The sequence below is a fragment of the Faecalicatena orotica genome, assembly GCF_003149245.1.
Classification (GTDB): domain Bacteria; phylum Bacillota; class Clostridia; order Lachnospirales; family Lachnospiraceae; genus Faecalicatena_A; species Faecalicatena_A orotica.
In genome coordinates this window covers 1-115343 of the sequence record NZ_QGDL01000001.1, presented here as the reverse complement: position 1 = coordinate 115343, position 115343 = coordinate 1, and the positions used below count along the sequence as shown (strand labels likewise).

Below are 115343 nucleotides of genomic sequence, written 5' to 3'. Positions count from 1 at the left end.
CAACTAAACGCGCCTATGAGGAACTGGAGGCGGGCGGGCTGATCTACTCACTTCCCCAGAAAGGCTTCTATATCAAAGAACCTGACCGGGAGGCACTCCGGGAAGAACAGCTGAAGCGGCTGGAGGGGCAGATCAGCCAATTAATACAGGAAGGCCGGCGTCTGGAATTAACACTCAGCCAGTTTCAGGATATGGTGCAGATTCTCTGGGAAGGAAGTGACGAATAAGATGTCAAAATTCGAATGCAGAAATATTACAAAGAGCTATAAAAACTTTACATTACAGGATATCTCCTTTATGCTCGAAAGCGGTTACCTTGCCGCACTGATCGGCCCAAACGGTTCCGGGAAAACAACCTTATTCCGCTGCATATCCGGGACAGCACGCAGGATGCAGGGCGAGGCAGTCATAGACGGTATCTCCTTGTCACAGAATCCTGCCGCATATAAAGAAAAGATTGGATATATTTCAGAGAATTTATCATTTTTTCAGGAACAGTCTATACTGGAGAACGGGCAGAATCTGGGAATTTATTTTCCGGAATGGTCACTTGAAGACTACTACTTCTGGCTGGATAAGATGGAGCTTGCGCCTTCCCGCAAGGTTTATCAGCTTTCCAAAGGGGAAGCCATGAAAATGCAGTTTTGCTTCGCACTTGCACACCAGCCTCGATTCCTTTTCCTGGATGAACCGATGGCAGGTTTCGATCCTGTTTTCCGGAGGGATTTTCTCGCAATCCTTAAGGATGTTCTCGAAAAAGATATTGGGATTCTTCTATCCACCCATATAACCGAGGATTTAGACAAACTTGCTGACTATGTCCTTGTTTTAAAAAATGGAAGGCTCATCAGGAACGATACAAAAGAATCACTGGAAGACCAGTACCGCCGCTCTGCCCGGGAAAAGAATCCCGATGCCGATCCGTTTAAAAGATTTCATATTAAAGACCTTTTGTCCTGATTCCTGTGAGGAGGATACATTATGACACTATATCAGATAGAAAAAAAGAGGCTGCATGCCAGTTATTATTATATTATCATGGTTATCATACTGTATGTTTACTTCATTCAGGCTCAAACCCAGGCATCCATCCAGACGTACGGCCTGAATGCGGACGGTCTTACGGCAGCGGTGGAACCCGTTTCCTTCTGGCATCCTGCCTTCTGGGCCGGACTCGCCATAGAGACAGTCTATTTGAACTTCCGCCTGTTCTGGATCCGTGAGCGGGATCAGTTATCCTTTCTGCTCCGGAAATACGATACACTCCCCATCCTGAAACGGGATCTTTATATGGCAAAAGCAAAAGTTATGCTGAAAATTTTTGGTATCTATATGGTACTGTCCATTATCATTTACTATTTTGTGATCTTTACCATGTTCGGGGCAAAGGCAATATGGGTACCCTCCATTTCCCAGATTATACTCAGTATTGTGCTCGGGCTCTGCATCATACTTGCCCTTCTTGGCATCGACTGGCTACAGGATATCCTCACGTCAGAATAAGCCTTATTTAAATACATTCTAAGCAATCAGGTTCTGCTTTTTCCAGATACCCGATATATAAAATCCGACGGAAAGTGATGTCCCTATCACCCAGCCGACCGGCCACGACAGCCAGATCCCTGTCTCTCCCCAGACTCCTGACAACACAAATGCCAGAATCACTCTTAGGATCAGGTCAGAGAACGTAGCAATCATAAACGCTTTCATTGCCCCGGCTCCCCTCAGGATGCCGTCCGCAATGAGTTTTAACGAGATTACTGCATAGAACGGGGATGTAATCCGCAGGAACTCCACGCCGACTTCGGCGGCCCGCTCTCCCCCTTCGCTCATAAACAGCTGCACGATTGGCTGTCCGGCGAAGAAAAAGAGAAGGAATACCGGTACTGCAACACTCAGAACCATGACTGTACCCGCGCGGAAGCCTTTCGAAATCCGGTCTGGCTTTCGCGCCCCCATATTCTGGGCCGTAAAGCTGGAAACACCATTTCCCAGCGTGGTAAACGAGGTGATTGCAAATGTATTGATCTTCATTCCCGCTGAATACCCCGCCACAACCGCGGAACCGTAACTGTTAATCAGTCCTTGGACAAACAGGTTCCCGACCGAGATAAAGCTCTGCTGCAGGATGCTCGGAACCGCTACTTCCATGATCTTTTTGAGCATAGTAGAGGAAAACCTTCTGTACTCTCTGCTCCCGACACTTTTCAACCGCTTCTGCAGGGTGAAGAACGCAAGTATGGAAGAAACGCCCTGTGCCAGAAATGTGGCCCACGCCACGCCGCCCACACCCATATGGAAACAGATGACAAAAACAAGGTCCAGAATGATATTCCCAATCGAGGATGCAATCAGGAAATACAGAGGAGTCTTTGAATCTCCCAGCGCGGTAAAGACACCCGTACAGATATTATACATAAAAAGAAAAATCAGTCCGCATATGTATATGTTAAGGTAAAGTGCCGAATCCCCGAAAATATCTTCCGGCGTCTTTAAAAGAGTCATCAGCGGCCTGCCCAGAATAAGGCCCAGGATGGTAAGGAAAACGCTGATCCCCAGAACCGTCAGAAGGGAGGTGCTCACGGCACTCTTCATCTGTTCATACTCTTTTGCACCGAAATAGAGCGAAATCACAACCGAGCATCCAATATTCAGCCCCGTAGCCACCGCCATAAAGATCATCGTAATGGGATAAGATGCACCCACTGCCGCCAGGGCGTTCACTCCGACAAACTTCCCCGCTACAACACTGTCTACTATATTATAAAGCTGCTGGAACATTACACTGATCAGCATAGGTACCGTGAATCTCCAAAGTATCCCAAAAGGCTTTCCTTCTGTCATATCCGTAATCATATCTATCACTCCTGCTTCTTTTTTCTCATGATCGCAACACTTTTTTATTCTAACACTTTTCATAAAAATATAAAAGAAATCTTAGGACTTTATGAATTTTTTGTGTTTGCCCTTGAGTATATTAAGAAAAAGTTATACCATACCTAAAGTGGATAGATATATTTTGTTAGATTCAATTCGAGGAGGAGTTTGATGAGTACTACCAAAAACGGTGCTACTATTTTTGATGATGATTTTGAAGTAACCTACGAAGAAGAAATTCCCTTTTCATATAGCTTTGATACGAAACCTGTGTCTGGTGATACAGTCAATAAAACAGTGGCCGTTGACACGGATGAATATGACAGCGATTACGATGATGACTATGAAGACGACCTGTATGGTGATGACTATGAAGACAACCTGTATGATGATGACGATTACGACAGTAATGATTATCAGTACGACCACGATTCCCCCAGAAGAAAACGTGCAAGGCGCAAATCTTCCGGCCGGCTGCTCTCGCCTGTCAAAAAGACAGCTAAATACGGTACAAAAGCAATCTATCGCGTAGCCCGCTCTGTTGTCAGAATTATTTCCGTTCTGATCATGGCAGGTACGTTTGGCGTCCTTGCCTATAATTTCTGGAGGGGGGCCGCACCTTACGGGGACCCGCAGAATATCTTAACGGAAAAGAACTTTGCACTGGCCGCATATGCGGCGGTAGCAGCCGTTTTCCTGCTGTTCGAGCTGATCTCCTTTTTCTGGTCATTAACAAAAATGAGAATACGCGAGGGGCGGAAAGTCTACCGGGAAGATACCGGAAGAGGCCTGTTTTCCTTCATTTTTATCTATATAGCCTCTTATCTTTCCTTCCTGCTCTGTTCCTTCCTGCCGGATACTCTGGGTTCTTATGAGATCTTGAATGGAATAAAAGGTGCCCTTGATGTATTCGGTTCACTTCATAACGTATTACTTGGATTATGCCTGGCGGGTGCTGTTTCCTGTCTGGTACGAAGACATATGAGTTAAAAAACGGGCGCTGCTCCATAGATGAATTACTCGTCTATTTCGCAGCACCCGCTCTTTTTATATTGATTTAATTATCCTTAATAATCAGTGCCATAAATACCAGATTCTCCAGCCCTGTATTAACCAGCCCGTGTCCGCAGTTATCCGGGGTAAAGGTAACATCTCCCGACTTCACACTTCTTTCGTTTCCATTGTCGTTATATACACCTTCACCCGAGAGTATATAGTATGTCTCACTCTCTGCGTGGTGCTCATGATAGCCCAGCGTACATCCCGGTTCCAGCGTAACTTCGGCATACAGGCCGCATTTTCCGTTTAATTCTTTTTCACCCAATATTCTTTTGATGATTACATGGCCCTCTCCGCCGCACATATTTTCTATTCTTTCAACTGTCATTTTAGTACCTCCTAAAAACCAGTAACAACTCATATTCTCAAAAACCGCACCAACCATAAACAGTTAGCGCGGTTCTCAAAAAATATTTAAATTATCTTCCTAGAACTTTCCAGCCTTTGCTGCTTCCTCAATGCCTACTGCAACAGCAACAGTCATACCAACCATCGGGTTGTTGCCTGCGCCGATCAGTCCCATCATCTCTACGTGAGCCGGTACAGATGAAGATCCTGCGAACTGTGCATCTGAATGCATACGTCCCAGAGTATCTGTCATACCATAAGAAGCCGGTCCTGCAGCCATGTTATCCGGGTGAAGTGTACGTCCTGTACCACCGCCTGATGCTACTGAGAAGTACTTTTTACCCTGCTCGATACATTCTTTCTTGTATGTACCTGCAACCGGGTGCTGGAAACGTGTCGGGTTTGTAGAGTTTCCTGTAATAGATACGTCTACGCCTTCACTGTGCATGATTGCAACACCTTCACGTACATCATTTGCACCGTAGCAGTTAACTTTTGCACGGAGGCCTTCTGAATAAGCAGTTCTCTGAACTTCTTTCAGTTCTCCTGTATAGTAGTCATACTCTGTCTGTACATATGTAAATCCGTTAATTCTGGAGATAATCTTTGCTGCATCTTTTCCAAGACCGTTCAGGATTACACGCAGAGGTTTTTTACGGACTTTGTTTGCTTTCTCAGCGATACCAATGGCACCTTCTGCTGCTGCAAAAGATTCATGTCCTGCCAGGAATGCGAAGCAGTCTGTGTCTTCTTCCAGAAGCATTTTTCCTAAGTTACCATGTCCAAGACCTACTTTACGCTGGTCAGCTACAGAACCCGGAATACAGAAAGACTGAAGTCCTTCTCCGATTGCTGCTGCTGCTTCCGCTGCTGTCCTGCAGTCTTTTTTGATTGCGATTGCCGCACCTACAATGTATGCCCAGCAGGCATTTTCAAAACAGATTGGCTGGATGCTCTTTACCTGATTGTAAACATCAAGTCCGGCATCCTTTGTGATCTTCTCTGCCTCTTCGATAGAAGCAATGCCATAGCTGTTTAATACTTCATTGATTTTATCAATTCTTCTTTCATATGATTCAAATAAAGCCATTTAATTGTCCTCCTGATTTATTTTAACGTTACCTGTTATTCTTTACGTGGGTCGATAATCTTAGCTGCATCAGCAACACGTCCGTACTGGCCTTTTGCTTTTTCCCATGCATCATTCGGTGTATCGCCTGCTTTGATAAAGTCTGTTAATTTGCCGAGGCTTACGAACTGGTATCCGATGATCTCATCGTTCTCATCCAGAGCGATTCCTGTTACATATCCTTCTGCCATCTCCAGGTAACGAGGACCTTTTGCCAGTGTTCCGTACATTGTACCAACCTGTGAACGAAGTCCCTTTCCTAAATCTTCCAGACCTGCGCCGATAGGAAGTCCGTCTTCAGAGAATGCACTCTGTGTTCTTCCGTATACAATCTGTAAGAAGAGTTCTCTCATTGCTGTATTGATAGCATCACAGACAAGGTCTGTGTTCAGTGCCTCCAGAATAGTCTTTCCCGGAAGGATCTCTGATGCCATAGCTGCTGAATGTGTCATTCCTGAACATCCGATTGTCTCAACCAGTGCTTCCTGAATGATACCTTCTTTAACATTCAGTGTCAGCTTGCATGTACCCTGCTGAGGAGCACACCAGCCTACACCATGTGTTAATCCAGAAATATCTTTAACCTCTTTAGCCTGTACCCATTTTGCTTCTTCCGGAATTGGAGCTGGTCCGTGATTTGCACCCTGAGCTACCGGACACATCATTTCTACTTCATGTGAATAAATCATGTTAAAACTCCTTTCAAATATGTATGATTTTCTTCCTATAGGCGCTTGATATTTATTTAACGCCGTATATGAGATATTTTCGCACAATTTTCGACTTTCGTCAATTGTAAGATTATACAAGTTTCGCCTGACATGTGTCATATTTATAAGACAATTTTAGTTTCCAGCTACTCTCCACCATTTAAGTACTGATAAACTTCCCCGGAAATAGACTGTATCACTGCCTCAGCCGACTCTTCTTCCATATTTACCTGTCCTCATACTTAACTGCCAATTCTCCTTGCTTATTTTATATTTCCATGACAGTATAAATACGTTACTTTAGACGAACCTTAAAAGTTATATGGAATTTATGTGAAATCAGAAAACTGGTACAATAAAAGACTCCTGTTTACAGAAGCCAGGCTGGCAAGCCCGGTTAATGGTAACTCAGAAGTCTTTTTTCTTTCTATAATATTCTATCTGCTGTCAGCAGCCTTCTAGCTGTTCAACCGCCAGAGTCAGGGCATCTTCCACCGTCTGCATCCGGTTCTCCATTCTGGTTCCCGTAAACTGGCATTTTAACACTTTTGTCTTTCCCAGGGCATAACATCCGATATACACCAGCCCGACCGGCTTTTCCTCAGTCCCGCCGCCCGGTCCGGCAATTCCGGTAGCACTTAAAGCCACATCCGCATGTGCTGCCTTCGCAGCTCCCCTGGCCATCTCTGCCGCAGTCTGTTCACTGACAGCCCCGTATGTCTCAAGCGTCTCGTGTTTTACCCCGACAAGCCGCTCCTTTGCCTCATTGGAATAGGTCACATATCCTTCATTCAGCACGTCAGAGGCACCGGACACGTTCACCAGTGTCCCGGCGATCAGGCCGCCGGTACAGGATTCTGCTGTAGTAATGGTAAGTCCCCTGCCGGCCAGCATTGCAACAAGGCGTTCCTCAAGGCTCGCCTCATCCGCTTCTTTTTTATTCAATACCCACTCCGGATACATCTTTTACATCCCTCCCTGTGTCAGAACCTGTTTGTTCTTTACCACATAGTCTATCAGGGAAATCACAGTAAGTGCAAGTGCAATCCATACAAGGATATCTCCGATTACAGCAAACATACCTCCCAGATCTGCGATCAGCACGATAATCATTGCCATCTGGAAAACAGTCTTGAACTTCCCCCAGTAGCTGGCTGCGATTACAACCCCGTTATCAGACGCTACAAGTCTGAATCCGCTGATAATAAACTCCCTGCTGATGATCACGATTACAATCCATGCTGAGAGCTTATTCATCTCAATCAGGCAGATCATTGCAGAGCAGACTAAAAGCTTGTCAGCAAGAGGGTCCATAAACTTCCCGAAATTTGTCACAAGATTGTACTTTCTTGCAATCTTCCCGTCCAAAAGGTCTGTCAGACTGGCAATCACAAAGAGCACAAGTGCAATCCATTTATTTGCACTGCCCCCGATATCAGTAAGCATGAACAATACAAAAAACGGCACCATAATGACTCTTAATATTGTAAGCTTATTTGGTAAATTCATTACACAAGTCCTCCTATCAGATCATAGTCTACTGCCCCGGTTACTTTGACTTTTGCAAAATCCCCGGACACAAGTACTTCGTCTGTATTTACAAAGATTAGTCCGTCTACATTCGGGGCATCCCGGTAAGTCCTGCCGACGTAGGCATTCTCGTCTGCCACTTTTCCTTCTATCATAACCAGTACTTCCCTGCCGACCATGTTTTGGGCATTATCAAACGCGATCTCCTGCTGAAGCTCCATCAGGTCTGCCTGACGTTCCTGCTTCACTTCCTCGTCAATCTGGTCCGGCATCGAAGCTGCCGGGGTATCCTCCTCCGGTGAGTAAGTGAACACGCCCAGACGGTCAAATTCCATCTCATCTACAAAATCAAGCAATTCGTCATGCTGCTCCTGCGTCTCTCCCGGAAAGCCGGTGATCAGCGTTGTACGCAGGCAGATGTCCGGGATCTCCCGTCTCAGTCTGCCGATAATATCCTTAAGTTCCTGCTTTGACGTCCTTCTTCCCATGCGCTTCAGGATATCGTCACTGGCATGCTGGATTGGCAGATCCAGATAATGGCAGATCTTCTTTTCTTCCTTCATTACCTGAATCAGTTCATCCGTAATCTCTTCCGGATAACAGTACAGAATCCTGATCCACTGAATTCCACTAATTCTGCACAGCTCTTTCAAAAGCAGGTGCAGCCTCTTCTCTCCATAAAGGTCCTTTCCATAAAGCGTGGTCTCCTGCGCTACGAGGATCAGTTCCTTTACCCCCTGCCCGGCAAGATATTCCGCCTCCTTGATCAGGCGCTCCATCGGTACACTCCGGAAGTTCCCCCGGATCTTCGGGATGATGCAGTAGGTACAGTGTTTATCACATCCCTCTGCAATCTTCAGGTATGCATAATGTCCCCCTGTCGTTACCAGACGGTTTTGCGTCACGTCTGGAAGAGCGTTGATATCTTCCATCGTTACTACATGATGCCCAGCTAAAGCCTCATCTACAGCATCCAGAATCTTGTCATAGGCTGTCGTCCCCAGCACGGCATCCACTTCAGGAATCTCATCCAGTATCTCCTGACGATAGCGTTCTGCCAGACACCCGGTCACAATCAGAGCCTTTAAGTTTCCTTCTTTCTTATATTCTGCCATATCAAGAATATTCTGAATACTCTCCTCCTTGGCATCATGGATGAAACAGCATGTATTGATAACAATGATATCTGCTTCTGTCTCATCATCTGTCATCTGATATCCTCTTGATGCCAGAAGCCCCAGCATAACCTCGGTATCCACCAGGTTCTTGTCGCATCCCAGAGAAATAAAAAGTATCTTCATAAAACCTCCCAGATTTTTAAAAGGCAGATACTCTAAGCGCATCTGCCTCCTTTTCTTTACTATTCTTCTTCTGCATTCTCAGCGATAATCTTCAGCTTGCCTTCATTCAGTTCTTCAATAGCAGTTGAAAGCGGCTTCTCGCCATTCTTTGCATTTACAAGAGGCAGTTCACCGTCGATCAGCTGTCTTGCCCTTTTTGATGTTGCCAGTACAATAGAGTAGCGGCTGTTGACGATCTTTGTCTCGCCTTCCTCTACGTCTTTGTTAACGACCTGCATTAAGTCTGTGTAAGATGGATGTAACATATCTTATGATTCTCCTTTCAAACTTCTGTCCAAATCAGCTTTAATTTCTTTCATAAATCCTGTATTACGAAAACTTCTGTGATGTTCACTCTGGATAATAGTATGCATCTGCTCCGTGCAGACCTCCAGTTCATCATTGATTATCAGATAATCGTATCTGTCCATGCCTTCGGCTTCTTCTACTGCGCGCTTCATCCGGGATTCAATGACCTCCATTGTCTCCGTGCCCCTTCCGACAAGACGCTTCTTAAGCTCTTCTGCCGACGGAGGTGTGACAAACAAAAGCAGTGTGTCCGGAAATGCCTCCTTTACCTTCAGGGCGCCCTGTATCTCAATCTCCAGAATGACGTCCTTACCTGCTTCTAACTGCTTCTCCACATATTCACGCGGGGTTCCGTAATAATTTTCCACATACCTAGCATACTCTATCAGTTCATCTTTCGCAATCATTTTTTCAAATTCTTCCCGGGTTTTGAAAAAATATTCCCTTCCGTCCACTTCTCCTTCCCTTGGAGAACGTGTTGTTGCGGAGATAGAAAGCGCATATGTCTCCTTATAGCGGCCCAACAGTTCCTTCATTAAAGTTCCCTTGCCGGAACCGGAAAATCCGGACACGACGATCAGAATTCCTCTTCTATTCATCTCAGACATCCTTTACCTGTTCTATATTTTATGTTACTTATTCTATGTTCTGTATCTGCTCCCTGACTTTTTCTATCTCTGTCTTCAGGCTGATGGCACAGTTGGAAACCTCCAGATCGTTTGCCTTGGACAGGATCGTATTCGCCTCACGGTTCATCTCCTGGGCAATGAAATCCAGCTTTCTTCCGATCCCTTCCTTTTCTTCCAGCGTGTCCCTCATATGACTGATATGGCTCTTTAAACGGACCACTTCCTCATCTGTGCAGATCTTATCTGCAAACAGGATGACTTCCGCAGCAATGCGGCTTTCCTCCATCTGGGTATCCTTAAGCAGCTCTCCCACTTTTTCTTCCAGCCTGGCGCGGTACTGGGCTATGATCTCAGGGGAACGTTCTTCGATAAAAGCAACCAGCTTCTCCATCCCTGTCAGCTTCTCAAGAATGTCCTGCTTCAGGTTCTGCCCCTCCGTCTTCCTTGTCTCCACAAACTGTGCAAATGCACCTTCCAAAGCCTCTTTCAGCCCATTCCAGAGTTCTTCCTCATCCTCACACTGTTCTTCCATCGTGATAACCTCGGGATAACGGGACAAGGCAGAGACACGTATATCGTTCTCCAGACCAAACTCTTCTTCCATCTGTTTAAAATACTTCATGTATTCTGCCGCCAGTGAAGCATTGTATTTGAGAGATACCTGGCTTTCAGACGTATCCTCATAAGTAATAAAAATATCCACTTTCCCTCTGTTCGCGTACTGTTTCAGCAGCGTACGGATTGATGTTTCAAAAAAGTTAAGCTTCTTTGGCATGCGGATATTCACATCCAGATATCTGTGGTTCACACTTTTCAGCTCCACCGTAAACTTTCTGGATTCCTTTAAAACCTCACACCTGCCGAAACCTGTCATGCTTTTTATCATGGTCGTTCATCCTTTATTTTCCATATTTTGTTTCTTACGCATTATGAAACATTATACTCCCTATGCCCCTTCCCGGTCAACCTTTCACCTGCAATTCTTGACATTTGGGCGGAATAAGGCTACTATTATTTAAAAACGTGGTAACCATCCTGCCGCATAAAGAAAGGAAAAATCATGGCATTTGACGGAACATGCGTGGCCTGTCTGGTCCACGAACTAAAAGAACAATTATTAAATAGCAGAATCGCTAAAATCGCACAGCCTGAGACAGATGAACTGCTTCTGACACTGAAGTCTTCTTCCGGGCAGAAACGGCTCTGTATTTCTGCAAGCGCCTCTCTCCCGCTGATATATTTAACAGATTCAAACAAACCAAGCCCGATGACGGCCCCTAATTTCTGTATGCTTTTGAGAAAACATATCAGTAATGGCCGGATTGTAGACATTTACCAGCCGAAGCTGGAGCGTATCATCCATTTTACGATCGAACATCTTGATGAACTCGGCGATTTGTGCCGGAAAGACCTGGTCGTGGAGATTATGGGAAAACACAGCAACATCATTTTCTGCACAGAGGACGGCATGGTGATCGACAGTATCAAGCATGTATCTGCCCAGATGAGTTCTGTGCGCGAGGTTCTTCCGGGCAGGGAGTACTTTATTCCTGACACAATGGAAAAGTCTGATCCCCTGAGTGTAGAGGAGCCTGATTTTATCCGTCTTCTTACGGAAAAGCCAATGCCGCTTTCCAAGGCCATATATACCAGCTTCACCGGTGTAAGCCCTGTAGTGGCTGAAGAAGTATGTTCGCTTTCTGGTGTAGATTCTTCTGTCACTCCAAAGGAACTGTCAGAAGACATCCTGAAACATGTGTATAACCAGTTTAACATATTTTTTCTGGCAGTGAAGGAGAACCAATTCTCTCCTGCCATTTATTACGATGGAAAGGAGCCAAAAGAGTTCTCCGCACTTACGCTGACCCATTTTGGCGGCTACGCGCAGCGGGAATTTTCCAGTATTTCAGAAGTACTGGAAACATATTATGCTTCTAAAAATACGATCACGCGCATCCGTCAGAAGTCAGCTGACCTGCGCCATATCGTACAGACTGCACTGGAAAGGAACCGGAAAAAGTATGATCTGCAGCTTAAGCAGCTTAAGGATACGGAGAACCGCGATAAATACAAGGTTTACGGCGAACTGATCAACACCTACGGCTATAACCTTGATGCAGGCGCTAAAAAACTGGAAGCACTCAACTATTATACCAATGAGATGGTCACGATTCCTTTGGATGGCACGAAAACACCTCAGGAAAATGCACAGCGTTATTTTGATAAATACAACAAGCAAAAGAGAACATGGGAGGCTTTATCCAAACTGATTCAGGAAACTGGTGATGACATAACTTACCTCGAATCAATAAGCACGGCCCTGGACATCGCACTGACGGAAGACGATCTGGCCGAAATCAAGGAAGAACTGATTAGCGCAGGCTATATGCGCCGGAAGTTTACAAAGAAAAAGGTAAAAATAAAAAATAAACCGCTTCATTATATATCCAGCGATGGGTTTCATATTTATGTAGGCAAAAATAACCTTCAGAACGATGAACTCACATTCAGCTTTGCCGTGGGCAATGACTGGTGGTTCCATGCTAAGGGGGCTCCCGGGTCACATGTCATTGTCAAATCAGAGGGAGAAGAACTTCCCGACAAGACATTCGAAGAAGCCGGACGTCTGGCCGCTTATTATTCAAAATCACGCGGAAGTGACAAGGTAGAAATAGATTATATAGAAAAGAAACATGTTAAAAAACCAAAAGGGGCGAAACCCGGTTTCGTTGTATACTATACAAATTATTCGCTTGTCATAGACAGTGATATCTCGCATATTAAGGAGCTTTCATAGTACAGGAAAGTTTTCTATTTAATATATGTTGGAAAATGACGTTATCGTTACGTAATGTCAAAGAAGCTCCCGCCGTACATTGCACGACGAGAGCTTTTCGCTTTTAGGGGAATATTTCTACAGCCCCTATTATACATCATTATTATGGTGTACAGGCGTCTTTTACTTCCTGCGGTACCTGGATTTCCCCGACATTATCGAATCCCGTATAACCGAGCTGAATTGTAAAGTCATTCACATTCGTACTTTTACCGTATTCATCGTACAGGTCATTCATCACATCTGTCATATCCACGATTACTCTGGCCGGCAGTAGTTCCTCCTGATATACGTCTATCGTAACCGGAACTGCCAGATTTGCAATTGCATCTTCATCCGGGATTTCTACCAGACCAAATGCACCCATCATATCCAGCCCCATAAACTGCAGCAGTTCTTTTCCTGTTATATCCCCGTACATCTCATAGCATTCCTTTTCGCCTACCTCTACACTCTGCTCTGCCAGGCGGAATGAATTAATGGATGCGCCCGCCTCCTCGAAAAGATTGCCGTTAAACGTACTCTTCCCGGCGCTGCTGGCAGCTTCTCTGCTCCACTTATCATACATACTGCTGTATGTTACAAATTCATCGCCCTCATTTACCTGATATATCTCGATACCGCTGCCTACCTTATTTCCGCTGAAATTCACCTCTGCCGTCCCCTTCGCATGGCCAGCCTTCGGTTTTGCAGTATTTTCCATCGTCATGTCCATCGAAATCTTCATTGTATCCAGTACATCTTCCAGTTCTATATGCATACTCAGCGTATTAGTTATGGATTCCGCCCCTGCAAGATTCTTAGAAACCGATGACATTAATTTTTTAGGAGTCAGTTTTCCGCTGCATCCTGCTGTAAGAACTACACAGAAAATGAGCAGCAAAAGTACACTCCCTGTTTTTTTTGCAATTTTATTCATGAAATATCCTTCTTTTTTGTTCTGGGGCTGCTGTACACACGTCTTACTGACATCCGAGAAGATAGTCAATAAACTGCTGTGCCGTACGGCCTGAAAGGCCGCCGTGGGTCAGTTCCCATTTATTTGCCTCGAGGAGCAGCTGCTGCTCGGGCATTTTAATTCCATTCTGTTTTGCCAGTTCTTTTACAATCATCTGGAATTCTTTTTTGTCCGGAGAACCAAAATAGATTGTCACCCCGAATCTGGCTACCAATGACAGTTTCTCCTGAACTGTATCATTCGTATGCAATTCTTCGTCCCGGTCCGCCTTATCCTTGAATGTCTCGCGCACAAGATGCCTGCGGTTTGAGGTGGCATAGATCAGTACGTTATTCGGTTTCTTTTCCAGCCCGCCTTCGATGACAGCCTTTAAGTATTTATACTCTATCTCGAATTCTTCGAATGAGAGATCATCCATATAAATAATAAACTTATAATTCCTGTTCTTTATCTGCGTGATCACATCATTCAGGTCCTGAAACTGGTGCTTATAAACCTCGATCATCCTCAGCCCCTGGTCATAATACTGATTCAGGATTGCCTTGATGGAAGACGACTTTCCTGTTCCCGCATCACCGTACAGAAGACAGTTGTTTGCCCTCCTGCCTTCCACAAATGCCCGTGTATTATCGATGAGTTTCTTTTTTGCGATCTCATATCCGACCAGATCATCCAGATGCACATGTGCAATATTCGTGATCGGCACGATCTGTACGCCTTCCTCTTCCGGGTGTTCCACACGGAATGCCTTATGCAGACCGAGCTTTCCCACGCCAAATTCCTTATAGAACTGGGTCAGTATATTTTTGAACATCCCCACGCTTCCGGCATTTCCAAGAGCTTTTGCAAGCCCGCAGATTCTGTCCCTGATGCGTTTATTGAAGACCTTGCTGCCTTCATTGATGCTCTGATAATCCAGCAGAACTGAGAAACATTTTACGTCCAGTATTTCCTCCAGCCTGCTGAAATCATAATCAAACAATTCTTTGAAAACCCCGAAGTCCTGAAGTGCAATATCGTTGATGCTTCCATCCACCGGGCCTACGATCTCACAGGAGGTGCTGTATGCATTCTCATCGCTTGCCAGAAGAAATGTCAGATACGTGTGCCACAGATTTCCTTCAAAACCGTGGCTCACTGACAGCTCCAGCAGCGCATTCACACATTCAAAGAGCAGGCTTCTTAAGTCTTCCCTGTTATAATATTCATTCTCATAATTCTCTATCAAAAATGTCATATCCAGAAGAAGTTCCCCATATTCCATATTTTTATAGAGCATTAATTCATTCGTACGCATATCTGTTCCTCTTTCCTGTCCGTTCCTGTTTTAATAATTCCCGAGTATCTTCAGATTTCTGGCTTCTTCCCGAAGGCCCCTGATTGCATTTTTCACCGCTGCATCCGCCATATTCCCTTCAAAATCCACGAAAAAACGGTACTCCCAGTTTCTTCCCTCAATCGGGCGGGATTCGATCTTTGTCATGTTCAGGTCATTATATATGAAGTGAGACAGGATGTGGTACAGCGAACCACTCTCATGGGGCACCTCGAAGCAGATACTGATCTTTGACGCATCATGAAGGAAAATCTTCTGATTCGTTACAACGATAAACCTTGTGGAGTTATTCGGCACATCATTGATATTTTCTTCAAGTACAGACAATCCATGAACTTTAGCCGCATATGCACTGCACACAGCCGCCTGGGTGTAATCCTGGTCATCCAGGACCTTCTTGGCCGCGATAGACGTATTAGCCACACTGATTTGCTGCCAGTTACCGTGTTCATTCAGAAAACGTGATGCCTGCAGAAGTGCTACTCCTTTTGAATACACCCGCTGGATATCATCCAGTTTCGTTCCCGGCAGGCCGGCAAGTGTATGTGTAATAGGGATCACTGTTTCACCTACTATGTAATTTTCAAACTCTACAAGATGATCGTACATCTCATCGACAGCACCTGCTGACGAATTCTCAATCGGAAGAACCGCATAATCGGCAGACCCTTCCTCAATCGCTTCCATCGCATCCCGAAATGTACGCACATGGAAACTGTTGCAGTTCTCACCGAAATAATGCTGCATGGCAGCCTGGCTGTAAGCGCCTTCCACCCCCGGGAATACCACCCTGGCATTTGATTTGTCCAGTGAATCCACCTCAATAAATGGAAGGCGTCCGAGTGCGCCGGCCCCAACCAGCTGCTGGTACTGCAACTTTCTGCTCATGGACATAAGCTGTTCATACAGTTCCTGAATTCCCTTCTTGTTAAAATCCCCGGATACCTTTGCAGATACTGCCTCCAGCTTTTCCCGCTCTCTTTGCCGGTCAAACACTTTTCTGCCTGTATTTACCTTCAGTTCCCCGACTTCCCTGCATACCTGCATCCTGCTTTCATACAGATTTACAAGCTGGTCATCGATCTCATCCAACTGCATTCTCAGTTCTTCCAATGTAGCCATTTTTATTTCTCCTTTGCACAAACTAAGAAATATTATAATACATTTAACTGTATAATCCAACCATTTTTTCCGTTCAGGCTGTTTTTTAACATAAACTGCGTATAAAATTCCCCTGTCCTAAACATACTTCTTACCATGAAGAACAAATTTATTATATGCGGCACCGTAGGCTGGTGCATGGAGATTATATTCACAGCCCTGCATTCCTTTAAACGAAAAGAATTCACTCTGGTCGGACGGACTTCCATCTGGATGTTCCCGATTTATGGGGCAGCTTGTCTGCTGACCCCTGTCTGCCGTCTCCTGAAAGGGAAGAGCCCGTTTCTGCGCGGCAGCGTGTATACCTGCTGTATCTTTGCCGGTGAGTTCCTCTCCGGCAGCTTTTTGAAAAAGCATCACGCGTGTCCCTGGGACTACAGCAAGTCCAAATATAATCTGAAAGGACTCATAAGATTCGATTATGCCCCCTTATGGTTCGGTGCAGGACTGCTGTTTGAAAAAATCCTGCGTTAACCAGATGTTACTGTTCACACCGTGCCGTGCACCTAGCTGCACGGCATCGGGGCCGATAAAGTGATGGTGTCGGGGCATCTGCCCCTCGCCGCAGGCGACTTTTAATGGGCAGATGCCGTTACTGTGCACGCCCGCAGGGTGTGAACAGTAACAACCAGATATGCCTCTAAAAAAACTCATAAATTTCTTGTTGAAAATCACCCTGTTTTAGTATATGATTAGTTGAAGAGAATTTCAGGTTACTGTGTTCGCCCATAGGACGTACACAGTAACACAATTTCAGACAGGGAGGTATACAAATGAACGTGATTGATTGCATCAAAACCCGGAGAAGTATCCGTAAATACAAGCCGGACCCGATTGACCATTCAATTATTAATTCAATTGTGGATGCAGCATCCTATTCTCCATCTTGGAAAAACACTCAGATTACCCGTTATATCGCAATCGAAGATTCTTCCCTTCTCGGAAAGATTGCCGATGAATTCACCCGTGAGCACAATGCGAATATTATCCGGCAGGCACCAATGCTGATCGCTGTCACCTTCATAAAGGGGCGGTGTGGTTTCGAGCGCGATGGTTCTTATTCGACGAAAAAGGGCGACAGATGGCAGATGTGTGATGTGGGGATTGCATGCCAGACGTTTTGCCTTGCCGCTAAAGAATATGGGCTCGGCACGGTAATCATGGGGATTTTTGATGAAGATGGTATCACAGAACTTCTAAACATACCAGAAGATCAGGAACTTGCTGCATTAATTGCAATTGGTTATCCGGAATCAGAGCCGGAACCGCCAAAACGCAAGTCGGCCCGGGAATTATTAGTGTACTATCCCAATAATCTCTAAAATGGCTGAAATACTGATAAGATTAATATGCCCTGGGGCATACGAGGAGGTTTTTTATGAGACATTTAATGAGTCCTCTGGATTTTTCCGTAGAGGAACTTGACGAACTTTTAACTCTTGCGCAGGATATAGAGGCACATCCTGACAAATATGCACATGCCTGTGACGGGAAAAAACTGGCTACTTTATTTTATGAGCCAAGTACCCGGACAAGATTGAGCCATGAGGCTGCCATGCTGAACCTGGGGGGAAGCATTATGGGATTTTCTTCCGCAGATTCCAGTTCTGCTGCCAAGGGAGAGAGCGTTTCTGATACGATCCGGACGATTTCCTGCTATGCAGATATCTGTGCCATGCGTCATCCGAAAGAAGGCGCACCGATGGTTGCCTGCCAGCATTCTTCCATCCCGGTCATCAATGCCGGTGACGGCGGGCATCAGCATCCAACCCAGACACTGACTGACCTGCTGACAATTTTAAACGTCAAAGGCCGTCTGAACAATATGACAATCGGCCTCTGCGGCGACCTGAAATTCGGGCGTACCGTACACTCACTGATTCATGCACTTGTGCGCTACACCGGCATCAAATTCGTCATGATTTCACCTGAAGAACTGAGACTTCCTGACTATATGCGCCATGATGTACTGGACAAACAGAACATTTCCTATAAAGAAGTCGTCCGTCTGGAAGATGCAATGCCTGAACTCGACATCCTGTATATGACAAGAGTCCAGAAAGAACGTTTCTTCAATGAAGAAGACTATGTGCGTATGAAAGACTTCTATATATTAGATAAGAAGAAAATGAAGCTTGCACCTGAGGATATGTATGTACTTCACCCACTTCCGAGGGTGAACGAGATATCCGTGGAAATAGACGATGACCCTCGTGCAGCATATTTTAAGCAGATGCAGTACGGAGTCTATGTCCGCATGGCACTGATCCTCACTCTGCTGGATATTCATGTAGACTAACATACACCCAGATTAGAAGAAAGAAGGAACATTATGTTGAAAAACACTTTGAACGTTGGCCGTATCTCCGAAGGTTTTGTACTCGACCACATCGAAGCCGGCAAAAGCATGGAAATTTATAAATACTTACATCTTGATAAATTAGACTGCTGCGTGGCAATCATAAAGAATGCAAAAAGCAGCAAAATGGGCAAGAAAGACATCATGAAAATAGAATGCCCGATCGATTTCATGGATTTAGACATTCTCGGTTTCATCGACCATAAAATAACAGTCAACATCGTCCAAAACGAAGAGATTGTAGAGAAAAAGCGCCTGACACTTCCAAAAGAAATTCGAAATGTCCTGCGCTGCAGAAATCCCCGCTGCATCACTTCCATTGAGCAGGGGCTGGAACATGTCTTTGTATTGACAGACGAAGAAAATCAGATATACCGTTGTAAATACTGTGAGGAAAAATATAACGATAATAAGTAGTACCAACATTGTGCATAGGGGTCTGACCCCTATGCACCTTCATTTTCAGAATATTTTACCAATTCATCTACACTGGCGGTTCTATCCGTATCTTTACCAGTTCATTTGCCCTGACTCTCAGATTATCCTTATACTGCCTGTTCTGATATTTTCGAATCTGTGTCCCTGTAATCCCCATCTGTCTGGCAACCTGTCGCGCTGTTGCACCATATGCGGACATTGTAACGCCACAGGTCGTCCGTATCTTCTCGGCACTGTAAGATGGTATTCCTGCCAGTCCCGTATATTTTTTCAGCATCCTGCTGATGAACATTTTATTTAATGGATCTCCTTTTCTATTGTAAAAAAGGAATTCGAAATCCTCTCTTTCTTCCAGAAACTGATTCAGTATTTGTACAACGTCCGCCGGAATGAAACAAAGTTCTTCCCTGCTTCTTATATGTGCGAATACACCATTGTCATAAGAGGCAAAATCGCCGGGTCTTAATTCCGAGATTTCTCTGGACGATAACCCGACTCTGTGGATGATGGTAATGATTGTATAAGCCATTTTGTCCTCCTGCGCCGCCCGGTATAAAGCATCCATATCTTCTACCGGGATAATGTGTACCAGCTTTTCCTGATGCCCTGCTTCCCTCAGCCAAGGGAAAAAACAGTCCTCGAACCCCGGCTGTACCCCGTACATCCCACTCCATTTTTCTGCAAAGGATGCAAAAGAATGTAATTCCCAGAACTTTTTTCCTAGCGTACTTCCGCTTATTTCACCGCATTCTTCTCTGTTCTTCAGCCATTTGTAATATCTTTCCGCCTCCTTTGCACCACTGGCGAAAAAGGACTTTTTGCTGATTCGTTCAAATTCCGCTATCTCAGTCAGATAAGCTGCGGCTGTTCTCTCATTTCTGAAATGCTTTACAAATTCATCCCAAATCTCAAGTTTAACGACTTCGGTATCGTGTTTTTTCATATAGTCCTCCTCCCTCTTGTTCGTAAATCCGCGAAGCGGAACTATCTTTCTGTTACCAGTATAACTCCTACTGTAACATTTGTAAATAAAAAAAAGTGTACAGGCTGCTTTAGATTTGCATTTCCCACAATCCTGACCTGCCTGCACACTCTGACCTTACAAATGCTGCTATTTTTTTGGCTGACTGCCTTTCACAATTTCTTTCAGCCGCTCCAGCGGAACCGCCGGACTGTATAAATATCCCTGATATAGATTACATCCCAGAGACTCTAACTTTTCACGGATCTCTTCTGTCTCTACGTATTCTGCCATCACAACAAATCCAAGATTGGTTCCAAGAGATACAATTGATGCAATGATCTCCTGATTCCGCTCATTTTCCAGAAGCCCCTGTACCAGTCTTCCATCCAGTTTTACAGCGTAAAAACTGGATGTCTGTAGATACATAAGGCTGGTCCTGCCCATGCTGAAATCATCGACTGCTGCCAGAATCCCTGCCGACTTCAGCCTGCTGATATGGTGCGGAATCTCTTCCATCCGGTCAACCGCTGACTCTTCTGTCACCTCGAGGCAATAATGCCCCGATACTCCATATGTTTCCGCCATACGGATAACACGATTGATAAACTGTTCTGAATCCATCTGGTCAGCCGATATGTTTGCCGATATCGTCAATGCACTGCCCTCTCTTAAAAGTTCACTACATGCTTTCATGGATGTTTTTACCACAACCTGTGTCAGCCGGTCAAAGAAACCATCCTCCTTCGCCAGAGCCACTACCAGAGGAGGGTAAACCGGGTAGTCCATATATCTCCATCTAAGCAGACTCTCTGCACCTGTCAGACCATGCTCTTTATGATATTGCGGCTGATACCCCATCGTCAGCCGCTCCTGTTCGACATCGATCCGAAGCTGCTCTGCCATATTCCGAGCCAGCAGTCCTTTGCTGTCATGCTGTTCCATAAGATGGACGTCCCGCCCCTCCTGCTGCACCAGTTTAAAATAAGCAGTCAGCTCATTTAAAAGCATCTTTGCCTGTTGTTCTTTTACTTTCTGTGCAAGGCATACAAAGGGGGCATAAACCCCTGTCCCTGCTGCCAGAATCACCAGCTGCACGGCCACGCCCCTCCATGAACCGGAGGATAAATACCCACTAAATAAAACAGGTGTCGTCCATGTCACAGTCCTTCCCAGTATCGGCAGAAATCCCATTGTGGCAAAACCATACGCGATGAGGAGGGAAATTACCGGGGTCAGAATAAAGGGAATGATCAGAACCGGATTCAGCACAACGGGAAGTCCGTACACAAGGATCTCATTAATGTTAAACAAAACCGCACCGGATGCGGAGTAAGCCAGCTGCCGGTTATCCTTTCCTTTGGAAAAGATGAGCAGCGCCGCCAGGAGGCAGATTGCCGCCCCGCAGCCCCCTATCAATGCATAACTGTCCAAAAAGGATTTGGATATAATCACTCCCGCTGCATTGTCATTCGGGACCAGATACGTCTGTGCCACCTGCTCCAGCGCATTGCCCCCGTGTATACCGAATACCCACAGAATATCCAGTACAACAACATACAGGATTCCGGCGCCTAACCCATCATTGATATTGTGGAACAAAAATACTATGCCATCTGTCACAAGATCGTTTAAGTTATCTACTTTAAAGACTGTCTGGATAGTCAGATTCATTCCGATAAAAATAAGCGCACACAGAAGAAGGGGATAAATTGCAGAAAGTGAATTTCTATAATCCACGTCCGCCCCTCTGGACCGGAATCTGTGTGCTGCTGAGATCTTTCCATAAAAAAAGTAGAACAGCTTAGTCGCAGCCACGGAAGAAAACATCGCTGTAAATACCCCGACAGGACCTAAGTCACTTAGTTCCATAGAACCACCAGCCGCTCCAAAAGAAGCCGCAAAGCAAACCACAGATACTACCATAGCCATCACCTGAAGAAACCCATCACGTTCCTTCATTTCAGAGGAATAATAATAACTGATGCTGACCACAAGATATATAGACATGAAACCAACCGTTGAATCAAAGAGAAAGTGCAGGGATGTCGATAAGACTCCCCCCGCCCATTCTGCAATAAATTTCTGAAACACAGGAATTGGGAAATTAAGGAATAAAAGCGCAAAAGAACCCACGAGAAGAACAGGGATTAAAAGTGTAAATCCCTTCTTCACTGCTGAAAACACATGGTTATTCTCTATTTTATAGATTGCACGAAGTATTCTGCTGTACATAGTTCGCCTGTATCTTTCCCACTCTTGTCAATTCGTTCCTGTGTTAAATATTCTCTGCAATTTTATAGATAAGCCGGCGCGTATCCTCCCATCCGAGACACGGGTCTGTAATAGACTTTCCATATACCCGTTCACTGTCGATGCTCTGGCATCCTTCTTCCAGATAGCTCTCTATCATTACGCCCTTGATAAGCTTCTTCAGATCCGGATTATAGTTCCTGCTGTGGAGTACCTCGCTCACAATCCTGATCTGCTCTTTGTACTGCTTGTTAGAATTTGAATGATTGGCATCAATCACTGCCGCCGGATTCTTCAGGCCTTTCTGTCCATACATTTCCAGAAGGCGCATCAAATCCTCATAATGATAGTTCGGTATACAGGTACCATATTTATCCACACCGCCACGCAGGATGACATGTGCCAGATCATTTCCGTCCGTTGTCACATCCATCTCCCTGTAGATAAACGTATGGGAACTCTGCGCTGCAACGACGGAGTTCAGCATCACGGAAAAATCACCGCTGGTCGGATTCTTCATGCCGATCGGGATATCCATGCCGCTAGCCGTCAGGCGGTGCTGCTGGTTCTCAACAGAACGGGCCCCGATCGCCTCATAAGAAAGAATGTCATCCAGATAACTCCTGTTCTCAGGATACAGCATCTCATCCGCTGCCGTCAGGCCGCTTTGCTGGATCGCACGGATGTGCATCTTCCTGATGGCTATAATTCCTGCCAGAAGGTCCGGCGCCTGATCAGGCTCCGGCTGATGCAGCATCCCTTTATATCCCTCTCCGGTTGTACGGGGCTTATTCGTATAGATACGCGGAATAATCATCAGTTTATCAGAGACTTCCTCATTGACTCTGGCCAGTCTGTCCACATACTCGCATACGGCATCCTCGTTGTCTGCCGAACAGGGACCTACCAGTACGATAAATTTATCAGACTCCCCGGTAAAAATATCCCGGATTTCCCGGTCTCTTCTCTTCTTAAGTTTCTTTACTGTATCTGACAGCGGGTATTCCGCCTTTAAATCTGCCGGCATGGGCAGCTGTGCATTGATTCTCATTCCCATTTTTTCATCAGCCTTTCCGTATCTGCTATTATTATAAAGTTTTCCTTTATCGTACAAAAAATGATGCTGCAAAGTCAACTGCGGCACCATACATATTCTTCTCTCAATTCACCTGGTTAAGCAAGACGATAAGCCGGGTTATGTCATTGGACAATCATCTATCTAGGCCTGATGTCGCCATCAGGCTCAAGCGACCTACCTAAAGCGTGACGGGCCGCCACACCGCTTTTATTCGGTCTTGCTTCGGATGGGGTTTACATGTGCCCTCTCTGTTACCAGCGAGGCGGTAGTCTCTTACACTGCCTTTCCACCCTTACCGGAAATTATATCTGGCACTGGGTCAGATATGTCCTCCCGGCGGTTTATTTCTGTTGCACTGGCCTTGGAGTCACCTCCACCGGACGTTATCCGGCATCCTGCCCTGTGAAGCCCGGACTTTCCTCGTCTGCGGCCTTTCGGCGCATGCAGCCGCGATTGTCTGTCTTACTTAACTCAGATGTACATTATACTATGTATTCACTCATCTGGCAAGCCCTTCATCAACAATCAGTCCGCTGCCGTCAGCCGCCGTTGTCGCAAGTTCATCACACCGCTCATTCTGGAGATGCCCGTCATGTCCCTTTACCCAGTGGAACACAACATTGTGCTTCTCCTTTGCCGCAAGCAGGCGCTTCCAGAGGTCCACATTCTTCACCGGTTCATTCTTGCCGCGCTTCCATCCTTTTTTCAGCCATCCATCCACCCAGTGCTGGTTAAATGCATCCACTACATACTTCGAATCGGAATACACCTCGACATCACAGGACCGGTTCAGTGCCTCCAGGCCGGCAATCACAGCCATCAGTTCCATCCGGTTATTCGTCGTCTTCACATACCCCTGTGACAATTCCTTCGTGTGAAGTGTCCCCTTCTGGTCCACATATTCGAGCACAGAACCGTATCCTCCCGGCCCGTCCGGATTTCCTCTCGCCGCGCCGTCTGTATATAACTTTACCTGCATCACTTTCCAACTCTCCAATCTGCTAATCCATCATTTCTTTCACGCTGTCGGCAAAAGATTTTTCTTCCCTCTTCTCCAGTTCAAACGTCTGTCCTTCTTTTGTAATCCTGTATATCTTATCTACATACTCTTCTGCACTTTTTTCGAGTACAATCCGGTCAAATATACCATAATTATCCCAGAAATGCATGGGGAATACTGCCTGTGTATCCGTCCGTTTCATGAAACAGTCCAGTCCCCAGAAATACTGTTCCCCCAGTCTGGGGTCAACAGGGACAAATGCCACATCGATTTTCACGCCGTGCAGTTTATTAATCTCATACTGGTAATTCCTGCGCATCATCGTATTGTAGGCTTTCCCCTCTTCTTCCCAGTGCCACCAGTTCAGGTCGCCTGCATGGTAAACAGTACAGTCCCCGCACTCGGCCAGAAACGCAACTCCCTCGTCCGTGGAGCGCAGTGTGCGCACCTTCAGACTGCCGATTATGTGTTCTTCATTCGGACCGGCCAGGACGGTATCCTCCCTCTTCGGTGCATCCACATCATTCGATAAAATATAATAAATCTCCGGAATATATTCCCTGAGTTTAAAAATATCCTTTCTGAAATGGTCGTAATGGGCATGGCTGACAAAGACAAAGAACGGTTTTCCCGCCTTTATCTCCGGCAGTTCTCCTTTGTAATAATCAAATAATAAATATGCCTGTTCGAGCTCCACGAGGAACCCGCTGTGGCTTAAATATGTGACTCTTATCATAAACTTAATATCTCCACAACCTGTACTAATTCCGGCAGGATATATTCCAGACTTTCCTTCGCAGCCTTCGCGCTGTCCGGCAGATTCACGATCAGCGTATTCTTCCTGATTCCCGCGGCCGAGCGGTTCAGGATCGCCTTCTTTGTATAGCGGATATTATAGGCACGGATCGCCTCCGGAATGCCCGGAAGAAGCCGGTCGGATATCTCCTCCACAACATCCGGTGCACAGTCCCGCCTGCGGATTCCCGTAGCTCCTGTTGTCAGGATCAGATCTACGCTCTGTGTGTCCGCCAGTCTCTTCATAACCGCCGCCAGTACTTTTTTATCTTCGGGCAGGACTCCTGCCGCCTTTACTTCAAAACCAACCTGTCCGAGTATCCTCTTCAGTGCACTTGCTGCCGCACTCTCTTTTTTTGCCTTATATAAGCCTGAATCTATTGTAAAAATTGCTGCCTTCATCTATTGTACCCCTTTCTAATTATAAACTCACTGTATCTTGTCATTTCATCCCATATCCGGAATCCGCTTTCCCCTCAGAATGTGTTCCCGGACAATCCTGTATTTACCCTAAAATGCGCCGGGCTGACTCATTCGCCCTTGCAAATATTTCCTCCTTTGATGACCCCAGATTGTATTCCCCGTCCTGATAAAGGACCTTTCCTGCAACCATCGTCATCTTTACATTCTGCTTGCTTCCACTGTAAACAAGATTCTTCTCAATATTCTGCAGAGGCTGCATATTAGGCTGCTGCAGATCGATTAATATCATATCTGCCTTCCTGCCCTCTGCCAGAATATCACATTCCGGCAGCCCCATTGCATGTGCCCCGTTCACAACCGCCATTTTCAGGACCTCCATTGCAGGCACTGCCTCCGGGTCATCACATATGGCTTTCTGGAGACCTGTCGTCAAAAACATCTCCCGGAACATATCCAGACAATTGTTGCTTGCAGGTCCGTCCGTTCCGATAGCCACCGGAATTCCCATATCCAGATAACGTTTTACCGGTGCAATGCCGCTGGCAAGCTTCAGATTCGAAGCCGGATTCGTCACAACATAAAGGTTTCTCTGCTTTAGAATGTCAAAATCCGCATCATCCATATGCACACCGTGGAATATACCGCCTCCCTGACGGAAAAGACCAAGCGAATCCATATAACCTACCGGAGTCATACCTGTCCGTCTCCTGCAGTCTTCCACCTCTTTTTTTGTCTCTGAACAATGCACATAAACCGGAATCCCGTATTTTTCTGAGAGCCCCGCAAGTTCCTCCATAAGAGGCCTTCCGGTTGTATATTCTGCGTGGAAGCCGAGCTGGTAAGAGATCAGCCTGTCCGGGTCCTGATTATATCTTTTATAGTCGTCTTCCACTTCGCGGACCGTCCCTCCAAAGTCATTGATACTCTCACAGATTACCATGCGGTATCCTGTATCTTCCACAGTCCTGAGTGTTGCCGGCTTACTCAGGTACATATCGAACACGGATGTGATTCCGCTTGTCAGATATTCCATGATCGCAAGCTTATTCAGCCAGTAGATGTCCTCTTCACAAAGCTTTGCCTCCGCCGGGAACACCCTGTTATTCAGCCACTCATCCAGTTTCATATCATCGGCATGGGAACGAAGGAACGTCATCGCCGAGTGCGTATGTGCATTCTTAAAACCCGGCATAAGCAGATTCCCCTGACCGTCAATCTCCCTGTCCCATTTCTCCTTAGCATCCAATACAGACGGGCCCACATAAGCAATCGTATCACCCTTTACCCAGACCTCGCCCCGGAAAATACTCTTACCTGCCTCCATTGTTAAAATTCTTACATTATATATTCTAGTATTCATGCAACTATCCTTTCCCAAAACCATGCAGATAGTAACCGCAGGCCTTCTACATCTTTTCAATAATGCACGTTACAAGACGTTCAAATTCCTCTGACCGCCTGTCCGCAACTGCCTGCACATCCAGATGGCTTAACTCTTCCCCCGTGATACCGCACGCCATATTCGATATACAGGATATCCCGCACACCCTCACCCCGGCATGGCGGGCAGCGATTGCTTCACAAGCCGTACTCATGCCTACTGCGTCCGCCCCGATTGCCGCAAACATACGGATCTCCGCGGGACTCTCAAAATTCGGCCCGGTCGTCTGGACATAAACACCCTCCTGGATCTGGATCTGTTCTTCCTGTGCCACATTCCGTATCAGCCCCATCAGTTCCACATCATAAATATGCGTCATATCCGGGAAACGGGTTCCAAGTTCAGACACATTCTCACCAATCAGTGGAGAGGGGACAAAACTGGATATCTGATCTGTGATCATCATAAAATCACCCTCGTGGAATTTCCGGTTGATCCCGCCCGAGGCATTCGTCAGGAACAGCTTCTCAATCCCCATCATCTTCATAAGCCTCACCGGAAGCACAACGTCTTCGATAGAATACCCTTCATAATAATGGACACGTCCCTTCATGACAGCAACCGGCACCATACCAATATATCCCAGCAGAAAACGCCCGTCATGCCCTTCAACCGTAGACACAGGGAACCCCGGAATATCACCATACGGAATTTCACATACCACCTTCATATTTCTAGCATAATTTCCAAGTCCCGAACCAAGAATCAACCCCACACGAGGGGAAAAATCCGTCACAGACTGATAATATTCATAACATTTCACCAGCTTCTCATACTGCCTGCTCATCGTACCCTCCTATTTTATTTCCTTAAATTATAGATATACATCTGGGAATTATTATAACACAAATAAGAAGCTCATGAAACACCGAACTTTCCTATCAAACTATCCACCTGCACTCTCCTCCTTGCCGGATGGCGCACGGATGCACCAGCCGATGACAGGACATGTCCCAAAGCCGGCGGCACAGCGCCTGCTGGTGAAAAGTCCGTAAAGTAAGCAGTAGAAGATGTTGACGAAAAAGGTGGGCATATCCCTCTCTTTTCCCACCTTTTTCGTCTACAGCTTCTAAGCGAAACGCCCCGGACTTTAAGCCAGCAGGCGCTGTGCCGCCGGCTTTGGGACACGTCCTGCCATCGGCGTCCTGTATCCAGCATCCTTAAATAATGATGCAGACCAGCCCCCCGTTGCTGTCGTTTACGATTTTCTGCATGGTATCCTGCAGTTTTACCTGGCTCTCATCGTTAATCATTGTAATCTTATTGCGCATTCCGTCCATGACCAGTTCTTCAATGGATTTACCGAATATATTCGTTCCCCATACCCCTTCGGGCGTCTCACTCTCGGCCTTGATGTATTCTACCAGATCCTGTGCCTGTTTCTCATTGCCGACGATCGGTGCGATCTCGGTCTCTATATTGGCCCGTATCATATGGATCGAAGGCGCCTCCGAGTGGATCTTGACTCCGTACTTATTTCCCTGCTTGATGATCTGCGGTTCATCCAACATGATTTCCTCCTTCTTCGGACTTACGACACCGTATCCTTTCATTTTCACATCTGCGAAAGCATCCTTGATCTGGGTATACTCCTCTTTCATGGCCGCAAGTTCCTTCATAGCCGTGATTAGTTCGTATTCTCCTTTGATGTCCGTCCCGGTCAATTCACTTAAGATTTCATAGTAGTACTGTTCTGCGAACGCGATCCGTATCTTTACTTTCCCGGTGTCCATCTCGATTTTGTCTACATTCACTTTTTCTATATAGGGGCTGTCTGTCTGCGGAGCCTCTCCTGACGCACTCCGGATATCTTTGAGTGAAGCCATGATATCCTTTACGTTCTGGAGCAGGTCTGCCTTAATCCTGTGTTCTCTGGATAGCATTTCCACCCACTTTGGAATATAGAATTCCACCTCTGATATCGGGAATTCAAATAACACCTGTCTCATAATGTTATGGATATCTTCTGTCCTAAGCTGTTCACAGTTGACCGGGAGGACAGATACTTTATATTTTTCCTCCAGTTCCTCCTTGAGTGATTTTGCTTCATCTGTGTATGGTTTTTTTGTGTTTAGAAGGACAATGAACGGTTTACCGATGGACTGGAGCTCCTTGATTGTCTTTTCTTCCGCTGCTATGTAATTTTCTCTCGGAAGGTCACCAATGCTTCCGTCTGTCGTCACGACGATTCCAATCGTCGCATGGTCATGGATGACCTTCTGTGTCCCGATCGCGGCGGCCTTTGTAAATGGTATCTCATACTCAAACCAGGGCGTTTTTACCTGACGCTCTGCATCGTTTTCTATATGTCCGGATGCACCATCAACCATGTATCCCACACAATCTATCAGGCGTATCTTTACTTCTGCATCATCGGACAGCTTGATCGTGGCTGCCTCCTTCGGCACAAACTTCGGTTCTGTTGTCATGATCGTTGTACCGGATGCGGACTGGGGAAGTTCATCCTTTGTTCTTTCTCTTGCATGTTCGTCTGCCATATTCGGAAGCACCAGCAGGTCCATAAATCTCTTAATAAAGGTTGACTTGCCTGTCCGAACAGGACCAACGACTCCGATATACATTTCTCCGTTTGTTCTTGCTTTCATGTCTTTGTATAACTGAAATGAATCCATAGAAATACCCCCTTGTTCTGCTGATACCAATGTATGCACAGAAAAGGGGGTTTATGAATCAATCCTGAAAAATATTTGACGGATGTCTCATTGCTTATACTTCATCCGGCCAGGGAAGGGACGAATGTTCACTCTTGAGTTCCCTGAGCATCAGCTGGTCTACCGCCTCTGCCGGGTTCTTGCCCGCGAAGAGGACTGCATTAACCTGATCGACGATCGGCATGGATACGTCGTATTTTCTTGCCAGCTTTGCCGCTGCCTTTGCCGAATAAACACCTTCTACGACCATCTTGACTTCTTCCATCGCTTCTTCCATTGTCCTGCCCTGTCCGATCAGATAACCGGCTTTCCGGTTACGGCTGTGGACGCTGGCACATGTAACAATCAGATCTCCGATTCCTGTCAAACCGGTGAAGGTTTCAATCTTGCCGCCCATCTTAACACCAAGCCTTGCTATCTCCGCAATCCCCCTGGTGATCAGGGCCGCCTTCGTATTATCACCGTATCCGAGGCCATCCGCGATTCCTGCTGCCAGGGCAATGACATTCTTCAAAGAACCGCCAAGCTCAATCCCTAAGATGTCCGGGCTCGTGTATACGCGGAATACACGGCTGATGAACATGGACTGCAGGTATTCTGCCGTCTTTCTCGTTTTCGCACCGATCACGCACGTCGTCGGAAGCTTTCTTCCCACTTCCTCGGCATGGCTCGGCCCGGAAAGAACTGCAACATCGGCCTGTGGGATCTCTTCTTCGATCTGCTGGGAGAGTGTCATCAGGGTAGTCTCTTCGATTCCCTTCGCCACATCCACAATAATCTGCCCCTCTTTTATATAAGGACTCATGCTCTTTGCCGTAGCCCTCGTAAATGGAGACGGCACCGCAAGTACAAGAAAATCCCTGCCTGTTACTGCTTCCTCCAGATCATTTGTGATCATCAGGTCCTCCGGCAGTCTGACTCCCGGCAGTTTTGTCTCATGCTCTCTTTTCAGCGTGAGCATCTCTACTTCAGCCTTATCAATAGACCATACAGTCACCTGATGTCCATTCTCATACAGCAGGACGGAAAGTGCTGTTCCCCAGCTGCCGGCTCCTAACACACCTACATTTGCCATAATTTCTTCTCCTTTACACATGAATCTGTTTTATTACTCCACTTTTACTACTTCTTTTTTCCTGATCCGAACCGGTTCTCTTCTCCTGCAAGCAGGCGCTTAATATTCTCCTTGTGGCGGTACCATGCCAGAATCGTGAGAAGCAGGACTAATATGTACATTTCATAAAGATACGGAGCTGCCATTTTAAAAATCCCATACTGTCCAAAGGTCGCTACCTCTATAAAAAACAGCGTAGATGCAAGGAGTGACCCGAGGGATACATATCTCGAAAATATAACCGCGATTAAAAATGCAGCCAGCGGAATCGGGACCATAGCCGGATTCGTTGATACGACCAGGCCGGCAAGAACGGCAATTCCTTTTCCTCCCTTGAACTTCAGATAAAACGGGAAATTATGTCCCAGCGTTGCGCCCATACCGGCATACATGGCAAGGAGCGGCAGATATTCACTGCCGCGGTACAGATAACGTACAAGAAAAATTGCCAGAACGCACTTCAATACATCCCCTGCAAATGTCATGAGGCCGGCTTTCCATCCCATGACACGCACTGCATTTGTCGAACCGGCATTGCCGCTTCCTTCTTTCCGGATATCGATATGATTCAGTTTCCCTACGAGGTAACCTGTCTGCAGAAGACCGAAGACATAACCGATTACAAGGCAGACTAAACGTTCCATAACTATTGCTCCTTTTCCTTTCTTTCCCTGATAAAGAACTTCAGTGATGTTCCTCTGAAACCGAACGCCTCTCTGATCTTATTTTCCAGATATCTTGTGTATGAGAAATGCATCAGCTCTTTGTCATTCACAAAGATGACGAAGGTCGGCGGCTTCACGGAAACCTGCGTAATATAATACAGCTTCAGCCTCTTTCCCTTGTCAGACGGCGGCTGCTGCATCGCAACTGCCTCGGTCATGATCTCGTTTAAGACTCCCGTTGCAACGCGCAGCGTCTGGTTTTCAATGACCATATCAATTACATCGTAAAGCTTCGTCAGCCTCTGCCCTGTCTTTGCAGACACGAACATTACCTCGGCATAAGAAAGATAAGACAGGACCTGTCTGATCTTTGACTCGTACTCTCTCGTTGTTTTGTCATTTTTCTCTATGGCATCCCATTTATTTACGACAATGATGATCCCTTTTCCTCGTTCATGTGCGATTCCTGCGATCTTCGCATCCTGTTCTGTCACGCCCTCCTCGGCATCAATCACCATAAGCACGACATCGGCACGTTCAACCGCCGTTACCGTACGGATGATACTGTAACGCTCCAGTTCCTCTTTGATCTTATTCTTTCTGCGCAGGCCAGCCGTATCAATGAAAATATATTCCTTTCCATTGTGTACAATGTCTGTATCAATGGCATCCCTCGTAGTTCCTGCGATGTCAGAGACAATCACCCTGTTTTCGCCCAAGAGCTTATTAATAATAGAAGACTTTCCGACATTCGGTTTCCCGACGATTGCAATCCTCGGTCTGTCGTCTTCCTCCTCTTCTCCTGACCCCTCTGGGAAATATGCTGCCACTGCATCCAGCATGTCCCCGAGCCCGAGCCGTGATGATGCGGAAACCGGAACCGGGTCCCCGATTCCCAGATTATAAAACTCGTATACATCCGGCATAAACTTATTGAAGCTGTCTACCTTATTTACGACAAGTACAACCGGCTTTCCTGACCTCCTCAGCATATCTGCCACTTTAGAGTCAGAATCTACCAGCCCCTGTCTTACATCTGTAATAAAAATAATAACATCCGCCGTGTCAATGGCAATCTGCGCCTGTTCCCTCATCTGTGCAAGGATAATGTCTTTACTGTCCGGTTCGATACCACCTGTGTCTATCAGGGTGAACTCTCTGTCCAGCCAGCTGACATCCGCATAAATACGGTCCCTTGTCACTCCCGGTGTATCTTTGACAATTGATATCATCTCTCCTGCCAGAGCATTGAATAGTGTAGATTTTCCAACATTCGGCCTTCCTACAATCGCTACTACTGGTTTACTCATATTATATAACTACCTTTCTTAATCTGTATGCGGGCCCAATACAGCATTTATGAAATCCTGCCCGCTTGATTTTACAATATCTACCGGAACTTGTAAAGCATTCTCCACATCCTGGACCGTAAAATCATCCAAAAACACTTCTTCCCCGATGCGGAGCATGTTGCAGGGAAGCAAAAGTGCCGCCCCCAGTTCCTTCCCTTTCAGCTGTTCCGTCAGGTCCTGTCCGGTGATCAGTCCGGAAACTGTGATGCGCTCCCCGAAGAAATGATTCTCGATCGGATAGAGACGGACGAGGACATTTGGGAACTTCTCTCTTAGTCTTCCCAGCATCCGCTTTAAATATGGGTATGCAAGCCTGCCGGTTGCAAGTGATATCTCTCTTTTTCGCAAATCTCCTTCAAGCGCCTTTAATCCTTCTTCAAATTCATCGAATAAGAGACGCAGCATTCCCACGCCGTTCTCCAGCTGCAAATAGCCGTCATAGCGTTCCTCCTCAGGGAGTTCCTCTTCGGCCAGAATATACCATTCGTCTCCCGCATGGATAAAATGGATTCCATATTCCTCATAGACTTTATCCTGCCACGCATGGATCGTTTTTAAAACTTCCCTCGCGTCCTCTTTTGTGAAAGGCTCCAAAGGATACAGGCCGTCCCTGTACTTTGTCAGTCCTACCGGAACGACAGATACGCTCCGTAAAAACGGCAGGTAGCCTGTCAGGTCACGGATGCTTCTCTCCAGCTCATCCTTGTCATTCACGCCCTTACAGAGCACGATCTGCCCATTCATCTGGATTCCGCCCTGATACAGGATGTCCACCTTTTTCAGTGCATCTCCTGCAAACCTGTTATGGAGCATCCTGCACCTGAGTTCCGGGTTCGTCGTCTGGAATGATATATTAATCGGCTCCAGATGGTATCTTACGATCCTTTCTACGTCTTCCTCACTCATATTGGTCAGTGTAATATAGTTTCCCTGCAGGAAAGAAAGCCTTGAATCATCATCCTTAAAGTACAAGGTATCACGCATTCCTTCCGGCATCTGGTCTATAAAGCAGAACATGCACTTGTTCCTGCAGGAACGGTACTCATCCATCAGACTCTGCTCAAACTGAAGTCCCAGACTTTCATCCTCATCCTTTTCAATCTCCAGCTCCCACTGTTCTCCATCGGGTTTCTCTATTAACAATAGAACTTCTTCCGCTTCCATATAGTAATAATAATCAAATACGTCCGAAATTTCATTGCCGTTGATGCCCAGAAGCTTGTCCCCGGGCCCGATCCCCATTTCTTCACCGATGCTCCCCGGTTCTACCTGGCTTACAACGTGTACATGTTTCATATATTTCTTAACTCCTTATTTTCCTGCTGTATCATATTTACTGTTATGCGCACAGTAACCTTATTATATCATAAAACCCTCCCCTGCGAAAGCCATGCTTGAATTTCATTCAAAAAAATGATATAACCTATATGTAAGAGACTGGGATTTTCCGGTCTTAATTTCGTCGAACATAGGAGAAAATCATGTCAAACATCGAACTGTTAGAAAAGACACTTCCTGTCGCGCCGCTTAAGATCGCTGCTATGGAAAGCTGTAAAGAACTGGGGAGAAAGGTAAATGACTATATTGTATCTTTCCGCGAAAATACAATTTGTGAAGTAAAGCCTTCCCCCCTCTATGTCAATTATGAATCCCATAATTACCTCGTAGACTGCTGCTGTCCGCGCTTTGGCTCCGGTGAAGCCAAAGGGATTCTCAAAGAAACTATCCGCGGGACTGATTTATTCATTATGACAGATGTATGCAACTATAACCTGACCTATACCCTCAACGGCCATGTTAACCACATGTCCCCGGACGACCATTACCAGGACCTGAAAAGAATTATTTCCGCCGCCACAGGCAAAGCACGCCGCATCAACGTTATTATGCCATTTATGTATGAAAGCCGTCAGCATAAGCGCACGAAAAGAGAGTCTTTGGATTGTGCAATCGCACTGAAAGAGCTGATTGACATGGGGGCATCCAATATCATTACCTTTGATGCACACGACCCAAGGGTGCAAAATGCAATCCCGCTGAATGGATTCGACAGCTTTAACCCGCCTTACCAGTTTATGAAGGCTTTATTCCGCTCCGTACCAGACTTAAAGGTAGACAAGGAGCACCTGATGATTATCAGCCCCGATGAAGGTGCAATGCATCGTGCAGTCTACTTTTCTAATATTCTCGGTGTCGACATGGGGATGTTCTACAAGCGACGCGACTATTCTACTGTCGTAGGCGGAAAGAACCCGATTGTTGCCCATGAATTCCTCGGAGATGATGTCGAGGGCAAGGATGTTATCATTGTAGATGATATGATTTCATCCGGTGAGAGTATGCTGGATGTTGCTAAGCAGCTCAAGGACAGAAAGGCCGGACGTGTTTTTGTGTGTACAACATTCGGACTGTTTACCGAAGGGTTTGGCAAATTTGATGAGTATTATGAAAAAGGCTATCTGGACCGGGTTATCGCAACAAATCTTACGTATCTGCCTCCGGTTGTGAAGGAAAAGCCTTATTTCGTAACAGCGGATATGAGTAAGTTCCTTGCACTGATCATCGATTCGCTGAACCACGATACAACAATCGGAGCTGTTCTTAACCCGACTGATAAGATTCACGCTCTGCTTGAAAAAAAGAGAAATTCCGAAAGAGTTTAAAAAAGACCGGATCACTTCCTCATTTAGTGATCCGGTTCTTTGATTTTTATCTTAATCTGCCTGTCTCATATTTGATCTTCATCCGTAGATAACTCATGAGTTCTTCGTATCTGAGTTCTGTCGTCTTTTCCGTCAGAACACTGCCGAGACTCTCTGCTGCCGTTGTCAGGAAGGACTCTTTTACCTCAGTACGGTGCTGATAGAGGAACCTCAGTTTTTCTTCATTTGACCTGCAGTCTAAAAACTGCATAATCAATGACGGCTCTGCTTTCTTGCCCTCGCCTTCTGTTTCAGAAGCTGCTTTCTGTCCCTCATCTCTTCCGGCCAGTTCGAACCGGTATCTCTGACCGGCATCGGGATATTTTTCTCTGTCAACAGGGCTTAAAAACATGGCAAGCGGGCGGGCGTAAATTCCCCGGCTGCCGTACATTGCCTCGTATATGACCAGTTCTTCCCCCGTTTCCGTGTGTATAGCTACATTCAGCACCTTGTACTGCCTGCCTTTAAAGTGTGTATAGATTTCCCCTGACTGCGGCTTTTTACGTTCCATATCCAGCTCCTGATTAATATAACTTCGCACTGATTAGTTTCGGACGGAATCCTTTTGCTTCCAGTGCATCCAGTATTTTATGTTTGTGTTCTGTCCCGAAGGCTTCCATTGTAATCCTCAATTCCACAGCCGCGTTTCTGTTCGTGCTTACAAACTGATTATGCTCCAGTTTGATTACGTTACCCTGCTGGTCTGCAATCGTGGAAGCGACGCTCACCAGCTCACCCGGCTTATCCGGAAGCAGGACAGATACGGAGAATATCCTGTCTCTCTGGATCAGGCCGTGCTGCACGATTGAAGACATCGTAATCACATCCATGTTGCCGCCGCTTAAGATACAGACTACTTTCTTTCCTTTGCAGTCCAGCTGCTTAAGTGCCGCAACGGATAAAAGGCCTGAGTTTTCCACGATCATTTTATGATTCTCCACCATATCGAGGAAAGCGCCAATCAGCTCGTCATCGTCAACCAGAAGGATATCGTCAACGTTTTCCTGTACGTAAGGCAGGTTCTGGACACCGACCGCCTTCACGGCAGTACCGTCTGCAATCGTATTGGCACTCTCAAGCTCCACGACTTCCCCGGCCTTTAAAGCCGCCGTCATGCTGGCAGCCTCAGACGGCTCCACGCCGATCACTTTGATCTTCGGGTTCAGCATTTTGGCGAGTGTAGCCACACCTGTAATAAGTCCGCCCCCTCCGACCGGGACAAGGATGTAATCTACTGTGGGAAGTTCCTGCACAATCTCCATTGCGATCGTTCCCTGCCCTGTTGCGACATCGAGATCGTCAAACGGGTGTACAAACGTATACCCTTCCTTCTCCGCCAGTTCATATGCATAAGCACATGCATCATCATAAACGTCCCCGTAAAGAATAACTTCGGCGCCATAGCTCTTAGTACGGTTCACCTTAATCAGCGGAGTAACCGTGGGCATGACGATGGTTGCCTTACAGCCGTATTTCTTTGCCGCGTATGCCACCCCCTGGGCATGGTTGCCGGCTGATGCCGTGATCAGCCCCTTTTGCCGGTCCTCCTCGGACAGTGTGCTGATCTTGTAGTACGCGCCGCGCAGCTTATATGCACCTGTGTGCTGCATGTTTTCTGGCTTCAGATACACTTTCCCGCCGCTCAGTTCACTCAGATAATCACTAAAAACCAGCTTGGTCGGGTTGGTTACCTGTTTTACGAGTTCACTTGCTTCTTCAAACTTCTCTAACGTTAACATTTTACCCCTTCTTTCTTTTTGGCTATTCCTCTTCAGTTTGCCCACTGTAGAATAATGCATTTACAAATTCATCTGCATCAAACTTCTGTAAATCCTCAATCGTCTCACCGACTCCGATATATTTTACCGGGATACCGAGCTCGGCCTGTATGGCAACGGCGATTCCGCCTTTTGCCGTACCGTCCATCTTTGTCAGGATGACTCCCGTTATATCTGCTACTTCATTGAATTCCTTTGCCTGTGCGAGGGCATTCTGTCCGGTCGTGGCATCGAGTACAACAAGTGTCTCCTTATATGCCTCGGGATATTCTCTCTCGATCACACGGCTGATCTTTCTCAGCTCATCCATCAGATTCTTCTTATTGTGGAGCCTTCCTGCTGTGTCACACAGGAGTATGTCTGCTTTCCTCGCCTTCGCGGCGGCTACCGCATCATATACAACGGATGCCGGGTCTGCGCCCTCCTGCCCGCCGATCATCTCCACCTCTGCGCGGTTTGCCCATTCTTTCAGCTGCTCACCTGCTGCCGCCCGAAATGTATCCGCCGCTGCCAGAATCACCTTTTTATGCTGGTCATGGAATTTCCCTGCCAGCTTGCCAATCGTCGTCGTTTTACCGACCCCGTTGACGCCGATTACAAACACAACGGATGTCTTTTCTTCGAATTCATAGGCTGTCTCGCCTACATCCATCTGTTCCTTGATACTGTCAATCAAAAGCTGCCTGCATTCCACAGGTTCTTTGATATGTTGTTCCCGGACTTTCCCTTTCAGGTCTTCTATGATCTCCATCGTCGTATTCACGCCTAAGTCCCCCATGATAAGGGTCTCTTCCAGTTCCTCATAGAAGTCGTCATCTATTTTCGAAAAGCCGTGGAAAATACTGTCCATGCCGGATACAATATTGTCTCTCGTCTTTGTCAGGCCGGACACAAGCCGTTTAAAAAAGCCTTGTTTTTCTTCCATCTTACTCCTCCATTCTTATTTATCCAGTTCATTCTCCAACAGGTCTACGGATACAAGGGTGGAAACCCCTTTCTCCTGCATGGTAATACCATAGAGTCTGTCTGCCGCGGTCATGGTGCCCCTTCTGTGCGTGATTACGATAAACTGTGTATTCTTTGTCAGCTTATGCAGATACTGGGCAAAGCGGGTTACATTGCTGTCATCCAGCGCCGCCTCAATCTCATCCAGAAGGCAGAATGGGGAAGGCTTCAGGTTCTGGATGGCAAACAGCAGTGAAATAGCCGTCAGTGCCTTCTCCCCGCCGGACAGCTGCATCATATTCTGTAGTTTTTTCCCCGGCGGCTGTGCAATGATCCGGATCCCCGCCTCCAGGATATCTTCATCCTCCATCAGCTCCAGTGTACCCTTTCCGCCTCCGAAGAGCTGCTTGAATACGCTGTCAAATTCTTTTGAGATCAGTGCAAACTGTTCTTCGAACTGCTTACGCATCGCCGCATCCAGCTCCTCGATGATCTTGATCAGTGTGGCCTCTGCCTCGATCAGATCGTCATGCTGTCCTTTCAGGAATTCAAAACGTTCTGAGACATTCTTGTAATCCTCGATAGCATTGACATTGACATCGCCCAGCTTTTTGATATCTCCTTTTAAGTTCTGGATCTGGCGTTTCATATAGGCGAGGTCCGTCAGGTTTTCGTTCCGCAGCTCCAGTGCATGATTATAGGTGATCTCATATTCCTCCCACATGTAGTTAATCTGCTTTTCCGATGCCTCCTCATAAGACTCTTTCCGGCTGTTGAGGCGGAAACACTCCTTGTCCAGTTCTGACATATGTCTGGAGAGTTCCTCTCTTTTTCCCAGAAATGCTTTATGCTTCTGGTTCAGTTCGTCTCTCTTCGCCACCTGGCTCTTAATCTCCGTATCAATCTCTGCAAACAGTTCCTTTGACTGCTCTATCGTATCCTTAAGGTCCTGTATTTTATTTTCTTTTTCCTGAATCTCTTCTGACGCATTCCCTTTGTTGATATCCAGTTCTTTCAGCTCTGCTTCAAACTTCTCGATTTCCTCTTTGATACGGCTCGTGTTCTCATGGATAAACACATTCTGCTGCTCCAGGCTGGCAAGCGCCAGATGTACTTCCTCTGAACGCTTTAACTGTATAGACTCCTGCACCTTATCTGTTTCCAGATTTTTCTGCAGTTTTTCAATCTTTTCATTCAGTTCTTTTTCCAGTGCTTCCGAAGCTTCCAGTTCCATCTGGATGGAATCCTCATTGTCCAGAATCTCCTGAAGGCGCTGCTCCAGTGTCTCCTGTTCCCTCAGGTAGCTGTCATAGCGGTCCTTCGCCTCTTTCTGTCTTGTAATCACCTGCTCCAGATTCATCTTAGCGGTGTTCTCGACTACGGATGCCTTCCTCAGCTTCTGCTGGATCTCGTCAATGACGCTGTAGCACGCGGCACGCTTTGCCTTCACCTCGTTGACTGCCTTCTCGCAGTCGTCCATATCCTTCTTCAGCATTCTGACCGTCTGCTCGAACTCTTCGATCTCGCGCCGCCTGCTCAAAAGGTTGCTGGAATTCTTGAAAGCTCCTCCTGTCATGGAACCGCCCGGATTAATCAGTTCCCCTTCCAGTGTCACAAGGCGCAGGGACTGCCTGTACTTTCTGGCGAGCTGCACCCCATGATCGATGTTTTCCACGACGATTGTTCTTCCTAAAAGCTGGTCGGCCAGCCCCTGGAACTGCGCCTCCACATGTACCAGTGTATTGGCAAGCCCCACTACCCCTGGTTCTTTTAACACCTCCGGCTGGCGCAGTCCCCCGCCGCTGTGCATGCTTGTGAGCGGCAGAAAAGTGGCACGCCCGAACTTATTCTGTTTCAGGTAGGAGATCATACGTTTCGCAGTCTCCTCATTATCTGTCACGATGTTCTGGATATTTCCGCCTAACGCGGTCTCAATGGCAATCTCATATTCCTTATCGACCTTGATGATATCCGCAACAACACCAATCAGGCCCTTTTCCCGGTCCTTATTGCCCATCACTTTACGGATACTGTTGCCGTAACCATCGTACCGCTCCGTGATATTCTTTAGAGACTCCAGTCTCGATGATTCCCTGTGATATGCAGTCTGTCCGATGCGCAGCTGTTCCTGCTTCTCTGACAGGACTTTCTGGAGTGTCTCAATCTCCTGCTCGTTTTCATTGACCTGTGCCGTATATCCGTTGATTTCCTCTGATATCTGCCTCAGCTCATTCTCATATGAGGCAAGCACTGCATTCTGCTTTTCCGCTTCAGAAGACACTTCTATGATCTTTCTCCCCAGCTCGGCCTTCCTCGTTGTAATCTGTTCCTGAGTGGTATCGTAATGCTGGATCTTTGCCTTTGTAGATGCCCTGCTGTTCAAGAGCTCCATGATCTCGGCCTTGCTCTGTTCCGCCTCCGCCGTCCGGGACGCAATACGCGTCTGGATATCGATCAGGGCTTCTTTGGCCTCTGTGTCACTTCTGGTCACCTCCGCAAGCTTTGCCTTCACGGCGGCCTGTTCTTTTAGAAGCTCTTCCTGCTGTGCCTGTCTTGTATCGATCTCCACACGAATGGTATTCAGGCGGTTATCGTAATGCTCGTCATTCATGCGGACCGTGTTAATCTGTTCCTTCAGGACATTGATCTGGCCTTCCAGCTGCTGCTTTAAAAGGGTGGTCTCATTGAGCTGGCCCTTCGCCTTTTCGATCGAAAAATCAATCTCGTCCACTTCTTCCTCGATGGCCTCATATTCCGTCTTCATATTTTCATACTTGACGCTTGTCTCCTCCAGCTCATCGCCGGCAATCTTAAGCTTATCGTCCAGTTCTCTGATCTGGTCCCTGATACGTTCCGTTTCCAGCAGGAACATATTAATGTCATAAGTCTTCAGTTCTTCTTTTTTCTTCAGATACTCTCTTGCCACCTCTGACTGCCTCTTTAAAGGCCCGATCTGTTTTTCCAGCTCTGAGAGGATGTCGTTGACACGGGTCAGATTCAGTCGTTCATCCTCCAGTTTCTTTAAAGAAAGATTCTTACGCCGTTTAAACTTCACGATTCCGGCCGCCTCATCAAATAATTCACGGCGTTCTTCCGGCTTTCCACTCAGGATTTTATCAATCTGTCCCTGACCGATGATAGAATACCCTTCTTTCCCGATCCCGGTGTCGTAAAACATCTCATTGATATCTTTCAGCCTGCATCCTGCACCGTTAATAAGATATTCACTCTCCCCGGAGCGGTACAGCTTTCTGGTGACTGTCACTTCCCCGTACTCCACGGGCAGCTGGTGATCCGAATTGTCCAGTGTAATGGCAACGGATGCATAGCTGAGCGGTTTTCTGTTCTCTGTTCCGGAGAAAATGACATCCTGCATCGTGCCGCCGCGAAGCTGCTTCACACGCTGTTCTCCGAGAACCCACCGCACTGCATCGGCAACATTGCTCTTCCCGCTGCCGTTCGGGCCCACGATACCGGTGATCCCGTTGTGGAATTCGAATTTAATTTTATTGGCAAAAGACTTAAAGCCCTGTACCTCTATGCTCTTTAAATACATATAACACCTGCTTTATTTTCTAATTTCCAGAATTGCCTTATATGCGGCCTCCTGTTCTGCGGCTTTTTTGGTTCTGCCTTCCCCGATTCCGAACCCTTTTTCACCGATCAGTACTTCTACGAAGAAGGACTTATTATGGTCCGGCCCTTCTTCCTTTACCAAATGGTATGAAATAGCGCCTTCCATCTTTGCCTGTACGATCTCCTGCAAAATAGTCTTGCTATCAAAAAAGAGCTTCTTATCCTCTAAATCCGTCAGTATAAAGCGATGGATAAACTCTTTTGCATTAGTAAAACCACCGTCCAGATAGATCGCCCCGATCAGGGCTTCCAATGCATCTGACGTGATGGAATCACGCTTTCTCCCGCCGGTCGCCTCTTCTCCTTTTCCGAGCAGCAGATAACTTCCCAGATCGATATCGCGTGCACAGAAAGCGAGCGCAGGTTCACATACCATGCTTGCCCGTGTCTTCGTAAGTTCCCCTTCTGACACCTTGGGTGACTCTAAAAATAAAAATTCACTGGAAACAAGTTCCAGCACTGCATCTCCGAGAAATTCCAGGCGTTCATTACAATGGTACTTTTCCAGATGCTTCTCATTTGTATAGGAGCTGTGCATCATTGCACGCCTAAGCAGAGAAAAATCCTGAAATTTATATCCTATTTTCTTCTCGAGTTCTTTTAAACGATCGCTCATAACCCCCACCTTCCGGAAAGCATGTCCGCACTTAAGCCGGCTTACTGCCCTCCTTCTTTTTATCAATCCAGTTAAAATGAAAAAGCCCATAGGGGGCTTTTTCATAAGTAACCTATTATTCTACAGCCTTTCTAATCTGATAAACCGCATCACCTACTGTCGCAATCTTCTCTGCCTCGTCATTGTCAATCTCAATGTCGAATTCTTCTTCAATCCCCATGATTATCTGGAAAATGTCTAATGAATCTGCTCCCAAATCATCCACAAATGTCGTCTCCAGATTGATATCATCCTTCTGTACGTTTAATACGTCTGCAATAATTTCCTGTAATTTTTCAAATTCCATTGTCCTCTTCCCTTTCTTTGTTACATTAGTCTTCTTTTTTTTCTTCCTGCGTTTTGGATACTACGTCTCTGATCTTTTCATTGATCCGTTGTTCCTTGAATGTCACGCATTGGATAATTGAATTGCATACTTCTTTCGAAGTAGAACTTCCATGTGTCTTGACAACCAGCCCGTTCAATCCCAGAAGCGGCGCTCCGCCGTACTCGCTGGCATCGAAGTCCTTCAGTGTGCTTTTCAGCGCCGGTTTGACGAGAAGTGCCCCGATCTTGGTCCTAAGTGAAGTCATCATGCCGGCCTTAATCTTGCTGATCAGTGTACCTCCCACGCCTTCATACAGCTTCAGGATTACATTACCCACAAAAGCCTCGCACACGACAACGTCTACGGCTCCTGCCGGAATATCCCTGGCCTCCACGCTTCCCACAAAGTTAATGTCGCTGCATTCCTTCAGCAGGGGGAATGTCTCCTTGACCAGTGCGTTTCCTTTTTCTTCTTCCGCACCGATATTCACGATTCCTACGGTCGGGTTCTTCTTCCCTATGACATTCTCCATATAGATGGAACCCATCTTTGCGAACTGCACAAGGTGTGAAGGCCTTGCATCTACATTCGCACCGCAGTCTACCAGTAAAGATACACCTCTGGCTGTGGGAATCAGCGGCGCCAGCGGCGGTCTCTCCACCCCCTTGATTCTTCCGACGATCACCTGGCCGCCGACCAGAATCGCCCCGGAGCTTCCTGCAGATACGAACGCATCAGCTTCTCCTTTTTTCACCAGATTCATAGCTACCACAATGGAAGAATCTTTCTTCCTGCGAATCGCCACAACAGGTGGTTCGGCAGTCTCGATTACTTCAGATGCATTTATAATCTCAATCTGGTCTGACGGATATGTGTACTCTGATAACGTCTTCTTCAGCAGTTCTTCCTGCCCTGTCAACAGGATCTTGATATCGCCCCTTTGCTTTACGGCTTCCACCGCACCCTTGATCATCTCTCCCGGTGCATTATCGCCGCCCATTGCATCCAGGGCAACTCTTGTAATATCAGACATTTCTATTCCTCCTAACGCTACTGCATTCATTCTACTAAACCTCAATCCAAAAATCAATAACAAATTGGGAATTATAGGACGAACTTGTAACAGGCTTGTGACAAGAAGGCCCCCGGCCAATCAGCAAGTGAAAGGCCGGGGGCCGCAGATTCCTCTTTGATATTTTATTTTGTAGACTCCCGGATGATCAGCTCCAGCTCGAAGGAGGTGCCTGTGCTTAGGTGGGGTTTGTCCTCCATCTGGGCCACAAGGAGCTCTACCGCTTTTATGCTCATTGCTTCTATGGGGACATTCACGGTCGTCAGTCTTGGACAGCAGTACCTGGCAAATTCAATATTGTCACAGGAGGCCAGCATCAGGTCATCCGGCACTTTGATATTATGATCCCTCAGGCAGTTCAGGGCACCTACCGCCATGATGTCTGTATCACTTAAAATAGCGTCCGGCAAAGTACCGCACTTTAGAATCTGTCCGGCGGACTCATACCCGGTCTCCATTGTATATTCTTTCTCGAGTCTCGTGATGCTGTGGGGCTTCAGGCCATATTTTTCCATTGTCATAAGAAAGCCTTTCAGCTTCGGCTCGTGGGCCGTATCCTTCGTCTTGCATCCTATGTAGGCTATGTTCTTATTGCCCCGGCTGATTAGATATTCACATACTTTTTCAATCCCGAGAGTAAAATCTGCATGGATGATCTTCGCAGAGTCATACTCATTAAAATACCGGTCTGAATTACTCATAATGACCATCGGTACTTTGTCATGCCTTTTTGCAAAGGCGATCGACTGTTCCATATCATGAAAGTAGCACAAAACCAGCCCGCTGAAATAGTGGAGGGGCAGTGATTCAAACAGGGTGTCAATGTTCCCGTTCACATCATTAATAGAGTACAGCACAACGGAATAATTGTACTTCATTGCCTCCTTCCTGATTGTATTGAACAGTGCCGCATGAAATGGATTCCGTATCTCCTGCGCAATAACCGCAATTGTCTTTGAATCCTGTACTCTTAAATTTCTGGCAAATAAATTGGGTCTGTAGTTCAGCTTTTGAATCGCATCCTCAACAGCTTCCCTTTTATCTTCTCTTAATAGCTCCGGTGTATTCAGGTATTTGGAAACTGTCCCAACTGAAACTCCGGCTAATTTTGCAACATCTTTTATAACCGCCACAAGTATTTCCTTTCCCATCGATATAAATTATGCCGCCCGGCTGTAGAAAATCGATGACCACGCCTTGTTTTACCCCGCATGGATAGCTTGTTATATTATACCAGAAATCTTTGATTTTTTCATCAGATGTGATTTTTTTCTTCCCCTCCTTCGTCCTTTTGGCTAAGGAACCAGCATAACCTTCATTGCTGCCGGCTCTTCCTCTGCCGTACGAAATGCCTTTTCCCAGTCTTTCAATTCAAAGGAATGAGAGATTAGCCCGTCTGTTTTTATCAGGCCGCTCTCAATCCCTTCTATGACTGAATGAAAGGTAAGCGCAGACAGGTGGGAGCCCCTGATGCTCAGTTCCTTTCCATCCCCGATTACATTCCAGTCTGCTTTTACTTCCTCCGCAAATACGCCCATCTGCACATACCTGCCATGATTTTTCAGTGATTCCAGTCCCTGTGATACACTTCTGGGGCTTCCTGATGCTTCTATATATACATCACACCCATCCCCACCTGTGAGCCTGTGTATTTCTTCGGCCACATTGCATTCTGCCGGATTCAGTACATAATCTGCGCCATATTTTCTGCCCATATCCAGGCGGAATTCTTTTATATCGATTCCGATCACCATCTTTGGCAGGCAGAGTCTGGCAAGGTTTACCATAGAGGTTCCGATAGCGCCGAGGCCTGCAATTACCACGACATCATCATGTCTGATATCTGCAAGTTCGACCGCATGCATCCCGCAGGCAATCGGTTCAATCAGGACTGCCTGCTCATTCGTAAATGTATCCGGGATTCTATGTATAATACTGTTTTTATGCAGTTTGATATACTCGGCAAAACCTCCCTGGATATGCTGTTTGAAGCCATATACAGCCGACCCGGTGCACATCCAGTATTTTCCCTGTCTGCAGAAATCACATTCGCCGCATGGGGCAATCTGTTCCGCACATACCCTGTCTCCGGTCTTATATTCCCCCATGCCTTCTCCTGCCTCTGCTACCTCGCCAAAAAATTCATGTCCGCCTGTTACAGGAGCCTCGATGTAACGGTTTTCTTCACTCGTTCCCCAGATTCTGATCCCCCCGTGGTAAGACTTCACATCCCCTGCACAGATTCCACAGCCAAGAACCTTCAATACGAGCTCACCAGGTCCCGCCGACGGGATGCCTGTCTCTTCAAGCCTGTTATCATATGGCGCGTAGGATACTAATGCTTTCATATTTCCTTTCATTTGGCTTCCTCCATTCTCTTTGCATGTTCATATGCCAGATATGTATTCTGTACCTTAAACATCCCCCCGTCGATCCCGATGATCTCGCCTGTCACATATCCACCCTCCGGTGAAGTTAAAAAACCGACCAGCGCAGATACATCTTCGCCTGTCCCGAAACGGTTAAGACACAGGTCCTTCACCTGTTCTTCCCCCCGTTCCTGTATCATGGCGTCTGTCATGTCTGTGTGGATAATCCCGGGAGCATATGCATTGACGCTGATATGGTACGGTCCAAGCTCTGCCGCGCTTATTTTCGTAAGCATGTCCACCCCTGCCTTGCTTGCCGCATATGCCACAAGCCCGCAGTCTGCAAAATGTCCTGAGATTGAGGACGCATTGGCAACTCTCCCGTAGTTATTTTTCTTCATATATTCCGATACACTCTGAAGCATATAAAACTGGCTTTTAAAATTCGTATCCAGCACCCTGTCCAGATAAGCAGAATCCATTTCATCTATAAAGCAGAAATCAAAGATCCCAGCATTGTTCACCAGAATATCAATCCGTCCAAACTTCTCCCCGATCTTTTTTATCAGCTGTTTTACTTCTTCTTCCTTTGAAACATCCGCCTTGTAAATACCGCTTTCCGGTTCAAATGCTTTGAGGCTTTCCAGTGTCTTTTGCGCGCTCTCTTCATGGGACCTGTATACTGCACATACAATATTCCCCCGCCTTGCAAGCTCAATACTGATCGCCTGCCCCATTCCGCGGGTTCCCCCGGTTACAACTGCTACTCTTTTTTCTTCCATCGTCTCGCCCTCCTTTTCATGCCGCCGTTTCTCTTTATGTATTCCTGTTCACCCCCTGCCTTGCGGGCGTGCACAGGAATCTTAATCTTCAAAATACGGAATCACCGCAAATGACTGGGCAGCACCGTCAATCCAGTTAAATCTTGCATATTCCGCAACAATATTGTCACTGCTTGTCAGAACCGCACTGTAGCAGGTCGATACAGGCACTGTCAGATTCCACTCTTCCAACTGGTCCATACGGATATGACGCGCCGACATGGGTGCTACCAGAATCCCGTCCAGCCTTGCGGGCTCTCTTCCATTGTCAAATAATAAGTCTATACATACCTCACATGGCCCGTCTCCCGTGTTCAGCAGTGTAATGCTTTCATGTGAGGGGGTCGGCCTGTCCCCTTTTTCTTTCATATATAAGTCGGGGATGCACCATTTCTTATGCCCCATACCTCTGCCCATATTATCTCCTCCTGTATCAGGCCTTCTGGCTCCGCTTTCTTCTTATTACGTCTACAATAACGGCCAGCACAATAATGCCGCCTTTCACCATTCTCTGTGCTCCCTGCGGTACATTCAAAAGGTTCAGCCCGTTGGCAACCACGCCGATGATCATGGTGCCAATGATTGTGCCTACGAGTGTCCCTTCCCCGCCTGTCATGGATGTCCCGCCGATTACGACTGCCGCGATGGCATCCAGCTCCGCACCGTCTGCATTGGTCGGTACCGCCGAATCCAGCCTGGAGGTCAGCACGATTGCCGCAACACCACAGCAGAAGCCGCTGATTACATAGGCGATGCATTTGATTTTTTTCACATTTATGCCTGAAAGCTTTGCACAGTTTTCATTGCCGCCGATTGCATAAATGTAACGGCCGTACTTTGTATATTTCAGCACATATGCCGCGACTGCGAACATAACCACCATAATCAGAATGGTAAAAACCGGTATCCCGCCGTACCGTCCTGTAATAGCCAGAAATCCCTTCGGGAAGGTATAAATCGGCTGTCCCTCTGTAATGGTGTATGCCGCCCCTCTGGCGATTGACATCATGCCCAGGGTTGCAATGAACGGAGGCAGCTCAAACCCGGTGATCAATAGTCCTGTCACGAGTCCGACTGCCGAGGCAAATGCGACGCCAAGCAGAAGACTTAAGATCACAGGCATATTCCAGTTCTTCATCATCAGTCCCATCATAAGTCCTGTAACTGCTATGATGGAGCCTACCGAAAGGTCAATCCCGCCAAGCAGAATGATGAACGTCATCCCGATGGCAATCAGGAAGTTTGTGGATATCTGCTGTGAGACATTCAGAAGGTTGGACGCCGTAAGAAAGCTGTCGCTGGCAAACGTAAGTACTACGCATAGTGCCACCAGTGCAATCAAAATCCCCAGATAACTTGTCCCTTTTCTTTCTTTTCCTTTAAGCTTCATGCTGTTTTCCCCTTTCCTCTGCTCCGACCGCCAGTGTCATAACGGATTCCTGGTCTGCCTCTTCTCTGCTCAGGGAACCACTCACCTTTCCTCTTGCCATGACAACGACACGGTCACAGATACCAAGCAGTTCCGGAATCTCGGATGTAATAACAAGAATCGCCTTTCCTTCCTTTGCCAGCTCATTAATGAGACTGTAAACTTCTATTTTCGCACCTACGTCTATTCCGCGGGTCGGTTCATCCAGTATCAGCACCCGGCATTTGGAAAGGAGCCATTTTGCCAGAACGACTTTCTGCTGGTTCCCTCCCGAAAGGTTCTCCACTTTCTGATAAACAGACGGAGTTTTGATATTTAGTTTACTGACATACTCTTTTACGGTGTTCTTCTCTTTGCTTAAATTCAGATGTATCCCCGTTTTGAATGCATCCAGTGCGGCCAGCGTCACGTTCTCGCCTACCCCCAGTTTCAGGATCAGTCCTTCGCCTTTCCTGTCTTCTGTCACGTACCCGATCCCCGCGCTGATCGCATCCTTCGGATTCCGGATATTGCATTCCTTGCCGTCAATATATATACGCCCGTCTGTCCTGGCATCCAGACCAAAAACCGCCCGGACTGTTTCTGTCCGTCCCGCGCCGACCAGCCCTCCCACACAGAGCACCTCGCCCGCCCTTACAGAGAAACTGACATTCTGCACTCTGGAACCTGCACACAGATTTTCCACCCGTATGACTTCATCTCCGATTTGTTTCTCAATCCTTGGAAATTTCTCTTTCAGTTCCCGGCCTACCATCAGACGGATAATCTCATCCATCGTGACGTTTGCAATATCCAGTTCTTTTATCGTACACCCGTCCCGCATAACTGTAGCCCGGTCGCAGATTTCCATTACTTCTTCCAGCCTGTGGGATATATAAATGATAGAGACCTGTTCTTCCTTCAGCTTTTTCACGATGCGGAACAAATTTTTCGTTTCCCGCTCTGTCAAAGGAGCCGTAGGTTCGTCCATGATGATGATTTTCGCATCTTTAGAAAGTGCTTTTGCAACTTCTACCATCTGCTGCTTTGCAATGCCCAGATCCCTTATGTAATCCGTGCTCTTTACATCTACCCCCAGATCTTCCAGTAATCTGTCCGCTTCCTGATAAACCGCTTTCCAGTTCACTTTCACCGGATTACTCATCTTATAGCATCCGAGAAATATATTTTCCGCTACGGTCAGCGTAGGGATTAGATTCAGTTCCTGATAAATAATACTGATTCCTAAATCTTCGGCCGCCTTCGGATTCCCCAGCTCCGACTTCTGTGAGAATACTTCTATCTCACCTTCATCCTTCACGTATGCACCTGAAAGGATCTTCATCAGTGTAGATTTCCCCGCTCCGTTTTCACCCAGCAGAGCGTGTACCTCCCCTTTCTTTACACGAAGGCTCACATGGTCCAGTGCCAGTACTCCGGGGAAACGTTTTGTAATGTCTGACATTTTCAAAATATATTGATCTGCCATTTGCTTCCTCCTGACTTGTCTTAGAGCATGTATGATAAATCATGTATACCGATGATTTATCATACACGCTCAGGGAAGGGGCGGCTGATACTGTATTCCTTCCGGATATACACCGCAGCGCAGATTGAACATATCTGATTGCGTACCGGCAGCCCCTTAAAACCTATTGTCCCTTTACTGTGGCTGATATTTAGTTACCGTTCAGACCGTGCTGTGCACTCTGCCGGCCGGCAGTTCTAATCAGCATCTGACGGGAACTGGTCTGCATTCTCCTTCCAGACAATCTCAGTGTCTACATTTACAATCTTATCCACCGTCTCTCCTTCAAAGATCTTATGCAGTGCTTCCACGCACTCCGTGCCTGTCCCGGGTCCTCCGATGGATACTGTTGATACAAGCTCACCCGCCTGAATACTTGCCACTGCATTCGGGTTACCGTCAAAACTTACTACTTTTGCGTCAGATCCGGCCTCTTTGACTGCCTGTACTGCTCCAAGGCCCATCTCGTCGCATAAAGCGAAGATTACATTAATATCCTTATTTGCCTGAAGCATATTTGCTGCGGCATTCATTCCTTTTTCACGTTCCCAGTCGCCGGCCTGGCTTGCAACGACTTCAATGTCAGGGTATTTCTCCTTTGCCTTATCTACAAACCCGCCCATTCTCTCTGTTGTATGGTCAGATGGAAGTCCTTCTACAATCGCAACCTTTAACTTGTCCCCAAACTGTTCTGCCACGAAATCACATACTTTTCCGCCCGCTTCATACTGGTCATATCTTACATAGCATGCAACTTCTCCGCCAGCCAGTTCATTCTGTGTATTAAACATAATCACCGGGATGTCAGCCTCGTTTGCCTTCTTTACTGCTGCCACAATCGCATCACTGTTAATCGCACAGAGAATGATACCGTCAACCTTCTGTGTAATCATATCTTCAACTATCTGAACCTGTGCCGCATAATCTGATTCAGATTCCGGGGCCAGTGTTTTCAATTCATATCCCAGATCGTCACAAGCCTCCTGAGCGCCTGAAATTACGGACTTATAATAAGGAGAAATCATTGCCGGAGGTACAAGTGCAATTGTCTTCTTATCAACAGTATCTTCCGTCTTACTGTCCCCACTGTCGGTTTTACTGTCACTGCTGTTACTTCCTCCGCAGGCAGCAAGTGAAAATACCATACATACCGTTAAAATTAACACCACAAATTTTTTCATTCCTTTTCCTCCTTCGTTTTGGAAATGATGGAATAAAATCAATTCACAAATATGTGATTTATTCCTTTAATTTACTGGGTTTCTTTAAATATGAATCGATTCATTTCATGTCTAAATACTACCATGCCTGATTTAAGAATGCAAGGGGTATTTGTATTTTCTACAATAAACACAAAGACTATGTTACATTTTTATACAATATAGACAAAACAGGCTATTCTTATCCGGCAGTACCTGATCCTCGGTAATTTGGTGTAAAATTGGTGTCAGCCCATGAAAAAAGGCTTCCCGGTCTCCCGGAAAGCCTTGTCCTGTCTTCATTAGTCAACAGAAATGATTTCTTTTTTGTTGTAAGAGCCACAAGCTTTGCATACTCTGTGAGGCATCATAAGTTCTCCACACTTGCTGCATTTCACAAGGTTCGGAGCACTCATCTTCCAGTTAGCTCTTCTCTTATCTCTTCTAGCTTTAGAAGATTTATTCTTTGGACAGATAGACATAGGTTACACCTCCTTAAAATTCTTAAACAAATCACGGACAACTGACATTCTCGGGTCAAGTCCTGTGTCTTCACAGTTACAGGTCCCCAGATTTAGGTTCTGACCACAAACGTTGCAAATGCCTTTACAGTCTTCCCTGCATAGAACTTTCGTCGGCCATCCTATCAATATCTCATTAAAGAGCAATTTGTCCACGTCAAGATGATATCCGTCAATGAAATTTGATTCATCTAATCCTTCCGGCAGATCAGCGTCTGGAATGTTGAGATCCACATGCTTGGTAAAATCCAGTACAATCTCCTGCTTTACATCCTCCAGGCAGCGGTCACATGGAATGATTACACACACCTTGCTCTCGGCCTTGATCTGTAATTCCTTGTCCTTCACATGTGAAACGACAACGTGTACAGGTTCCTTACTGACAATCGGATATGACCCGGACTTTAAATCCATCGACTCCAGATTGAGCGGCACTGTCTCTTCAACTGTCTTGTGCTGTTCTGACAGAACGTCTGATAGGTTAATTAACATCTTCATAACTCCTATTCATACCTAAATTATTATATCATGTAAAAATAGTTTGTCAACAAGAAAAATACAGATTCTGGCATAAATATCATCTTTCAAAGGGGTCTGACCCCTTTGCGGTCCATATTCAGAATATTCTGACAAAGCAAGTGAGCGGATTTATGACCCGCTCACTTTTATGGAACTCTTTGATTTCCCTGACAGACTTATTTTACGAGTGCTACTGTCTCTCTTGCGATTGCCAGTTCTTCGTTTGTAGGGATTACGAGTACATTTACTTTTGAATCCGGAGTGGAGATGATGACTTCCTCTCCTCTTGCTGCGTTTGCTTCTTTATTGATCTCTATTCCAAGGAACTGGAGATATTTGCATACTTCTGCACGGATTGCGCCGTCGTTCTCACCGATTCCGGCCGTGAAGACGATGTTGTCTACACCGTTCATGGCTGCCACATAGCTTCCTACGTATTTTGCAACTCTGTAGGCAAATACTTCGAGAGCTACTTTTGCCTGCTGGTTGCCGTCTTCTTCTGCAGCGCAGAGGTCACGGAAATCACTGGAGAGTCCGTTTGAAAGTCCGTATACGCCGGACTCTTTATTCAGGACCTTCATCAGTCCTTCGATATCCAGATCCTCCTTCTTTGCGATAAATTCCAGAATGGCCGGGTCGATATCTCCGGAACGTGTTCCCATTACAAGACCTTCAAGTGGTGTTAATCCCATTGATGTATCGACAGATTTCCCGTTCAGGACTGCACATACGCTTGCACCGTTTCCAAGGTGGCAGACAATTGTCTTCGTAGCATCGTATGGCTTGCCAAGAATCTCTGCAGCTCTTTTGGAAACATAGCTGTGGCTTGTTCCGTGGAAGCCGTAACGTCTAACTTTATATTTCTCATAGTAAGCATACGGAAGTCCGTACATGTATGCTTTCTCCGGCATGGTCTGATGAAATGCGGTGTCAAATACTGCAACCATAGGTGTGTTCGGCATCAGCTTCTCACATGCGTTTACACCGATTAAGTTGGCAGGATTGTGCAGAGGTGCAAGGTCATTACACTCTTCTACTGCTTTCTTAACTTCTTCTGTGATGATAACGGAAGATGCAAACTTCTCTCCGCCGTGTACCAGACGGTGCCCGACAGCGCCGATCTCGTCCAGACTCTTTACCACGCCTGTCGCTTCATCTGTCAGCGCATCGATTACAAACTGGATTGCCTCTGTATGGGTAGGCATGTCCTTTGCAGTTTTTACTTTCTCTCCGCCGGCAGGCTGATAAGTAAGGCTGCCATCAATTCCGATTCTTTCGCAGAGACCTTTTGCAAGTACTTCTTCTGATTCAGAGTTGATTAACTGGAATTTTAAAGAAGAACTTCCACAGTTGATTACTAATACATTCATTTTCTTTACCCTCCTGAAATTGTATATATAAGGGGCATCGTTGATGCTGCCTGCACGCTCCGGGCGTCCGCAGCGGCATCTGCCTCTCTTAAACATAACCTGATGATTTACTGTGCCTGTGCCTGCACTGCTGTGATTGCGACAACGCCTTCGATGTCTTCAGCGCTGCAGCCACGTGATAAATCATTAACAGGAGCTGCGATTCCCTGTGTAAGAGGTCCGTACGCTTCTGCTTTTGCCAGTCTCTGAACCAGCTTGTACCCAATATTTCCGGCATCCAGATCCGGGAAGATCAATACGTTGGCATGTCCTGCAACCGGGCTTCCCGGAGCCTTGGATTCCCCAACAGAAGGTACGATCGCTGCATCCAGCTGCAGTTCTCCGTCAAGCTTTAATTCCGGTGCCAGTTCTTTTGCAATCTGGGTTGCCTCAACTACTTTATCCACATCCGCATGCTTTGCACTTCCTTTTGTAGAGTGTGAAAGCATTGCTACGATAGGTTCTTTTCCTGTCAGTGTTCTGAAAGACTCTGCGGAAGAAACTGCGATATTTGCAAGCTTCTCCGGATCCGGGTTCTGCTCCAGACCGGAATCTCCGAAGATAAATGTTCCGTCTGCCCCCATATCACAATCTGGCACTACCATTACGAAGAATGCGGAAACCAGTTTAGTTCCGGGTTTTGTCTTCAGGATCTGCAGGCATGGGCGGAGCGTATCTGCCGTGGAGTGGCACGCACCGGATACCATTCCGTCTGCATCCCCCATCTTCACCATCATAACACCATAGTACAGGTAATTTGTCAGAAGGATTTCTCTTGCCTGCTCCTCTGTCATTCCCTTTTTCTGTCTGAGTTCTACCAGTTTCGCGATATAAGCATCTGTCTTGTCGCTTGTGGCAGGGTCTACAACCGTTGCGCCAGAAATATCATATCCTGCGCCGTTCTTCTCGATCTCTTCCTTACTTCCCACGAGGATCAGGTCAGCGGTCCCCTCCTTCAAAACTGCTTCTGCAGCCTTGTAAGTTCTTGCGTCTTCTGTTTCCGGAAGTACAATCGTCTTCTTATCAGCCTTTGCTCTTGCCTTGATTTCATCAATAAATCCCATGATTTAAAGCCACCTTTCATTTTTTCTCACTTCTTTCATTATAACGCAAAGAAATTTTGTATACAAGTAGATTGCATGTGCATTTTTAAGTACAATCTCCAATTTCTGTTATATCTCAGTGGGATTCTTCCCCTACAGGTGGAAAACCGCCGTTACAATGTTAAAATAAACAAGAATCGTACAGGTGTCCAGTATCGTCGTGATAAGCGGGGCCGCCATGATGGCCGGGTCCAGCCCCAGTTTCTTTGCCAGGAGGGGCAGGGTGCAGCCGATGCATTTTGCCATGACAACAACTGCCATCATCGTCAGTCCCAGCGCAAACGCAAGCGTCAGGTTCTGATCATACATAATATAGATACGGATTCCGTTTACAACAGCCAGAAGGCAGCTTACAACAAAGGCCACACGTATCTCTTTAAAAATGACCCTGAATATATCTTTGAATTGAATCTCGCCGACCGCAAGCCCGCGTATGATCAGCGTCGAGCTCTGTGACCCACAGTTACCGCCGGTTCCCATGAGCATGGGGATAAATGTGATCAGCACGGGCATGACCGCCATCGCGGCCTCATAATGTCCGAGAATCTCCCCGGTTACCGTCGCGGAAAGCATCAGCAACATCAGCCAGAGAGTCCTGTTCTTTGCATGTTTGAATACGGAAGTCCCGAAATAGGAGTCTTCATTCGGGCTGACACCGGCCATGATACTGATATCTTCCGTGGTCTCATCCTGCAGGACAAACATCGCGTCATCAACCGTTACCAGACCGACAAGGCAGTTCTCATGATCGATGATCGGAATCGCAACAAGGCCGTACTTTTTAATCGTAATCGCGACATCTTCCTTATCATCCAGCGTCTTTGCACAAAGCACATTTTCATCCATGATCTCTTCTATCAGTCTGGATTCACCTGCTGTCAGAAGATCTTTGACATCGACGGCACCGATGAGTTTTTTCTTTTCCGTGACATAACAGGTGTAGATAGTCTCTTTGTTGATCCCGACCTGCCTGATCTTAAGGATTGCATCGGCAACCGTCATTTCTTTCCTGAGGCTGATGTAATCCACATTCATAATACTTCCTGCACTGTCATCCGGATACTGCAGAAGTATATTGATCTTCTGCCGCGTCTCCTCGTCCGTCACCATCAGCAGACGGTCGACAACGTTCGCCGGCATTTCCTCGAGCACGTCAACGGTATCATCGACATACATCTCATCCATGACCTCTTCCAGCTCGGAATCAGTCAGGGCATTGATCAGGTCCTCACGCATATCACTGTTCATATCCGTGAATACTTCTGCCGCCTCTTCCTTGGCAAGCAGACGGAATACCAGCATTTGCTGCTTCTGGTCAAAGTCCTCCAGCATCTCCACGATATCGACCGGATGCATGGATTCTAATTCTTCTTTTAGTTCTTTAAATTTCCGCTGTTCCAGCAGTTCAAGTATCATTTCTTTTTCCATGCCATACACCCTCTTTTGTTTTTCTCTGCTCTTCTTTATCTTTCACATAAACCGTCTTTTATAAACAAAAAACTCACTCTATAACATCCCGTCTTTTTATAGTATAATGGTTAATAAATTGATATACAAGGAGATTCTTATGAAAATTGTCGGCTTAATTACTGAATATAATCCATTTCACAATGGTCATCAATATCATATCGAGAAGTCAAAAGAGGTCACAGGCGCCGACACGGTACTCGTGATTATGAGCGGAGATTATGTGCAGCGGGGGACTCCGGCCATCATGCCTAAATATATCCGGGCGGAAATGGCGCTGGAGTGTGGTGCTGGTGCGGTGTTCGAACTCCCGGTCTGCTATGCTACCGGGAGCGCCGAACTTTTCGCGATGGGCGCCGTATCCTTCTTAGACAGCCTCGGAATTGTAGATTCCATCTGCTTCGGCAGTGAATGCAACGACCTGGAAGGATTACAGACCGTCGCCGGTGTGCTCTGCGAGGAACCGGCCGAATACAAAAATTTTCTACAGACAAATCTGAAAGCCGGCCTTTCCTTTCCTGCCGCAAGACAGGAGGCATTTTCCGCCTATATGAGAAACACCGCATATTCGCACCTGCTGGACGATCCGAACAACATTCTCGGCATCGAATATTTAAAGGCGTTGAAAAAGCTGGGCAGTTCTATAAAGCCTTACACTATCCGGCGTCAGGAGTCCGGTTACCATGATACGCAGCTCCAGTCCAATTACAGTTCTGCATCCGCAATCCGTTCCCTGCTCGCCTATTCCGGTTCCGCACTGAGCACGCGTTCGGGCGGGGGCACGTTTGAGAACACACACTTTTCAAATATCCTGAACGAACTGGAGGATCAGGTGCCGGCCTGCTGTCTGGAAATCCTGAAGGATTACCACCATGTTATGTATCCCGTGTATCAGAACGATTTTTCCCTGATCATGAAGTATAAACTTTTAAATAAAACTGCCCGGGACCTGGACCGTTATATGGATGTATCCGAAGAACTGGCAAACCGGATCAGCAACCAGCTGAACAACTTCTTCAATTACAAACAGTTCTGCGAGCTGCTTAAGACGAAAGAGGTTACACAGACACGCATCAACCGCGCACTGCTGCACATTATGCTCGGGCTCAAGAAAATTAACGTGGAGGAATATATAGACGGCGGTTACCACTATTATGCCCGGCTTTTGGGCGTACGGAAAGACCGGGAAAGGGTTCTGGGCAGCGTCGTTAAGAATGGGACCCTGCCCCTTCTCACCAATCTCTATGATACGGAGGAGCTTCCGGAAGCCGGCAGGAAAATGCTTCATCACGACATTCTTGCTTCAAACTTGTATAAATCCGTCATAACCGATAAATATAAGACTGCCTTCCAGAACGAATACAGTCAGCCGATCCTGAAAGTTTGATCCGGGAACAGACGTGGGTCTGCCTGTTCCTGCATCCGGCTCCTGTTTTACATCTGGCAGTCCGGCCGTGCAAAAAAGGTGCCGGGGCAAGAATGATCCAGGCCCCGGCACCTTTTTCTTTTTGAATCAGTACTGTCTTTATAACCGCTTCATACAGGTCACCGCCATTGCCCCTGCCCCGATATGGCAGGCTACGCTTAAGGATAGCGGTCCCTCAATAATCTCATACTGTGGAAACCTCTCATGGATTTCCTGCTTCCATGCCTGTGCCTCTTCTTTGCCACAGGTATAAGCCATTCCCAGAACCATCTGGTCTTCCTTTCCTGCAAAACGTTCCTTCAAATCTGTTTCGATCGCTTTGAGCATGGTGCGCTTTGCCGCCTTCCATCCTCTCACCTTCGCGAAGGCGTCCAGTTTTTCTCCCTGGATCTGCAGGACCGGCTTCAGGTTCAGCACTGTACCGAGTGCCGCAGCGGCAGGTGTGATCCTTCCGCCCTTCTTCAGATATTTCAAAGTATCCACTGTAATATAGATGCTGGCTTCCAGTTTTTCCTTTTCCAAAATCTGTTTGATCTCAAGGGCAGATTTTCCTTCCTCCCTCAGTTTGAGTGCGTCAAGAACCGACTGTACCTGTGTGACAGAAATCCTCTGGTTGTCAACGACCTGTACCCGGCCTTCATAATCTGCTGAAAGTATAACTGCGTTTTCACAGCTTCCGCTTAAACCGCTGGACATCGGGATATGCACCACCTCATCATGTTCCTTGAGCAGTTTATCCCAAAGATCCAGAAGGTCCCCCGGAGCCGGCTGCGATGTGGAGATATCGGAATCGTCGCCAAGCTTTTGATAAAACTCTTCCTGAGAAAGAGTGATATCTTCTAAAAACAGTTCGCCGTCAATGAAAAATGGCATCGGCAGGACATAGATTCCCATCTCTTTTCCCTGTTTTTGTGTAATTCCACTATTACTGTCTGTTACAATGGCAATTTTCTTCATAAATAATTATTTCCCCTGTTTTAGTTTTTGAAACTGTGTATTGGTGCAGGGATTCTGCCTGCCCTGCCTATAAACTCCTCACAACTGAATTCGTTTACCGGCATGATCGGAGCATAACCGAGGAGGCCGCCGAACTCTGCTGTCTCTCCCACATCTTTTCCGATTACCGGGATCAGGCGTACTGCCGTCGTCTTCTGGTTCACCATACCGATCGCCATCTCATCCGCAATGATGCCGGAAATGGTACCTGCTGTTGTTTTCCCCGGAATTGCTATCATATCTAATCCGACAGAGCATACGCATGTCATGGCCTCCAGCTTTTCAAGCGTCAGGGCGCCTACATTAACCGCGTCAATCATGCCCTGGTCTTCACTGACCGGGATAAATGCACCGCTTAAGCCGCCCACGTAGGAAGACGCCATAACGCCGCCCTTTTTCACCTGGTCATTGAGCATGGCCAGCGCCGCTGTTGTTCCGGGTGCACCAACTCTCTCCAGACCGATCTCCTCAAGAATCTCTGCCACACTGTCTCCCACTGACGGAGTCGGGGCCAGGGACAAGTCTACGATTCCGAATGGGACACCCAGTCTCTTGGACGCTTCCCCTGCAACAAGCTGGCCGACGCGGGTTACCTTGAAGGCAGTCTTTTTGATCGTCTCACAGAGTTCTTTGAACCCCTTTCCACGTACTTTTTCCAGAGCCTTTTTGACAACTCCGGGACCGCTGACACCAACATTAATAACCGCATCCGCCTCTGTAACACCTAAGAACGCACCAGCCATGAACGGGTTATCATCCGGTGCATTACAGAAAATCACGAGCTTTGCGCAGCCTAAAGAATCATTTTCTTTCGTTGCCTCGGCCGTATCCTTCACAATCTGCCCGCACAGGCGCACTGCATCCATGTTGATTCCTGTTTTTGTGGAGCCTACATTGACAGAACTGCAGATTCTCTCTGTCACTGCCAGTGCCTGAGGGATTGAACGGATCAGGTTCTCATCACTTTTTGTCATTCCTTTGGAAACAAGTGCGGAATATCCGCCGATAAAATTGACATCAACCTCTTTTGCCGCGCGGTCCAGTGTCTTTGCAATCGTCACAAAGTCTTCCGGGCTCTTGCATGCCGCGGCACCTATCAGCGAGATCGGGGTGATGGAGATTCTTTTATTTACAATCGGGATGCCAAACTCCCTTTCAATGTCATTTCCTGTAGATACCAGGTTCTTCGCCAGCCCGGTAACCTTTTCATATATCTTACGGTTCAGTTCGTTAAGATCAGAGTCGATACAGTCAAGCAGGCTGATCCCCAGAGTGATGGTACGGACATCCAGATTCTCCTGCTCAATCATTTTATTGGTTTCTGACACTTCATACATGTTAATCATAGTACTTTATCCTCGCATTCTACACTTCTTATCAGTTTCCTCTTACAGTCTGTGCATCTTCTCAAATATCTCTTCTCTCTGACAGCGGATATTTACACCGATCTCCTCACCGAGTGCTTCCATCTCATCGCAGACCAGTTTGAAATCTTTCTCGAGGCTGGTCACGTCCACGATCATCATCATATTAAAATATCCCTGGATGATCGTCTGGGAGATATCCAGAATGTTGATCTTATGTTCTGCCAGATATGTGCATACCTTTGCAGTAATTCCCACCGTATCTTTTCCTAAAACTGTTACAATACACTTCTTCATTTTCTCTTCCTCCTAAGCATTTAAACGGTAATAATCTCTGAAATCATATCTCTGTTGGCAACCGCCATATCGAGGTCTTCACCACGGTAATCATTGTCGCCGAGAGTTACTTCCAGTTTCACTGTCTCATAGGCAAGCTTCGCATAATTGTTCTCCTTGCTGAGATGTCCAAGCACGATGTGCTTCAAATTATCATGTAGTATATCACAAAGAAGCCGTCCTGACAATTCATTCGATAAATGCCCTTTATCTCCCATTACCCTCCGTTTCAGGTAATATGGGTAGGAACCGACTTCCAGCATATGTATGTCATGGTTTGCCTCCAGAAGCACTGCATCCAGATTCTGGAGCTTTTCTACCGTGTATTCATCATAAATTCCCAGGTCCGTCGCCACTGCAACCGATTTGCCCCCACAGTTCATCCTGTAGCCGGACGGCTCGTTTGCATCATGCGAAATGCGGAACGGATCTATGGTAATATCCCCCAGTGTGAAACTTTCATCCGTATGGATCGGGTTGAGAAGTCCTTCCGGCATCTTCCCCAGCGGGCCGTAGGACCGGATTCCCGCGATTGTTCCCGGTGTTGCATAGATCGGAATCTCATATTTCCGGCTGAAAACGCCCAGTCCCTGTATATGGTCCGAATGCTCATGGGTAATGAGAATCCCTTTCAGTTCATCTCCTTTAATATCCAGTTCTTTCAGGCCGGCATCAATCTTTTTTTTACTGATCCCCGTATCTACGAGCAGGTGTGTCTGGTCACTTCCCACGTAAATACAGTTCCCGCTGCTGCCGCTCGCAATGCTGCATAATCTCATATTCTTTCTCCTATTTGTTTCTTTGTATCTTCAAATGTCCCGCTGTTGTCAATCACCGTCCTGCAGGCTTGGCGGAACACATCCTCACTGGACTGGGCCGCCATCATACGGCTGATTTTTTCATCGGAATACCCCCTGGAATCTTTTAATCTTTTCCTTCTGACGTCTTCCCGTGCATAAATATACCATAACTCCGGACAGATGTCTTCATAACCTGCTTCCGGCAGAAGGGCCGCCTCAATCACGTAAAGCGGCACCTTCCTCTCTTCTTTTTCTATCATATCCCGTTCCACCCAGCGTTTTACCTCAGGATGGACGATCTCGTTTAAAATCTTCCGTTTTTCCTCATCCTGGAAAATAATGGAGGCCAGCTTCTGCCTGTCCAGTTCCCGGTCCTCACCCAGAATTCCGGTTCCAAACGCTTCTATAATCTTTTGATAACATATGCCGCCCTGCTTCTGGAGTTCTTTGGCTACCTCGTCCAGCTGGCAGACAACCGCCTTGTATTCTTTCTCTAAATAGTGCAGGACCTCACTCTTTCCCGAGCCTACACCTCCTGTGATTCCTAAGACTTTCATATGCGTTCTCCTGCACTGCCTGTGGTCGCAAAATGATGTTTATTTTGCTTCATACCAGTTCTCACCTGTGTGCATGTCCACGATCAGGGGCACATCCAGATCTGCGGCCTGTTCCATCTGCCGTTTCAGAATCTCCTGTACAGTCTCAAGCTCTTCCTTGTCAGCCTCGATTAAAAGCTCATCGTGTACCTGCAGGATCAGTTTTGACTTCAGGCCCTTTTCTTTCAGCTCCTTGTTTACCCCGATCATGGCAATTTTCATGATATCCGCCGCAGATCCCTGAATCGGGGCGTTCATGGCAACACGTTCTCCGAAGTTGCGCTGCATAAAATTACTTGATTTCAGCTCCGGCACGGGTCTTCTCCTGCCGAAAAGCGTTACTACATAGCCCTCTTCTTTGGCGTGGGCCACGGTATCATCCAGAAAACGTTTGATGCCCGGATAGGTTTCAAAGTAATTCTCGATATACTGGGCAGCCTCTTTCCTCGTGATACTCAAATCCTGGCTCAGTCCGAAGGAGCTGATCCCATATACGATCCCAAAATTTACTGCCTTCGCATTCCTGCGCTGCAGGTCGGTCACCTCATCAAATGGTGTGTGGAATACCTGTGATGCCGTCATCCGGTGAATATCCCTTGCCTCTTTGTATGCCTGGATCAACTGCTCGTCCCCGGAACAGTGGGCCAGTATACGCAGTTCGATCTGGGAATAATCGGCATCAATAAAGACACAGCCCTCCTTCGGTACGAATACCTTTCTGATCAGGCGCCCCAGTTCCATTCTCACCGGAATGTTCTGCAGATTGGGTTCCGTGCTGCTGATCCGTCCCGTAGCCGTGATTGTCTGGTTGAATTTTCCGTGGATTCTGCCATCGGAGGATATATATACCGCCAGTCCGTCCGCATAGGTTGACTTCAGTTTGGATAGCTGCCGGTACTCCAGCACCTTTTCCACAACAGGATAATCCGGTGCCAGTTTGTCAAGCACATCAGCGGCCGTGGAGTATCCTGTTTTTGTCTTCTTCCCGTTCGGAAGCTGCATATGGTCAAACAAAACGACACCAAGCTGCTTTGGAGAGTTAATGTTAAATGTCTCCCCCGCCATTTCATAAATCTCTTTTTCCAGTTCTACGATACGTGCGCCAAGCTGTTCCCCGTAGAACTTCAGCGCCTCTGCCTCAACCTGTATTCCCGCCTGTTCCATATCGAATAAGGTAAATACAAGCGGCATTTCAATATCTGTAAAGAGATGGTACATCCCCTCTGCCTGCATTTTCTCCGTCAGGGAGCCTGCAGCGGCATATGCCGTATAAGCCTCGTAGCAGGCTTTTGTCATCGGGTCAGCCTTCTCATCTATCATCAGGTTTAACTGTTCTCTGGCCACATCCTCATATGTGTAATCGTTCTTCAGAGGATTTAAAAGATAGGCGGCCACAGTCGCATCAAAACAGTTCTCCTGCTTTGTTATTTTAACAACCGGAAGATATTTTTTCAAATCAAACATAGAAAATGTCTGTACGTTTTCTGCAATATGCACCAGCCTTTCAAAGAGATAATCCATCTCCATATCAGGGCCGCAGACGATAGAATAGATCTTGTCCTTTCCATATGCAATAGTCAGCCTCCCATAGCCGGATGCGTGCGCAAACAGCGGAAGTACATTCCCGTTATCTTCTGTCAGTGCCGCTCCCACTGTACTGGCCTTTTCTGCCTCCTTAAAGACTTTCTCTGCCCTGTCTTTTTCGTTAATCTCTTTAAAATGGGACTCAATTTTATTGGAGGATGCCTCGACATCAAAACGGCTCAGGAGATTTTTAAACTGTAATTTCTGAAAATAATCGTGCGCCTCTTTTGTATACGGGTCGCCGTGTTTTGCGGCTTCCAGATGGAACTCGATGTCCGCATGGGTATTGATCGTAGCCAGTGTCTTGCTCATGCACGCCTGGTCCCAGTATTCCTGCAGGTTCTTGCTGGCTCTGGGCGGTTTTAACTCCGAGGCGTGGGCATATGCATTCTCGATGTTCCCGTACTCCATGATGATCTTTGTCGCCGTCTTTTCCCCGACTCCCGGAACACCCGGGATATTGTCGGATGCATCTCCCATCAGTGCTTTAACATCAATAAACTCAACCGGGGTCACCCCGTATTTTTCTTTTACATCCGAAGCATAGTAATCTTCAACCTCTGTCCTGCCCTGCTTTGTCTTCGGAATGCGGATCTTGACATGCTCTGTTGCCAGCTGCAGGGTATCCCTGTCACCTGATATAATCGCAACGTCCATCCCTTTTTCCTCGCAGATTCTGGAGATCGTTCCGAGAAGGTCGTCTGCCTCCAGACCTGCTTTCTCGATGATCTCGACATCCATTGCCCTGAGCACTTCCTTAATCACGGGAACCTGCTGTCTGAGTTCCTCCGCCATCGGCTTCCTCGTCCCCTTATATTCCGCATACATCTCATGGCGGAATGTGGGGGCATGTACGTCAAATGTCACCGTGAGATACTCCGGTTTCTCCTCGTCCAGAATCTTGAACAGGATATTTAAAAAACCATAAATAGCGTTCGTATGGAGTCCTTCCGAATTCGTCAGGTCCGGTACCCCATAGAACGCTCTGTTTAAAATGCTGTGGCCATCTATCAATACTATCTTTTCTCTCATCTTCTTTATTCTCCATTATCCGGTACCTGTGCTTTACCGGAAATCTTCATTAATCATATGATGTTGGGGCAAAATCCTTTTGACCCTGACATTATCATATTAGAGTATACACTAAAATCTTTCTTTTTAAAAGGCCATTTTTATGTTATGATGAAAAGTAGATTTTTTAATAGGTGCTGCAGAATGCTTTTCCCTGCACACAGTATCATTCAATTTTAGTGACAGAAAGGAATCGAATCTATATGGACGGAATTATTTTTGATGTAGACGGCACACTGTGGAATTCCACGGATACTGTAGCCGAATCATGGAATCAGGCTATTGCCGCGCACTCCAATCTGGATGTCAGGATTGACGGTGATATGCTGAAAAATTTGTTTGGAAAACCAATGGATGAGATATATGATGCCGTTTTCCCCGAGCTCTCCGAAGAAGAGCAGCAGAAACTCGGAGATCTCTGTTTTGAGTATGAAAATAAGCTTCTGGAGACAAAGCCCGGGATTCTGTACGAAGGCGTTGCTGAAACGCTGCGGGCTCTTTCTGAAAAAACGGATCTTTATATCGTCAGCAATTGTCAGTGCGGCTATATTGAAGTGTTTATGAAGACTTCCGGCCTTAAGGATGTAATTAAGGACCATCTCTGTTTCGGTGACACACTTACTTCCAAAGGCCAGACAATCCTGACACTAATGGGCCGCCACGGGCTGAAGGATGTTGTTTATGTGGGGGATACCCTGGGGGATTACCAGGCATGCCAGGAGGCCGGGATTCCTTTTATCTTCACGGAATATGGCTTCGGTGAGGTTCCTCAGGCAGATGACAGAATAAGCAGGATTGCGGAACTGCTGTCACGTTTTTAAAACCTTTTTATTCTCTCTCTTATAGAGCAGTCAGGGATTGCTGAAATGTTTGTCATGACTTTCAGGCAATCCCTTTTTGTTTCATCCTAATCTGCCGGGAATGGATTCCGCATTTCATTACTCTGCGCTTTTTACGGCCGCTTTCATTGTTTTTACATATTCCCGCAGTGCTTCTTCAGCATGGTCTTTATGTTTCTCTATTAATTTCACGATCGCGCTGCCGACGATTGCCCCGTCGGAGGCAGCAGCCATTGTTTCTGCCTGATCGGGCGTGCTGATGCCGAACCCGACTGCTGCCGGAATATCGGTCACTTCTCTAATAGAAGAAACGATGGCCGGGATATCGGTCTCGATATTGTTTCTCACGCCGGTCACACCCATCGATGATACGATATACAGAAAGCCCTTTGCTTCTTTAGCAATCATCTGTATCCGCTGTCTGGATGTCGGTGCAATCATGGAAATCACATCTACCCCGTGGGTTTTAGCGATTTCAGCAAGATCTCCCTTTTCCTCGTAGGGAAGGTCCGGGATGATGATGCCGTCCACTCCCAGTTCCTCACATTTTTCGAAAAACGCCTCGTACCCGTAATGGAAAACCGGGTTTAAGTAGGTCAAAAAGACAAGCGGGATCTGGCTTTTCCTGCGCACTTCCTCCACAATACCGAAGACGCCGTCCGTCGTCATTCCCCTGCTTAATGCGCGGATGTTCGCTTCCTGTATGACTGGCCCCTCTGCCGTAGGATCGGAAAACGGGATTCCGATTTCAATCAGATCTGCACCGGCTTCTTCCATTGCCAGAATGTAGTCTGCTGTTTTTTCGGCTGATGGGTCGCCCGCTGTCAGGAATGCTATGAATGCTTTTCCGCCGGCAAATGCATTTTTTATCTTACTCATGAATATCTACCCCCTTATATCTTGCGATTGCCGCAACATCTTTGTCTCCGCGTCCTGACAGACAGATGATCATAGACTCATCTTTCCCCATCAGCGGTGCGATTTTTCTTGCATGTGCGATTGCATGCGCACTCTCAATCGCACAGATGATGCCCTCTGTTCTTGCCAGATACTCGAATGATTCGACTGCCTCGTCATCCGTCACCGGCACATACTCGGCACGGCCGGAATCTCTTAAGTAGGCATGTTCCGGTCCGATCCCCGGATAGTCCAGACCAGCGGAAATGGAGTATACCGAGGCAATCTGCCCGTACTCATCCTGACAGAAATAAGATTTCATCCCGTGGAATACACCCAGTGTCCCTTTTGCCATCGTAGCCGCATGCTGGTCTGTGTCGATTCCCTTTCCGGCCGCCTCACAGCCGATCAGCCTCACACTCTCATCCCTGATAAAGTTGTAGAACATTCCCATCGCATTGCTGCCGCCTCCAACACAGGCAAGCACTGCCGCCGGAAGTTTTCCTTCCGCAGATAAAATCTGGGCCCTTGCCTCCTGACTGATGACGCTCTGGAAGTCTCTGACGATCATTGGGAAAGGGTGCGGCCCCATAACGGAACCTAATACATAATGTGTATCGGATACCCGGTTCGTCCACTCACGCATCGTCTCATTGACTGCATCTTTCAGTGTCTGGGTGCCGCTGGTCACTGCATGGACTTTTGCCCCTAAGAGTTCCATCCTGTATACATTCAGCGCCTGACGGTCTGTATCCTCTTTTCCCATGAACACTTCACATTCCATCCCAAGAAGCGCTGCAGCCGTCGCCGTGGCTACCCCGTGCTGTCCTGCACCAGTCTCAGCAATCACGCGGGTCTTGCCCATCTTTTTCGCGAGAAGCACCTGACCGAGCACATTATTGATTTTATGGGAGCCTGTGTGGTTTAAATCCTCCCGTTTCAGGTAGATTTTCGCCCCGCCCAGATCCTTCGTCATCTTCTCCGCATAATACAAGAGAGACGGGCGTCCTGCATACTCATTCAGTAATTTTTTCAGTTCTTGTTTGAACTGTGGGTCCTTTTTGTAATACTCGTACTGTTCCTCCAGATGAATCAATTCATTCATTAATGTTTCGGAGATGTACTGCCCTCCGAATTCACCGTATCTTCCTTTCGACATTTCGAATCCTCCTGACTGCTTCTTCTATTTTTTTCCTATCCTTTTTCCCATCTGTCTCTACCCCGCTGCTCATATCCACACCATAAGGGTGCACCTTGAGAGCCGCTTCGGCCACGTTTTCCGGGGTCAGCCCTCCTGCAAGGAAGAAAGGCTTTTCAACCCGTGTAATCCTGCCGTAATCAAACTGCTGCCCAGTCCCTCCTGCCCCGCTGTCCAATAGCAGAAAATCAACCCGGCTTGCATCCCACATACGGAGTTCCTGCGAAAAGCGGTCCCCTGTCATAGAAACTGCCTTCACCACAGGGACATCACAGCGGTACTTTAACTTCTCCATGAACGCCACACTCTCTGAGCCGTGGAGCTGTACAAGATCGATCACCTGCTTCTGCACCAGATCCACAATATTCTCCAGTGTCTCATCCACAAACACGCCCGCCGCGCGAATCCCCTGATCCAGCCGATTTTTTAACTCAAGGGCCGTCTGGGGAGAGACATACCTCCGGCTTTTCGGGGCAAAAACAAATCCAATCATATCCGGGCGGTTTCCATTCACCGCATCAATATCTTCCGGGCGGCTCAAGCCGCAAATCTTAATCTTCATAAAGCCTCCCTGACTACTAAAATCAGAATATTCTGAATATGGACCGCAAAGGGGTCTGACCCTCCTGCAGAGGGGTCAGACCCCTTTGCGGTTCTTCCATTATCCACGAAATTCACCCAGCATTTTTTTCTTATTGTCTGACCGCATCAGTGTTTCTCCGATCAGCACGGCATCTGTTCCGTTTTCCTTCAGGCGTCTGACATCTTCCGGCGATTTGATTCCGCTTTCGGATACATACAGTACGTCTTTGGGCACCAGTCTTCTGAGCCGCTCACTCGTATGGATATCAACCTAGAATGTCTTCAGGTCCCGGTTGTTGACACCGATAATTCTGGCCCCGCATGCCAGTGCCCTTCTTACTTCTTCCTCTGTATGCGCCTCTACCAGAGCGGACAGTCCCAGTTCCTGTGCTATTTCCATATATGTCATAAGCTGCCTGTCATCTAATATGGCGCAGATCAGCAGGACTGCGGATGCCCCGATACACTTTGCCTCATACAGCATATACGCATCTACTGTAAAATCTTTTCTCAGGATTGGAATATTAACCGCACGCTCTATCTCTTTCAGATAATCGTCGCTTCCCTGGAAATAAAACGGTTCTGTCAGCACGGAGAGTGCAGATGCGCCTGCCTGCTCGTATTCTCTTGCTATCTCCCTGTAAGGAAATTCTTCTGCAATCACACCTTTGGAGGGTGACGCTTTTTTTACTTCGCATATAAAAGAGATACCTTCCCGGGCCAGTGCCTTCTCGAACGGGAAGGGAAATATCCCCCCGTTTCTTTCCTTCTCTGTCCCGGCCAGCAGGTATGCCTTTTCCTTCAATTCTTCTTCGGAAACCTGCTGCCTCCTTTTTTGGATTCTTTCCCTCGTTTTTTCTGCTATTTCCTCCAGTATCATATCAGCCACCTCTAGTCTTCTTCATTGGAACAGCGAATGAACTCTTCCAGTTTCTGAAGTGCCTTCCCGCTGTCGATAGTTTCTCCGGCAAGTCTGACGCCATCTTTGAGCGTATCTGCCTTTCCGGCCACATACAGGGCCGCTCCGGCATTCAGCAGCACGGCGCTTCGTTTTGCACCGGTTTCTTTTCCATTCAGAATCGCCCTTGTGATTTCTGCATTCATCTTTGGTGTTCCACCCAACAGTTCGTTTTTATCACTGCGACGGAAGCCAAACTCTTCCGGGGTGATGGTGTATGAATGGAACTCCCCGTCCTTGATCTCGCAAACGGTTGTGGGGGCACTCATGGAGATTTCATCCAGCTGGTCCTGACCGTATACAACCATCGCATTTTTTACCCCCAGTTTGGATAATACCCTTGCCAGCGGCTCTACAAGTGCCTCTTCATATACACCCATGACTTCCATATTAGCGCCTGCCGGATTGGCAAGTGGTCCGAGGATATTAAAAATGGTTCTGATTCCCAGTTCCTTTCTGACAGGGGCCACATATTTCATTGCTATATGATAATTCTGGGCAAACAAGAAGCAAATTCCGATTTTTTCCAGAAGCTTCGCACTCTTTTCCGGTGGAATGTTGATCTTTACCCCTAACTCTTCCAGAACATCTGCCGCACCACATTTACTGGATGCCGCCCTGTTTCCGTGTTTTGCTACAGGCACACCTGCCGCTGCAATGACAAGTGCGGATGTCGTGGAAATGTTAAAGGAATTGGCTCCGTCTCCCCCGGTGCCGACGATTTCCAGTGCATCCACGTTATGGAGCAGTTTCACACAGTGTTCACGCATATCAGCGGCGGATGCTGTGATTTCATCAATTGTCTCCCCCTTTAAGCTCATGGCTGTCAGGTAGGAACTCATCTGTACATCGCTCGCCTCCCCGCTCATGATCTCATCCATCACCTGATATGCCTCCCCATAGGTCAGGTTTTCTCTTTTTGCCAGCTTTAAAATTGCCTCTTTAATCATCATGTCTTACTTCCTTTCCGCTTTTCTTTTCTATATTTAAAAAGTTGTGTATGATTTCAGAACCGTCCGGCGTCAGAATGGACTCTGGGTGGAACTGGAGTCCGTATACCGGATATTCTTTATGTTCAACTGCCATAATTTCCCCGTCCGTTGTCCTTGCAGTCACTTTCAGCATGCATGGAAACCCTTCTTCACTGACTGCAAGGGAATGGTATCTGGCAACAGGAATCTGCTCCTTCATTCCTCTGAACAATCTGCTCTCTCTGTTTAAACATACCTTTGATGTCTTTCCGTGCATCAGTTCCTTCGCGTATGTCACTTCTGCCCCGAATGCCTGGCAGATGGACTGGTGTCCAAGACATACACCCAAAACAGGGATTTCCCTGTATAACTGCTTCACCACTTCCACACAGACTCCTGCGTCTTCCGGTCTTCCCGGCCCCGGGGAAAGCACGATATAATCCGGGTTCATCTCCCGTATTTCCCCTACCGTCTTTTCATCGTTACGGATCACCTGTATATCTTTGCATTCCGCCCCAAGAAGCTGGTACAGGTTAAAAGAAAAACTGTCATAGTTATCTATCAGTAATATCATTCTTCCATCCCCTCTCCCGCTCTTTCGATCGCGTTTGTCACCGCTTTTGCCTTATTGATGCACTCCTGATATTCCATCTCCGGCTCACTGTCTGCCACGATTCCTGCGCCGGAACACACATATACCTTGCTGCCCTTTGCATAGGCCATGCGGATCGCTATACAGGTATCCAGATTTCCGGTGAAGTCAATGTACCCGACTGCACCTCCGTAAATTCCACGTTTCAGATCCTCCAACTCATTAATAATCTCACATGCCCTGATTTTTGGAGCGCCCGACAAAGTCCCGGCCGGGAGAATTGCATCGACCGTATCCATGAAATCTTTATCATCCCTGATTTCTCCGCTGACCGTAGAGCCGATGTGCATCACATGGGAAAAGCGTTCAATGCTCTGGTATTTTTCAAGCTGCACCGTGCCAATCCTGCTGATCTTCCCGATGTCGTTTCTCCCTAAATCCACCAGCATATTGTGCTCCGCCAGTTCCTTTTCATCCGCCAGCAGTTCTTTTTCCAGCCTGATGTCTTCCAAAATCGTCTCTCCTCTCTTTCGTGTCCCAGCCAGAGGAAACGTATGGAGCGTTTTATCCTCCAATTTCACAAGCGTCTCCGGCGATGCACCTGCAATTTCAATATCATTACTGGAAAAATAGAACATATACGGGGACGGATTCGTGCTTCTTAACACTCTGTAGACATCCAGAATACTGCCTTCCATCTCCGCCTCCAGCCGGTTCGACAAAACAATCTGAAAAATATCCCCCTCATAGATATACTGCTTCGCAGTTTCAACCATGCCGCAGTATTTTTCTTTCGTAAAATGCGGCTGAAAACCACTTTTCAGATGCAGCGGAACATGCTCTTTCATTTCCCCAGCCTGCACGATTTCTTTCAGTCTCTCCAGTCTTTCGCATGCTTTCTCATACTCGTTTTCAAGATTTCCATTCAAAGGCATATTCACAACAAAAACAATTTTCTGCCTAAGGTGGTCAAACGCAATTACCTGATCAAACAGCATCAGATCCACATCCCTGAAATGCGCCTCATCCTTCGCATCCAGCTTCAGTGTTGGTTCCACATACTTGATATAATCATAAGAAAAATATCCTACAAGACCTCCCGTAAAAGAAGGAAGCCCTTCCACCTTCGGCGCCCTGTGGTCCCGGATCACCTTTCGGATATATTCTCCCGGCCTGGCGGTCTCAACCTCTGTAACATCGCCATTCTTAATACAGAGCCTCCCGTTCCGGCAGCTGATTTCCATCGTTGGTTCAAAGCCCAGAAAACTATAACGCCCCCATCGCTTCGCATCCTCCGCGCTCTCCAGCATATAACAGTGTTCACTGACATTCTTCAACTTCCTCAAAACACTGATGGGAGTATACATATCAGAAAACATCTCCATACTGACCGGCATCGTGCGAAAATCCCCTGCTGCCGCTAACTCAATTGCCTGTTTCAAATCCGGATAAGTCATATAGTTCTCCTTTCTGGGGACGTAATATTTCTTAGGTTTACTACGTCCCTAATTAAGTTTTGCCCTGTACCTAAGTGAAGATTGCCCTGTACCTAAACGTATCTTACACTTGTCAGAGATTCTTTTTTATTTAATAAGCAATCTTATCGTATCGCCATTCAGTGTTTAAGGCCCTCTGTTTTTTGAACATAGTAGAATTCTAAGAGAATTTTCTAAATAACAAAAAATCCGCCCATGACATTACGCAATTCGTGTAATGTCAAGGACGGATTGAATCATCAATTCGCGGTGCCACCTTGATTCACAGACTAATTCTGTGCACTTAGCAAGATACTATCATATCTCCGGCGACTTACGTACGCCCATACGTCATGCTATACTCGGCAGTTATACCTTTCCCCCATGCCCTCAGCGGTCCATTTAACAAACTGCGTTTACCTGAATCCCACCACCTCAGGCTCTCTGTGAATGCACGATATGTTTTTATCTCCGCTTCAACGGTTTAGCTTATTAAATTATGCTTTATTATATACAGGTTATTTGAAAATGTCAACCAAATTTTTTAATTTTTTCTATATTCCTTTTTTATAAAGTGTATAGGAATAAATGGCAGGAATCAGCACCAGAAGTATAAGCAGGGGGAAAATTAGTTTTCCTATCTGTAAGAAGGCATTCAGCAGGAAACAGATGCCACCTGCTATCCAGAGCTTACCAGTGAATCTGGATGTACGGTTCCAGTTTTCAGCACTGTTAAGTGTCCAGGGAAGTTTCATCCCCACCGTGTAGCTCTGTTTTCCTTTTGGCATATAATTTCCGAGTGCAGCAAAAAAGATTCCGATGAGCAGATTCGCCCACAATCCTACATTCACTTTTATACCGACAGCGGTCATGTAAATTGTTCCGCAGCATACCCAGGATATAATCGGTATAAACCAAAAGATCAATTTCAGTAATTTAGGGCCGACATTCTGTTTCTTTGGATCGTTTAATGTCACAAAAACGCAGATCAGCTGTACAGCCAGCAGGAACACCGGCATTCCAAATACCGCCGTTGCCTTGCCTGCCCATCCATTCGCCACATTATCCATCCCCCAGTGGACAGCAACCTTATCAGGCATCCTGCCCCAGAGCAGTATCCCGGCCAGCATCGGGAGAATCGTAATCACGCTTGTTATTATGATTTGTTTTTTGTATTCCTTCATGTCAATTCTCTCCTTTCAGTTCCGACAGCCAAAGCATAATTTCCTCCACAACAGACGTATTTAATTCATAATAAATATAGTTCTTTATCTTTGTCTCACTTACAAGATCCGCCTTTTTCAGCACACTGAGGTGGTAAGAAATTGTTGCTCCCGTCATCTCAAAATGACTTGCGATCTCTCCTGCCGGCATGGTTCCGTCCTTAAGCAGTACCAGAATCTCCCGCCGGACAGGATCAGAGAGTGCCTTAAATGTTTCCGCAAAGCTCATCTGCATCCCTCCTTTTTCTCAGAAAATCTATTTAGAAATCTTTCTAATTACTTTATATCATAACAGGCACAAAAAATCAACAAGTATTTAGATGTTTTTCTAAATACTTGTTATCCGTTCACATATCGTTACATGTACCATATCTCCCGGCTGTTTCCCTATTTTTTGTCTAATATCTTTCCTTACACCTATGATGTGGTTCGGCGTCTTCATTCTGACTAAACTTCCATCATATGGCACTCCGTCAAAAGTAGCCCGGACCTTAACCCTGCCCCTGCCGAATTCTTCTTTGACATCATAAGGAAAATCAATATATGCGCCGTCGATATCAGGCACCTTCTTTAATATTGCATCGAATTCATATACTTTTTCATTCATCATCCGTCTCTCCTATTCTGCTGCCATGATATCTTATCTTCCCCATCCGCTACAAAATATAAACTGTATAAAATCACAAAAAGCGTGAAACCTGATTCACTCAGTTTCACGCTCTTATGCGGCTGGTGGGACTTGAACCCACACGAGGTCACCCCCGCAAGATTTTGAGTCTTGTGCGTCTGCCATTCCGCCACAGCCGCTTACCCGGTCTGTAAGAAGCAGAAATCCTTCTGCTCTTCAAACCGAATTTTATCTTATCATATCCGACAATTTTTTGCAATACCTTTTTTATTACTCTTTCCTATTTCTCAATTAGTTTTTCCCCGATTTTAAAACAGTCAAAAGTAGCAAAATAATCAGCCGGCGTCTCCGCACGGCGGATCAGCTCTGCTGTCCCGTCTTCCTTTAACAGCACCTCTGCCGACCTTAACTTGCCATTATAATTATATCCCATAGAAAATCCGTGGGCCCCCGTGTCATGAATCACCAGATAGTCCCCCATCTCGATCTCCGGAAGCATCCTGTCTATTGCAAACTTATCATTATTCTCACACAGTGATCCGGTCACATCATACTTGTGGTCATACGGGCATTCTTCCTTCCCCATCACCGTAATGTGGTGATAGGCACCATACATTGCAGGGCGCATCAGGTTCACAGCGCAGGCGTCAACACCAATATAATCCTTATGTGTATGCTTTTCATGGATCGCTTTTGTTACAAGGCACCCGTACGGTCCCATCATATAGCGTCCAAGTTCAGTATATATCGCCACATCCCCCATTCCTGCCGGCACGAGGACTTCCTCATAGACTCTGCGCACACCGTCTCCGATGATACGGATATCGTTCGGTTCCTGATCCGGTGTGTACGGAATACCAATTCCGCCGGAGAGATTGATAAACTTAATATGCACCCCCGTCTCTTTCTGGAGGCGCACCGCCTGTTCAAACAGCACCTTTGCAAGCATCGGGTAATAATCATTCGTTACAGTATTGCTTGCCAGGAAAGCATGAATCCCAAATTCCTTCGCACCCTTGCTTTTCAGAATCTTAAATGCCTCTACAATCTGCTCTGTCGTCATACCATACTTGGAATCCCCCGGATTATCCATGATATCATTGCTGATCTTAAACAATCCGCCCGGATTGTAACGGCAGCTGATCGTCTCAGGAATATGCCCGATCGTCTCCTCAAGAAAATCAATATGCGTGATATCATCCAGATTAATGATTGCTCCAAGCCTGTCAGCCATAACGAATTCCTCCGCAGGCGTATCATTAGATGAAAACATGATATCCTCCCCGCGCACCCCTATGGCATCGGAAAGCATCAGTTCCGTATAAGAAGAACAGTCACAGCCACAGCCATATTCCTTTAAAATGTCAATCAAAAACGGGTTGGGCGTCGCTTTTACCGCAAAATACTCTTTATATCCCGGGTTCCAGGAGAACGCCTCCTTCAAAGCTTTTACATTTTCCCGGATCCCTTTCTCATCATAGAGATGAAAAGGCGTCGGAAACTCTTTCACAATCTCTTCAAGCTGCTCTTTTGTTACAAATGGCTCTTTTTTCATCTTCCTTCTTCTCCTCTGCATATTTCTATTAATTTAATCTCATTGGCCAAAGCCGTTTTGAATACCAGCACAAAATTATTCTGTCCCGAATACAGGCATGTGTTCATACTTCCCTTCCCGTATTCTCCCGACAGCACATACTTCGAATCCGTAATCAGTCCGATCTGCTTTCCCTTATCCTCTGTCAGGTAGACCCTTGCACCGTCCATCCCAAATGGGCCGTCCGTAATGATTACGACCTTCTTTTCCTCACTGGCCAGCTGCTTTAATTCGTTCTGAAACTCTCCCAGAACCTGCACTGCACAGGACAGATACACCCGTTCCTTCGCGGAGGCGATCAGATTCTTAACCTTATCCCTGATATTTGCCTCTCCCTCAATCGTAATATACCCTTCCTCATCTACCTGACCTTCTGGAAGATTGCGGACCATCCATTCTTCCTCAGCCTTCATCCGTCTGATGCAGTTCTCACAAAACTCCTCCAGCCTGACAGGTATGTATCTCTTCGCGGATTCCTCCACCAGATACGCCGCACCCTTTTCCACGAGCCCGGCCAGAGAACTGTAAGCATTAGACCGGGAGATTCCGGCCTCCTTAGCCACCTCATATCCCGTCTGCTTTCCCTTAAGCAAAAGCTTCTGGTAAACCAGTGCCTCCTGCCTGGTCAGTCCGAAATGAAGCAAATACCCGGCAAACAACTGCTCATCCATTTCATCCCCTCCAGTCAACACTTATCTTTGCATTTTCTAGTAGTACTGTATAGGAACACTATACACGATTGTGTATGTGATGTCAATATGAAAAAGGACAACCCTGTGGCTGTCCTTGATTATCACGAGTTCTTACTCGATTGTTGCAATTCTCATCATATTGCTGACCCCGCTTTTTTCCTTTCTGACGCTCGGTGAAGGAATTCCCGCAGTCAGTACTACAACATCGCCAACCTCGATATACTGCTTCACAAGTGCAAGTTCAATCGCACCGCTGCAGATGTCTTCAGTCGTATTAAATTCCAATGACTTCAGCGGTCTGACTCCCCAGTAAATGGACATCCTGCGCAGTGTCCTCTCATTCGGGGTCACTCCAAGCACTTCCTGTTTCGGCTTCAGATTGGAAACAACTCTTGCAGTGGCACCTGACACGGACGGAGTGATAATACACTTCGCGTTCAGATTAGCTGCCGCGAGGACGGAGGAATATCCGATTGCGCTGGATACGCCAGTTTTTAAATGTGCCCCTGCCTTTTCGAGGATAATATCATAGTCCAGATGCTGCTCTGTGTTCTCGATAATATGAACCATCATCTGGAGTGCCTCAACCGGATATTTTCCCTGTGCAGTCTCACCGGAAAGCATTACTGCGTCTGTCCCGTCATAAACCGCATTGGCAACATCCGTCACCTCGGCCCTTGTCGGGCGCGGGTTGCGGATCATGGAATCCAGCATCTGGGTTGCCGTGATTACGGTCTTAAAGTTATTGTTTGCCTTCTGGATCATCATTTTCTGCAGATACGGAACCTCCTCGGCCGGTATCTCTACGCCCAGGTCTCCGCGGGCTACCATGATACCGTCCGCTGCACGGATGATCTCATCAATATTCTGGATTCCCTCTGCATTCTCGATCTTCGCGATAATCGGGATATAAGGTGCCTTCAGTTCCTTTAAATAAGCTTTAATCTCCAGTACACACTCTGCATTTCTTACAAAGGAGGCCGCAATAAAGTCCACATCCTGCTCTACGCCAAACTTGATATCTTCCTTGTCTTTATCTGTGATCGCCGGAAGCCTGACCGGTACGTTCGGTACATTGACGCCCTTGCGCTCACCTAACTCACCGCCGTTGACTACGATACAGTTGATCTCTCTGTCTGTCTTGCTCACCACTTCCAGCCCGATCAGCCCGTCATCAATCAGGATTGTCTTGCCTTTATCAACATCGTCCACCAGTCCGTCATATGTGATGGAAACCTTCTTATCGTCTCCGTCTATCTCATCGATCGTCAGTGTAAAAGCAGCACCTGTGTTAAGTGTCACCTTTTTCCCATCTTTCAGGAGTCCTGTGCGAATCTCCGGTCCCTTTGTATCCAGAAGTATTGCAGTGTTGGCATGTTCCTCCTCCCTCAACTGCTTCAGCATATCCATTCTGCCTTTATGCTCCTCGTGGTCACCATGTGAAAAATTAAAACGGGCCACATCCATGCCGTTCTGAATCAGTTTTCTCATCAGTTCCCTGTCATTTGTATTCGGTCCCATTGTACAAACTACTTTTGTTTTCTTCATTCTTTCATGTCTCCTTCTTACCCTGCTGCTTTTTTCTTAATTACCGCGAACAGCGAACCAAAGCCAAGTTAGCCTTGCCTGGCTGCCACGAAGATCAAATTCCCCGCAGACTGCTGCGAGGTCTTTGACTTTCTAATACGCCGCGGCGTATCATAATATCTGCCCGGACTACTTCACATGCTGATGCGTAAACAGATGGTCCTGACAGTACTCATAGTTTCCTTTACATTTGGAACAGAATCGGAATTCCAGAGTCGGGTCATCCAGTTCCGTACGCCCGCATACCGCACACCTGTGTCGTGCTCCTCCCGGATAGGTCATGTGGGGCCTTGACTGCTGCTTAAACTGCTTCTTCCTAGCCTGTTCCTTTGGAGAATACGGCTTCATATTCCTGCTTGAGAAAAAGAAAATCACAAAGTTCAGCAGAGATGCCAGTATCGCAACCCGGACGGCTGCATTTCCCCTCACCATCGAATACAGGATCATGACTGCATAGACAAGCGCCATCCATTTGATCTTAATCGGCAGGATAAAATACAGCATAAGTTCCATATCCGGATAGCTGGCCGCGAATGCAAGGAAAATAGACATATTGATATAATATGTGCTGAAAAATCCTCCCACACCTATGCCGCCTCCAGACACAAAATACAGAATGAATGCACCGATGACCGTAAACAAAATGCCTGAAAAAATATATACATTATACCTGAACGCCCCCCATGTACGTTCCAGGGCATTCCCTAATGAGTAATAAAGCATCATCATAATTATGATCGTAAAAAGGTTGCCGCTTGGCGGCATCAGCACCCATGACACAATCCGCCATACCTGTCCCCGTAAAATAAAAGCCGGTTCCAGTGTGAGCCAGTTCAATAGACTTGGCATCATTAAATAGATTCCATACCCGATCACATAGCCGCCAATCAGGTACATCGTCAGATTATGAATCGCATGGCGTCCGAATTTTTTTTCTAACTTATTCAACCAGTTCAATGACATCGTTCTCCTTATTATTTATTTTCTCATTCATGAAGTAATTGTACAGTCCGCCTCTTTGTTTGTCAAATATATGTTGGCTTTTTTCTGTTATCATTTTGTTAAATTTTATAAACTTTGTCGAAATAAACTGCTATCCTGCATAATAATGCCAATTGTGTTTTTCCCTTTCATGTCGTATAATGTAAATTGTTGTAAAAACATGAACTACATTTAATAAGAAGTAACAGACATATACTAGTAAAGAGCCTGCATCACGCATGCTCTGGAGGATGAGGAAAATATTATGAGCTTACATGAATTACATACCTTAGGAATTGACATTGGCTCTACCACTGTCAAAATTGCAATTCTCAACGGTGATAACGAAGTACTTTTTTCCGACTATGAACGGCATTTTGCCAATATACAGGAAACATTGTCCGACCTGCTTGGAAGAGCGATCTACAAACTGGGACCGATCCGTGTCTCACCGGTTATCACAGGGTCCGGCGGGCTGACTCTGGCAAAACATTTAGGAGTGCCGTTTGTACAGGAAGTAATCGCCGTATCAACCGCGCTGCAGGACTATGCACCGCAGACAGACGTTGCCATCGAGCTTGGCGGAGAAGATGCCAAGATCATTTACTTTGAAGGAGGCAGTGTCGAACAGCGTATGAACGGCGTTTGTGCCGGAGGCACCGGTTCCTTTATTGACCAGATGGCATCTCTTTTACAGACAGATGCAGCCGGTCTGAATGATTATGCAAAAAATTATAAAGCACTCTATTCAATCGCCGCACGATGTGGTGTATTTGCGAAATCTGACATCCAGCCCCTGATCAACGAGGGTGCTGCTAAAGAAGACCTGGCTGCCTCTATTTTCCAGGCGGTTGTCAATCAGACCATCAGTGGTCTGGCATGCGGGAAACCAATCCGCGGGCATGTAGCGTTTTTAGGAGGGCCGCTCCATTTCCTCTCTGAACTGCGCACAGCATTTATCCGTACTTTAAACCTGGACGATGAGCATATCATCGCCCCGCACCATTCCCACTTGTTTGCAGCAATCGGTTCCGCACTGAATTCAAAAAAAGACGTAAATGTCGCACTGCAGGAGATTCAGGAGCGTCTGGCCGGCAAGATTAAGATGGAATTCGAAGTAGACCGTATGGATCCGCTGTTTGCGACTACTGCGGAATACGAGTCCTTTATCAGCCGCCATGCAAAGCACCAGGTGCCGGTCAAGGATCTGGCTACTTACCGCGGGAAAGCATTCCTCGGGATCGACGCCGGTTCCACTACGACAAAAGCAGCACTGGTCGGTGAGGACGGAACCCTTCTATACTCCTTTTACAATAACAATGAGGGGGACCCTCTCGGCACGACGATCCGTGCAATCAAAGACATCTACAGCCAGCTTCCCGAAGAGGTGGATATCGTCCATTCCTGCTCAACCGGTTACGGTGAGGCACTGATCAAGTCCGCCCTCCTTCTCGACGAAGGCGAGGTTGAGACTGTCTCCCACTACTACGCGGCATCCTTCTTCGAACCGGATGTAGACTGCATTCTGGATATCGGCGGACAGGACATGAAGTGTATCAAGATTAAAAATCACACCGTAGACAGTGTACAGCTCAATGAGGCCTGCTCCTCAGGCTGTGGTTCCTTCATCGAGACCTTTGCCAAGTCGCTGAACTATTCTGTGGAAGACTTTGCGCAGGAGGCCCTGTATGCAAAGAACCCGATCGATCTGGGCACCCGCTGTACCGTATTTATGAATTCAAAAGTAAAGCAGGCACAGAAAGAAGGCGCTGAAGTTGCCGACATCTCTGCCGGCCTTGCTTATTCTGTCATTAAAAACGCATTGTTTAAGGTAATCAAAGTATCCGATGCATCTGAACTTGGAAACCATATTGTTGTACAGGGAGGAACCTTCTACAACAATGCCGTTCTGCGCAGTTTCGAGAAAATCGCAGACTGCGAGGCCATCCGCCCGGATATTGCCGGGATCATGGGGGCCTTTGGCGCAGCCCTGATCGCCAGGGAACGTTATGTGGAGTGTGAAGGAACTACGATGCTTCCGATAGACGAAATCGAAGCTCTGGAATACAGCACGACCATGACAAAATGTAAAGGCTGTACAAACAACTGCCGACTGACGATTAACCATTTCAGCGGAGGCCGCAGATTCATTACCGGAAACCGATGCGAACGCGGACTTGGCAAGGAAAAATCACTCAACAAGCTGCCGAACCTGTTCGAGTATAAGGAAGAACGTTACTTCGGTTATAAGCCTCTTGAGGAAGCCGAGGCTGCCCGTGGCACAATCGGAATCCCGCGTGTACTGAACATGTACGAGAATTATCCGTTCTGGTTCACATTTTTCAACAAATTAGGATTCCGCGTCGTACTGTCACCGGCTTCAACAAGGAAGATTTATGAGCTGGGCATCGAATCCATCCCGAGTGAGTCCGAGTGTTATCCGGCAAAACTTGCCCACGGACACGTACAGTGGCTGATTAACCAGGGTGTCGGGCATATCTTCTATCCGTCCGTCCCTTATGAGCGGAATGAATTTGAGGATGCCAACAACCACTACAACTGCCCGATCGTAACGTCTTATCCTGAAAACATAAAGAATAATATGGACCCGATCGTAAACGGGGATGTAGATTTTATCCACCCGTTCCTTTCCTTCAAAAACGAGGAAACACTTTCCAGCAGGCTGACAGAAGAGCTTTCCGCAAAGTTCTCTATCCCTGCCGGTGACATCAGTGCCGCCGTCCATGAGGCGTGGACCGAGCTTATCGCCTGCCGTGAGGATATGCGCCGCAAGGGTGAGGAAACCATCAAGTTTCTGGATGAAACAGGAAACCGCGGTATCGTACTGGCAGGACGCCCGTACCATATCGACCCGGAAGTCAATCATGGACTGCCGGAGCTGATTAATTCTTATAACATTGCCGTGCTGACAGAGGACTCTGTGTCCCATCTGCACGAAGTAGAACGCCCGCTGAATGTCATGGACCAGTGGATGTACCATTCCAGACTCTATGCAGCGGCTAATTATGTGAAAACAAAGGAGAATCTGGACCTGATCCAGCTCAACTCCTTCGGCTGCGGCCTGGATGCCGTAACCACCGACCAGGTTGCAGAAATACTGACCCGCTCAGATAAAATATATACTTCCCTGAAAATAGACGAAGTAAACAATTTAGGGGCAGCCCGTATCCGTGTCCGTTCCCTACTTGCAGCAATCCGTGTCAGGGAGCAGCGGCAGACAAAGAGGGAAATCCATCCATCTTCTATCGAAAAAGTGCCGTTTACAAAAGAGATGCGCAGTACTTATACGATCCTCTGCCCGCAGATGTCCCCGATGCATTTCGAACTTCTGGAACCCGCATTCCAGGCGTCCGGCTACAAAGTGGAGGTGCTTCCGAATGACAACAAGCAGGCCGTAGATGTTGGTCTGAAGTATGTCAACAACGATGCCTGCTATCCGTCCCTGATGGTGGTCGGGCAGATCATGGAGGCTATCTTATCCGGGAAATATGATACCGATAAACTGGCCGTGATCATCAGCCAGACCGGGGGCGGTTGCCGTGCTTCCAATTATATCGGATTCATCCGCCGTGCGCTGAAAAAGGCCGGATACTCCCATATCCCGGTTATCTCCATCAACTTAAGCGGTCTGGAGGGCAACCCGGGATTCAAGATTACACCTGCACTGGCACTGCGTGGGGTCTATGCGGCAGCGATCGGTGATATTTTCATGAAGTGTGTCTACCGGATGCGCCCATATGAAAAAGTACCGGGCACGACGGATGCCATCCACAGGAAATGGGTGGAAGTCTGCAAGGAATTCGTTTCCAGCGGATATCCGTCCAGACGGAGGTTCAAAAAACTGTGCCGGGATATCATACACGATTTTGATACAATAGAAACATTGAACGTCAGAAAACCGCGTGTCGGCGTTGTCGGGGAGATCCTTGTAAAATTCCTCCCGGCAGCCAACAACCATCTGGTGGAACTCCTGGAGAGCGAAGGAGCCGAGGCAGTTGTACCCGACCTGCTGGACTTCCTGCTCTACTGCTTCTATAACCAGAACTTCAAAGTATCACACTTAGGGTTTAAGAAATCCAAGGCCACGATGGGCAACCTCGGAATCAAGGCACTGGAATGGTTCCGTTCACCGGCAACCAACGAGTTTAAGAGAAGTGAACATTTTGATCCTCCGGCACACATCGAGGATCTTGCTAAAATGGCATCCGAGATCGTTTCCATCGGCAACCAGACTGGGGAAGGCTGGTTCCTAACCGGGGAAATGCTGGAATTAATCCACAGCGGTGCCGGCAATATCGTCTGCACACAGCCATTCGCATGTCTGCCGAACCATGTTGTCGGAAAAGGGGTCATCAAAGAACTCCGCCGCAGATACCCGCAGTCCAATGTAGTTGCAATCGATTTCGACCCCGGTGCAAGCGAGGTAAACCAGCTGAACCGCATCAAACTGATGCTTTCAACCGCGAATAAAAATCTGGAAGCAGAGATGCAGGACAGACACATAAATCCGACACAGGAAAAGAGCACGGCAAAGCGCACAGAAGCTGCTGTAAGCAGCATTTAGTAAACCATATAGAGAAAAGGTACAGACTGCCATCTGATTTTATTCTCATCCGGCTGTCTATACCTTTTCTTCTTTTTTCTTAAAGACAAAAAATCTCTGCCCTATATAGTTTAATACAACAAAAATCCCCATTCCCACCAACATAGCCACATTATCTCTTATGACTGCATCAAAGCCCTGCAAAACCTTATAAACAAGCGGTTTCGCCGTACCATAAGCGATGAAGTAACAAATACTGATATTGAGGATAAATTTCAATATCTGCTTAAAAGAACTTTCTTTATACTGGAATGTATAATACTTGTTCAAAAAATAGCTGACGATACTGCCCACAATATAATTCATTGCCGACGAGAACCAGTAACTTGCCCGAAATACATTGTAGAGAATGAACATAACGCCTGTCCCTACAATCGTATTGATTATCCCTACGATGATAAACTTCACCGTAGTTTTATCGATGAGTTTCAATTTCATATTTGTTCACCTTTAATTACAGGTCATCCTCCCCGGTCCTTCTCTGAAGGTAGAGTATTCCCCCGACCAGCCCGAAAATGATTCCTGCATAGGTTCCTGCACACAGGATATTTAACACCGCTTTTGCAAGATCGATGTGTATCAGTACCGCGCCTGCTATTCCAAGCAGAACTGTCAGTGCCGTCCAGCATACGATATTAACCGCCAGATAGATGCCTGCTGCAGATTCCTTATCTGATATTTTATTTATCAAGTTCCATAATGTATGATACATAAACATCCCTCACAATCTGAAATACAATTTTTATTGTATTTATTGTAAGGAATCTGTGTAAACTTTATACGGAAGGTTGAGATAAAGCTTTGTTAAATTTCTCCCGTTTTACCATTTACCCGATTACATCCAGCAATTCAGCCGGTGTCTTTATGATACATCCGGCATCTGCCTTCTCTAGTTCTTCCAGTGTACCATAGCCATAAAGCACACCTGCCGAATGCACGCCTGCTTCTTTCGCACCTATGATATCATGTTCTCTGTCCCCGACCATCAGAACGGTATCCCTGTCTTTCACACCACACGCCTCAAGAACATATTCGATTACTTCGGCCTTTTTGGTCCGGTTCCCGTCCATCATGCTTCCGCCGATAAAATCAAAATACTTTGTAAGGTTAAAATGATCGGCAATCATCATTGCATACTTCTCCGGCTTTGAGGTCGCCATAGCAGTCTGAATCCCCGCCTCCCTCAATGTCTGCAGAAGTTCAGGGATCCCTTCATACACTTCATTTTCAAAAAGACCTGTTACACTGTAATATTCGCGGTAATACGCAACGGCACGCTTCCCCTCTTCCTCTGAAAACCCGCAGAATTCTTCAAACTGTTTATGCAGCGGGGGACCGATAAAGCATCTGAGCCTGGAAAGGTCATCGACCTCCATCCCGTACTTCTTCAGCGCATACTGTACCCCGTTTATAATTCCCGGTCCTGAATCCGTCAGTGTCCCGTCCAAATCAAATAAAACTGTTTTTATCTTCATCTTAAAAACTCCTGATCTTGTCATCTTCATCGTTGTGTGTATTCACAATTTTGCGGATAACAACAAAATATCCTACGTTCTCATTTACCTTCACAAATACCCTGTCATTCACCTTGTGCCCTAAAATAGCCTTTCCGATCGGAGATTCAATACTGATCAGGCCATTGATCGAACTGCCCCTTACCGATGTGACAAGCCGGTAGGTCTCAACCTCGGCATCCTCTTCAAAATAGAGCTCTACCGTATTATTGATCCCAACTTCGTCATCCTTAGAAGAATCATCCACAATGACTGCGGTTTTCAGCATCCTCTCCAGATAGCGTATCCGGCTCTCATTCCGGTTTTTTTCTTTCTTTGCGGCATGGTATTCAAAGTTTTCACTCAGGTCCCCATGCGCACGCGCCTCTTTTACGGACTCGATCAATTCCCTGCGAACCACGATTTTCCGGTGTTCAATCTCTTCCTGTATCTTTTCCACATCGCTTTTTGTTAATTTATCATACATAAATATACCAATTCCTTATCTCGTATTATGCGCCGGATCTGCCATAACTTTCATATGCCAAAAAACACCCTTCACCGGGCCGTGCCATCTGCAGGGCATAATCCTGCCGTCCGCACGGTCCCGCATCAGGGTGAGGCCGTTCAACTCATCACAGGGCATTCTCTGCTTTATTTTACAAGCAGGGATTTTCCTGTCATTTCTTTGGGCTGCTCCATTCCCATGAGCTCGATCAGGGTCGGGGCAATATCTGCCAGGCATCCGCCTTCTCTCAGCTTATACGCCGGGTCTGCATTAACAAGCACAAATGGTACCGGATTCGTTGTATGGGCCGTGAATGGTTCCCCGGATTCCGGGTCAATCAGCTGTTCTGCATTTCCGTGGTCTGCACAGATAAACATCTGTCCGTTCACTTCTTTCACTGCATCTACGGCTCTTCCGACACACTCGTCAACTGCCTCGATCGCCTTGACCGCAGCCTCTTCAACCCCGGTATGGCCTACCATATCCGGATTTGCAAAATTAATGATGATGACGTCATACTTATCAGATTTGATTGCATCTACCAGTTTACCACATACTTCAAATGCACTCATCTCCGGTTTCAGATCATAGGTAGCCACCTTCGGGGACTTCACGAGGATTCTGTCCTCTCCCTTGTTCGGTTCTTCTACACCGCCGTTGAAGAAGAATGTTACATGGGCATACTTCTCTGTCTCGGCGATACGTGCCTGCGTCATATTATGAGCTGCCAGAAATTCTCCGAATGTATTTGTAATCTCATCCTTTGTAAATGCAACAAGCTTATTCGGGATTGTCACATCATAGTCTGTAAAGCACACAAACGTTGTCTGAATACGTGCTCCCCTGTCAAAGCCTTCAAATTGTTCATCACAGAATGTCCTGCTGATTTCTCTTGCCCTGTCAGGACGGAAATTAAAGAAGATGACGGAATCATTGTCTTTGATCGTGGCAACCGGTGCCCCATCCTTTACAACTACGGTCGGAAGAACAAATTCATCTGTTGCATCCGCATCATAAGATGCCTGAATCCCTGCCGGGCCTGACTCTGCAGTCTCTCCAATCCCCTTAACAAGGGCATTGTAAGCCTTTTCCACGCGGTCCCAGCGGTTATCCCTGTCCATTGCATAATAACGTCCCATTACGCTTGCAACCTGCCCTACGCCGAGTTCTTTCATTTTAGCTTCCAACTGCTCTACATATTCTTTTCCTGATGCCGGAGGGGTATCACGTCCGTCAAGGAAACAGTGGATATACACTTTTTCAATCCCCTGTCTCTTAGCCAGCTCAAGGAGTCCGAAAATGTGTTCAATGTGGCTGTGTACACCACCATCAGACACGAGTCCGAACATATGCAGTGCAGAATCATTTTTCTTTACATTTTCACAAGCCGCAAGAAGTGCCTTGTTTTCAAAGAAATCCCCGTCTTTGATTGCTTTTGTAATCTTTGTAAGGTCCTGATAAACAATGCGGCCCGCGCCCATGTTCAGGTGCCCCACCTCTGAGTTCCCCATCTGTCCGTCAGGAAGTCCTACTGCCATTCCACTGGCATTCCCCTTCACGAACGGGCATTCTGCCATCAATTTATCCATAACCGGGGTCCTGCCTTCATAAACGGCATTCCCGGTGGTACTGTCATTTAATCCATAACCATCTAAGATCATCAATACGGTTGGTTTTTTACTCATATCTATTCTCCTTTACTCCTTTTATTTCATCCGGGTAACTGTCCAGAACACACGGACAGTTACTCATCCGGTACTTATTGTACATGTTTTTCCCGCTTTTTGCAAATATCTTTTTCAGTCCTTGTGGCAAGCCACACCTCCAGCAGGTCAATCCATGACTGGACAGGCGGGCAGACTGAACTTCCGTCCGCCCTCGATGTAGACTCATCAGCGAGTGAAAGGCCGTGGCCCCCTGTCGGATAGACATGGAGCTCTGTAGAAACCCCGGCCCCTCTTAAAGCCGCCGCAAGCAGCAGTGAATTTTCCACAGGAACGGTTGTATCGGTAAAGGTATGCCAGATGAAACAGGGAGGCATATCTGAAGTGACCAGCTTCTCCAGTGAAACTTCCTTTTTCTTTTCCTTATATTCGCTGCCCAGCAGATTTCTGAAGCTGCCCTCATGAGAATACTTCTTCTTGGATGTTATGACCGGGTAATTCAGGATCAGGCCTGCCGGTTTTAAGATATCAGGCTTCGTTCCCGCTGCTTTATACAGAAATGGCTTATTCCAGAAAACTCCCAGACTTGCTGCCAGATGGCCGCCCGCAGAAGATCCCTGCACATAAATCTGGTTCCAGTCCACATGCCATTTTTCATGATTCTCATGCACCAGCTTCATAACCTCCGCCAGTTCTAAGAGTGCCGTCGGGAATCTGGCCGGTGCAACGGAATACCTTAAAATCCCTACATGGTAACCCATTGCCAGCAGACGCATTGCAACCGGTTCCGCCTCTCTGTCACTTGTCTTTTCGTAGCCGCCGCCCGGACAGAGAATAATCATTGGGCGTATCAGGTCCGGCTGGAATTCTTTGGAGCTGTCCAGTATATACGCATAAAACTTCGTATTCGGTGCGGACTGCTCTGTATGGATAGAGATCACCTCGTACTGCATATTTTTCTCCTTCTCTGATATCATATGATGTTGGGGGCAAAAAGCATTTTTACCCCTGATGCCTACGGATTTCTCGTATAACAAGAAAAAAATCGCAGTGAGCATATGCTGTTTCGCTTACTCCCCACGATTCCCTTCCTTACAGACTCCGGCGGGATATATCCCGCCGGACCGGTATTCCTGTGATTCTTATTTGTAATTTACAATCTTTCCAAAATCAGCTTTCAGGGAAGCCCCGCCTACAAGTCCTCCGTCAATGTCTGCCTGTGCAAATAATTCAGGAGCTGTTGCAGCATTTACAGATCCGCCGTACTGGATACGGATTGCTTCTGCTGTTGCTTCATCATAAACTTCAGCGATGCATGCACGGATTCCTGCACAAACTTCCTGAGCCTGCTCTGTTGTAGCTGTCTTTCCTGTTCCGATAGCCCAGATAGGCTCGTAAGCAATAACAGCTGTCTTAGCCTGGTCTGCTGTCACGTTCTGGAATCCAACTTTCACCTGCTGGCGGATGAAGTCCATCGTAACTCCCTGCTCTCTCTGCTCCAAAGTCTCTCCACAGCACATGATCGGTGTAATGTTATGTTCAAATGCTTTCAGGACTTTTTTGTTGACATCTTCGTTTGTCTCTCCGAAGTATTCTCTTCTCTCAGAGTGCCCTAAAACTACATATTTTACACCTGCATCTACAAGCATAGCCGGAGAAATCTCTCCTGTGTATGCTCCGCTCTCTTCAAAATACATATTCTCAGCGCCAACCTGGATGTTTGAACCCTTTGCAGCTTCCACTACAGGTACGATATCGATTGCCGGAACACAGAATACAACGTCAACTTCTTCGTTCGCTACTAATGGTTTTAACTCTTCTACTAATGCTACTGCCTCACTTGGAGTTTTGTTCATCTTCCAGTTTCCTGCGATAATTTTTCTTCTTGCCATGATATGGTCTCCTTTTTTTACTTATTGTTTGCTGCTGCTACGCCCGGTAATTCTTTTCCTTCGAGGAATTCGAGGGAGGCTCCGCCGCCTGTTGAGATGTGGGTCATTTTGTCGCCGTATCCTAACTGGTTAACGGCTGCTGCTGAATCTCCGCCGCCGATGATTGTTACTGCTTCTGTCTCGGACAGTGCTTTTGCGACTGCTTCTGTTCCTGCTGCAAAGTTTGGCATCTCGAAGCATCCCATTGGTCCGTTCCATACTACTGTCTTAGCTGATCTTACTGCGTCTGAGAATATCTTAGCTGTCTCAGGTCCGATATCCAGGCCTTCCCAGCCGTCCGGGATTTCTCCGCGTCCTACAACTTTTGTGTGCGCATCGTTGGAGAAGTCATCTGCAATTACGTTGTCTACAGGAAGAAGCAGCTTTACGCCCTTGTCTTCTGCTTTTTTGATCATGTCAAGGGCATACTGGCAGTAATCTTCTTCAAGAAGGGAATTACCAACGTTTCCGCCCTGGGCCTTGCTGAATGTGTAAGACATTCCGCCTCCGATAATCAGGGTGTCAACCTTGTCCAGCAGGTTCTCGATTACGGAAATCTTGCTGGATACTTTTGCTCCGCCAAGGATTGCTACGAATGGTCTCTCAGGATTTTCTACTGCATTGCCAAGGAAGTCGATTTCTTTCTGCATTAAGTATCCTACAACTGCCGTGTCCACAAACTGTGTCACACCAACATTGGAGCAGTGCGCTCTATGTGCTGTCCCGAACGCATCATTTACGAAAACATCGCAGAGGGATGCAAGGTCTTTGCTGAACGCTTCCCCGTTCTTTGTCTCTTCTGCCCTGTAACGGGTATTCTCAAGAAGGATGATATCTCCATCATTCATTGCTTCTACCGCTGCCTTTGCGTTAGGTCCTACCACTTCAGGATCAGCCGCAAATTTTACTTCCTGTCCAAGCAGTTCAGATAATCTTACAGCGACAGGTGCGAGTGATAACTCAGGAACAGGCTGTCCCTTCGGCTTTCCGAGATGTGAGCAGAGGATGATCTTTCCTCCGTCTGCAACCAGCTTCTTAATAGTAGGCAGGGCAGCCACAAGGCGGTTCTCATCTGTAATCTTTCCATCGATCAGCGGTACATTAAAGTCGCATCTTACAAGGACCTTTTTACCCTTTACATTAATATCATCTACTGACTTTTTGTTGAGCATAGTATTGCCTCCTGTTTTCTTATTTTTACCTGCGCAAAACCATGAGCAGATACTTGATTTTTACATAAAAAGAATCCGGTCCTAAACAAAGACCGGACCCTTTTTTGAGTCTATTCTATTTATTTATTCAAATCTTGTAACTGTTCAGGACCATGAACAGTTACCAAATCTTACAGTAATGTTCCGAAGTATTTGATTGTTCTTACCATCTGGCTTGTGTAAGAATTCTCATTATCATACCATGAAATTACCTGTACTTCTGTTGTTCCGTTGTCAAGTGGAAGTACCATTGTCTGTGTAGCATCGAATAATGAACCGTATTTCATTCCTACGATATCGCTGGATACGATCTCATCTGTGTTGTATCCGAAAGATTCGTTGGAAGCTGCTTTCATTGCTTCGTTGATCTGGTCAACTGTTACTGTTCCTTCAACAACTGCTGTTAAGATAGTTGTAGAACCTGTCGGGGTTGGAACTCTCTGTGCAGATCCGATTAATTTTCCGTTCAGTTCCGGGATAACAAGACCGATTGCTTTCGCTGCGCCTGTGCTGTTAGGAACGATATTTACAGCTGCTGCACGTGATCTTCTTAAATCACCTTTTCTCTGTGGTCCGTCAAGTGTCATCTGATCGCCTGTGTAAGCGTGGATTGTGCACATGATACCTGATTTGATCGGTGCTAAATCGTTCAGTGCTTTTGCCATTGGAGCTAAGCAGTTAGTTGTACAGGAAGCAGCTGAGATGATGTTGTCCTCTTTTGTAAGCTCTTCGTGGTTTACATTGTAAACGATTGTAGGAAGGTCATTTCCTGCCGGTGCAGAAATAACGACTTTCTTAGCGCCTGCTTTGATATGAGCTTCTGCTTTTGCTTTGGATGTATAGAAGCCTGTACACTCCAGAACAACATCTACACCGATCTCTCCCCAAGGAAGTTCTTCAGCGTTAGCTTTTGCGTAGATTTTGATTTCTTTTCCGTCAACTGTGATGGAATCTTCACCTGCTACTACTTTGTCGCATAATGCATATCTTCCCTGTGTTGAGTCATATTTTAATAAGTGAGCCAGCATTGTCGGTGATGTTAAGTCGTTAATTGCAACTACTTCATATCCCTCTGCTCCGAACATCTGTCTGAATGCAAGACGTCCAATACGTCCAAATCCATTAATCGCTACTTTTACTGCCATGATTAATTCCTCCTAAAGTTTTAAAAAGTGTCAACTGTTACACAGTCGCTATATTGTGGAATCTCCAGCCAAACAGCCTGTTTGTTAAAGATTCATCAACTATGGTTTATTGTACTAAATCAAGAACAAAAATTCAAGTGCAAAATGCATTTTTATGGAAGTTGTTCAAATTTCGGCTTTCTCCCTGAAAATTCTGTGTAGTATTTAAATCCACAGTCTTTCAGAATGCCTGCCGCCTTCTCAAAATCGTAGGCAATGTGTTCAGGTCTGTGCCCGTCGGCACCGATCGTAATAATCTCACCGCCAAGCTCCCGGTAACGCCTGATGATGTCCGGATGCGGATGGCAGAAACCGAGCCCGTATTTGAATCCGGCCATATTCATCTCGATCCCTTTGCCTTTGGCAATCACCTTTTTCAGGATTTCATCAAGCTGGTCCGCATACTTCCGGTAGGAATACTCCTGCGCCTGACTGTTCCCGTAACGGACCACATAATCAATATGCCCCAGAACGTCAAAATCATCCACGGCATCGAGGTCTTCCAGTGTCGCCTGAAAGGTCTCCCTGTACGCCTCCTCATCGCTTCTGCCCTGAAACATTTCCCGATAGTAAGGATCGCTGCCATGTACGACATGAACCGACCCTATGACAAAATCGAATGGATATTTATTCACCAATTCTTTATAATATGCACCAAGATGTGGCTGGAGCCCAATCTCTATACCGATGCGGACATCTATTTTATCCGCATACTCTTCTTTCAGCCCTCTGAGCACTTCAAAGTAGTGGTCTATGTCAAAAATAAACGCTTTGGGTCCGATATCTTCGTGAAAGGGATAATCTTTATCATTGTGGTCGGTGATACAGATTGTCTTCAGTCCTTTTGATACCGCGCCCTCTATCATGTCTCTCGCCGGTGCCTCACAGTCCGATGAGAAATCTGTGTGCATGTGAAAATCGCTTGTTATCATAATATTGTTCCTCCGCCGAGCACATATTCCCCATCGTAAAATACCACTGCCTGTCCCGGAGTGACTGCCCTCTGAGGTTCTTCAAATGTACAGGTAACTTCGTCCGTGCCCGTTTTTTCTATTGTACACCATGCACCTTTATGGTTATAGCGTATTTTTGTAAAAACACGTAAAGGTTTTGTCAAATCTTCAACGGACATAAAATTCAGGCGGTCTGCACGCAGCACATGTGTCATGGATTCTTCCTTGGTCCCGATCACCACCTCGTTCGTCTCCGGACGGATTTCCAGCACAAAGGCCGGATATCCCAGTGCAAGTCCAAGTCCTTTACGCTGGCCGACTGTATAATGTGTAATTCCCTTATGAGTTCCCAGAACAGTGCCGTCACTGGTCACGAAATCCCCCTCAGGGATACTGACTTCTGTATTCTCTTCTATATAAGAAGCATAGTCTTTGTCCGGGACAAAACAGATGTCCTGGCTGTCCGGCTTATTCGCAACCTGAAGATGGATCTTCTCCGCAATGCGGCGCACCTCGTCTTTCGAATACTCCCCGACCGGCATCAGCGTCCGCTTCAGCTGTTCCTGTGTCAGATTATAAAGTGCATAGGTCTGGTCCTTCTCAAGCGTTGCAGAACAGCGCAGCGTGCGGCGCCCATTGGGAAGTTCCACGACTCTCGCATAGTGGCCGGTCGCGATATAATCCGCACCGATCGCCATGCTCCTTGTAAGCAAAGACTCCCATTTTACATATCTGTTGCAGGCAATGCACGGGTTCGGTGTTCTCCCATGCAGATACTCGTCTATAAAATAGTCGATGACATGTTCTTTAAATTCCTGTTTAAAGTTCATCACATAATATGGAATCCCGAGGTCTGCCGCGACCCTTCTGGCGTCATCTACGGCGCTCAGTCCGCAGCAGCCTCCGTTTTCCTGCTGTACGGCCAGATCTTCATCCTGCCAGATCTGCATCGTCACCCCGATGACCTCATATCCCTGCTCCTTCAAAAGATATGCCGCCACGGAAGAATCTACACCCCCGGACATTCCGACTACTACTTTGCTCATTAATATTCCTCTTCCTCTTCTTCCTCGCCCTCATGGATATCTGACTTTGGCTTCGTGAGCCCTTCGATCTTAATGTCATGTTTTTCGGCATAATCCCAGAGCGCGGCATGAATGGCCTCCTCCGCTAACAGGGAACAGTGCACCTTGACTGGTGGAAGTCCGTCCAAAGCCTCCATTACCGCCTTGTTCGTTATCTGCATCGCTTCATTGATATTCTTTCCCTTTACCAGCTCTGTTGCCATACTGCTTGTAGCCACGGCAGCCCCGCAGCCAAATGTCTTGAATTTCACATCACGGATAATCTGGTTTTCATCAATATCCAGATAAATCCGCATGATATCTCCGCACTTTGCATTTCCTACCGTTCCAACGCCGCTGGCGTTTTCTATTTCCCCTACATTTCTAGGGTGTTCGAAGTGATCCATTACCTTTTCTGTATACATTTATTTTTCCTCCTGTCGTTTGCTTTGTTTTTTTATAAAATCCTCGTATAAAGGTGACATATTTCTCAAATGCTGCACGATTTCTTTTAAGGAATCAACAACAAAATCAAGGTCTTCCTTCGTCGTCTCCTCGCTCAGGGTCATACGCAGTGAACCGTGGGCGATCTCATGGGGCAGGCCGATTGCAAGCAGTACATGTGACGGGTCTAAGGAACCTGAAGTACAGGCAGAACCGCTGGATGCACAGATTCCTTTCATGTCCAGCTTAATCAGAAGAGATTCCCCTTCAATAAACCGGAAACTGAAGTTCACATTATTCGGAAGACGCTTTACCCGGTCGCCGTTCAGCCTGCTGTAAGGAATCTCAGCCCCGATCCTCCCGATCAGATAATCCCGCAGTTCGATTTCCTTCTCTGTTCTCTCCTTCAGGGACGCTGCCGCACGCTCAACAGCCTTTCCGAAACCAACGATACCGGGAACATTCTCAGTCCCTGCGCGGCGTTTCCTCTCCTGCGCACCTCCATGTACGAAAGAACGGATCTTCACACCCTTCCTGATATACAGAAAACCAATACCTTTCGGCCCGTTCAGCTTGTGAGCGCTTGCGCTGAGCATATCGATATGACAGGCATCTACATCGATCGGCACCTGGCAGAAAGCCTGTACCGCATCTGTGTGGAAAAGAATCCCCTTCTCATGGGCAATCTCTCCGATCTCCTGAATCGGCTGTATCGTACCGATCTCATTATTCGCATACATGACAGAGATCAGAATCGTATCCGGCCTGATGGCCGCCTTTAAATCATCGAGCTTCACGATCCCATTCTCATCTACGTCCAGATAAGTCACCTCGTATCCCTGCTTTTCCAGATACTCGCATGTGTGCAGGACTGCGTGGTGCTCAATCTTCGTCGTAATGATATGTTTTCCTTTATTTCCATAAGCCTCGGCCGTCGCTTTCAGGGCCCAGTTATCCGATTCGGAGCCACCTGCCGTGAAATAAATCTCATTTCCATTCGCCCCCAGCGTATCTGCGATAATCTCTCTCTGGCGGGTAATCACATCTTTGTTGCCCGATGCAAATGAGTATACGCTGGAAGGGTTCCCGTAATTCTCTGTAAAATAAGGAAGCATCGCCTCCACAACCTCCGGCGCTGTTTTTGTTGTAGCCGCATTGTCTAAATAAATTAGTTTATTCATCTATATTTCCTCCTGTATTGTTTCTCTAATTCTTACAGCCTGTCTGTCCGGGAAAATCCTGACATCCCATCTTCCGGCTTTCTTCCACCAGCTGGTCCAGCTTCATCTCATCCACCGTATGGTTGATGCTTTCATTAATCCGCTGCCACACATACTTGGTCACACAGCTGTCCGCCGCCTTACATCCTTCTTCCGGATTCAGTCCCGAACATTCTACCGGCTCCAGACTGCCTTCCAGGGCACGCAGGACATCGCCAACGGAAATTTCCTCCAGTTCCTTCGCCAGCACATAACCGCCGCCGGCACCCCGGATGCTCTTCACAAGCCCGGCCTTCTTCAGCATTGCCATCAGCTGCTCCAGATACCGTTCTGAAATCCCCTGTCTGTCAGAGATGCTTGTAATTGAAACCGGCTCCTGCCCACTGTACTTCGCAAGATCAATCAGGGCCCTTAAGCCATATCTTCCTTTTGTCGATAATTTCAATCTATCACCTTCTTAATCCCTAGTATAACAATTCCTAGTATTCCATATCCTAGTGTTTTAATCCCTAGCAATTTGCTAGGATTTCTTTTCTTTTGTAGAATACCACTCGGTTCTGGTTCTGTCAAGCCGTAAGCAGGAATATGTTGTAAAAATATGTTTTTTAGGAGATACATAACAAGTGTCCAGAAAACAAACCATCATACGGGGGACCTTTATCTTAACAGCAACCGGCTTTTTATGCAGGTTCATGGGCTTTTTCTACCGGATGTTTTTAAGCCATACTTTCGGGGAGGAAGGTGTCGGCCTGTATCAGCTGATCTTCCCCGTATACTCACTCTGCTTTGCGCTGACCGCGGCAGGACTCGAAACCGCCATATCCAGAACCGTTGCCCAGAAAATCTCCCTCGGGAGAAAAAAAGAAGCCCGCGAAATCCTTCTGCTGGGGCTTTTTATTTCCATACTGCTATCTTTAATCTGCCTTTTTGTCCTTCAGGGAAATGCGGCATACATTTCCGAAAAATTTCTGGGGGACACCCGCTGCGAACCACTGCTGATTCCTTTGTCCTATGCACTGCCGTTTGCCGCGATCCACAGCTGCATATGCGGCTACTGTTACGGAATGAAGGAAACGAAGATTCCGGCCGTATCCCAGCTGGTCGAACAGGTAACAAGGATTCTTGCTGTCTATGTGTTTTATATGATTTTAATAAAAAAGGGGGACGATGCACCGATCACCATTGCAGTACTCGGGCTGGTCATCGGAGAAGTGACTTCCGCACTTTATGCCGCCAAATCACTGACACGGAGCACTCATACTATATCCGGACTGAATGTTACATATAAAGAATTCTGTTCTCGTTTCAAGGAACTGGTCCCGCTCTCCCTGCCCCTGACCGCCAACCGCATGCTAATCAACCTGCTGCAGAGCATAGAAGCCATCTCCATCCCCGCCCGGCTGCAGATGCACAACCACAGCACCTCCGAGGCGCTCAGTATTTATGGGGTCCTGACCGGGATGGCACTTCCCTGCATCCTGTTTCCGTCCGCCATCACCAGTTCCATCTCCATCATGCTTATGCCCACCGTTGCAGAAATACAAACGACAGACAACCGTCATGAAATGCTGGATATTATAAAAAAAGTTGCCGGCTCCTGTTTCATACTCGGCCTCGGCTGTTGTTTCATCTTTCTCATCCTCGGTTCCTGGATGGGAAACGTACTGTTCGGCAGCGCCTCCGCCGGTAAGTTCATCATAACCCTGGCATGGATCTGCCCCTTCCTATACACCAACTCCGCCCTGCTGAGTGTGATAAACGGCCTTGGAAAGACAACAAGTACATTCCTCATAAATTCCTTCGGCCTCGTGATCCGGATTGCCAGCGTATTCATTGCAATCCCGTTGTTTGGAATTCAGGGGTACCTCTGGGGAATGCTGTTAAGCCAGCTCATTGTAACGCTTTGCGCGGCAGCCGTTCTCTATCCGAGTCTGAAAACAGGAAGATAAGTTCCAAAAAGAGGAGCCGGATTTTACGAATGTTCCGTAAAATCCGGCTCTGTTTTATTCCACCCGGCTCTCTTTACAGGGTTTTCAGGAATGCCTGCATCAGGATCGGGTTTACATAGGCCTCAAGGATGATGCCCATAACCATTGCCAGCCCGATAAAGATGCTCTTTTGTGCATTCCACTTATTCTGCGGGTATGTATAGCTGTACCAGATAACTACCATATACGCAGGTATATACAGAAGAAACTGGGGCAGGATACCAACAATACAAAGGATGCTGCCCTTTATCCCCATCCCGAGGACCCCCATAGATAACAGCATCCCGCTTGAAAAGCCCGTCCATACAATAAATGCTATGGAAGCCGGTTTTCTTATTTTCGTGAACGCCAGGCCCAGTAATACGAAAAAGGGGGCTGCACGGACCCGGACCAGATACCAGATGTATTCCTGTGCCGCAATTTTTGCGGTCTGGTACTGGTTCAGAAAGTAATCACTGAAGATTCCGGGTTCGGCGGTATATTTCTTCATGATTAAGTTTACATATAAAATTCCAAATAAAAATCCCGGCATAAAGAAAGCAAACAGCTGCTTCCTCGTATGAAGTATCTTCACAGGCTCTCCTCCTATTGTTCAGATATTTCATTATATGCCGGGGTTTATGATTTATGCCTGTTCGTTTCACCGCCAGAGCATATGAAAGGGTTTCTTACTTATTTCCTGACGTACTTTGCATCGTATGCCAGAAGCGAGGAGATTGTTTTTCCATCCTCTATTTCACCGGAGAAAATCTTCTCCTTCAATTCTTCTATCGTATAAGCCTTCAGATCGATGAATTCGTCTTCATCCAGATGCTGCTTTGACGGAATCAGGTTCCGGGCAACATAAACTTCAATCCTTTCATTACAGAATGCGACTGTTGTGCGAAGGGTTATCAGCCATTCCAGATCCTCACTCCGGTAGCCAGTCTCTTCTTCCAGTTCACGGCCTGCACATAAGATGCCGGGTTCGTCCTCCGCATCGAGGGCACCTGCCGGAATCTCCAGTGTATAGCGGTCCAGTGCATTCCTGTACTGTCTCACCATCAATATCTTTCCATCGTCCGTAACCGGCACTACCGCGGCAGCACCTTTGTGCCTGATGAAATCCCACACTACGGTATGGTCACCGTCAATCTCCATCGTATCCTGGTAAAAATCGATAATCTTCCCTTTAAACTTCAGTTCCCGGTTAATTCTTTTAATCTGTCCGCTCATATCTGCTCCTTTTCGTTTCCCTACAGAGAGGAAACAAATTTTTCTATTCTGTCGAGACCTTTATCAATCGCCTCTAAAGAAATAGCATATGACAAACGGATAAAATTGTCAAATCCGAAATCTGCACATGGCACGACAGCTACCTTGTAATCTTCAAGCAGGATCTCTGCCACTCTTGCCGTTGTCCCGATCTTCTGCCCTTTATAGGATTTTTCCAGTACATCCGTGAAATCGATAAACACATAGAAAGCTCCTTCCGGCTCCAGCAGATTAAGAAGCGGCATCCCGGAAATCCTTTCATACATGTGCTTTCTTCTTTTATCGAATTCCACCTTCATAGACTCTAACGCTGACTGGTCTCCTGAGAGTGCCTCGAAAGCAGCCTTCTGTGCAATCGAGTTCGGATTGGATGTCTGGTGGCTCTGTACACTTCCCATCAGTTTAGCGATCTCCACGCTGGAACCGGTATAACCGATTCTCCATCCTGTCATTGCATAGCTTTTTGAAACACCGCTGCAGGTGATTGTTCTTTTATAAATCTCATCCCCAAGTGAGGCGATACTCACATGCTTCTTCTCTCCGTAGATCAGATATTCATACATCTCATCAGCTACAACGTAGAAATCCTTTTCCACTGCAACTTCAGCAATTGCACGAAGCTCTTCCTCGGAATAAACCATTCCCGTCGGGTTAGACGGTGTATTCAGAATCAGCGCCTTTGTATTCTCTGACACCGCATTGCGGATCTGCTGTGCCGTTACTTTATAGCCGTTTTCCTTTGATCCGTAGACATACACCGGTATTCCGTCGCTGAGTTTTACGATCTCAGGATAGGTCAGCCAGTATGGTGCAGGTATGATGACTTCGTCTCCCGGATTTAAGATTGCCTCGAAAATATTTGTGAGAGAATGTTTTCCGCCGTTACTGATTACAATCTGGTTTGGCTCGTAATACAGGCCGTTAAAGCTCTCAAACTTTTCACAGACTGCTTTCTTCAATTCTGCCGTTCCTGAGGCTGGCGTATATTTTGTAAATCCTTCTTTAATCGCTTTAATTGCCGCTTCATTGATATTATCCGGTGTATTAAAATCCGGTTCCCCGGCGCCGAACCCTACAACGTCGATTCCTTCTGCCTTCATTGCCTTTGCCTTCGCTGTAATTGCCAGCGTTGATGACGGTTTTACCCCCGCCGCTTTTCGTGATAATGTTAATCCCATTTTTCCATCCTCCACTTCATACCAGTATTCGTTTCATTATATAGTATGCGTTCTGATTTAATATTATAGTATACGTTTCCATATATTGCAAGTTCTATTTTTATTTTATTCTTATTTACTGGATAATCACACTTTTTAAGCAGTATTATATGTTTTTCTGCAATTTACATTTTCGTTTCCTGCATTTGTATTCCCACACTTCAAAACTATTCCTTTTCCCATTCGAAATTTTCTATTGAGGATACCTGAACGAACCTCTCTGGAGCATGTTTAATAATTGCTTATGCATATTTAAGGACAAAAGAAAAAGCCCCCGTCATATGACAAGGGCTGTAATTTCAATTCCTATCTGATATGGATTATTTCGCATAATCTGTAACTCGTGATTCACGGATTACATTTACTTTAATCTGGCCTGGATATTCCAATTCAAATTCAATCTGCTTTGCAATCTCTCTGGCCATAAGTACCATGTCATCATCAGATACTTGTTCCGGAACTACCATAACTCGAATCTCTCTACCTGCCTGAATAGCAAAAGACTTCTCAACACCTTTAAACTGGTTTGATATTTCTTCTAATTGTTTCAATCTGTTTGTGTATGTTTCTATTGTTTCTCTTCTTGCACCTGGTCTTGCCGCAGAAATCGTATCGGCAGCCTGTACTACACATGCAATCAATGTCTGGGGCTCTACATCACCATGATGAGATTCCACTGCATTGATTACTGTCGCAGACTCTTTATACTTTCTGCAAAGGTCAGAACCAATCTGAATATGTGAACCTTCCACGTCGTGGTCAATCGACTTGCCGATATCATGCAGCAGCCCTGCACGCTTTGCCATCCTGACGTCCAGACCGATCTCGCCGGCAAGGAGCCCGGATAACTGGGCAACTTCAATAGAGTGCTTTAATGCATTCTGACCATAACTTGTTCTGAACTTCATACGTCCCAACAGACGAATCAGTTCCGGATGAATTCCCGGCACGCCAACTTCTAACGCGGCTGCCTCTCCTTCTTCCCTGATCATTGTGTCCACTTCTTTTTGTGCCTTCTCTACCATCTCCTCGATTCTCGCCGGATGGATACGACCATCCACAATCAATCTTTCAAGTGCAATTCTGGCAACTTCTCTTCGGATCGGGTCAAACCCGGATAATACGACTGCTTCCGGTGTATCGTCGATAATCAGTTCGACGCCGGTCAAAGTCTCAAGAGTTCTGATATTACGTCCCTCTCGTCCGATAATTCTTCCTTTCATTTCATCACTTGGAAGCTGCACTACAGAAATCGTAGTTTCAGCCACATGATCTGCCGCACATCTCTGGATTGCGTTGACGACATATTCCTTCGCCTTCTTATCCGCATCTCCTTTCGCCTGTGCTTCCAGCTCTCTGACCATCTTGGCTGTGTCATGTTTCACATCTTCTTCAACAGTTTTCAACAGATATTCTTTTGCTTGTTCGGAGGTAAGTCCTGAGATTCTTTCTAGTTCCTGTACTCTCTTCTGACTGAGATCTTCTACTTTCGCTTCACGCTGCTTTAGTTGTTCTTCTTTTGCTGTAAATTTAACTTCCCGCTGTTCAATCGCCTCTGACCGTTTGTCCACGGCCTCTTCCTTACTTAGCACCCTTTTCTCATAGCGCTGTAACTCGGCTCTTCTTTCCTTTGTCTCTTTTTCCAGTTCATTCTTAGTCTTGATAGACTCTTCCTTCACCTCTAAGAGAGCTTCTTTTTTCGTTGTCTCAGCAGTCTTTACGGCATCATCAATTATCTCTCTTGCCTTTGCTTCTGCATTCCCGATCTTGGACGCTGCATTGTTCTTCAGATTGGAAACCGTCACAAAGTGAGTAATAATACCAACTATCAACGCGAGGGCTACGGCAATAACAATACTAATCATTGTTGGCACAGGAGCACCTCCTTATTTAATTTTCATTGTACATATTGCTCTAAATACAACAGTTAAATTTTATACTGTTTTCACAACTATGTCAAGCATTCTCATTATAATTTTGTATCACTTGACGGATGTCGTCATAACGGAAGCCTTTTCGCGATAAATATCCATAAATTTTATGTAATTCTTCCTCCGTGGCATGAGCCGGATCGACCCTTTTTTTACGGAATATCTGGAGGATTGCATCCCGCTCAGAGTCTGGGCCGGAGCACTCTTCGAAGGCAAGGTCAATCTGACCGGACGATACTCCTTTGCTTAACAGCTGGGCGTAAATCTCCCTTCTGCTCTTTGTCTGCTGCCTGCTTTCAATGAACCGCTTTGCATATCGATAATCATCTATGTAACCAAAAGTCTTCACATATTTGAGTGCTGCCTCTATCGCCTCTTCGGGATACAGCCCCTGCCTCAGTTTTTCTAAAAGTCCCGCCTCGGTCCTGTCCATGTCTTCCAGAAGGTGCATGGCCCTGAGCTTCGCACGCTTCAGTACCACCTCGTCCATCACCCGCCGGCGCACTTCATCGTCAATTTGTTCCCCTTCCCGGATGCCGTAACGTGAGAGTTCGCCTTTGTATAATACAAAGGCGAACTCCTCATCCAGGAATACTTTATACTTTGTCTTCGTTACAGGTTCCAGCTTTGTAACTGTCATAGTAAGTGCACACTCCTGTTCCTCTATTCTTATCTTTTATCTCGAAGACTTCTTCTACTCTGTCTTAGCCGCTTCAGCAGCAGGAGCAGTCTTATCTGCCGCCTTTGCCTTCCCCGCAGCCTCTGCTTTTGCCGGCTCTTTTACTTTCTTTGTCAGCTTAAGTTCGTCTGCTTCATCCGCTTCGCTGTCTTCTCCGTTGAGCTTATAATAAGAACGCACCTGATGGTCCAGTTCTTCCATCAGCTCTGGATGCTCCGAAAGATATGCTTTGGCATTCTCGCGTCCCTGTCCGATCTTTTCTCCTTTGTATGCATACCATGCACCACTCTTATTGATCACGTCTATACCGGCCGCCAGATCCAGCAAATCCCCTTCTCTGGAAATACCTTTCCCGAACATGATATCGAATTCAGCTTCCTTGAACGGAGGCGCAATCTTGTTCTTTACAATCTTAATACGTGTCCGGTTACCGACCATTTCCCCGCTCTGCTTCAGAGTCTCAATTCTTCTGACGTCCATTCTGACAGATGCATAGAACTTCAGCGCACGCCCTCCTGTCGTGGTCTCCGGATTACCGAACATAACACCAACCTTCTCACGCAGCTGGTTGATAAAGATAACGACACAGTTAGACTTGCTGATAACCGGTGTCAGCTTCCTCAATGCCTGGGACATCAGCCTTGCCTGAAGGCCCACATGGCTGTCTCCCATATCCCCTTCAATCTCCTGTCTCGGAACCAGGGCTGCTACAGAGTCGATAACAATAATATCGATCGCACCCGAACGCACCATCGTCTCTGTAATCTCAAGTGCCTGGTCACCACTGTCCGGCTGTGAGATATACAATTCATCAATATCAACCCCGATGCTCTTCGCATATACAGGGTCCAGAGCATGCTCGGCATCGACAAACCCTGCAATCCCGCCCCTCTTCTGGACCTCTGCGATCATATGTAAGGCAACCGTCGTCTTACCACTGGACTCAGGCCCGTAAACCTCAATTACACGTCCCTTCGGGACACCGCCAAGTCCCAGCGCCAGATCCAGGCTCAGACAGCCGGTCGGTACAGTCTCCACAGCCACATGCGCTCCCGGTTCCCCGAGCTTCATAACCGTTCCTTTTCCAAAATCCTTCTCTAACTTTGCAATCGCCGCTTCCAACGCTTTCTTCTTATCTTCATTACCATTATTCGCCATAGTCTTAAACTTCTCCTTCTCGTCTCTCGAACAATTGTTCGCTTTTCTATTAATATACTATTATACTTGTTGTCAATTGTCAACAACAATTTTATAAATTTATTATACAACATTACATGTCCAATAATCAGGACTTATCTCTATTTTTAGTTATTACCAGAAATAATTTTAAAACAAATCATTCATCCCCGGCCATCGGCCAAACACAAAAATCAAACTTATAAAGACACTCCACCCATAGGCATCACATCCATTCCATATCCATATTAATCAACTTGAATTCCCTCGGCGATACGCCTGAACCATCAGAAAACCAGAATTTCTTTGAATTGCTTTGTTGATGAAGGTAGTATAACATATAAGCACGCTATTTTCCAGAGAAATATTTTTTAATTACTGATTACTATGTACACCTAAAAAGTATGGCATATATCCTCCGGCGGATGCACCCAACGTCAATTGAAACCGGCCGCGGGGATGCGGGGGTTCCTTATGCGGGGGGCAAGTGCTGAAAGTGCGCATAAGGAACCCCCGCATCCCCGCGGCCGGTTTTAATTGACGCGCCCGCCCTCTAAACTTTTTCTACAACTTCACCTTGTTTTTTGTAGATGCTCCCTGACGGGACATATCCTCTGACTGAGGACAGTGGGTAGATGTTTGTATGGCTGCCTACTACGGTTCCGGGGTTTAAGACACTTCCACACCCTACTTCCACTTCGTCGCCGAGCATGGCACCGAATTTCTTCATTCCTGTTTCGATCTTTCCTTCCGGAGTCTTTACAACGACAAGCTTTTTGTCGGATTTCACATTGGAGGTGATGGAACCCGCACCCATATGGGACTTGTAGCCGAGAATGGAATCTCCTACGTAGTTGTAATGTGGAACCTGAACTTTATTAAACAGGATTACATTTTTCAGTTCTGTAGAGTTTCCGACGACTGCACCTTCCCCGACAATCGCGTTACCCCTGATAAATGCACAGTGTCTTACCTCTGCATCCTTTCCAATGATGGCAGGACCATTGATAAATGCGGTAGGTGCAACCTTTGCTGTTTTGGCGATCCATACATTTTCACCGCGTTTTTCGTACTCTTCTTTGCTTAAAGAGGCACCGAGTTCCAGAATGAAACTGCTGATCTTTGGGAGTACCTCCCAAGGATAAGTCACTCCCTCGAAAATATCTTTTGCGATTGTTTCATCAAGTGTGTAGAGTTCTTTTACTGTCAATGCTGTCATGTTCTGCTCCTCCTAATCGTTGTCTTCCGGTCCACAGAATTTTCTGTAACCGGTCTGAAAGTCTACTTCATTTTCTATCTTACAGCCTGTTAAAACTGCTTTCAAATTTTCTGCGGCAATCTCTACTACTGTCTCCAGTATCTGCTGCATGTGGTAATTCCCGGACACATGCGGCGTAATCAATAGATTCGGAGCATCCCACAGGGGTGAATCTTTCGGAAGCGGCTCCTGCTCAGCCACATCAATCGCTGCGCCGCCCAATTTTCCGCTTCGCAGTGCATTTACCAGATCTTCTGTCGGGATCAGGCTCCCCCTCCCTACGTTAAGCAGGAGTGCCCCGTCCTTCATCCGGTCTATACACTCCCTGTTCAGAAGATGTTCCGTCTCGGGGGTTCCCGGAAGGGAGCATGCCACGATATCGGCCCTGCCAAGCAGGTGATCCAGTTCATCCATCTGATGCAGTTCATCCAGATAGTCCGGCCTCTTTGCCCGGTTCCTGCGCACACCGATCACATGGCTTCCCAGCGCATGCATCTTTCTGGCAAACTGGCCGCCGATATCGCCCAGCCCGATAACCAGAGTCACAGAGTTCATGATGGAATTCACTTTCCCTTCATCCTTCCACTCATGTGATTCCATGTTCTTATAGTACCGGTCCAGTTTCTTCATCAGCATCAGTACGGCACCGAGCATATACTCCGATATAGCCAGGCCATATGCGCCTGTTGCATTAGCAAGCTGTGCCCCTGCCGGCATGATGCCGGGCACAATATACGGTGCTGCACCCGCACTGTCCAGCTGCATAAGCTTTAAATTACGGGCAGACTTCAAATACTCCGGCTTTACATTGCCCAGAATAAACTCTGACCGTTCAACCATCTCCTGTGTCACATCCTTCTGTGAAACATAGGTAAAATGAAATTCATCACTGCCTGCCGCTTCAGATGCCGCATGCTCCAGATATATTTTATGCTGCGGTTCTGCCGGAATTGTCACTAATATTTCTCTCATGCCAAGCCCTCCCAGACTATTTCACACTCTGTTTCGTATCCTGTTTCTTATCAGAAATCTTTTTAGCAGCCTTCGCCCTGCCGGCACCCGGTTTCGTATCAGTTTCCTTCTTATAAAACTGTGCCGCCCGGTCATAACAGCCTCTCAGCTGATACTGGTTGTTAAGCCCCTTCACGCCATTCGTCCGGCTGATAATAAAATGATCCAGCTTCTTCATGTATTCATCCGGGGTAATCTCCCCGTCGGCCACATAATTCAGCCCTTTTTCCCAGCTGGCCGTCAGTTCCGGGTTTAACAGAGATTTAATCGAATTCTCCACAACATCAAAAATCATTTCCCCCTGAAGCGTCGGCGTGATAATCTGCGTCTTTTTATTCAATGCAAGGTACTTGATGTTGATCAGCTTTTTCAGGATTTCCGCCCGCGTCGCACTCGTACCGATGCCACTTCCCTTGATCTGGGCCCTGAGTTCTTCGTCTTCAATCAGCTGCCCTGCATTTTCCATCGCCAGAATAATCGAGCCGGAATTATACCTCTTCGGCGGAGACGTCTCGCCCTCCTTGATGTCCAAAGCCTTCGCTGGAAGTATGGCCCCCTTTTTCAGGCTTTTGATCACCTCGAAGAAACTGGTATCCAGATCCTGCCCCTGTTCATCCGGTGCATCATTACTTCCCGCATCCGAACCGGCCTCCCCGTTTCCGGCAGTGGAATTATTCCTTTTTGCCTGAGGGGAGCCTGCCACTTTCAGGTAACCCTCCTCCGCCAGTACTTTAAAACTGGAGAAAAAGCATTCTTCTTTGATCTTTGTTGTGACAGATACCTTCAGGTAGACAGCCGGCGGATAAAAAATACTTAAAAAACGCCGGACAATGCAGTCGTACACTTTTTTTGCCGTTGCAGGGACAGCATTCAGGGCACTAAGCCCCTGCCCTGTCGGAATGATGGCATAGTGGTCCGTGATCTGCTTGTCATTGACATATCTCGTCTTTGCCAGACCCTTGTGGCTTCCGAACCCCAGAATATCTTTCAGGTATGGCGCAGCCATCGGATATTTGGACAATCCGTTTAAGTTTCTGCTGATTTCTTTCGCTACGGCGGTTGAAAGCACTCTGGCGTCTGTTCTGGGATATGTAACCAGCTTTTTCTCATATAGCTCCTGCACGATACGCAGCGTCTCATCCGGACTGATCTTGAATCGTTTGGAACAGTCATTCTGAAGTTCCGCAAGATTATAAAGGAGCGGTGGATTCTTCTTCTCCGTCTTCTTCTCCATCGAAACAATCTGGCAGGTAACCGGCTGGGGCTCCTTCAGATAATCAACCAGTTCCTCTGCTTTTTCTCTCTTCTTAAACCCATTCTCCTTGTACAGATCAAAAGACTCAAAATAGCGGGACCCTTTGACGGCCCTCCATTCTCCTTCAAATGTCCGGCCCTGTGCTTCAATGGTGCTTAAGACACGGTAAAACGGAGTCTTTACAAATTCCCGGATTTCTCTTTCCCTGCGCACGATCATTCCCAGTACGCAGGTCATGACACGCCCCACCGAAATCACCGCATACTTTGTATGCAGGTAGTTTGAGATGCTGTTTCCGTATTTCAGGGTCAGGAGGCGGGAAAAATTGATCCCCATAAGATAATCCTCTTTTGCCCTCAGATAAGCGGATGCGCTTAAGTTATCGTACTCCGATAAATCTTTCGCCTCCCGGATTCCGCGCAGGATTTCCTCCTCTGTCTGGGAATCAATCCATACTCTTCTTCTCTGTTTCCCCTCCACATGGGCTTCCTGCTCCACGAGCCGGTAAATATATTCCCCCTCACGTCCGGAGTCCGTGCACACGTATATCTTGTCCACATCATCCCTTGTCAGGAGACCGCTCACGATCTGGAACTGCTTTGCCACCCCCGGAATCACCTCGTACTTGAAATTTTCCGGGATAAACGGAAGGGTGTCCAGACTCCAGCGCTTCAGCGCAGGGTCATACACCTCCGGGTAACTCATCGTGACCAGATGCCCTACACACCAGGTCACGATGGCCTCATCAGATTCCAGATAGCCGTCTTTTCGTCTTGTATTTAATTTTAATGCTTTCGCGAATTCCTGAGCCACACTCGGCTTCTCCGCAATATATACTGATTTCCCCATAAATAATTATACTGCCTGCTTTTCTCTTTATAGTGTACCAAACCGGTATTCTGTAACGGTTTTATATGCTTCCCCGCTTTTGCATACCGGGCCTGCAAAATGATCGTGATGGATGGCATCCGGGAAGTACTGTGTCTCGAAGCAGACCGCTGATCGTTTCTGATAAACACTGCCGTTCTTGCCTGGTTCGTCTGTCAGGAAGTTGGCTGTGTAAACCTGCATTCCGGGCAGGTCCGTCCACACTTCCATGACAATGCCGCTCTCATCATATGCAGCTTCCGCTACTTTAGCAAATTTCCCGTCATTTTTCAATACCCAGTTGTGGTCATAGCCGCCTCCGAGGCGGGTCGCTTCATAATCCGCATCAATCCTTTCACCGATTTGCCGGGAAGTTCTGAAGTCCATCGGGGTGCCTGTTACTTCTACCAGTTCCCCTGTCGGGATCGACTCTGCATCCGCCCTGGTGAAATAATCTGCATCAATGGTCATACGGTGGTTTAAGATAGTCCCGCCGTCATGCCCGCCAAGGTTAAAATAACTGTGGTTTGTCATGTTGATGATCGTATCCTGATCCGGAACAGCGTAATATTTCATGCGCAGTACATTATCTTCTGCCAGCTCATAAGTCACATGCATATCGAGTGAGCCCGGGTAGCCCTGGTCCATGTCCGGGCTGTGGAGCACAAACGTAATGGAATGCTCTGTCTCCTCCTCCACTTCCCAGAAACGCTTGTTGTAATAATCCGTACCGCTGTGGAGGTTATTTTTCCCATTGTCATTCTTCTCGAGCTCATAGGCCACACCGTTGATTTCGAACGAAGCACCGCCGATCCTGTTTGCATTTCTTCCGACCGGCGCCCCAAAGGATGCCCCGCCTTTCTCATACCCTTTCGTGTCGTCATATCCGAGTACGACGTCCAGAAGATTCCCATTTTTGTCCGGCACATATACGCTTACCAGTGCCGCCCCGAAATCTGTTACTGTGATCTTCATACCGTTCTTGTTTTCCAGAGTAAACAAGTACCCCATTTTTCCGTCCTTTGCTGTTCCAAATTCTCTTTTTTCTAAACTGCTCATTTTTTCTTCCTCCTGTCTTAAATTTTATGAATGTCTGAAGAAACTTCTCAGCCGTCTCAGCAGAGAAGGCTTTTCCACCGTCGGCTGCGGGCGTTTTGCCTGCAGTGCTTCTTTCATGAATATCTCCTGCGCGTTAACCGTCTTTTCCCCAACGCTCTTTTTCTGGTACGTCCCGTCGTCCTGCATAACCCTCGCCTTAACATTGTCAGCCAGCATCACATTCAGGCTGCGGGCGAGTCTCTTTTTGATCGGCTCATCGTAGATCGGGCAGGCCACCTCGACTCTTTTTTCGGTATTTCTTGTCATCATGTCGGCTGAACCGATATAAACCTTCTGTTCCGCCCCCTGTCCGAATAGAAATACTCTCGGATGTTCCAGATAACGTCCGACGATGCTGGTGACAGTAAGATTGTCGGTCTCCCCCGGAATTCCCGGCAGGATACAGCAGATCCCGCGTACAATCAGGTCAATCCGCACGCCGGCTTTGGAGGCCTCCGCAACCTTGGTAATGAAATCCATGTCTGTCACAGAATTCATTTTCATGATGATTCTTCCTTCTGACCCTTTTTTAATTTCCTCGTCCATCAGCATGAGCACCTTCGGCTTCAGGCTGGTGGGCGATACGATCAGATGCTGGTAAGCCCCGTCCAGATTGCCGATCGACATGTTTTTAAAGAATACGGCGGCATCCTCCCCGATTGACTGGTTCGACGTCATCAGCGAAAAGTCTGTGTACATCTTTGCCGTCTTTTCGTTATAATTACCTGTCCCGATCTGTGTGATATATTTAATTTCATTCTTATTCCTATATGTGATCAGGCAGATCTTGGAGTGCACCTTGTAGCCTTCAAAACCATAGATTACCCGGCAGCCGGCCTCCTCCATGCGCTCCGACCAGTCGATATTGTTCTGCTCGTCAAACCTTGCACGCAGTTCGATCAGTACCGTGACCTCTTTTCCGTTTTCCGCCGCGGCACAGAGATATTCTACCAGCCTTGTCTTTTTTGCGAGACGGTAAATCGTAATCTTAATCGTCATGACGCTGGGGTCCGCAGCGGCTTCCTTGATCATCTGCAGGAAGGGTTCCATACTCTCATAGGGATAGGAAAGAAGGATATCACGTCTTTTGACCTGTGCCATGACACTGCCCTCCATGACAGAAGGCGAAGCCTGCGGCGTAAATGGTTCATCTACGAGGGAGCGCCTCATGGAAACCGGAACTTTTTCGGCGATCGCAAACATGAATTCCAGTTTCATCGGCATTTTGGTGCGGAAAATGCATTCCGGGGTGATGTTAAACTTATCACAGAAGTACTTCTCCATCTCTTTCGTCAGCGGATTCGCCACCTCCAGCCTGACCACGGCCATCCGCCTGCGCTTATGCAGTGTTTCCTGCATAATATTGCGGAAATCTTCACTGTCGGCATAGGCCTCATCATCCGGGGATACATCGGCGTTGCGCGTCACACAGATATAGTTTCTGCCAGAAACCTGATACTGTTCAAAAACAATGTCCAGATACTCCATCAATACCTTTTCCATCCGGATATAACGGATGTCATGTCCCGGCAGGTAAAGGATGTCCGAGATGAACTGCGGCACCGGAACAATCCCCATCATGCTCTTATTCTCAAGCCTCAGGTCCGCTACCACATAGATCTCTTTATTAAGCAGATGCGGGAACGGGTGGTTCACATCCACGATCTGCGGGGAAAGCACCGGCAGTACCTGGTCCTTAAAGTATTTCTTTACATATTTCCGCTCCTGTGGCTCCAGTTCCTTAAAATCGAGCCCGCATACGCCGTACGGATGCAGCTGCTTCTTAATATCCGCATAAGTCTTGTCTCTCTCTTTATACAGCGGCGCTACTGCCGCATAGATCGCATCCAGCTGTTCCTGCGGTGTCATGCCGCACTTTGAGTCCACGCTCTTATTATTCACAGAAGCCATATCATACAGGCTTCCTACACGAATCATGAAAAATTCATCCAGATTACTTGTGAAGATAGCTACGAACTTCATCCTTTCCAGAAGCGGAACGCTCTCATCCTTTGCCTCCTCAAGCACCCTCTGATTAAAACGCAGCCAGGAAAGCTCTCTGTTCTGTGTATAACTCAATGTCTTTTTATTCATGGTCTCCCCTCACTTTTTTCATAAAAATATCTGTCCCGTTATTCTCGTAAATATGAAAACCGTACTTCTCGTAAAGTCCTGCTTTATCTTCCGTATGGAGCATCCCATAGAGGCCCTCAAGTTCCCCGTCGCCGGTTATGTAATCCAGAAGCATCCGCCCGAGGCCCTGCCCCCGGTATGCCTCATCTACAATCACATCCGCCAGATAGTATGTCGTCGTATAATCTGTCAGAACCCGCGCATAGCCGACCTGGTAGTCATTCCGGTCATAAACACCATAGCATCTGGAGTTCTCCATCGCCTTTTGGCACTGACCGAGCGTCCGGTCCCCTGCCCACGATGTCTGCTCCATCAGCTCTTTAATCCTGCTAACCTGCAGTTTCTTCTTGTCCGTGCTCACATAAAAGGCTTCTCCGCCTGCCTCCCCGGCACTTTCTGGCGCTTCACGCATGATCTTTTCTTTCGAATCCTGTCTTAACCGTTCCCGCAGCATTTTTGTGTAAGCAAATGCTTCGGACTGCTCATTGCCATACGTCATCTGGAGGTCATATTCCAGAGGGAGCCAGCTCTCAATTGGCGCCTCATTATGCTGAAGCAGCGCCTCCATCTTGTCTAAGGCCGCAAAGAGTCTTGCTTCGGGGGTCTTCTTTTCCCTGACTTCGGAAAGCAGGCCCTCCAGTTCCTCTTTCTCCGCCCCGTCCAGCAGGCCGGTAAGCTGCCGCAAAGCCTCCTCTTCACGAAGTTCTTCCCGTTCCCCTTTATGAAATACGGCGAAATCCCCGGTGAGCGCTTCCCCGATATCATGGAACATACACAGCTCTATGACACGCTCCATCCTGACCTCAGGGATTTCGTGGCGGAGCATCCATGCAAATACACACAGTCTCCAGGAATGCTCAGCCACACTTTCCTGCCTGCCGCCGGAGGTCCAGGAATGCCTCGTATTGCACTTGAGCTTCTCCACCGCATCCAAAAATGCAATCAAATTGTCTGTCTTCATCCGCTATCCTTCCATGATCTTCACAAAAAATGTACGGTTCCTCGGCCCATCAAACTCACAAAAATACAGGTCCTGCCAGATTCCAAACAGAATCTCCCCATCATGCAGGATCAGCGTCTGGGACGGTCCTGTCACTGTTGTCTTCATATGTGCGTGGGAATTGCCCTCCGCATGCCGGTAAAACGGGGCTTCTGTTGGAAATACTTCCTCGAATCCGAGAAGCATATCATGCACAACATCCGGATCTGCATTCTCATTTATTGTAAATCCTGCCGTTGTGTGGGGAGAGAATACAACAACGATTCCCTCCATGATGCCGCTCTTTTTGATGTCCTCCCTTACCATATTTGTCACTTTCGTCATCTGCTGTGCGCTTTTTGTTGAAATGTGATGCTCATAAAGATTCATCCTTCATACCTCCTTTACTTTTCCAGATATTCCAGCAACCTGCCATATTCCTGTTCCATCAGCTCATATCCGTGGTTGTAAAAAGCGGTCAGTGTCTCCTTGTTCCGCTCCAGTCTCGCCACCGGCTTCACAAGCGGGCGGAGTACAAATATGGATCCTTCCCTCTCCAGTGCCTCAAGCTGATTCATGGTCCTGTTATAATAAAAACTTCTTGTGAGAATGGATTTTACCAGTTTTGGGTAGGAGCGGTATGCCTTCCGGTATACTTCTGCCATCCCCTTTGACACTGTCTTCTTCCTGTATCCCGTATTCCTTGTAAGAAATATGACAATCTTTTCATTGCCCTTTTTCAGCGCCCTCGCAAGTGGTACGCTGTCGGAGAGCCCGCCGTCCAGATATGGCACCTCGTCAATATTGACGATCGGTGTGACAAGCGGCATGCTGGAAGATGCGCGGCATATCTTCATCAGCCTTTCCCTGCTCTTCTTCTCATTAAAATACTCCGCCTTTCCCGTCAGACAGTTCGTCGCCACAATCTCACATTCGATCTCTGATGCAAGATAAGTATCATAATCAAATGGAATCAGTTGATTCGGAAATACATCAAAGATCAGATCCATATTCATCAGGCTCTTTTCCTTTACAAATTTGCGGAAGCCGTAATAATAATTGCCGCTCTTATCCGTCGGTATCATACAGTCTCTTGTCCTGCCCGGCTGCCTTGACACATAGTCCACTGCATTGCAGGCTCCGGCCGAAACACCAATCACGTGTGACATATATAAATCCTTTTCCATCAGGTAATCCAGTGCCCCTGATGTGAAAACACCTCTTGTAGCGCCGCCTTCCAGTACTAATGTAGCTTTCTGCATTTTTTTGCCTCCTCGCTTTTCTTTTCCCATTATATAACGATTTTCTTTATTCGAAAACAACAACTTTGTTAATTTTCCCGAAAACCTATGGAAACCTTGCTATTTCCATGCTTCTCATGTTAATATAATCGTTGTAGCCAAAATTCCCACAGCAGGCTGCGGGGTAATTAATCCCCCCCGTCAGCTTCCGGGCCTGTAAGCCCGATCCGGACCTCCCGGGGCGCGGGAAAACAGCGGAAAAAATACGTGCTGCCTCCATATGCCGGTAAGCTGGCCTTGTGCAGTACACGAACACGATTTAAAGGAGATTACAAACATGATCAGTGCAAATAATGTGACATTGCGCGTTGGAAAAAAAGCGCTGTTTGAAGATGTGAACATTAAATTCACAGAAGGGAACTGTTACGGAATGATCGGTGCGAACGGAGCCGGAAAGTCTACATTCTTAAAGATTCTGTCCGGACAGCTTGAGCCGACAAAAGGGGATATCGTCATTACTCCCGGCGAGCGACTCTCCTTCCTGCAGCAGGACCACTACAAATACGATGACTGTCTCGTACTGGACACCGTCATCATGGGAAACGCCCGCCTTTATGAAATCATGAAGGAAAAAGAAGTAATCTATGCAAAGGAAGACTTCACCGAAGAGGACGGTATTAAGGCAAGTGAGCTTGAAGGCGAATTTGCCACCATGAACGGCTGGGAAGCAGAATCCGATGCTGCCACCCTTTTGAACGGGCTGGGAATTGACACAGACCTTCATTATAAATACCTGAGGGACTTAACCGGTGCCGAAAAAGTCAAGGTCCTGCTTGCCCAGGCATTATTCGGAAATCCGGATATCCTGCTGTTGGACGAGCCTACCAACCATTTGGACCTGGATGCGATCGCATGGCTGGAAGAATTCCTCATTAATTTTGAAAATACAGTCATCGTCGTATCCCATGACCGTTACTTCCTGAACAAGGTATGTACGCAGATCGCTGATATCGATTACGGCAAGATCCAGCTCTATGCCGGTAACTATGATTTCTGGTATGAATCCAGCCAGCTGCTGATCCGCCAGATGAAAGAAGCAAACAAGAAGAAGGAAGAAAAGATCAAAGAGCTTCAGGAATTCATTTCCCGGTTCAGTGCCAACGCTTCCAAATCCAAACAGGCAACTTCCAGAAAGAAAGCCTTGGAAAAGATTGAACTGGACGAGATCAAACCTTCCAGCAGAAAGTACCCTTACATCGACTTCCGTCCGAACCGTGAAATCGGTAACGAGGTTCTCACTGTAGAAGGGCTCTCCAAGACAATCGATGGAGAAAAGATTCTGGACAACATTACCTTCACTCTCGGGCACGACGATAAAGTAGCCTTTGTCGGAAGCAACGAGCTTGCAAAAACAGTACTGTTTAAAATACTCATCGGCGAGATGGAGCCGGATGCCGGAACTTATAAATGGGGAATTACAACCACACAGGCATACTTCCCGAAAGACTTCGGTGGGGAATTTGACAATGACTACACGATCACCGAATGGCTGACCCAGTATTCCGAAAATAAAGACGCGACCTATGTCCGCGGATTCCTCGGAAGAATGCTCTTTGCCGGTGAAGACGGTGTGAAGCGTCTGAAAGTGCTTTCCGGAGGAGAGAAGGTGCGCTGCCTGCTTTCCAAAATGATGATCTCTGGTGCAAACGTACTGCTTCTGGATGAACCTACTAACCATCTGGATATGGAATCAATCACCGCACTGAATAACGGAATGATCAAGTTTCCGGGAGTACTCCTCTTCACCTCACGCGACCATCAGATTGTACAGACAACGGCTAACCGTATTATGGAAATCGTGCCTGGCGGTAAACTGATTGATAAGATTACCACTTACGATGAATATCTTGAAAGCGATGAAATGGCTAGAAAGAGATATACTTATACAGTGGAAACCGAAGACGAAGATTAATCGAATTTCGCAACAGGACCAAAAAGGCCCTACCAGAAAAGACTTCATGTCTCTGGTAGGGCCTTTTTTCATCACTTTCTTTACGTCTGTTATAACGCTCTAAGCAGCGTTTTCTTGCCCTCCTCAGGGTTCGAAATCTGTGTCTTCATCCCGGTTAAGTAATCCAGCACATCGGACCATTCTCCGACAGCATATGCTGTACTGTCTATACTTTCGATAGCGCCGATCAAAGAATTGCGAAACTCATCTTTTCTCAAATCAGATATATAATTCGCACCTACCCGATGTGTCAGAACCTCTAACAGTCCCTCTTCTCTTGACATAACTTATTCCTCCTTATGGTACTGCGGATTAAAGCAGACTTT

General features: G+C 46.8%; 108 protein-coding genes, 1 tRNA gene, 1 other RNA gene and 1 pseudogene (1 of these 111 running past the window's edge). 15 read left to right on the top strand and 96 right to left on the bottom strand.

Going from position 1 to position 115343, the window contains the following annotated elements; genetic code table 11:
- The 3 genes in view from A8806_RS00555 to A8806_RS00545 are tightly spaced (at most 21 nt apart) and all read left to right on the top strand, a layout consistent with a single transcriptional unit that may run on beyond the window.
- Positions 1–227, top strand: partial view of a GntR family transcriptional regulator gene (locus A8806_RS00555; RefSeq protein WP_109729221.1) — the 3' portion only. The gene continues 154 nt to the left of window position 1, outside the view; the window shows 227 of its 381 coding nt (coding positions 155–381); its start codon lies beyond the left edge, outside the window; it ends in the stop codon at positions 225–227.
- Position 228: 1 nt separating this feature from the next.
- On the top strand, positions 229–960 hold the full coding sequence (locus tag A8806_RS00550; protein WP_242995911.1) for an ABC transporter ATP-binding protein: 732 nt from the start codon (positions 229–231) through the stop codon (positions 958–960).
- Between the two features lie 21 nt (positions 961–981).
- Positions 982–1503, top strand: a complete 522-nt coding sequence (locus A8806_RS00545; RefSeq protein WP_109729219.1) for a hypothetical protein — start codon at positions 982–984, stop codon at positions 1501–1503.
- An 18-nt stretch (positions 1504–1521) separates the two neighbouring features.
- On the opposite strand, the gene A8806_RS00540 is transcribed toward A8806_RS00545, so the two are convergent.
- Complete coding sequence (locus A8806_RS00540; protein WP_109729218.1) at positions 1522–2856, bottom strand: MATE family efflux transporter; 1335 nt, start codon at positions 2854–2856, stop codon at positions 1522–1524.
- A gap of 192 nt (positions 2857–3048) precedes the next feature.
- On the opposite strand from A8806_RS00540, the gene A8806_RS00535 reads away from it, so the two are divergent.
- On the top strand, positions 3049–3867 hold the full coding sequence (locus A8806_RS00535; protein WP_109729217.1) for an ATP-dependent RNA helicase: 819 nt from the start codon (positions 3049–3051) through the stop codon (positions 3865–3867).
- A 67-nt stretch (positions 3868–3934) separates the two neighbouring features.
- Here A8806_RS00535 and A8806_RS00530 read toward each other — a convergent pair whose 3' ends face one another.
- From A8806_RS00530 to A8806_RS00490, 9 genes are all read right to left on the bottom strand, one after another.
- Entirely contained in the window at positions 3935–4264 is a 330-nt protein-coding gene (locus tag A8806_RS00530; protein WP_109729216.1) for a cupin domain-containing protein, read from the bottom strand.
- Between the two features lie 99 nt (positions 4265–4363).
- Positions 4364–5374, bottom strand: a complete 1011-nt coding sequence (locus A8806_RS00525) for a GGGtGRT protein (protein ID WP_109729215.1) — start codon at positions 5372–5374, stop codon at positions 4364–4366.
- 35 nt (positions 5375–5409) lie between these two features.
- Positions 5410–6102, bottom strand: a complete 693-nt coding sequence (locus A8806_RS00520; protein WP_109729214.1) for an iron-sulfur cluster assembly scaffold protein — start codon at positions 6100–6102, stop codon at positions 5410–5412.
- Positions 6103–6570: 468 nt separating this feature from the next.
- Complete coding sequence (locus A8806_RS00515) at positions 6571–7086, bottom strand: CinA family protein (protein ID WP_109729213.1); 516 nt, start codon at positions 7084–7086, stop codon at positions 6571–6573.
- A gap of 3 nt (positions 7087–7089) precedes the next feature.
- Positions 7090–7632, bottom strand: a complete 543-nt coding sequence (pgsA, locus tag A8806_RS00510; protein ID WP_109729212.1) for a CDP-diacylglycerol--glycerol-3-phosphate 3-phosphatidyltransferase — start codon at positions 7630–7632, stop codon at positions 7090–7092.
- Entirely contained in the window at positions 7632–8954 is a 1323-nt protein-coding gene (gene rimO, locus A8806_RS00505; protein WP_109729814.1) for a 30S ribosomal protein S12 methylthiotransferase RimO, read from the bottom strand. The genes pgsA and rimO overlap by 1 nt, the downstream gene beginning before the upstream one ends.
- 59 nt (positions 8955–9013) lie before the next feature.
- A complete protein-coding gene (gene rpoZ, locus A8806_RS00500) occupies positions 9014–9259 on the bottom strand; it encodes a DNA-directed RNA polymerase subunit omega (RefSeq protein WP_109729211.1) in 246 nt (81 codons plus the stop codon).
- A 3-nt stretch (positions 9260–9262) separates the two neighbouring features.
- Positions 9263–9901, bottom strand: coding sequence for a guanylate kinase (gene gmk / locus A8806_RS00495; protein WP_109729210.1), 639 nt, complete (start codon positions 9899–9901; stop codon positions 9263–9265).
- Positions 9902–9938: 37 nt separating this feature from the next.
- A complete protein-coding gene (locus A8806_RS00490; protein ID WP_109729209.1) occupies positions 9939–10817 on the bottom strand; it encodes a YicC/YloC family endoribonuclease in 879 nt (292 codons plus the stop codon).
- Positions 10818–10991: 174 nt separating this feature from the next.
- On the opposite strand from A8806_RS00490, the gene A8806_RS00485 reads away from it, so the two are divergent.
- Complete coding sequence (locus A8806_RS00485; RefSeq protein WP_109729208.1) at positions 10992–12728, top strand: Rqc2 family fibronectin-binding protein; 1737 nt, start codon at positions 10992–10994, stop codon at positions 12726–12728.
- A 142-nt stretch (positions 12729–12870) separates the two neighbouring features.
- Here the strand turns inward: A8806_RS00485 and A8806_RS00480 are convergent, their stop codons facing one another.
- Genes A8806_RS00480 through pheA form a run of 3 tightly spaced genes read right to left on the bottom strand, consistent with a single transcriptional unit; the run spans position 12871 to position 16183 of the window.
- Positions 12871–13686 carry a DUF6612 family protein gene (locus tag A8806_RS00480; protein WP_109729207.1) on the bottom strand — a complete coding sequence of 272 codons (816 nt, stop codon included), beginning with the start codon at positions 13684–13686 and terminating at the stop codon, positions 12871–12873.
- A 43-nt stretch (positions 13687–13729) separates the two neighbouring features.
- The gene (locus tag A8806_RS00475; RefSeq protein ID WP_109729206.1) at positions 13730–15022 is read right to left on the bottom strand and encodes an ATP-binding protein; all 1293 of its coding nucleotides are present in this window, start codon (positions 15020–15022) and stop codon (positions 13730–13732) included.
- Between the two features lie 30 nt (positions 15023–15052).
- Positions 15053–16183, bottom strand: a complete 1131-nt coding sequence (gene pheA, locus A8806_RS00470) for a prephenate dehydratase (protein WP_109729205.1) — start codon at positions 16181–16183, stop codon at positions 15053–15055.
- A 135-nt stretch (positions 16184–16318) separates the two neighbouring features.
- Between pheA and A8806_RS00465 the strand changes: the two genes are divergently transcribed.
- The 4 genes from A8806_RS00465 to A8806_RS00450 all read left to right on the top strand — a co-directional run bounded on the left by A8806_RS00465 (position 16319) and on the right by A8806_RS00450 (position 18998).
- Positions 16319–16696 (top strand): putative ABC transporter permease, encoded by a 378-nt coding sequence (locus A8806_RS00465; protein WP_109729204.1) that lies wholly within the window; start codon positions 16319–16321, stop codon positions 16694–16696.
- Between the two features lie 299 nt (positions 16697–16995).
- Positions 16996–17544, top strand: coding sequence for a nitroreductase family protein (locus A8806_RS00460; protein ID WP_109729203.1), 549 nt, complete (start codon positions 16996–16998; stop codon positions 17542–17544).
- A 56-nt stretch (positions 17545–17600) separates the two neighbouring features.
- The gene (gene pyrB / locus A8806_RS00455) at positions 17601–18521 is read left to right on the top strand and encodes an aspartate carbamoyltransferase (RefSeq protein ID WP_109729202.1); all 921 of its coding nucleotides are present in this window, start codon (positions 17601–17603) and stop codon (positions 18519–18521) included.
- A 33-nt stretch (positions 18522–18554) separates the two neighbouring features.
- Positions 18555–18998, top strand: a complete 444-nt coding sequence (locus A8806_RS00450) for an aspartate carbamoyltransferase regulatory subunit (RefSeq protein ID WP_109729201.1) — start codon at positions 18555–18557, stop codon at positions 18996–18998.
- Between the two features lie 67 nt (positions 18999–19065).
- On the opposite strand, the gene A8806_RS00445 is transcribed toward A8806_RS00450, so the two are convergent.
- The 14 genes from A8806_RS00445 to A8806_RS00380 all read right to left on the bottom strand — a co-directional run bounded on the left by A8806_RS00445 (position 19066) and on the right by A8806_RS00380 (position 34069).
- Positions 19066–19962, bottom strand: coding sequence for a tyrosine-type recombinase/integrase (locus tag A8806_RS00445; protein ID WP_109729200.1), 897 nt, complete (start codon positions 19960–19962; stop codon positions 19066–19068).
- A gap of 168 nt (positions 19963–20130) precedes the next feature.
- Positions 20131–22215: an EAL domain-containing protein gene (locus A8806_RS00440; protein ID WP_109729199.1), complete on the bottom strand. Its 2085-nt coding sequence runs from the start codon at positions 22213–22215 to the stop codon at positions 20131–20133.
- Positions 22216–22258: 43 nt separating this feature from the next.
- Entirely contained in the window at positions 22259–23290 is a 1032-nt protein-coding gene (locus A8806_RS00435; protein ID WP_109729813.1) for a 3-deoxy-7-phosphoheptulonate synthase, read from the bottom strand.
- A 113-nt stretch (positions 23291–23403) separates the two neighbouring features.
- Positions 23404–23780: RNase P RNA component class A (rnpB, locus tag A8806_RS00430), an RNA gene on the bottom strand.
- Between the two features lie 30 nt (positions 23781–23810).
- On the bottom strand, positions 23811–24290 hold the full coding sequence (gene rnhA, locus A8806_RS00425) for a ribonuclease HI (protein WP_109729198.1): 480 nt from the start codon (positions 24288–24290) through the stop codon (positions 23811–23813).
- Positions 24291–24312: 22 nt separating this feature from the next.
- Positions 24313–25047: an MBL fold metallo-hydrolase gene (locus A8806_RS00420; RefSeq protein WP_109729197.1), complete on the bottom strand. Its 735-nt coding sequence runs from the start codon at positions 25045–25047 to the stop codon at positions 24313–24315.
- Entirely contained in the window at positions 25044–25508 is a 465-nt protein-coding gene (locus tag A8806_RS00415; protein WP_109729196.1) for a MogA/MoaB family molybdenum cofactor biosynthesis protein, read from the bottom strand. Before A8806_RS00415 ends, A8806_RS00420 begins: the two co-directional genes overlap by 4 nt.
- Before the next feature lie 103 nt (positions 25509–25611).
- Positions 25612–26889: an amidohydrolase gene (locus tag A8806_RS00410; RefSeq protein ID WP_109729195.1), complete on the bottom strand. Its 1278-nt coding sequence runs from the start codon at positions 26887–26889 to the stop codon at positions 25612–25614.
- A gap of 46 nt (positions 26890–26935) precedes the next feature.
- Complete coding sequence (locus A8806_RS00405) at positions 26936–27757, bottom strand: purine-nucleoside phosphorylase (protein WP_109729194.1); 822 nt, start codon at positions 27755–27757, stop codon at positions 26936–26938.
- A 373-nt stretch (positions 27758–28130) separates the two neighbouring features.
- Positions 28131–29603, bottom strand: a complete 1473-nt coding sequence (gene spoIVA, locus A8806_RS00400; RefSeq protein WP_109729193.1) for a stage IV sporulation protein A — start codon at positions 29601–29603, stop codon at positions 28131–28133.
- A gap of 94 nt (positions 29604–29697) precedes the next feature.
- A complete protein-coding gene (locus tag A8806_RS00395) occupies positions 29698–30717 on the bottom strand; it encodes an NAD(P)H-dependent glycerol-3-phosphate dehydrogenase (protein ID WP_109729192.1) in 1020 nt (339 codons plus the stop codon).
- Positions 30718–30764: 47 nt separating this feature from the next.
- Positions 30765–31400, bottom strand: coding sequence for a glycerol-3-phosphate 1-O-acyltransferase PlsY (plsY, locus tag A8806_RS00390; RefSeq protein WP_109729191.1), 636 nt, complete (start codon positions 31398–31400; stop codon positions 30765–30767).
- 2 nt (positions 31401–31402) lie between these two features.
- Positions 31403–32731 carry a ribosome biogenesis GTPase Der gene (gene der, locus A8806_RS00385; protein WP_109729190.1) on the bottom strand — a complete coding sequence of 443 codons (1329 nt, stop codon included), beginning with the start codon at positions 32729–32731 and terminating at the stop codon, positions 31403–31405.
- A gap of 18 nt (positions 32732–32749) precedes the next feature.
- Positions 32750–34069, bottom strand: a complete 1320-nt coding sequence (locus A8806_RS00380; RefSeq protein WP_109729189.1) for a DUF512 domain-containing protein — start codon at positions 34067–34069, stop codon at positions 32750–32752.
- A gap of 185 nt (positions 34070–34254) precedes the next feature.
- Between A8806_RS00380 and A8806_RS00375 the strand changes: the two genes are divergently transcribed.
- Positions 34255–35436 carry a ribose-phosphate pyrophosphokinase gene (locus tag A8806_RS00375; RefSeq protein WP_109729188.1) on the top strand — a complete coding sequence of 394 codons (1182 nt, stop codon included), beginning with the start codon at positions 34255–34257 and terminating at the stop codon, positions 35434–35436.
- 46 nt (positions 35437–35482) lie between these two features.
- Here A8806_RS00375 and A8806_RS00370 read toward each other — a convergent pair whose 3' ends face one another.
- The 19 genes from A8806_RS00370 to mgtE all read right to left on the bottom strand — a co-directional run bounded on the left by A8806_RS00370 (position 35483) and on the right by mgtE (position 56194).
- The gene (locus A8806_RS00370) at positions 35483–35986 is read right to left on the bottom strand and encodes a DUF1653 domain-containing protein (protein WP_109729187.1); all 504 of its coding nucleotides are present in this window, start codon (positions 35984–35986) and stop codon (positions 35483–35485) included.
- Between the two features lie 13 nt (positions 35987–35999).
- Positions 36000–37214 (bottom strand): threonine ammonia-lyase, encoded by a 1215-nt coding sequence (ilvA, locus tag A8806_RS00365; protein ID WP_109729186.1) that lies wholly within the window; start codon positions 37212–37214, stop codon positions 36000–36002.
- A gap of 22 nt (positions 37215–37236) precedes the next feature.
- Positions 37237–38178: a signal recognition particle-docking protein FtsY gene (gene ftsY / locus A8806_RS00360; protein ID WP_109729185.1), complete on the bottom strand. Its 942-nt coding sequence runs from the start codon at positions 38176–38178 to the stop codon at positions 37237–37239.
- Between the two features lie 15 nt (positions 38179–38193).
- Positions 38194–41754 (bottom strand): chromosome segregation protein SMC, encoded by a 3561-nt coding sequence (gene smc / locus A8806_RS00355; protein ID WP_109729184.1) that lies wholly within the window; start codon positions 41752–41754, stop codon positions 38194–38196.
- A 12-nt stretch (positions 41755–41766) separates the two neighbouring features.
- Positions 41767–42450, bottom strand: coding sequence for a ribonuclease III (gene rnc / locus A8806_RS00350; protein ID WP_109729183.1), 684 nt, complete (start codon positions 42448–42450; stop codon positions 41767–41769).
- 115 nt (positions 42451–42565) lie between these two features.
- The gene (gene acpP, locus A8806_RS00345) at positions 42566–42796 is read right to left on the bottom strand and encodes an acyl carrier protein (RefSeq protein WP_109729182.1); all 231 of its coding nucleotides are present in this window, start codon (positions 42794–42796) and stop codon (positions 42566–42568) included.
- A 25-nt stretch (positions 42797–42821) separates the two neighbouring features.
- Complete coding sequence (gene plsX, locus A8806_RS00340; RefSeq protein ID WP_109729181.1) at positions 42822–43850, bottom strand: phosphate acyltransferase PlsX; 1029 nt, start codon at positions 43848–43850, stop codon at positions 42822–42824.
- Positions 43851–44014: 164 nt separating this feature from the next.
- Positions 44015–45040 carry a LacI family DNA-binding transcriptional regulator gene (locus A8806_RS00335; RefSeq protein WP_109729180.1) on the bottom strand — a complete coding sequence of 342 codons (1026 nt, stop codon included), beginning with the start codon at positions 45038–45040 and terminating at the stop codon, positions 44015–44017.
- 144 nt (positions 45041–45184) lie between these two features.
- Positions 45185–46249, bottom strand: a complete 1065-nt coding sequence (locus tag A8806_RS00330) for a zinc-binding dehydrogenase (RefSeq protein WP_109729179.1) — start codon at positions 46247–46249, stop codon at positions 45185–45187.
- Positions 46246–47040: an SDR family NAD(P)-dependent oxidoreductase gene (locus tag A8806_RS00325; protein WP_109729178.1), complete on the bottom strand. Its 795-nt coding sequence runs from the start codon at positions 47038–47040 to the stop codon at positions 46246–46248. The genes A8806_RS00330 and A8806_RS00325 overlap by 4 nt, the downstream gene beginning before the upstream one ends.
- An 81-nt stretch (positions 47041–47121) precedes the next feature.
- A complete protein-coding gene (locus A8806_RS00320) occupies positions 47122–47496 on the bottom strand; it encodes a sensory rhodopsin transducer (protein ID WP_109729177.1) in 375 nt (124 codons plus the stop codon).
- 16 nt (positions 47497–47512) lie between these two features.
- Entirely contained in the window at positions 47513–48469 is a 957-nt protein-coding gene (locus tag A8806_RS00315; protein WP_109729176.1) for an ABC transporter permease, read from the bottom strand.
- Complete coding sequence (locus tag A8806_RS00310; protein ID WP_109729175.1) at positions 48459–49976, bottom strand: sugar ABC transporter ATP-binding protein; 1518 nt, start codon at positions 49974–49976, stop codon at positions 48459–48461. The genes A8806_RS00315 and A8806_RS00310 overlap by 11 nt, the downstream gene beginning before the upstream one ends.
- 236 nt (positions 49977–50212) lie before the next feature.
- Positions 50213–51196 (bottom strand): sugar ABC transporter substrate-binding protein, encoded by a 984-nt coding sequence (locus A8806_RS00305; protein ID WP_109729174.1) that lies wholly within the window; start codon positions 51194–51196, stop codon positions 50213–50215.
- 320 nt (positions 51197–51516) lie between these two features.
- Positions 51517–51696, bottom strand: a complete 180-nt coding sequence (rpmF, locus tag A8806_RS00300; protein WP_004068723.1) for a 50S ribosomal protein L32 — start codon at positions 51694–51696, stop codon at positions 51517–51519.
- Between the two features lie 3 nt (positions 51697–51699).
- Positions 51700–52227 carry a YceD family protein gene (locus A8806_RS00295; RefSeq protein WP_109729173.1) on the bottom strand — a complete coding sequence of 176 codons (528 nt, stop codon included), beginning with the start codon at positions 52225–52227 and terminating at the stop codon, positions 51700–51702.
- A 203-nt stretch (positions 52228–52430) separates the two neighbouring features.
- Positions 52431–53624, bottom strand: coding sequence for an acetate/propionate family kinase (locus A8806_RS00290; RefSeq protein WP_109729172.1), 1194 nt, complete (start codon positions 53622–53624; stop codon positions 52431–52433).
- 107 nt (positions 53625–53731) lie between these two features.
- Positions 53732–54727 carry a phosphate acetyltransferase gene (gene pta / locus A8806_RS00285; RefSeq protein WP_109729171.1) on the bottom strand — a complete coding sequence of 332 codons (996 nt, stop codon included), beginning with the start codon at positions 54725–54727 and terminating at the stop codon, positions 53732–53734.
- A 132-nt stretch (positions 54728–54859) separates the two neighbouring features.
- Entirely contained in the window at positions 54860–56194 is a 1335-nt protein-coding gene (gene mgtE / locus A8806_RS00280) for a magnesium transporter (protein ID WP_109729170.1), read from the bottom strand.
- Positions 56195–56333: 139 nt separating this feature from the next.
- Here mgtE and A8806_RS00275 point away from each other — a divergent pair, with 139 nt between their 5' ends.
- Positions 56334–57620 (top strand): nucleotidyltransferase, encoded by a 1287-nt coding sequence (locus A8806_RS00275; RefSeq protein WP_109729169.1) that lies wholly within the window; start codon positions 56334–56336, stop codon positions 57618–57620.
- Positions 57621–57758: 138 nt separating this feature from the next.
- On the opposite strand, the gene A8806_RS00270 is transcribed toward A8806_RS00275, so the two are convergent.
- Genes A8806_RS00270 through polA form a run of 6 tightly spaced genes read right to left on the bottom strand, consistent with a single transcriptional unit; the run spans position 57759 to position 64367 of the window.
- The gene (locus A8806_RS00270; protein WP_109729168.1) at positions 57759–58616 is read right to left on the bottom strand and encodes a DegV family protein; all 858 of its coding nucleotides are present in this window, start codon (positions 58614–58616) and stop codon (positions 57759–57761) included.
- A 20-nt stretch (positions 58617–58636) separates the two neighbouring features.
- Positions 58637–60001 (bottom strand): PFL family protein, encoded by a 1365-nt coding sequence (locus A8806_RS00265; protein WP_109729167.1) that lies wholly within the window; start codon positions 59999–60001, stop codon positions 58637–58639.
- A 42-nt stretch (positions 60002–60043) separates the two neighbouring features.
- Positions 60044–60316, bottom strand: coding sequence for an ACT domain-containing protein (locus tag A8806_RS00260; RefSeq protein ID WP_109729166.1), 273 nt, complete (start codon positions 60314–60316; stop codon positions 60044–60046).
- 20 nt (positions 60317–60336) lie between these two features.
- On the bottom strand, positions 60337–61134 hold the full coding sequence (locus A8806_RS00255) for an MBL fold metallo-hydrolase (protein ID WP_109729165.1): 798 nt from the start codon (positions 61132–61134) through the stop codon (positions 60337–60339).
- Complete coding sequence (coaE, locus tag A8806_RS00250) at positions 61131–61712, bottom strand: dephospho-CoA kinase (RefSeq protein WP_109729164.1); 582 nt, start codon at positions 61710–61712, stop codon at positions 61131–61133. The genes A8806_RS00255 and coaE overlap by 4 nt, the downstream gene beginning before the upstream one ends.
- 39 nt (positions 61713–61751) lie before the next feature.
- Entirely contained in the window at positions 61752–64367 is a 2616-nt protein-coding gene (polA, locus tag A8806_RS00245; RefSeq protein WP_109729163.1) for a DNA polymerase I, read from the bottom strand.
- A gap of 242 nt (positions 64368–64609) precedes the next feature.
- Here polA and A8806_RS00240 point away from each other — a divergent pair, with 242 nt between their 5' ends.
- The gene (locus A8806_RS00240) at positions 64610–65227 is read left to right on the top strand and encodes an HAD family hydrolase (RefSeq protein ID WP_109729162.1); all 618 of its coding nucleotides are present in this window, start codon (positions 64610–64612) and stop codon (positions 65225–65227) included.
- 117 nt (positions 65228–65344) lie between these two features.
- Here A8806_RS00240 and trpA read toward each other — a convergent pair whose 3' ends face one another.
- The 15 genes and pseudogenes from trpA to A8806_RS00165 all read right to left on the bottom strand — a co-directional run bounded on the left by trpA (position 65345) and on the right by A8806_RS00165 (position 78599).
- A complete protein-coding gene (trpA, locus tag A8806_RS00235) occupies positions 65345–66124 on the bottom strand; it encodes a tryptophan synthase subunit alpha (protein ID WP_109729161.1) in 780 nt (259 codons plus the stop codon).
- A complete protein-coding gene (gene trpB / locus A8806_RS00230) occupies positions 66117–67301 on the bottom strand; it encodes a tryptophan synthase subunit beta (RefSeq protein WP_109729160.1) in 1185 nt (394 codons plus the stop codon). Before trpB ends, trpA begins: the two co-directional genes overlap by 8 nt.
- The gene (locus A8806_RS00225) at positions 67279–67902 is read right to left on the bottom strand and encodes a phosphoribosylanthranilate isomerase (protein WP_109729159.1); all 624 of its coding nucleotides are present in this window, start codon (positions 67900–67902) and stop codon (positions 67279–67281) included. The genes trpB and A8806_RS00225 overlap by 23 nt, the downstream gene beginning before the upstream one ends.
- A gap of 99 nt (positions 67903–68001) precedes the next feature.
- A pseudogene (gene trpC / locus A8806_RS00220) lies at positions 68002–68802 on the bottom strand (indole-3-glycerol phosphate synthase TrpC).
- 11 nt (positions 68803–68813) lie between these two features.
- Positions 68814–69830: an anthranilate phosphoribosyltransferase gene (gene trpD / locus A8806_RS00215; protein WP_109729812.1), complete on the bottom strand. Its 1017-nt coding sequence runs from the start codon at positions 69828–69830 to the stop codon at positions 68814–68816.
- Complete coding sequence (locus A8806_RS00210; RefSeq protein ID WP_109729158.1) at positions 69823–70425, bottom strand: anthranilate synthase component II; 603 nt, start codon at positions 70423–70425, stop codon at positions 69823–69825. Before A8806_RS00210 ends, trpD begins: the two co-directional genes overlap by 8 nt.
- A complete protein-coding gene (gene trpE, locus A8806_RS00205) occupies positions 70422–71900 on the bottom strand; it encodes an anthranilate synthase component I (protein WP_109729157.1) in 1479 nt (492 codons plus the stop codon). The genes A8806_RS00210 and trpE overlap by 4 nt, the downstream gene beginning before the upstream one ends.
- A 572-nt stretch (positions 71901–72472) precedes the next feature.
- The gene (locus tag A8806_RS00200; protein ID WP_109729156.1) at positions 72473–73102 is read right to left on the bottom strand and encodes an SdpI family protein; all 630 of its coding nucleotides are present in this window, start codon (positions 73100–73102) and stop codon (positions 72473–72475) included.
- A gap of 1 nt (position 73103) precedes the next feature.
- Complete coding sequence (locus A8806_RS00195; protein ID WP_146203241.1) at positions 73104–73370, bottom strand: autorepressor SdpR family transcription factor; 267 nt, start codon at positions 73368–73370, stop codon at positions 73104–73106.
- Between the two features lie 99 nt (positions 73371–73469).
- Positions 73470–73748, bottom strand: a complete 279-nt coding sequence (locus A8806_RS00190) for a DUF1905 domain-containing protein (RefSeq protein ID WP_109729154.1) — start codon at positions 73746–73748, stop codon at positions 73470–73472.
- 117 nt (positions 73749–73865) lie between these two features.
- Positions 73866–73948, bottom strand: a tRNA-Leu gene (locus A8806_RS00185).
- A 101-nt stretch (positions 73949–74049) separates the two neighbouring features.
- A complete protein-coding gene (locus A8806_RS00180; protein ID WP_109729153.1) occupies positions 74050–75324 on the bottom strand; it encodes a diaminopimelate decarboxylase family protein in 1275 nt (424 codons plus the stop codon).
- Complete coding sequence (locus A8806_RS00175) at positions 75321–76034, bottom strand: TrmB family transcriptional regulator (protein WP_109729152.1); 714 nt, start codon at positions 76032–76034, stop codon at positions 75321–75323. The genes A8806_RS00180 and A8806_RS00175 overlap by 4 nt, the downstream gene beginning before the upstream one ends.
- Before the next feature lie 132 nt (positions 76035–76166).
- The gene (pyk, locus tag A8806_RS00170) at positions 76167–77603 is read right to left on the bottom strand and encodes a pyruvate kinase (RefSeq protein WP_109729151.1); all 1437 of its coding nucleotides are present in this window, start codon (positions 77601–77603) and stop codon (positions 76167–76169) included.
- A gap of 168 nt (positions 77604–77771) precedes the next feature.
- Positions 77772–78599 (bottom strand): hypothetical protein, encoded by an 828-nt coding sequence (locus A8806_RS00165; protein WP_109729150.1) that lies wholly within the window; start codon positions 78597–78599, stop codon positions 77772–77774.
- 289 nt (positions 78600–78888) lie between these two features.
- On the opposite strand from A8806_RS00165, the gene A8806_RS00160 reads away from it, so the two are divergent.
- The gene (locus A8806_RS00160) at positions 78889–83208 is read left to right on the top strand and encodes a 2-hydroxyacyl-CoA dehydratase (protein WP_242995910.1); all 4320 of its coding nucleotides are present in this window, start codon (positions 78889–78891) and stop codon (positions 83206–83208) included.
- A gap of 57 nt (positions 83209–83265) precedes the next feature.
- Here A8806_RS00160 and A8806_RS00155 read toward each other — a convergent pair whose 3' ends face one another.
- The 14 genes from A8806_RS00155 to A8806_RS00090 all read right to left on the bottom strand — a co-directional run bounded on the left by A8806_RS00155 (position 83266) and on the right by A8806_RS00090 (position 95364).
- The gene (locus tag A8806_RS00155; RefSeq protein ID WP_109729149.1) at positions 83266–83685 is read right to left on the bottom strand and encodes a GtrA family protein; all 420 of its coding nucleotides are present in this window, start codon (positions 83683–83685) and stop codon (positions 83266–83268) included.
- A 16-nt stretch (positions 83686–83701) separates the two neighbouring features.
- Complete coding sequence (locus tag A8806_RS00150) at positions 83702–83959, bottom strand: hypothetical protein (RefSeq protein WP_109729148.1); 258 nt, start codon at positions 83957–83959, stop codon at positions 83702–83704.
- Positions 83960–84074: 115 nt separating this feature from the next.
- Positions 84075–84722: an HAD family hydrolase gene (locus A8806_RS00145; protein ID WP_109729147.1), complete on the bottom strand. Its 648-nt coding sequence runs from the start codon at positions 84720–84722 to the stop codon at positions 84075–84077.
- A 1-nt stretch (position 84723) separates the two neighbouring features.
- Positions 84724–85227: a GreA/GreB family elongation factor gene (locus A8806_RS00140; RefSeq protein WP_109729146.1), complete on the bottom strand. Its 504-nt coding sequence runs from the start codon at positions 85225–85227 to the stop codon at positions 84724–84726.
- A gap of 167 nt (positions 85228–85394) precedes the next feature.
- Positions 85395–86933 carry a 2,3-bisphosphoglycerate-independent phosphoglycerate mutase gene (gene gpmI / locus A8806_RS00135; protein WP_109729145.1) on the bottom strand — a complete coding sequence of 513 codons (1539 nt, stop codon included), beginning with the start codon at positions 86931–86933 and terminating at the stop codon, positions 85395–85397.
- A gap of 74 nt (positions 86934–87007) precedes the next feature.
- Positions 87008–87865, bottom strand: a complete 858-nt coding sequence (locus A8806_RS00130; protein ID WP_109729144.1) for an alpha/beta hydrolase — start codon at positions 87863–87865, stop codon at positions 87008–87010.
- 189 nt (positions 87866–88054) lie between these two features.
- Complete coding sequence (tpiA, locus tag A8806_RS00125) at positions 88055–88804, bottom strand: triose-phosphate isomerase (RefSeq protein ID WP_109729143.1); 750 nt, start codon at positions 88802–88804, stop codon at positions 88055–88057.
- Between the two features lie 17 nt (positions 88805–88821).
- Entirely contained in the window at positions 88822–90015 is a 1194-nt protein-coding gene (locus A8806_RS00120; protein ID WP_109729142.1) for a phosphoglycerate kinase, read from the bottom strand.
- 170 nt (positions 90016–90185) lie between these two features.
- Positions 90186–91199, bottom strand: a complete 1014-nt coding sequence (gene gap, locus A8806_RS00115) for a type I glyceraldehyde-3-phosphate dehydrogenase (RefSeq protein ID WP_109729141.1) — start codon at positions 91197–91199, stop codon at positions 90186–90188.
- Between the two features lie 152 nt (positions 91200–91351).
- Positions 91352–92170 carry a histidinol-phosphatase HisJ family protein gene (locus A8806_RS00110; protein ID WP_109729140.1) on the bottom strand — a complete coding sequence of 273 codons (819 nt, stop codon included), beginning with the start codon at positions 92168–92170 and terminating at the stop codon, positions 91352–91354.
- Complete coding sequence (gene mnmA / locus A8806_RS00105; RefSeq protein ID WP_109729139.1) at positions 92167–93237, bottom strand: tRNA 2-thiouridine(34) synthase MnmA; 1071 nt, start codon at positions 93235–93237, stop codon at positions 92167–92169. Before mnmA ends, A8806_RS00110 begins: the two co-directional genes overlap by 4 nt.
- Entirely contained in the window at positions 93237–93680 is a 444-nt protein-coding gene (nifU, locus tag A8806_RS00100) for a Fe-S cluster assembly scaffold protein NifU (RefSeq protein ID WP_109729138.1), read from the bottom strand. Before nifU ends, mnmA begins: the two co-directional genes overlap by 1 nt.
- A complete protein-coding gene (nifS, locus tag A8806_RS00095; protein WP_109729137.1) occupies positions 93681–94880 on the bottom strand; it encodes a cysteine desulfurase NifS in 1200 nt (399 codons plus the stop codon). It abuts the gene before it with no gap.
- 25 nt (positions 94881–94905) lie between these two features.
- Entirely contained in the window at positions 94906–95364 is a 459-nt protein-coding gene (locus A8806_RS00090) for an RrF2 family transcriptional regulator (protein WP_109729136.1), read from the bottom strand.
- Between the two features lie 178 nt (positions 95365–95542).
- Between A8806_RS00090 and A8806_RS00085 the strand changes: the two genes are divergently transcribed.
- Positions 95543–96868, top strand: a complete 1326-nt coding sequence (locus A8806_RS00085) for a polysaccharide biosynthesis protein (RefSeq protein WP_109729135.1) — start codon at positions 95543–95545, stop codon at positions 96866–96868.
- A gap of 73 nt (positions 96869–96941) precedes the next feature.
- Here A8806_RS00085 and A8806_RS00080 read toward each other — a convergent pair whose 3' ends face one another.
- The 14 genes from A8806_RS00080 to A8806_RS00015 form a co-directional block, all read right to left on the bottom strand.
- Positions 96942–97481 (bottom strand): stage II sporulation protein M, encoded by a 540-nt coding sequence (locus tag A8806_RS00080; protein WP_109729134.1) that lies wholly within the window; start codon positions 97479–97481, stop codon positions 96942–96944.
- A 98-nt stretch (positions 97482–97579) separates the two neighbouring features.
- Positions 97580–98122 (bottom strand): NUDIX hydrolase, encoded by a 543-nt coding sequence (locus A8806_RS00075; RefSeq protein WP_109729133.1) that lies wholly within the window; start codon positions 98120–98122, stop codon positions 97580–97582.
- Between the two features lie 20 nt (positions 98123–98142).
- On the bottom strand, positions 98143–99339 hold the full coding sequence (locus A8806_RS00070) for a pyridoxal phosphate-dependent aminotransferase (RefSeq protein WP_109729132.1): 1197 nt from the start codon (positions 99337–99339) through the stop codon (positions 98143–98145).
- Between the two features lie 359 nt (positions 99340–99698).
- Positions 99699–101243, bottom strand: a complete 1545-nt coding sequence (gene rny, locus A8806_RS00065; protein ID WP_181368568.1) for a ribonuclease Y — start codon at positions 101241–101243, stop codon at positions 99699–99701.
- Between the two features lie 91 nt (positions 101244–101334).
- Complete coding sequence (locus A8806_RS00060; protein WP_109729130.1) at positions 101335–101949, bottom strand: regulatory protein RecX; 615 nt, start codon at positions 101947–101949, stop codon at positions 101335–101337.
- Between the two features lie 54 nt (positions 101950–102003).
- Complete coding sequence (gene recA, locus A8806_RS00055) at positions 102004–103146, bottom strand: recombinase RecA (protein ID WP_109729129.1); 1143 nt, start codon at positions 103144–103146, stop codon at positions 102004–102006.
- A 571-nt stretch (positions 103147–103717) separates the two neighbouring features.
- Positions 103718–104383 (bottom strand): acyltransferase, encoded by a 666-nt coding sequence (locus tag A8806_RS00050; RefSeq protein ID WP_109729128.1) that lies wholly within the window; start codon positions 104381–104383, stop codon positions 103718–103720.
- Between the two features lie 12 nt (positions 104384–104395).
- Positions 104396–105394: a D-2-hydroxyacid dehydrogenase gene (locus A8806_RS00045; RefSeq protein WP_109729127.1), complete on the bottom strand. Its 999-nt coding sequence runs from the start codon at positions 105392–105394 to the stop codon at positions 104396–104398.
- Between the two features lie 16 nt (positions 105395–105410).
- Complete coding sequence (locus tag A8806_RS00040) at positions 105411–107537, bottom strand: DNA topoisomerase (protein WP_109729126.1); 2127 nt, start codon at positions 107535–107537, stop codon at positions 105411–105413.
- A gap of 27 nt (positions 107538–107564) precedes the next feature.
- Positions 107565–108614 (bottom strand): aldose epimerase family protein, encoded by a 1050-nt coding sequence (locus A8806_RS00035; RefSeq protein ID WP_109729125.1) that lies wholly within the window; start codon positions 108612–108614, stop codon positions 107565–107567.
- 24 nt (positions 108615–108638) lie between these two features.
- Complete coding sequence (gene ppk1, locus A8806_RS00030; RefSeq protein WP_109729124.1) at positions 108639–110747, bottom strand: polyphosphate kinase 1; 2109 nt, start codon at positions 110745–110747, stop codon at positions 108639–108641.
- On the bottom strand, positions 110740–111747 hold the full coding sequence (locus A8806_RS00025; protein WP_109729123.1) for a GNAT family N-acetyltransferase: 1008 nt from the start codon (positions 111745–111747) through the stop codon (positions 110740–110742). Before A8806_RS00025 ends, ppk1 begins: the two co-directional genes overlap by 8 nt.
- A gap of 3 nt (positions 111748–111750) precedes the next feature.
- Positions 111751–112155, bottom strand: coding sequence for a secondary thiamine-phosphate synthase enzyme YjbQ (locus tag A8806_RS00020; RefSeq protein ID WP_109729122.1), 405 nt, complete (start codon positions 112153–112155; stop codon positions 111751–111753).
- A 14-nt stretch (positions 112156–112169) separates the two neighbouring features.
- Positions 112170–113027 carry a patatin-like phospholipase family protein gene (locus A8806_RS00015; RefSeq protein WP_109729121.1) on the bottom strand — a complete coding sequence of 286 codons (858 nt, stop codon included), beginning with the start codon at positions 113025–113027 and terminating at the stop codon, positions 112170–112172.
- 316 nt (positions 113028–113343) lie between these two features.
- Here A8806_RS00015 and A8806_RS00010 point away from each other — a divergent pair, with 316 nt between their 5' ends.
- A complete protein-coding gene (locus A8806_RS00010) occupies positions 113344–114978 on the top strand; it encodes an ABC-F family ATP-binding cassette domain-containing protein (protein WP_109729120.1) in 1635 nt (544 codons plus the stop codon).
- Between the two features lie 89 nt (positions 114979–115067).
- On the opposite strand, the gene A8806_RS00005 is transcribed toward A8806_RS00010, so the two are convergent.
- Positions 115068–115301 carry a hypothetical protein gene (locus tag A8806_RS00005; RefSeq protein ID WP_109729119.1) on the bottom strand — a complete coding sequence of 78 codons (234 nt, stop codon included), beginning with the start codon at positions 115299–115301 and terminating at the stop codon, positions 115068–115070.
- Between the last annotated feature and the right edge of the window lie 42 nt (positions 115302–115343).

What these genes read in the sequence shown, in the direction of transcription:
- A8806_RS00550 (WP_242995911.1), top strand. Translation starts at nt 229, where the DNA reads ATGTCAAAATTCGAATGCAGAAATATTACAAAGAGCTATAAAAACTTT.
- A8806_RS00545 (WP_109729219.1), top strand. Translation starts at nt 982, where the DNA reads ATGACACTATATCAGATAGAAAAAAAGAGGCTGCATGCCAGTTATTAT.
- A8806_RS00540 (WP_109729218.1), bottom strand. Translation starts at nt 2,856, where the DNA reads ATGATTACGGATATGACAGAAGGAAAGCCTTTTGGGATACTTTGGAGA.
- A8806_RS00535 (WP_109729217.1), top strand. Translation starts at nt 3,049, where the DNA reads ATGAGTACTACCAAAAACGGTGCTACTATTTTTGATGATGATTTTGAA.
- A8806_RS00530 (WP_109729216.1), bottom strand. Translation starts at nt 4,264, where the DNA reads ATGACAGTTGAAAGAATAGAAAATATGTGCGGCGGAGAGGGCCATGTA.
- A8806_RS00525 (WP_109729215.1), bottom strand. Translation starts at nt 5,374, where the DNA reads ATGGCTTTATTTGAATCATATGAAAGAAGAATTGATAAAATCAATGAA.
- A8806_RS00520 (WP_109729214.1), bottom strand. Translation starts at nt 6,102, where the DNA reads ATGATTTATTCACATGAAGTAGAAATGATGTGTCCGGTAGCTCAGGGT.
- A8806_RS00515 (WP_109729213.1), bottom strand. Translation starts at nt 7,086, where the DNA reads ATGTATCCGGAGTGGGTATTGAATAAAAAAGAAGCGGATGAGGCGAGC.
- pgsA (WP_109729212.1), bottom strand. Translation starts at nt 7,632, where the DNA reads ATGAATTTACCAAATAAGCTTACAATATTAAGAGTCATTATGGTGCCG.
- rimO (WP_109729814.1), bottom strand. Translation starts at nt 8,954, where the DNA reads ATGAAGATACTTTTTATTTCTCTGGGATGCGACAAGAACCTGGTGGAT.
- rpoZ (WP_109729211.1), bottom strand. Translation starts at nt 9,259, where the DNA reads ATGTTACATCCATCTTACACAGACTTAATGCAGGTCGTTAACAAAGAC.
- gmk (WP_109729210.1), bottom strand. Translation starts at nt 9,901, where the DNA reads ATGAATAGAAGAGGAATTCTGATCGTCGTGTCCGGATTTTCCGGTTCC.
- A8806_RS00490 (WP_109729209.1), bottom strand. Translation starts at nt 10,817, where the DNA reads ATGATAAAAAGCATGACAGGTTTCGGCAGGTGTGAGGTTTTAAAGGAA.
- A8806_RS00485 (WP_109729208.1), top strand. Translation starts at nt 10,992, where the DNA reads ATGGCATTTGACGGAACATGCGTGGCCTGTCTGGTCCACGAACTAAAA.
- A8806_RS00480 (WP_109729207.1), bottom strand. Translation starts at nt 13,686, where the DNA reads ATGAATAAAATTGCAAAAAAAACAGGGAGTGTACTTTTGCTGCTCATT.
- A8806_RS00475 (WP_109729206.1), bottom strand. Translation starts at nt 15,022, where the DNA reads ATGCGTACGAATGAATTAATGCTCTATAAAAATATGGAATATGGGGAA.
- pheA (WP_109729205.1), bottom strand. Translation starts at nt 16,183, where the DNA reads ATGGCTACATTGGAAGAACTGAGAATGCAGTTGGATGAGATCGATGAC.
- A8806_RS00465 (WP_109729204.1), top strand. Translation starts at nt 16,319, where the DNA reads ATGAAGAACAAATTTATTATATGCGGCACCGTAGGCTGGTGCATGGAG.
- A8806_RS00460 (WP_109729203.1), top strand. Translation starts at nt 16,996, where the DNA reads ATGAACGTGATTGATTGCATCAAAACCCGGAGAAGTATCCGTAAATAC.
- pyrB (WP_109729202.1), top strand. Translation starts at nt 17,601, where the DNA reads ATGAGACATTTAATGAGTCCTCTGGATTTTTCCGTAGAGGAACTTGAC.
- A8806_RS00450 (WP_109729201.1), top strand. Translation starts at nt 18,555, where the DNA reads ATGTTGAAAAACACTTTGAACGTTGGCCGTATCTCCGAAGGTTTTGTA.
- A8806_RS00445 (WP_109729200.1), bottom strand. Translation starts at nt 19,962, where the DNA reads ATGAAAAAACACGATACCGAAGTCGTTAAACTTGAGATTTGGGATGAA.
- A8806_RS00440 (WP_109729199.1), bottom strand. Translation starts at nt 22,215, where the DNA reads ATGTACAGCAGAATACTTCGTGCAATCTATAAAATAGAGAATAACCAT.
- A8806_RS00435 (WP_109729813.1), bottom strand. Translation starts at nt 23,290, where the DNA reads ATGGGAATGAGAATCAATGCACAGCTGCCCATGCCGGCAGATTTAAAG.
- rnhA (WP_109729198.1), bottom strand. Translation starts at nt 24,290, where the DNA reads ATGCAGGTAAAGTTATATACAGACGGCGCGGCGAGAGGAAATCCGGAC.
- A8806_RS00420 (WP_109729197.1), bottom strand. Translation starts at nt 25,047, where the DNA reads ATGATAAGAGTCACATATTTAAGCCACAGCGGGTTCCTCGTGGAGCTC.
- A8806_RS00415 (WP_109729196.1), bottom strand. Translation starts at nt 25,508, where the DNA reads ATGAAGGCAGCAATTTTTACAATAGATTCAGGCTTATATAAGGCAAAA.
- A8806_RS00410 (WP_109729195.1), bottom strand. Translation starts at nt 26,889, where the DNA reads ATGAATACTAGAATATATAATGTAAGAATTTTAACAATGGAGGCAGGT.
- A8806_RS00405 (WP_109729194.1), bottom strand. Translation starts at nt 27,757, where the DNA reads ATGAGCAGGCAGTATGAGAAGCTGGTGAAATGTTATGAATATTATCAG.
- spoIVA (WP_109729193.1), bottom strand. Translation starts at nt 29,603, where the DNA reads ATGGATTCATTTCAGTTATACAAAGACATGAAAGCAAGAACAAACGGA.
- A8806_RS00395 (WP_109729192.1), bottom strand. Translation starts at nt 30,717, where the DNA reads ATGGCAAATGTAGGTGTGTTAGGAGCCGGCAGCTGGGGAACAGCACTT.
- plsY (WP_109729191.1), bottom strand. Translation starts at nt 31,400, where the DNA reads ATGGAACGTTTAGTCTGCCTTGTAATCGGTTATGTCTTCGGTCTTCTG.
- der (WP_109729190.1), bottom strand. Translation starts at nt 32,731, where the DNA reads ATGAGTAAACCAGTAGTAGCGATTGTAGGAAGGCCGAATGTTGGAAAA.
- A8806_RS00380 (WP_109729189.1), bottom strand. Translation starts at nt 34,069, where the DNA reads ATGAAACATGTACACGTTGTAAGCCAGGTAGAACCGGGGAGCATCGGT.
- A8806_RS00375 (WP_109729188.1), top strand. Translation starts at nt 34,255, where the DNA reads ATGTCAAACATCGAACTGTTAGAAAAGACACTTCCTGTCGCGCCGCTT.
- A8806_RS00370 (WP_109729187.1), bottom strand. Translation starts at nt 35,986, where the DNA reads ATGGAACGTAAAAAGCCGCAGTCAGGGGAAATCTATACACACTTTAAA.
- ilvA (WP_109729186.1), bottom strand. Translation starts at nt 37,214, where the DNA reads ATGTTAACGTTAGAGAAGTTTGAAGAAGCAAGTGAACTCGTAAAACAG.
- ftsY (WP_109729185.1), bottom strand. Translation starts at nt 38,178, where the DNA reads ATGGAAGAAAAACAAGGCTTTTTTAAACGGCTTGTGTCCGGCCTGACA.
- smc (WP_109729184.1), bottom strand. Translation starts at nt 41,754, where the DNA reads ATGTATTTAAAGAGCATAGAGGTACAGGGCTTTAAGTCTTTTGCCAAT.
- rnc (WP_109729183.1), bottom strand. Translation starts at nt 42,450, where the DNA reads ATGAGCGATCGTTTAAAAGAACTCGAGAAGAAAATAGGATATAAATTT.
- acpP (WP_109729182.1), bottom strand. Translation starts at nt 42,796, where the DNA reads ATGGAATTTGAAAAATTACAGGAAATTATTGCAGACGTATTAAACGTA.
- plsX (WP_109729181.1), bottom strand. Translation starts at nt 43,850, where the DNA reads ATGTCTGATATTACAAGAGTTGCCCTGGATGCAATGGGCGGCGATAAT.
- A8806_RS00335 (WP_109729180.1), bottom strand. Translation starts at nt 45,040, where the DNA reads ATGGGAAAGGAAATACTTGTGGCGGTTATAAAAGATGTTGCAAAATTA.
- A8806_RS00330 (WP_109729179.1), bottom strand. Translation starts at nt 46,249, where the DNA reads ATGAAAGGAAATATGAAAGCATTAGTATCCTACGCGCCATATGATAAC.
- A8806_RS00325 (WP_109729178.1), bottom strand. Translation starts at nt 47,040, where the DNA reads ATGGAAGAAAAAAGAGTAGCAGTTGTAACCGGGGGAACCCGCGGAATG.
- A8806_RS00320 (WP_109729177.1), bottom strand. Translation starts at nt 47,496, where the DNA reads ATGGGCAGAGGTATGGGGCATAAGAAATGGTGCATCCCCGACTTATAT.
- A8806_RS00315 (WP_109729176.1), bottom strand. Translation starts at nt 48,469, where the DNA reads ATGAAGCTTAAAGGAAAAGAAAGAAAAGGGACAAGTTATCTGGGGATT.
- A8806_RS00310 (WP_109729175.1), bottom strand. Translation starts at nt 49,976, where the DNA reads ATGGCAGATCAATATATTTTGAAAATGTCAGACATTACAAAACGTTTC.
- A8806_RS00305 (WP_109729174.1), bottom strand. Translation starts at nt 51,196, where the DNA reads ATGAAAAAATTTGTGGTGTTAATTTTAACGGTATGTATGGTATTTTCA.
- rpmF (WP_004068723.1), bottom strand. Translation starts at nt 51,696, where the DNA reads ATGTCTATCTGTCCAAAGAATAAATCTTCTAAAGCTAGAAGAGATAAG.
- A8806_RS00295 (WP_109729173.1), bottom strand. Translation starts at nt 52,227, where the DNA reads ATGTTAATTAACCTATCAGACGTTCTGTCAGAACAGCACAAGACAGTT.
- A8806_RS00290 (WP_109729172.1), bottom strand. Translation starts at nt 53,624, where the DNA reads ATGAATGTATTAGTAATCAACTGTGGAAGTTCTTCTTTAAAATTCCAG.
- pta (WP_109729171.1), bottom strand. Translation starts at nt 54,727, where the DNA reads ATGGGATTTATTGATGAAATCAAGGCAAGAGCAAAGGCTGATAAGAAG.
- mgtE (WP_109729170.1), bottom strand. Translation starts at nt 56,194, where the DNA reads ATGGAAAAAGAAATGATACTTGAACTGCTGGAACAGCGGAAATTTAAA.
- A8806_RS00275 (WP_109729169.1), top strand. Translation starts at nt 56,334, where the DNA reads ATGAAAATTGTCGGCTTAATTACTGAATATAATCCATTTCACAATGGT.
- A8806_RS00270 (WP_109729168.1), bottom strand. Translation starts at nt 58,616, where the DNA reads ATGAAGAAAATTGCCATTGTAACAGACAGTAATAGTGGAATTACACAA.
- A8806_RS00265 (WP_109729167.1), bottom strand. Translation starts at nt 60,001, where the DNA reads ATGATTAACATGTATGAAGTGTCAGAAACCAATAAAATGATTGAGCAG.
- A8806_RS00260 (WP_109729166.1), bottom strand. Translation starts at nt 60,316, where the DNA reads ATGAAGAAGTGTATTGTAACAGTTTTAGGAAAAGATACGGTGGGAATT.
- A8806_RS00255 (WP_109729165.1), bottom strand. Translation starts at nt 61,134, where the DNA reads ATGAGATTATGCAGCATTGCGAGCGGCAGCAGCGGGAACTGTATTTAC.
- coaE (WP_109729164.1), bottom strand. Translation starts at nt 61,712, where the DNA reads ATGAAAGTCTTAGGAATCACAGGAGGTGTAGGCTCGGGAAAGAGTGAG.
- polA (WP_109729163.1), bottom strand. Translation starts at nt 64,367, where the DNA reads ATGAGAGAAAAGATAGTATTGATAGATGGCCACAGCATTTTAAACAGA.
- A8806_RS00240 (WP_109729162.1), top strand. Translation starts at nt 64,610, where the DNA reads ATGGACGGAATTATTTTTGATGTAGACGGCACACTGTGGAATTCCACG.
- trpA (WP_109729161.1), bottom strand. Translation starts at nt 66,124, where the DNA reads ATGAGTAAGATAAAAAATGCATTTGCCGGCGGAAAAGCATTCATAGCA.
- trpB (WP_109729160.1), bottom strand. Translation starts at nt 67,301, where the DNA reads ATGTCGAAAGGAAGATACGGTGAATTCGGAGGGCAGTACATCTCCGAA.
- A8806_RS00225 (WP_109729159.1), bottom strand. Translation starts at nt 67,902, where the DNA reads ATGAAGATTAAGATTTGCGGCTTGAGCCGCCCGGAAGATATTGATGCG.
- trpD (WP_109729812.1), bottom strand. Translation starts at nt 69,830, where the DNA reads ATGATTAAAGAGGCAATTTTAAAGCTGGCAAAAAGAGAAAACCTGACC.
- A8806_RS00210 (WP_109729158.1), bottom strand. Translation starts at nt 70,425, where the DNA reads ATGATATTACTGATAGATAACTATGACAGTTTTTCTTTTAACCTGTAC.
- trpE (WP_109729157.1), bottom strand. Translation starts at nt 71,900, where the DNA reads ATGACTTATCCGGATTTGAAACAGGCAATTGAGTTAGCGGCAGCAGGG.
- A8806_RS00200 (WP_109729156.1), bottom strand. Translation starts at nt 73,102, where the DNA reads ATGAAGGAATACAAAAAACAAATCATAATAACAAGCGTGATTACGATT.
- A8806_RS00195 (WP_146203241.1), bottom strand. Translation starts at nt 73,370, where the DNA reads ATGAGCTTTGCGGAAACATTTAAGGCACTCTCTGATCCTGTCCGGCGG.
- A8806_RS00190 (WP_109729154.1), bottom strand. Translation starts at nt 73,748, where the DNA reads ATGAATGAAAAAGTATATGAATTCGATGCAATATTAAAGAAGGTGCCT.
- A8806_RS00180 (WP_109729153.1), bottom strand. Translation starts at nt 75,324, where the DNA reads ATGAAAAAAGAGCCATTTGTAACAAAAGAGCAGCTTGAAGAGATTGTG.
- A8806_RS00175 (WP_109729152.1), bottom strand. Translation starts at nt 76,034, where the DNA reads ATGGATGAGCAGTTGTTTGCCGGGTATTTGCTTCATTTCGGACTGACC.
- pyk (WP_109729151.1), bottom strand. Translation starts at nt 77,603, where the DNA reads ATGAAGAAAACAAAAGTAGTTTGTACAATGGGACCGAATACAAATGAC.
- A8806_RS00160 (WP_242995910.1), top strand. Translation starts at nt 78,889, where the DNA reads ATGAGCTTACATGAATTACATACCTTAGGAATTGACATTGGCTCTACC.
- A8806_RS00155 (WP_109729149.1), bottom strand. Translation starts at nt 83,685, where the DNA reads ATGAAATTGAAACTCATCGATAAAACTACGGTGAAGTTTATCATCGTA.
- A8806_RS00150 (WP_109729148.1), bottom strand. Translation starts at nt 83,959, where the DNA reads ATGTATCATACATTATGGAACTTGATAAATAAAATATCAGATAAGGAA.
- A8806_RS00145 (WP_109729147.1), bottom strand. Translation starts at nt 84,722, where the DNA reads ATGAAGATAAAAACAGTTTTATTTGATTTGGACGGGACACTGACGGAT.
- A8806_RS00140 (WP_109729146.1), bottom strand. Translation starts at nt 85,227, where the DNA reads ATGTATGATAAATTAACAAAAAGCGATGTGGAAAAGATACAGGAAGAG.
- gpmI (WP_109729145.1), bottom strand. Translation starts at nt 86,933, where the DNA reads ATGAGTAAAAAACCAACCGTATTGATGATCTTAGATGGTTATGGATTA.
- A8806_RS00130 (WP_109729144.1), bottom strand. Translation starts at nt 87,865, where the DNA reads ATGCAGTACGAGGTGATCTCTATCCATACAGAGCAGTCCGCACCGAAT.
- tpiA (WP_109729143.1), bottom strand. Translation starts at nt 88,804, where the DNA reads ATGGCAAGAAGAAAAATTATCGCAGGAAACTGGAAGATGAACAAAACT.
- A8806_RS00120 (WP_109729142.1), bottom strand. Translation starts at nt 90,015, where the DNA reads ATGCTCAACAAAAAGTCAGTAGATGATATTAATGTAAAGGGTAAAAAG.
- gap (WP_109729141.1), bottom strand. Translation starts at nt 91,199, where the DNA reads ATGGCAGTAAAAGTAGCGATTAATGGATTTGGACGTATTGGACGTCTT.
- A8806_RS00110 (WP_109729140.1), bottom strand. Translation starts at nt 92,170, where the DNA reads ATGATAACAAGCGATTTTCACATGCACACAGATTTCTCATCGGACTGT.
- mnmA (WP_109729139.1), bottom strand. Translation starts at nt 93,237, where the DNA reads ATGAGCAAAGTAGTAGTCGGAATGTCCGGGGGTGTAGATTCTTCCGTG.
- nifU (WP_109729138.1), bottom strand. Translation starts at nt 93,680, where the DNA reads ATGTATACAGAAAAGGTAATGGATCACTTCGAACACCCTAGAAATGTA.
- nifS (WP_109729137.1), bottom strand. Translation starts at nt 94,880, where the DNA reads ATGAATAAACTAATTTATTTAGACAATGCGGCTACAACAAAAACAGCG.
- A8806_RS00075 (WP_109729133.1), bottom strand. Translation starts at nt 98,122, where the DNA reads ATGAGCGGACAGATTAAAAGAATTAACCGGGAACTGAAGTTTAAAGGG.
- A8806_RS00070 (WP_109729132.1), bottom strand. Translation starts at nt 99,339, where the DNA reads ATGGGATTAACATTATCACGAAAAGCGGCGGGGGTAAAACCGTCATCA.
- rny (WP_181368568.1), bottom strand. Translation starts at nt 101,243, where the DNA reads ATGATTAGTATTGTTATTGCCGTAGCCCTCGCGTTGATAGTTGGTATT.
- A8806_RS00060 (WP_109729130.1), bottom strand. Translation starts at nt 101,949, where the DNA reads ATGACAGTTACAAAGCTGGAACCTGTAACGAAGACAAAGTATAAAGTA.
- recA (WP_109729129.1), bottom strand. Translation starts at nt 103,146, where the DNA reads ATGGCGAATAATGGTAATGAAGATAAGAAGAAAGCGTTGGAAGCGGCG.
- A8806_RS00050 (WP_109729128.1), bottom strand. Translation starts at nt 104,383, where the DNA reads ATGACAGCATTGACAGTAAAAGAACTCTACACACTTGATGAAACAATC.
- A8806_RS00045 (WP_109729127.1), bottom strand. Translation starts at nt 105,394, where the DNA reads ATGAGAGAAATATTAGTGACAATTCCGGCAGAACCGCAGCATAAAATA.
- A8806_RS00040 (WP_109729126.1), bottom strand. Translation starts at nt 107,537, where the DNA reads ATGGGGAAATCAGTATATATTGCGGAGAAGCCGAGTGTGGCTCAGGAA.
- A8806_RS00035 (WP_109729125.1), bottom strand. Translation starts at nt 108,614, where the DNA reads ATGAGCAGTTTAGAAAAAAGAGAATTTGGAACAGCAAAGGACGGAAAA.
- ppk1 (WP_109729124.1), bottom strand. Translation starts at nt 110,747, where the DNA reads ATGAATAAAAAGACATTGAGTTATACACAGAACAGAGAGCTTTCCTGG.
- A8806_RS00025 (WP_109729123.1), bottom strand. Translation starts at nt 111,747, where the DNA reads ATGAAGACAGACAATTTGATTGCATTTTTGGATGCGGTGGAGAAGCTC.
- A8806_RS00020 (WP_109729122.1), bottom strand. Translation starts at nt 112,155, where the DNA reads ATGAATCTTTATGAGCATCACATTTCAACAAAAAGCGCACAGCAGATG.
- A8806_RS00015 (WP_109729121.1), bottom strand. Translation starts at nt 113,027, where the DNA reads ATGCAGAAAGCTACATTAGTACTGGAAGGCGGCGCTACAAGAGGTGTT.
- A8806_RS00010 (WP_109729120.1), top strand. Translation starts at nt 113,344, where the DNA reads ATGATCAGTGCAAATAATGTGACATTGCGCGTTGGAAAAAAAGCGCTG.
- A8806_RS00005 (WP_109729119.1), bottom strand. Translation starts at nt 115,301, where the DNA reads ATGTCAAGAGAAGAGGGACTGTTAGAGGTTCTGACACATCGGGTAGGT.